Raw genomic sequence first — 110405 nt, forward strand, 5'->3', positions numbered from 1 at the left:
GCGTCAGGGACGGCGACTACACGATGAGCACGTTCCGCGGGGGGACGTTCACCGTGTCGAACCTCGGTCCGCTCGGCGTCGACTCGTTCGACCCCGTCATCAACCCGCCCGAAGTCGCCATCCTCGGAATCGGGCGCGTCACCGAGCGGGCCACCCGGGACGGCGACGGCGGCGTCGCCTTCCGGCGGCAGCTGCCGCTGGACCTGAGCTTCGACCACCGGGTCGTCGACGGGGCGGACGCCGCCCGGTTCCTCGGGACGCTCGCCGAGCACCTCGACGCGGCCGACCAGTACGTCTGAGCGGCCGCGTCGGCCCGCTCCGACGCGGAAGGTGAAAGAGAGAGGAAGCGACTACTGCACGTACTGTGCGCCGGCCTCGTAGGCGCGCGGGTACGCGTCGACCATCTCGAAGCGACGGAACTCCTCGGAGAGGATCTCGAGGCCCCACGGCCCGTCGAACCCGCCGTCGCGGACGGCGCTCACCCAGTCGGAGATGGGGAACTCGCCCTCGCCCGGGAGCTTCCGCAGGTTGATGGTCTCCTCGAGGAACGACATCGTCGTCTCCATGTAGCCGTCCTGGAACTCCACGGCCACGATGTCACCGCCGGAGAGCGACCGGATGTTCTCGAAGTCCACGCCGAGCTTCATGTTGTGCCACAGGTCCAGATAGAGGCCGCCGTTGTCGGTCTGTGAGGTGGCTTCGAGCGCCTGCGGGATGGTCTGGACGTTGGGGTCGACCGGGAAGAACTCCATTCCGACTTCGGTGTCGACCTGTGCGAACTGGTCGCTCACCTGTGCGAACCGCTGCTGGAGGTCCTCCATCGCCACCGGATAGCCGTTGATGTTCCCGATTTTGACGTGGTTCGCGTCGAGGATGTCGGCTGCTTCGAGCAGTAACTGGCGCGTCTCCTGTTCGGCCTGTCGGCGCGGGTCGTTCATCGCGAGGGGCCACTCGGTGAGGAACTCCAGTTCGACGAAGTCGATGTCGTTCTGCTGGAGGACGCTGTTCAGTCGCTGGAGGCCCTGCGTCCGGTTCTCGGCCGCGAACTCGAAGTCGAGGATGTGCTGGATGTCCGGCGCGATGAGACCGATGGCGTTGAACCCCGTCTCGTTGAGCATCTCAGCCCGTCGGGCGATGGGCCAGGGACTCCAGTTCCGGTGGCCGTGTGCGCCCCGGAACGGCGTCGTCCCGCCCGAGTGCATCCACGTGTTCGCCAACAGGTCCGCGTCGCCCTGCTGTCCGCCGTCACCCTGTTGTCCGTCGTCCGTCTGTCCACCGTCGTCTTGTTGTGCCTGGACACCGCCGATGGCTCCGGCCGCCGTCAGTGTCCCGCCTGTCGCTTTCAGTACGTCGCGTCGGTATGATTGCATGGATGTCGTGTGTGAGTCGCTTGGTCTGTCGCCGCCCTATCCCGAACCCGCGAAGGCGTCGGCGTCGGCAACTGCAGTCACTGCGGTGGGTCCGACAGGTGTTCTCGCAGAAGTGTAAAATAGCTAACTTATTATTGCGTATAGGTACGGAGTTGATTGTTCGTTCACAATGCGGAAGGACGAGACGGCGGCCAGTCACACGGACCTGGTCACCGGCGCCGTGGGTGTCGACTCGGGTACCGCCACCGCTCGAGAACGACGGTTGGAAGCTGGAGCCGGTCGCTCCGCTCGGACGACGGCTCAGTGCTTCGGCGAGACGTCCGTGGCCAGCGTCTGGGTGACGATTTCCCCGTCGCGAATCACGAACGTGTCCGACGCGTACTCGTAGACGTTCTCGGGGGTCTCCGCGTGCCAGACGATGTAGGCGTACTCGTCTTCGACGATCTGTTCGTCGAGCGAGAACGACACCGACGGGTCGTCGAACTCGTCGAGGAGGTCGACGTACATCTCCCGTATCTCGTCGTGACCGTCGAGGACACCGGCCGCCGATATGAAGACGGCGTCGTCCGCGTAGTCGCTCATCAGGCCGTCGAGGTCGCCCTCGCCGAACATCTCGAGGTGGTGCTCCAGTACGGACTGGGTCGAGCTCATGTTATTTGACTAACTATTCCGGCCCCAATATGTCTATCGGTGGAGACGGGTGCGCGCAGCGACGGCGCGACGCCGCCGGGGGTCGTTACCCTTTAGCCAGCCGACGCCGAACGACGGGTAATGACTGCGCAAGCCGCCGAGTCCCACGAACTCGCGGCCGTCATCGGGCTGGAGGTCCACGTCCAGCTGGAGACGGAGACGAAGATATTCTGCGGGTGCTCGACCGAGCCGACCGACGAGCCGAACACCCAGACCTGCCCGGTCTGTCTGGGCCTCCCGGGCGCCCTCCCGGTCGTCAACGAGGGCGCCGTCGAGGCGGCCGTGAAGGTGGGGAAGGCCATCGACGCCGACATCCCCGAGGAGACCACCTTCCACCGGAAGAACTACTACTACCCCGACCTGCCGAAGAACTTCCAGATAACGCAGTACGACGCCCCCATCTGTCAGGACGGCGAACTGGAGTTCAGCGTCGAGAGCGAACGCCGGAGCGTCGACATCCGCCGCGCGCACCTGGAGGAGGACCCCGGCTCCATCAAGCACGTCCGCGAGGGGACCGGCCCGCTGGAATCTCGGACCTGTTCTATCGAGCGCGCGGACTACACCCTCATCGACTACAACCGCGCCGGGACGCCGCTGATGGAGATCGTCACGGAGCCCGACTTCCGCGACCCGAGCGAGGTGCGCGCCTTCCTCGAGAAGCTGGAGGAGGTCCTCGAGTATCTCGGCGTCTTCGACGCCACGCGGGACGGCAGCCTCCGCATCGACGCCAACCTCTCGATGGTCGACGCCGACGAGGTCGGCGACGACGGCGCCATCGACGAGTCCGTGCTGGAGGACGCGAACCGCACCGAGGTCAAGAACATCTCCAGCCACAAGGGCGCCGAACAGGCCCTCTCCTTCGAGGCCTCCCGCCAGCGGAAGCTCATCCAGTCGGGCCGCGCCGTCGAACAGGAGACCCGGCACTTCAACGAGACCCACGGCAACACCGTCTCCATGCGCTCGAAGGAGGAGGAGAAGGACTACCGCTACTTCCGCGAGGCCGACATCCCGCCGCTCCGCGTGTCGAGTTGGAAAGAGGAGATCGCCATCCCGGAACTGCCCGACGCCCGGCGCGAGCGGTTCGTCGCCGAGTACGGCCTCTCCGACGAGGCCGCCTCGAAGCTCACCAGCACGAAACAGGTCGCGGACTTCTTCGAGAGCGTCGCCGAGCGCTTCGACGCCGACCTCGCCGCGACGTGGGTGGCCGACAACCTCCTCGGGGAACTGAACTACCGCGACATGGCGATCACCGACGTCGACGACCGCTTCGACGAGGTCACGCGCCTCGTCGAACTCGTCACCGAGGACGAGATCACCGCGAAGAACGCCCGCGAGACGGTCCTCCGGGAGATGCTGGACGAGGGCGACGACCCCGACGCCGTCGTCGAGCGAGAGGGCCTCGGCAAGACCTCCGGCGACGAGGTCCAGCAGGCCGTCGAAGCGGCCATCGACGAGAACCCCGACGCCGTCGAGGACTACCACAGCGGTGAGGGCGGCGCCCTGAACTTCCTCGTCGGCCAGGTGATGCAGAAGACCGGCGGGAGCGCGGACCCCGGCGAGGTCAACGGGATGCTGCGCGAGGAACTGGACGAGGAGTAGCGGACTACTCGCCGAGCGGCTTCTCTCGAATCGCGGTGACGTCCGATAGAAGATATTTACCGCCACCCTCGGTAGCCGCGGTGTATGCCCTCCCAGCGCTCTCGCCGCTCGGTCCTCGCGGCCTGTACCGCGTTGCTCGCCACCGGCGGGTGTCTCGGGACCGGGGACGACCCGCCCGCGACAGAGACGACGACCACGGCTGAACGGACCGTCACCACGACGACCGCCGTAGAACAGACCGACGCCGTGACGCCCGACCTCGGCACGGTCTGGGTGACCGACAGCGTCGTCCACACCGCGATGGTGGACAGTCGGATGGTCTCGGGGTCGCCCGACGGGACCCAACTGGTGTTCGCCAGTTACGTCGACGAGAGCCGCGTCGACCCGGAGGCGTTCTCGCTGGTCGTCGACGGCGAGCGGTACGCCCCGAAACCGCCCGCGGACACCTACGCGGACTTCGAGACCATCGCGAACTCGACCGACCGCGTCGCCGACGACGAGACGGTCACCGGGTTCGTCGTCGACGTGCGCGACACCGTGGACAGTGCGACGCTCGAATACGGCGAGGCGTGGTCACACGACCTCCCACAGACGCGGCGCGAGCGACTGACCGGCGACCCGTCGTTCGCGGTGCGCGAGTTCGCGGTCCCCGACACCGTGTCGCCCGACGACTCGCTGGTCGCCGACCTCACCGTCGCGAACGTGGGGACGGGACCGGGAACGTTCCGGGCGACCGTCCCGCGGGCGACGGTGTGGCCGACGCTGTTGGAACGCGACGTGGCGGCCGGTGAGAGCGTCAGCTTCAGCACACGGATAACGTGGAGTGCCAGCGACGGGGCACCGCTGGACCGACTGGCCGGCGAGGAGTACGACCTCGTGTTGTCGTGGCCCGACGGCCAGCGGTCGGAGACCGTCACCGTCACCGACCGGTCGACGGCGACGGACGCCTAACCCTCGCTGGCGCTGTCGGTCTCGGCCGGTTCTGCGCGGTCCGTCGGAACGATAGCGGGGTCCTTCCAGAGGAGCGTCACGAAGACGGCGACGCCGAGGAACTCGATGGTCTTGATGGCCGTCTCCAGCGGTTCCGTGTCGAAGTGGTCGAGGATGAGGAACACCGTACTCTGGCTCCCGTGACTGTGGCCGCCGCCGGTGGACGCGGCCCGGACCCCGTCGGCGAGGAAGGCCCCGTGACCGGTCGCGTGCCAGAACACCCACGCGGCGATAGAGCCGAGGAGCAGGACGGTCCCCCCGACGTACGCGGTTCGCAGGCTGACGACCCGGCGGGTCACGAGGTAGGGGCCGGACAGCAGGACCACCGCGAAGACGACGAACAGGTACGGCCGCGGGTCCGGGACGATACCGCCCGCCGGGAACAGGCCGTAGGCCTGGAAGTAGACGATGCTCCGCGGCAGGCCCCACCAGAGGTGGAACGCGGCCGTGGCGAGGACCAGGGCGGCGACGGTGGCACGGAGTGCCCTGACGGTGCGTCGCTCCATGCGCGAGGTTCGGCCGAGGGCGACAAGAGGGCATCGGAGTTCGGACCGGTCGTGTACAACCGGCGAGCAACCGGAGCGTAACCGACGACCGACCGTCCACCAATTCTCGAAGCGTTTAATCCCGGGACCCCCGGAAAAGGAGTGTGCTCTCCGGTCGTCCCTCGCGCCGTACGCTCGCCCGTGGCGTCGTCCTGTTGCTCGTCCTCGCGTTGCTCACGCCGTCGGTCGCCAGCGCCCTGACCTACGAACCGAGCGACACGGGGTCGCTCCAGCGCGGCACGGTGACCGACCCGGCCAACGGGACGACTGTCGTCAGTACGCAGGGCTACACGTTCCGGGGCAACACGAACCCGAAGAAGCCGGCGCGGCTCGTGGCGCTGGACGAACGCGGCGGGCTGAACTGGACCTACCAGAGCCGACAGGGCACCGACGCGTGGTTCTTCGACGTCGACCCGCTGCCCAACGGGAACCTGCTGGTCGTCTCGCCACGCTCGGGCAACACCCTGGTCTACGAACTGGACCCCGAGACGAAAGAGCGCGAGTGGGAGCAGCTGCTACCCTACGAGGACACCCACGACGTGGACAAGCTCAACGACACCGCGCTGGTCGTCTCGCACATGCGGGCGTGGAACGAGAGCCGGAAGGTGTCGAACGACGAGATCGTCGTCTACAACCTGACGACGGAGTCGGTGACGTGGCGCTGGCGCTACCGGAACCACCTCCCGAACAGCACCGACGGGGGGATGAACCACGACTGGAGCCACAGCAACGACGTCGACGCCGTCGGCGACGACCAGTTCCTGATCTCGCCGCGGAACTTCGACCAGGTGCTACTCATCAACCGGACGACGAAGGCCATCGACATGCGACTCGGGTCGGACGACGACTACAGCGTCCTCCGCGAACAGCACAACCCGGACTACCTCGAAGGGGAGAACGGGACGCCGACGATGCTCGTCGCCGACAGCGGCAACAACCGCGTCGTCGAGTACGCGTACACGAACGGGACGTGGACCAGAACGTGGTCCGTCGGGTCCGACTCGCTGAACTGGCCCCGGGACGCCGACCGGCTCCCGAACGGCAACACGCTCATCACGGACACGCTGAACCACCGCGTCATCGAGGTGACGCCGACCGGCGAGATCGTCTGGGAGTACTACGCGACGTGGGGGCCCTACGACGCCGAGCGCGTGGCCCACGGCGACGGCTCGAACGGCCCGACCATCCGCGAGCAGAACGCGACCGGGACCTACGAGATAACCGGGAGCGCGGGACTGGTCGCCGGAAGCGGCCAGCAGACGAGCGTCGGGACGTTCATCACCGCGACGGTCGCCGGGACGCCGCTGTCCGGCGTCGGCGAGGAGCTCGGGACCCTCTGGGGCCACTACGCGCCGTGGCTCCGCCCGGTGTGGATGAGCGGGTGGGGCCTGTTCTACGCCGCGCTGGCGGGCCTGCTGCTGGTCGGGTGGCTCCTGGCGGAGGCGGGCGTCTACGGCTACCGCTGGGCCAGGTCGCGGTCGGCGGCCGGCCCAGTGACCGGGCGATAGCGTCAACCCGCAGGCGGTCGAAGTGCCGACGACGGGCGCCGCGCCGTCCGACCACGTATGAACGTCCGCGAAGCCACCGCCGCCGACGTCCCCGCGCTCGACGTGATACGCAGACAGGCCATCGAGGCCGCGTTCACCGGCGAGTACGACCGCGCGGCGTTCGCGGACCTCGTGGCGTCGCCGGACGCCCGTCTGCGAGAGTGGGTCACCGACCCGGCGTGGGTCGTCCTCGCCGGCGAGAGCGACGTCACGGCCGTCGGTTACGGCGCCGTGAACACCGAGACGGGCGAGATAGGTGCGCTGTACACCGCGCCCGAACACCAGGGACGGGGATGTGGGAGTGCCCTGCTGAACCGGCTGGAGCGGGAGGCACGCGAGGCGGGCCGCGACCGACTCTCCGCTGCCGTGCCGCGGACCGCCGTCGGCTTCTTCGAGAGTCGTGGGTTCGAGCGCGACGGGACGGGCGAGCGAGACGACGAGGTCCAGCGGGTTCGCGTCGAGAAGGCGCTCGCCCCGGACTAGAGCAACGCCGGGTTGTCCGTCTCCAGACTCGGCGGCAGGTCCGACTCGCCGGTGAGGTAGGCGTCGATGTGACGGGCGGCGTCTCGGCCCTCGCCGATGGCCCAGACGACGAGGGACTGCCCGCGGGTCGCGTCGCCGGCCGCGAACACGCCGTCGACGGCCGTCATCTTCCGCTCGTCCGTCTCGAACGTCCCGTCGGCGGCCCGTTCGACGCCCAGTTCCCCGAGCGGGTTGTTCGTCGGGCCGGTGAAGCCGATGGCGACGAACACGACGTCGGCGGAGATCTCCAGCGAGGGGTCCACGACGGTCTTCTCGGCGCGTTCGCCGCTGTCGTCGTAGCTCCACTCGACCCGCTCGGCGTCGAGGCAGTCGACGTGGCCGTCGCCGTCGGTGTCGAGGAACGCCTGCGTGTCGACGCCGAACGCCTCGGTCCCGCCCTCCTCCTGTGCGTACGTCTCGTGATAGGTCTTCGGTTGCTCGGGCCACGGGTTCTTCGGTGGTCGTTCCTCGGGTGGTCGCTCCCGGATGCCGATCTGGACGACCTGTGACGCCCCGTGTCGGTGGGCCGTCGCCACGCAGTCGGCCCCGGTGTCACCCCCGCCGAGCACCACGACGTCGCGCCCCGCGACGGGAATCCGCGCGGCGTCCTCGCCCGCCTGTTCGCGGTTGGTCTGGCGGAGATACTCCATCGCGAAGTGGATACCGTCGAGGTCACGCCCGGGCAGGTCGATGTCGCGCTGGCGCTGTGCGCCGACGGCGAGACAGACCGCGTCGTGGTCCGCGACGAGGGCGTCGGCCGCGACGTCGGTCCCGACTTCGGTGTCCGTCTCGAACGTGACGCCCTCGGCACGTATCTGGTCGGTTCGGCGGTCGATGCGGGACTTCCGGAACTTGAAGTCGGGGATGCCGTAGCGCATGAGGCCGCCGACCGCGTCGTCGCGCTCGTACACCGTGACGCGGTGGCCCACGCGGGCGAGTTGCTGGGCGGCGGCCAGCCCCGCCGGGCCGCTCCCGACGACGCCGACGTGATAGCCCGTGCGCTCGTCGGGTGGGTCGGGCGTAATCCACCCCTCCGCCCACCCGACGTCGACGATGGCGCGCTCGATGCTCTTGATGGTCACCGGGTCGTCGTTGTACGCGAGGACGCAGGCGCTCTCGCAGGGGGCCGGACAGGTGTAGCCCGTGAACTCCGGGAAGTTGTTCGTCTCGTGGAGCCGTTCGAGCGCCCGCTTCCAGTCGTCGCGGTAGACGAGGTCGTTCCACTCGGGGACGACGTTGCCGATGGGGCACCCGCTCATGCAGGTGGGGACGCCACAGTCCATGCACCGTTCGCCCTGCTCGCGGAGCGTCTCGGCGTCCCACGTCTCCTGCCATATCTCGTCGAAGTCGTCGGCCCGCTCCGCGGGGTCGCGCTTCTCGATGTCGGCCCGGTCGTGGTCGCGCCAGCCGTTCGGATGTGGCTCAGTCATCCGTGGTCACCCGTTCTGCGGCGGCCGCCGGTTCCGGCGGGAGCGACGCCCGCGGGTCCTCGCCCTCGGCGAGTCGGTCGTCCAGCACGGCGGCGAAAGCGTCGGGCATCACCTTCACGAACTGGGCGACGGCCGTCTCCCAGTCGTCCAGTACCTCGCGGGCGCGGTCACTGCCGGTGTAGCGGTAGTGGTTCTCGACCATGCGCTCGACGAGGCGGCGGTCCCGGTCGTCCAGCGGTTCGAAGTGGACCATCCCGGTGTTGACCCGGTCGCGGAACGCGCCGTCCCTGTCGAGGACGTACGCCTCGCCGCCGGACATCCCTGCGGCGAAGTTCCGGCCGGTCTCGCCCAGCACGACGACGACGCCGCCGGTCATGTACTCACAGCCGTGGTCGCCGACGCCCTCGACGACCGCCGTCACGCCGGAGTTCCGGACGGCGAAGCGCTCGCCGGCGACGCCGTTGACGTAGGCCTCGCCGTCCGTCGCGCCGTACAGCGCGACGTTGCCGACCACGACGTTGTCCGTCGCGTCGTAGGCCGCCTCGGCCGGCGTCCGCACGACGAGTTTCCCGCCGGAGAGGCCCTTCCCGACGTAGTCGTTGGCGTCGCCGGACAGCGAGAGGGTGACCCCCGACGCGAGGAAGGCACCGAAGCTCTGACCGGCCGACCCGTCGAAGTCGACGGTGACAGTGTCGTCGGGGAGGCCGGCCTCGCCGTAGCGGGCGGCGACTTCGGAACTCAGCATCGCCCCGACGGTCCGGTCCCGGTTGCGAATCGGGAGCGAGACGTCGACGGACTCGCCGCGTTCCAGCGCCGGTCTGGCCCGGTCGAGGAGTTCGTGGTCGAGTTTCCCGTCGAGTCCGTGGTCCTGTGTCCGGGTCTGTCGCCGCTCGCCGCCCTCGGGGACGGTCAGCAGCGCCGAGAGGTCCACGGAGTCGGCGCGCTCGTGGGTCACCTCGCGCTGGGAGAGCAGGTCCACGCGACCGACGAGTTCGTCCATCGACCGGACGCCCAGCGCGGCCATGTACTCCCGGACCTCCTGTGCGATGCAGGTCACGTAGTTCACGACGTACTCGGGTCGGCCGGGGAACTTCTCCCGGAGGTCCGGGTCCTGCGTGGCGACGCCGACCGAGCAGGTGTTGCAGTGGCACTTCCGGAGCATGATACAGCCACAGGTCACGAGCGGCGCGGTCCCGAAGCCGTACTCCTCGGCGCCCAGCAGCGCCGCCACGACGACGTCGCGGCCGGTCTTCATGCCGCCGTCGACGCGCACCCGGATGCGCGAGCGCAGGTCGTTCGCCCGGAGCACCTGATTGGCCTCGGCGACGCCCAGTTCCCACGGGAGGCCGGCTGACTTGATGCTCGTCTTCGGCGACGCGCCGGTGCCGCCCGACTGGCCGCTAATCAGGACGGCGTCGGCCTTCGCCTTCGCGACGCCGGCGGCGATGATGCCCACGCCGGCCTCGGAGACGAGTTTGACGTGGACGTCGGCGTCCGAGTTCGCGCACTTCAGGTCGTGGATGAGTTGCGCGAGGTCCTCGATGGAGTAGATGTCGTGGTGGGGCGGCGGCGAGATGAGCGGGACGCCGGGGGTCGTGTTGCGCGTCTCGGCGATTATCTCGTTGACCTTCTCGCCGGGGAGGTGGCCGCCCTCGCCGGGTTTCGACCCCTGTGCCATCTTGATGCCGAGGTGGTCGGCGTTGACGAGATACGTCGCGGTGACGCCGAACCGCCCGGAGGCGACCTGCTTGTTCCCGCACTCGCGTTCGGTGCCGAACCGCTCCACGGGTTCGCCGCCCTCGCCGGAGCAGGCGGTCCCGCCGATGCGGTTCATCGCGACGGCCAGCGTCTCGTGGGCCTCCTCGCTGAGCGATCCGAACGACATCGAGGCGGTGAAGAACCGCTCGACGATGCTGTGGACGGGTTCCACCTCGTCCAGCGGGACCGACTCGCGGCCCTCGGTGTCGAGTTCGAGGAGGCCCCGGAGCGTCTGGAGGCGTTCCTGCTGGTCGTTCACCATCTCGGCGAACTCCCGGTACGCTTCGAAGTCGCCGGCCTGTGCGGCGTACTGGAGTTTGCCGATGGTGTTCGGGTTCCACTGGTGGAACTCCCCGTCGCGTCGCCAGTAGAGTTCGCCGCCGGGGTCGAGGGTCGTGCCGGCGTCGGCCTCGAAGGCGTGGTGGTGGCGTTCGAGCACGTCGGCCTCCAGGTCGTCGACGTCGATGCCCTCCGTGCGGGCCGTCGTGCCCGCGAAGTACTCCGCGACGAACGCGGAGTCCAGGCCGACGGCCTCGAACACCTGCGCGCCCTTGTAGCTCGACAGCGTCGAGATGCCCATCTTGGCCATCACCTTCTGGAGGCCGTCCTCGAGGGCGTGCCGGTAGGCCGCCAGCGCCGCTTCGCGGTCGCATTCAAGCACGCCGTCCCCGACCATCGCGTCGATGCTCTCGTAGGCGAGATAGGGACAGAGCGCGTCGGCCCCGTAGCCGACGAGCGTGCAGACGTGGTGGACCGCACAGGGCTGCCCGGAGTCGAGGACCAACCCGACGCGCGTGCGACGGCCGGTGCGGACGAGGTGGTGGTGGACCGCGCCGACGGCGAGCAACGACGGAATCGGCACGCGGTCGGGGCCGACGGCCCGGTCCGAGAGGACCAGCACCTCGCACCCGTCGTCGATGGCCGCGTCGGCCGCCTCGCGGACGCGTTCGACGGCGGCCTCGAGGGTCGTCGCCCCCTTCTCGTAGGTCAGGTCGATGGTGGCCGCGCGGATGCCGTTCTCGTCGACGTGCTCGACGGCGGCGAGTTCCGTCCGGGAGAGTATCGGCGACTCGCAGAACAGCCGTCTGGCGTGGGCCGGCGTCTCGCCGAGCAGGTTCCGCTGGCGGCCGACGTGGGTGTACAGGGAGGTGACGACGTCCTCGCGGATGTAGTCCAGCGGCGGGTTCGACACCTGCGCGAACAGCTGTTTGAAGTACGTGAACAGGGTCTTGTTGCGCTCCGAGAGCACGGACAGCGGCGTGTCGTTGCCCATCGCGCCGATGGGGTCGCTGCCCGCCTCGGCCATCGGTTCGACGAGGCGGTCCAGATGCTCGCGCGTGTAGCCGAAGGCTCGCTGCCGGGCGCGGACGTCGGCGTCCGCCGGCGACGACGGTGGCGGGTCGCTCCCGTCCACGAGGTCCGCGAGGTCGACGCGCTCGCGGGACACCCACGCGCCGTACCGCTCGTCGGTGAGGCGGTCGAACACCTCCTCGTCCGGGACGATGCGGCCCTCGTCGGGGTCGGCGTAGAACATCTGCCCCGGCCGGAGGCGGTCTTTCGTGACCACCTCGGAGGGGTCGGCGTCCAGGACCCCCGTCTCGCTGGCCATCACGAGTCGGTCGTCGGTCGTGACGTGGTACCGGCAGGGACGCAGGCCGTTGCGGTCCAGCACCGCACCGACGCGGTCGCCGTCCGTCGCCGCCACGAGGAGCGGGCCGTCCCACGGTTCGTTGACCGTCGCGTGGTAGCGGTACCAGTCCCGCCGGTCGGCGTCCATGGCGTCGTCGCCGTGCCACGCCTCGGGAACCAGCATCCGGAGGGCGTGCGGGAGCGAGCGCCCGCCCTCCACGAGGAGTTCGAGGACGTTGTCGACGACGGCCGTGTCGCTCTGGTCGGCGTGGGTGACGGGCGTCAGTTTCTCGACGTGGCCGTCCAGTTCGGGGCTGGCGAGGTCGGACTCGCGGGCGGCCATCCAGTTGAGGTTCCCCCGCAGCGTGTTGACCTCGCCGTTGTGGACGACCTTCCGGTAGGGGTGTGCCAGTTCCCACGCGCCGAGCGTGTTCGTCGAGAACCGCGCGTGGACGAAGACCAGTTTCGTCCGGACCCGCTCGTCCGAGAGGTCGGGGTAGTACGACCGGAGTTGGCCGTTCGTCAGCAGGCCCTTGTAGACGACGGTGCGGCGGTCCAGCGAGCAGACGTAGAAGCGGTCCGCGCCGGGCGGGTCGCGCTCGTCGACCCGCCGCTCCACGACCCGGCGCAGGACGTACAGGCGTGTGTCGAGCTCCTCGGGGGCGAGCGAGGCCGTCGGTTCGACGAACACCTGCCAGACGGCTGGTTCGCTCTCCAGCGCCGTCTCGCCGAGGCCGGTGCCGTCCGTCGGCACCTCGCGCCACGCGACCACCTCGAGCCCCTCGTCGGCGGCCGCGCTCTCAAGGAGGCCACGCAATCGGTCGCGCTGGTCGGGGGCCTGCGGGAGGAACACCTGCCCGACGCCGTACTCGTCGTGGCCGCCGAGGTCGGGGACGACGTCGCTGAAGAAGGCGTGGGGCTTCTGGACGAGCATCCCGGCCCCGTCGCCGGTGTTGGCCTCCGCGCCGCGCGCGCCGCGGTGGTCGAGGTTCTCCAGCACCTCGAACCCGTCCTCGACGACGTCGTGCGTGCGCCGTCCGTCGAGGTTCACGAGGACCCCGACGCCACAGTTCGCACGCTGGTCGTGGGGGTCGGACAGTGTCGTGTCGCCGTCGGTTCGCGTCACGGGCGCTGAGTGAGTGTCGCGTGTGCTGGTGTGCGTCACCGACACCTCGTCGCGCGCCGGACAGATTCAGGTCGATGCCGGAACGAGCGGGTAGTCGTGACCCTCCTTGTTAAAAGTTAACTAATAACACACTAGTACAGTCAATACACCAATATATTGTCCAACTCCCGGCGCGAGTCCGAGCGGCCGTTCGGCTACTGGTTCCGGGCGCGTGGCGCCCGGTCTGGCCTCCACCGCGCGTGCGTGTAGGTGCGCCCGCAAGCGCCCGCACACCCGCGCTGTCGGCCGATTTTCGCCGAAAGTCTTTAGAACGTCTCCGGGCGTAGCGACCGCTAATGACTACCGCAGGTGGTGTCCGATGGAGCTGATCATCACGGAGAAGGACAACGCCGCCCGCCGCATCGCCGAGATCCTCTCGGAGGGGAGCGCGACGGCCGAGCGACGGAACGGCGTCAACGTCTACCGGTGGGGCGACACCCGCGTCGTCGGGCTCTCGGGCCACGTCGTCGGTGTCGACTTCCCGCCGGAGTACAACGACTGGCGCGACGTCGAACCCGCCGAACTCATCGACGCCGAGGTGACGAAGGAACCGACCCAGGAGAACATCGTCACCACGCTCAAGACGCTGGCCCGCCGGGCCGACGAGGCCGTCGTCGCGACCGACTACGACCGCGAGGGCGAGCTCATCGGGAAGGAGGCCTACGAACTCATCCGCGAGGAGACGGACATCCCGGTCTCGCGCGTGCGCTTCTCCTCGATCACCGAGCGCGAGGTCCGCAACGCCTTCGCCGACCCCGAGGAGATAGACTTCGACCTCGCGGCCGCCGGCGAGGCCCGCCAGATCATCGACCTCGTGTGGGGCGCGGCGCTGACCCGCTTCCTCTCGCTGTCGGCCCGGCAGTTGGGCGACGACTTCATCTCGGTCGGCCGGGTCCAGTCGCCGACGCTGAAGCTCATCGTCGACCGCGAGCGCGAGATCGAGGCGTTCGACCCCGAGGACTACTGGGAGCTGTTCGCGGACCTCCAGAAGGACGGGTCGGGCTTCGAGGCGCAGTACTTCTACGACGACGACGGGAGCGAGGCCGAACGCGTCTGGAACGAGGCCGACGCCGACGCCGCCTACGCCGACCTGACGAGCGTCGACGCGGCCACCGTGACGAGCGTCCGCCGCCGGACCCGGACCGACAGTCCGCCGACGCCGTTCAACACAACCGCCTTCATCTCCGCGGCGAGTTCGCTGGGCTACTCCGCCCAGCGCGCGATGTCCATCGCCGAGGAGCTGTACACGGCCGGCTACATGACCTACCCCCGGACGGACAACACCGTCTACCCCGACGACCTGGAGGAAGACGTCCTGCTGGACGAGTTCGTCGGCTCGCCGACCTTCGGCGAGGACGCCGAGTCCCTGCTCGAACAGGACGACATCGTCGCCACCGAGGGCGACGAGGAGACGACCGACCACCCGCCCATCCACCCGACCGGCGAGATTCCGTCGAAGGCAGATATATCCGAGGACGAGTGGGAGATATACGAGCTCGTCGTCCGGCGCTTCTTCGCCACCGTCGCGGAGGCGGCGACCTGGGAGCGCCTGCGCGTCGTCAGCGAGGCCGGCGGCCGCTCGCTGAAGGCCAACGGCAAGCGCCTGGTCGAGCCGGGCTACCACGCGGTCTACCCCTACTCCAGCGCCAGCGAGAACCACGTCCCCGACGTCGAGGAGGGCGAGGAACTCGCTATCTCGGACGTCCGACTGGAGGCCAAACAGACCCAGCCACCCCGCCGCTACGGCCAGTCTCGCCTCATCGAGACGATGGAGGACCTGGGCCTGGGAACGAAGGCGACCCGGCACAACACGCTGGAGAAACTGTACGACCGCGGCTACATCGAGGGCGACCCGCCGCGGCCGACGGCGCTGGCCAACGCCGTCGTCGAGGCCGCCGAGGAGTTCGCCGACCGCGTCGTCAGCGACGACATGACGGCCCAACTGGAGCGGGACATGACCCGCATCGCCAACGGCGAGGCGACCTTAGACGAGGTGGCCGACGAGTCCCGCGAGATGCTCCAGCGGGTGTTCGACGAACTGGCCGCCTCTCGCGAGGAGATCGGCGAACACCTACAGGAGTCGCTGAAGGCCGACAAGACGCTGGGGCCGTGTCCCCAGTGCGGCGAGAGCATGCTCGTCCGCCGCTCTCGACAGGGGTCGTACTTCGTCGGCTGTGACGGCTTCCCCGAGTGTCGGAACACGCTGCCGCTCCCGTCGACCGGCGAACCGCTCGTGCTGGACGACCACTGCGAGGACCACGACATGCACCACGTGAAGATGCTCGCCGGCCGGGACACCTTCGTCCACGGCTGTCCCCGTTGCGAGGCCGAGAAGGCCGACGAGAGCGACGACGAGGTCATCGGGCCGTGCCCCGACTGCCACGACGAGGAGGGCGGCGAACTCGCCATCAAGCACCTCCGCTCGGGGTCGCGGCTGGTCGGCTGTACGCGCTACCCCGACTGCGACTACTCGCTCCCGCTCCCCCGCAACGGCGACATCGAGGTGACCGAGGCGTTCTGCGAGGAGCACGACCTCCCCGAGCTCGTCGTCGACCCCGACAGCGACGACCCCTGGGAACTGGGCTGTCCCATCTGCAACTTCGAGGAGTATCAGGCCCGCAACGCCGTCGAGGACCTCGAAGACCTGAACGGCATCGGCGCCGCGACGGCCGAGAAGCTCGCGGCCGCCGGCGTCGAGTCGCTGGACGACCTGCGGGCGGCCGACCCGGACGGCATCGCCGCCGAGGTGCAGGGCGTCAGCGCCGGACAGGTGCAGGACTGGCAGTCCGAACTCGAGGCCTGACCGGGCGCCTCACTCGTCGACGACGAACGTCACGCCGTCACACACCGGACACTCGATGGCGTCGACGTTCTCGGTGGTGACGGTGTCGACGACGCCGTAGACGACGGCGTTGGCCATCGGGTCGGCGAGTTGGCGGCCACAGAGCGGACACGTCACGACGCCCGCACGCAGGTCCTCGCGGTCGATGACGTTGGCGTCCCTGTCGCCGGGGCGCGGGTCTTCGTCGTCGGACGGGTCGTCTGGGTCTGGCATCTGTGGCTACAACTGCAGGTGTGACGTCGAACTCGGGCCGTCGTCGTCCGTGCCGCCCTCGTGGTGGAACTCGTAGTCGTCGTCCACGAGGAAGACGGTGCCGTGGCGCTCGGCGACGTCGACCCCCGGCAGGGTCGTCCCGGCGGCCTCGCCGTTGTCGCAGTCGCCCTCGCAGGCGTCGAACAGCGACCCGTGGCGCGGGCAGATGAGCTGGCCGTCGCGCATCGGCACGCCGCGGCCGGTGTCGAAGCGCTGGTCCTCGTGCGTACAGCGGTTGACCCACGCCTCGACGCCGTCCTCGCAGGGGACGACGACGACCTCCTCGCGGTCGCCGTACGGCCCCGTCGCGGTGAACAGGTACGACCCCGACTCGTGGACCGTCTCGACGGTCGTCAGCTGGTGCATACGGCAGTGCTGGACCGCGAACGGCTAAGGACTGGTGGTCGTCACTCCACGAACGTCGGTGTGTCCCGGGACCAGTCCCACTCCAGGTAGCGGAGCGTCGGCGTCTCGTCGTCGGGAATCTGGTCGTACCGACGGAGGAACGCGACGACGCCGCGCCGCCCGCCGAAGTCACCGGGGAACCATCGGAAGGGACGGGGCACCCGCACGACGCCGCGCTCGCGGTCGTACTCGACGGTGGCATCGAGGTACGTCCGCGTCGCCGTGTCGAGTTGCTCGTCGACGGCGTCGGGGTCGTAGGCCCTGATGGCCGGACAGCTCGCGGCCCCGCAGTGCAGCGCGAAGTGGATGCGCGGGTCGGGGTCGGCCAGTCGGTAGCGGAGCTCGAAGCTATCCGGGAGGAGCCTCGGGAGATACCCCAGACCGTACTTCGACCGGGAGCCCCGGAGGATACCGTGTTCGATGGCGTCCAGTCCCAGCGAGTGGCCGGCGACGGTCACCACCGGTGCCCTGAAGAACCGCAGCGAGCGGAGCCGACTCTCGTAGAGGTCGGGGCGTCGCTCGACCAGCATCGCGGTGCCAGCGTTGTAGCAGTTCAACCAGAACGCCAGCGCCGTCAAGCGGTCCGTGCGGACGGCGTCCAGCGCCGGCTCGTCGAGGCCCGAGAGCGCGGTCAGGAGCGGGGCCGGGTCGTCCCCGACGCGCGTCGCCATCAGGAGTCGCTGCGCCAGCGTCGTCGGCGCGGCGTCGACGGCCGTCTCGCTCCCGCCCGCGGAGTCCATATCCCGTCGGAGGGACCCACGGCGAAAAAGCGTTGTGCGGTCGTGTCCGGGACGAATACGGTCCCGAACGGGGCGTGGACTCCTCGCCTGTTCGACAGGTCCGTTCCACCATCCGAAGCCGTTATGACCACAGGCAAAAGTCAAAGCGGTATGAGCGATTGGGCGGACTGGGACCACATCGTCAAAATCGACCCAGACAAGACGCTGGTCGACGGCGAGACGTTCGAGGACGTGGCGGCGACCGGCACCGACGCCATCGAGGTCGGCGGGACGACCGGGATGACCGAGGAGAAGATGCAACGGGTCGTCGACGCCTGCGGGAAGCACGACATCCCCGTCTACATCGAGCCGTCGAACCCCGCCTCCGTCGTCCACAGCGACCGCCACGACGGCTACCTCATCCCCGTCGTGATGAACGCCGGCGACGTGACCTGGATCACCGGCGCCCACAAGGAGTGGATCCGCATCGACGACGAGATAGACTGGTCCCGGACCTTCACCGAGGCGTACATCGTGATGAACCCCGACGCCTCCGTCGCCACCTACACGCAGGCCAACTGCGACCTCGATGCCGACGAGGTGGCCGCCTACGCGGAGGCCGCCGAACACCTGCTGGGACAGGAGATCGTCTACGTCGAGTACTCGGGGATGCTCGGCGACACCGAGAAGGTCGCCGCCGCGGCCGACATCCTGGACGACGCGACCCTGTTCTACGGCGGCGGCATCCACGACTACGACTCCGCGCGGACGATGGCCGAACACGCCGACACCATCATCGTCGGCGACCTCGTCCACGACGAGGGCGTCGACGCGGTGCGAGAGACGGTCAAGGGCGCACAGGACGCGAAGGCCGAAGCCCCGCAGTAGACGACGGGAAGGCAGCGGTTCGTAGGCAGTGCACCGTCACGGGTGACGGACTCGAGTTTTCAACCGATGATAATCTGCATAATAGATAAGTAGACCATTAGCCATCTGTTCGCATGGTTCTGTTTGGTGGTCAGGACGGATCAGACGTCGACCTCGACGACACTGCCCCGGACCAGTTGGTACTCGCTGGACTCGGGATGCCGACACTCGTACTGGACGCAAATGGCGAGATAACGCAGTGCAACGACCGCGCACGCGACCTGTTCGGTGTCGACGGGGACACCGTGGTGGGTGTCGAACCCGAGTCGCTCCTCGATAGCCGGAGTGGTGTGAGCCACGCCGCACGGGAGGCTATCGCCGGCGAATCGGTCATCGAGGACCGGGAAGAGGTGTTCGTCGTCGATGGGCGTTCTATCAACGTCAGCCGGACGGTCAGGCCGGTCTACGACGACTCGGGGACGTGTATCGGTGCGGTCGAGATCGACCGCAACATCGACGCCCGCATCGAACGCCGTGAGCGGACCGAGGTCCTGGAGGCCTACCAGCGCGACGTGCTCGACGACCTCCGAGCGAAGCTCAGGCACCTCGGCGACGGCGACCTCACCATCGACCCGACGGTCGAACCCCCGGAGTCCGATTTCGAGGAGGTGCAGGCCGTCTACGAGGAGTTCGTCGAGATGAACGACGACCTCCTCCGGGCCGTGAGCAACGTCCGCAACGTGGTCTCGAGCCTCGACGACCAGTCCGAGACCATCGCCGCGACGAGCGACACGCTGAGTGCCTCGACGGAGGAGGTCACGGCCTCCATCCAACAGATAGATGCTTCGAGCACCGAGATGGCGACGGACGCGAACAGGGTTGCCGAGGAGGCCGAAGCCGCCGAGAGGACCGTCGAGGACCTCTCGGCAGCTATCGAAGAGATCACCGCGACGGCACAGGAGATCAGTGCGCGTTCGGAGACGGCGGAGGACCTCACACAGGAGGGCGTGCTGACGATTCGGGACGCCCTCGAAGAGATCCGTGACGCGACCGACGCCGCATCGGACGTCGCGACGGAGATGAGCGAACTGGAGGCCCACATGAAACACGTCGGCGACATCGTCGCCATTATCAGCGACATCGCCGACCAGACGAACATCCTCGCGCTCAACGCCAACATCGAAGCCGCCCGGGCCGACACCGGTGGTGAGGGGTTCGCAGTCGTCGCGAACGAGGTCAAGACGCTCGCGGAGGACTCACGAGAGTCGGCCGACGACATCGTCAGCATCATCGAGGACGCCGAAGCGATGACGACCCATCTCGCCGACAGCATCCAGAACGCGAACAGGCGCGTCTCGGTCGGGGCCGACGCCGTCGAGGAGTCGGCCGAGACGCTCGAGACCATCCGGGAGCGAATCGTCGAGACCAGCGACGGCGTGTCCGAGATCACGAACGCGGTCGAGTCACAGGCACACGACGCGGAGGAGGTGAGCGCGCTCGTCGACGACACCGCCTCCATGGCCGGCCAGGTGAGCGCGGCGGTCGAGGAAATCGCGAGCGGTATCGACGAACAGGCCGCGGCGATGGACACCGTGGCGCACCGAGCAACGGCCCTGAGCACGGCGGGCGACAACATCGAAGAGCTCGTCGACCTGTTCAAGCTCGAGCGCGACGACGACGCGAGCATCGACGAGGCCGACGACGTGACTGACGCACAGGTAGCGGTGCCGACGGACGACGGGCCCGCGTCCGGCGACGAGACCGACGCCGAGCGGGGGGAGACAGGGACAGGGCCGACCCGGCTTCGGCCAGACGATCTCTGACCGTCAGGTCCAGTCGGCCAGGTCGATGATACTGTCGCTGGCCAGCCACTCGCTGTCGGCCGGTGACTGCAGGACTGCGTTCGACCCCGTTATCTCTAGGGTTGTCTCGGACATGGTAGACAGAAGAAACCGTGCGTATCTAACGCGGCCACCCAACCAGTTTGGACTCTCCACCCGCTCGCTTTCCGAGGGCAACTCCCTCCGGTCGTGCCCCTCGCTTCCCTCGCTACGAATGACTTTCCTTAAGTCCCGGCCACCAGAACGGATGTCCATGGACGACCGCACCTACACCGCGGACGCCGAACCCGGTGACGAAGTCACCGTGGCCGGCTGGGTCCACGAGATCCGGGACCTCGGTGGCATCGCCTTCCTCATCCTGCGGGACACGACCGGCAAGATTCAGGTCAAGTTCGAGAAAGACGAGATGGACGACGACCTCGTGGAGACGGGGCTGAACGTCCACCGCGAGTCCGTCATCTCCGTGACGGGTGCCGTCGAGGAGGAACCCCGGGCCCCCACCGGCGTCGAGGTCACGCCCCAGAGCGTCGACGTAATCTCCGAAGCCGACCCCGAGCTGCCGCTGGACCCCTCGGGCAAGGTCGACGCCGAACTCCCGACCCGACTGGACAACCGCACGCTGGACCTCCGCAAGGAGGAGGTCAAGGCCATCTTCGAGATCCGCGCCGAGGTCCTGCGTTCGGCCCGCGAGGCCTTCCGCGAGCTGAACTGCACCGAGATCAACACGCCGAAGATCGTCGCCACGGGGACCGAGGGCGGCACGGAACTGTTCCCCATCACGTACTTCGGCCGCGAGGCGTTCATGAACCAGAGCCCACAGCTGTTCAAGCAGCTGATGGTCGGCTCCGGGCTCGAACGCGTCTTCGAGATCGGCCCCATCTTCCGCGCCGAGGAGCACAACACGCCCCGGCACCTCAACGAGGCGACGAGCATCGACTTCGAGTCGGCGTTCTACGACCACACCGAGGCGATGGACGCCTGCGAGCACGTCGTCAAGGCCGCCTACGAGGGCGTCGCCGAGAACTGCGCGGACGAACTCGAGGCGCTCGGCCTCGAGGACGAGTTCGAAGCGCCCGACGGCGCGTTCCCACGCCTGTCCTATCAGGAGGCGCTGGACAAGATCAACGCGACCGGCGAACTCGACGAGCCGCTGGTCTGGGGCGACGACCTCTCGACGGAGGCCGAACACGTCCTCGGGCAGGAGATGGGCGAGCACTACTTCATCACCGACTGGCCCAGCGAGATCAAGCCGTTCTACATCAAGGACCACGACGACGACGAGGAGGTCTCGACCGGGTTCGACATGATGCACCCGTCGATGGAACTGGTCTCCGGCGGCCAGCGTGAGCACCGCTACGACCACCTCGTCGCCGGCTTCGAACAGCAGGGCCTCGACCCCGAGGCGTTCGACTACTACACCAAGATGTTCAAGTACGGCATGCCGCCCCACGCCGGGTGGGGACTGGGCGGCGAGCGCCTCGTCATGACGATGCTCGGACTGGAGAACATCCGTGAGGCCGTGCTGTTCCCGCGCGACCGGCAGCGCCTGAGTCCGTAGGCGACGGCGCGACCACGGCACCACGCGGTCTGACGCCCCGATATTTTTGTGGCAGCAGTCGTCAGCGACCCTATGGACCGCCAGCGACGCGTCACCGTCGAGGTGGCCGGAACGGTCGTCGGGACACACCTCCTGTACACGTTCCTAGTCGACCCCGCCCTGGAACGTATCGACCCCTCGCTCGCCCTCAGCGACGCCGAACCGACCCTCTACACGCCGTTCGGTCGGTTCGGAACGTTCCCGGTCGGCGGGACCGACTTCTCGCAGCCGGCCATCTACATCTACCTCGCCACAATCTTCGCCGTGTTCGGACTCTACGTGGTCCTCCGGCGGGAGACGCTGAAGCAGGTCGGCGAGCAGTACGCCGTCACGGAAGAACTGGAACAGTGACTGCCGCCGTCCGGGGTGGGTCACTCCGGGAACAGTTCCTCGCGCCGTTCGATGGCGTCGATGCGCGCGACGTCGTCCGCGTCGAGTTCGAGGTCGGCGGCCGCGAGGTTCGCGTCGAGATGCGCCCGCGAGGACGCCTTCGGGATGGTGACGACGTTGTCGTGGGCGGTGACCCACGCGATGCTGACGGCGGCAGGCGAGGTGTCGTGTTTCTCCGCGACGGCCCGTATCGTCGGGTCGTCGAACACCTGCCCGCCAGCGAGCGGCGAGTACGCCACCAGCGGGTAGCCGTGGCGCTGGGCGTCCTCGAGGAGCGCCGCCTGTCGGAAGTACGGGTGGAACTCGACCTGATGGGCGGCGACCGGGCTGTCGAGGTGCTCGCGGGCGGTGTCGAGCTGGTCCGGGTCGAAGTTCGACAGGCCGACGTGCGTGGTCAGGCCGGCCTCCCGGACCGCGTCGACCGCCGGCAGGGTGGTCTCGGGGTCGTAGTCCCCGCGTGGCCGGTGGACGTACAGCAGGTCAACGCTGTCGAGGCCGAGGCGGTCGAGGCTCGCCTCGGTGCCCGGGCGAACGTCGTCCGCGGCGAGGGCGTCTATCCACAGTTTCGTCGCGACGGTCAGCGCGTCACGGTCGACGGCCGCCGACGCGATGCCGTCGCCGACGACGCGTTCGTTCTCGTACACCTGTGCCGTGTCGAGGTGCCGGTAGCCGGCGTCGATAGCCGTCGTGACGGTGTCGGGGGTGTCGATACCCATCGTCCCCAGACCGACCGGTGGAAGGTCCATAGTGGCCGCTCGGCCGACGAACGGATGGGCGTGTCGGTTACGGTGGCACGACCCACGTAGCGTTCGCCACGCGACAGTGCTCGGTCGAGAACGAGGGGGCGGCTCAGAACTCGGTGCGGTCGCTGACCGCCGCCGCGTGTTCGGTCCACTTCTCGACGGTCGGTGACTCCCAGTACCGGACGGCCTCGCTCCGGTCGTCGTAGTCGACGATACCCAGGCGGTGGAGTTCCGGGAGGTGCGTCTCGACCAGTGCGGCCTCGACGGCCTCGACGTCGGTGTCGGCCTCGGGGAGGCTGGCCTCTCGCCCCCGTTCTGCGACGGCGGTGGCCAGCGTCCCGACGTCGGCCCCCGTTCCCCCACAGGTCGCGAAGTAGCGACAGACCGCGCGCCGTCGCCAGTCCGACAGTGCCTCGAACACGGCGTCCACCGTCGGCGTCGTGAGCCCCCGGTCCTGCGGAGTCATCCCACGCCACGTCTCCTCCCCCGGCCCCGGGTCGGATGACTGATTGCTCATCGTGATGTGTACGAAGGGGAGTGTCATTCATCAACACGGCACCTAGCCGTCTAGGTAGAGCGTGCGGCGGGCCGTCGGTTCGGACCACTACGGTCAGACGTCCAGCAGTGCGTCCAACAGGTTCCGTTCGGCCCGTCGCAGGTGCTGGTGGAGGGTCGGCGAGGAGATGTCGAGCGTCTCGGCCAGCTGCTCGGCCGTCGTGTCCCGCGGCCACTCGTAGTAGCCGGCGAGGTAGGCCGCCCTGAGGACCTCCAGTTGCCGGTCGGTCAACTGGTCTCGGAGCGGCGAGTCGTCCGTGGCGGTCGTCGGTCGGTGCTCGCGCTCCCGCTTCGCGACGAGGTCGAACCCGCCGTGCTGGGCCGAGAGGACCTCCTGTATCGTCCGCGGGTCGGCGTCAGTCGGCGCCTCGACGAGCATCGAGAGCCGAGTCGGCTCCGCGACCGCGTCGACGAGTCGCGCACCGACGTCGAGGAGCAGCGACTGGTAGGTCTCGGTGGTGCGAAGCTCGAGGACGCCCCCGTCCTCGCCGGTCCGGATGACGCGGCCGTCGAGCACCGGCTCGAACGCCAACAGGCTCTCGAGGACGTCCGCCGGCGGGGCACCGTCGACGCGGATGTACTGGAGGGCCTCGTCGCCGACGTCGACGCTGCCCGCCGCTTCGAGCCGGCAGTCGTGTCGGTCGGCCACGACTATCGGATACGCGTCCCGGTCCTCGGACTCGAACTCCATCTCGAGGACCCGGTCGTGCGTCAGGAGCCGTCTGTTCTGGACGGCGGTGAAGGCGAACCCGACCATGTCGCCGAGCACCGTGAACGCGTCCACGACGCGGTCTCTGAACGCGTCGACGCGGTTGGCGTAGACGACGAGGACCCCGTGGACGACGTCGTCGTGCTGGAGCGGGACCACGACGGCAGACAGGTAGTCACGGCCGAGCGCTTCGTCGCGCCAGCCGGCCAGCCGCTCGTCGGTGGCGATGTCGTCGACGACCTGCACGTCGCCCGTCCGAAGCGCGACGGTCCCGGGCCCGTGTGCCCGGTCCGACGGCGTCGAGCGGTCGGCGACGATGTTGAGGTAGCCGTCGTCGTCGCCGGCGACCGCCTCTCTGGTGATCCGGTTGTCCGGCCCCGCACGTTCGCCGATCCACGCCAGTTCGTAGAACTCCGACTCGACCAGTCGGTTGCAGACGGTCGTCTCGATCTCGTCTCGGGTCGCCGCCGTCCCCAGCGCCCGGATGACGTCCTGGATGAGGACGTGGACCTGTGTGAGCGTCGCCAGGTCGTCACGCTGGGCTTCGAGCTCCTGCTGGCGCTGCTTTCGCTCGGTGATGTCCTGGTGGATACCGACGGCCCGGAGCGGGGTCCCGTCCTCGTCGCGTTCGGACACCCGGCCGATGTCCCGTATCCACTTGTAGTCGCCGTCCTTGGTCCGCAGGCGGTGGTCACACTGGTAGATGTCCGTCTCGCCGTCGAAGTGGGCCTGGATAGCGTCCCAGGCGCGGTCGACGTCGTCGGGGTGGACCAGCTCGTCCCAGGTCTCGAGGCGCGGCTCGATGTCCGACAGCGAGTAGCCGAGCATCTCGGCCCAGCGCTCGTCGAAGGTGACCTCGCCGGTCTCGACGTTCCAGTCCCAGACGCCCAGTTCGGCCCCCTCCAGTGCGAGCTCGAGGCGCTCGGTCGTCCGCTCCAGTTCCCGCTCACTGGCCCGTTGCTCGGTGACGTCCCGGTAGAGCCAGAGGTTCCCCTCGCTGTCCGGCAGGTCGATGGGGATGTAACTCCGCTGTATCGTCCGCCCGTCGCTCAGTTCCAGGTCGGTCCGGAGGTCGGTCGAGCGGTCCGCCAGCAACTGCTCTATCTCCTCGCGGAAGCACTCGGGGTCGGCGAACTCCTGGCTCACCCGCTCGGCGGCGACCGAACAGTCCGTGCCGACGAGGTCCTCGGCCGACCCGGGGAGGTCGAAGACGTCGACGAGTCGCTGGTTGGCCGTCAGTATCTCGCGGTCGTCGTCCTCGACGAGGATGCCCACCGGGAGGGCGTCGAGCAGCGTCGACAGGAGCGTGTTCGACTGTTCGAGTTCCTGCTCGTACTCCACCCGCTCGGTGACGTTCTGCGCGACGGCCATGCCCGAGATGACCGAACCGTCGTCGTCGCGTATCGGAATCACCTGCACGTAGTAGTGGGAGCCCCGGTACTCGTCGACGAACGCGCTGGTCCGCCCCTCGAAGGCCGCCTCGTACGCCTCTTCGAGGAGTGAGGCGTTCTCCGGGGGGAAGATATCCCGTGGGGTCTGCCCGACGAAATCCGACGAATTCAATCCGAGGCCGCGCAAGTCTTCGCCGCCCGCTTCCGTGTACCGGAACGCCTCGTCGAAGAGGAACACCCCGCCGTTCGGGAAGTGGTCGACGAGTTGTTCGAACAGTTTCGTGCGTTCCCTGAGCTCGCGCTCGCGTTCGCGTCGCTCCGTGACGTCCCGGGCGACGCCGTGCAGGCCGCGATACGTGCCGTCGTCGTCCCGGAGCAGCGTGTAGTGAATGGACACCTCCCGCTCCGTCCCGTCCTTACACCGGAAGGTGAGGTCGACGCTCGTGCCGTCGGCCTCGTCCGCGAGCAACCGTTCGATGGTCTCCTGACCCGTCGCCAGTTCGCCGGGCGCGAGCGTCTCGGCCGCGTGTTTCCCGATCAGTTCCGCCGGCTCGTAGCCAAGCATCTCGGCGAACGACGCGTTACAGTAGTCGATGACGCCGCGTTCGTCGAGCGTGTACAGCCCGTCCTGGGCCTGTTCGGTGAGCTCTTCGAGCAGCGACAGTCTCGCCTCCCGACGGGCCTCGGCGGTGATGTCCTCGATTTCGAAGAGGCGGAGCGACCCCGCGGCGGCCGGGAGGTCGTAGCCCCGACACCGGAGATGTCGGTCCTCCCGGTCCGTCTCGACACGGACCGTCACCGGGTCCGTCGGGTCCTCCCGGAGGCGCTCCGCCGCGCCCTCGGCCGCAGTCTCCGACGCCAGCGTCGCCACCGCGTCGTAGACGTTCGTCGTCTCGAAGTCGACGTCGTCGATGCCGTCGAGGGTCCCGCGGGACCAGACCGGGTCCCCGGCGTCGTCGACCAGCACCGTCAGGTCACCCTCGTCGGCGCGGGACGCGACGTCGTCGGCCGCGGTCCGGACGGCGTGGCTCGACCGGTCCACCGACGGTTCGACGAGGCTACCGACCTTCTCCGCGAGGAACGACTCGTTCGCGTCAGCCCCCTTCTCGACCACCGTCGTCGCCGCGTCGACCAGCGCCTCGTCGACGTCCGCCGGGTCCCGTGTCGAGTACAGTACCACTGGGCAGTCGAAAGTGTCGACGAGCCGGTCAGCCCCCTCGATACCCACGGGGTCGACGACGAGACTCGCGGGTGGCGTCGCCGCCCCGACCTCGAGGGCCGCGTCGGTACTCCCGACGGCGGCGACGTCGATATCGGACCGGGACTCAGTCATCTCGGCCCGCGTCCGTTCGCGCGTCGCGGGGTCGGCGTCGACGTACAGGATAGTGGTCCGCTCTGTCTGCTGGCTATCCGTGGCCACAGTCCGGGACTGAGAGTGGTCTGTCATGAGGTGGTCCGCCGTCTCACGTTGGGCAGACGCACCACCTCTGACAACTATATACTGTCGGTCAATTTATCAGAGGCGATAGCAGAACCGGCCGACGGCGCGTGTCACCGCGCCGCACCGGCGGACTCGGCGACGCTCGTCAGCGTCAGCCACGTGTTACAGCCGGCACGGAGGGCGACGAGGTCCGCGGCCGCGACGGTGAACTCGAGCGTCGCGCCGTCGCGGGTCAGCGTCGCCGTCGTCCGGTCGCCGTCGATGGCACCGAGTTCCGGACGGAGGCTCCGCTCGACGCGGCGGGCACGCTCCGCGTCGGGGTAGTCGAACGTGAGAACGGTTCGGTGAGGCGCTGTCACTTGACGTCGATCTCTTTGACGTCGGGCGACCGCTCCTTCAGCAGGACGCGGTGGCCACAGTACGGACAGCGGACGCCACCGTACTCGTCGAGTGTTACGTCGCGCTTACAGCGTGAACACTTGTAGCTCATACCAGATAGGTGGGCGTCGAGGCCCTTTACTCCTCGTCTTCGGCCAGCGCGGCGCGGATCGAACGGCGGACGGTCTTGCCACCGGGCGTCTGGGGCTTGTAGCTCCCGCCGGTGTACTTGTAGTCACAGTAGCTGCACTGCCAGATGCCGGTCCCCTGTCGGTCGACGCGGTCCTCGCCGCAGTTCGGACAGGCGTGGTCCTCGTTCATCTCCGACTCGATTTCGGCGACGCGGCGGCGAGCGACGCGACCGTAGCGAGCGCCGAATCGGCCGGCGCTCCCGGTTCGTCCTCTCTTGTTGGCCATAGTACTCTCTGGTCGGCCCAGCGGCCACATAAGCCCTTCGAGACGAGTGTGAAACGAACTGCGTCAGGGACTCACACCCGCGGCGACCGGCCGAGCGACGGAACCGTGGCCACAGCGACTAAACGTCGCCACGGTAAACAGTGCTGGTGCTATGGACGAAGCACTCGAAGTCGTCGAAGTCGTCGCAGACTCCGAACTCGAGGGAGTCGTCACATGGCTACTACGCCTCGTCGGGCTCGTCGCACTGCTCGCGGGGCTCGGGCTCTGGCTGTTCACCGAGATGGGGCTGCTCGTGCTCCCGGCGCTGCTCATGTTCGTGGGCGTCGTCCTGTTGGTGGCACCGAGCGTCCTCCTGCTCGCCGCAGAGCTGACGTAGGGACAGCCACACCCATTACCGTCGACCGCGAACGACCAGCGATGGCACTGGCCGACGACGTCCGGAGTCGTCTCCGCGAGGTCGCCCCCGCGACGAGCGAGCGGCTCACCGAACCGGCGTTCCTGCTGGCCGGGGCCGCCGCGGGGGCGCTGGGCTGGGGCGGGACGCAGGTGCTCGCGTGGCTCGACCTCCCGAACGCCGCGCTCAGCGCGACGGCGCTGTGGGTCGTCCTCGTGGGCGCGTTCGCGGGCGCGACGGTCCTGCACGGCCCCGACACCGTGCGTTTCTCCGACGCGATGTTCGTCTGGGGGGCGGTCAACGGCACGGCGATGGTGCTGACGCTGGCCGGCCTCGCGGGACTCGTCCCCGAGCCGCTGGCGTTCTGGCACGCGTGGGCCGGCGCCGCCGCGGTGGGGTACTGCTGGACGGGCATCTTGCTGTCGGGGCCCGAGCACGCCGAACGGGGCCGGGCCTACCGCCTCTCTGGGGTCGTCGCACTGGCCGTCCTCCTCGTCGGGAACGTACGCTTCTCGCTGGTCGAACCGGTCGCCTTCCTCCTGCTGGGACTGCTCCACGTGGTCCCGCTGACGCTCGACGCGCGGCAGTTGTCGTAACCACGCGCTCCCCGGTGCGAACGCGGTCGGCCACCTAGCGGGCGTCACAGCACCTATCGTGGGAGCGGGCGTACTCACGGGTACACGGAGCCACCACATGACGTACTACGACCCGGATACCGACGCGGCGCTGAAGACCGCCCTCGACGGCCTCGTCACGGAGTGGCCGGCGGTGACCGAACGAACGATGTTCGGCTGTCCGTCGTATCTGGCCGACGGGACGCTGTTCGCCGTCGTCGTCTCCGGCGGCGTCGCACTCACGCGGCTCCCCGAGGCAGACCGGCCGGAACTGGACGCGGCGTTCGAGACGGGGCCGTTTCAGGCGGGCGAACGGACGGTGTCGAAGTGGGTACACGTGACTGTCGACGGAGACGGGGTCGAACGGCTCGCACCGTTCGTCAGGGCCAGTTACGAGTCGGCGCTCGAAGAGACCGCCTGAGCGCTCGCCGGCGTCAGTCCTGTAGTTCGGCGTCCCGCAGGGCCTCGTTCAGGTCGTCCCGGACGTGCTCGCCGAGTTCCCGGTCGCCGGCCGTCGTGACGACGCGGTTCTCCTGCACGCTGGAGCCGTCCCGGATGAGGACGCGGACGTTGCCGTTGGTGTCGGCCCGCGTCGCCTTCGCTCGCACGCCCGTGGGCGAGCTCGACCCGCCGGCGTCGATGGGGCCGGGGATGACCTTCTTGACGTGCGGGTGGCCGGCCACAGTGTGGATGACCCGCTGGCCGGAGCGGCCGCCGATGAGCGTCGAGTGGCTCCCGCCCAGCTTCTCGGCCGGCGCGGCGTCGACGACCTCGAGGGCGGGTTCGCCCTGCCGGTCCAGCACCCGCTGGACGGGGTCGTCGCCCTCGACGCGGAAGAACTCGTGGTGTAGCTGGCCTCGGACGGCGGCGATGACGTCCCGGTCGCCGGTGACATACACCTCCTCGGGGCGCTTGCGGCGCACCTCGTCGGCGACGAGGCCGGCGAAGTTACGCAGCTCCACGACGGCCTTCTCGTCGCCGTCCTCGCCCTCCGGCGTCGTCGTCACCGTACGCTGGCCGACGACAGACTCGTCGGCGATACAGGAGACGGTCGCCCGGTCGCGGCCGAGTTCGAGGACGACCGCCTCGGTGTTGGCAGTGTGACAGACCAGACAGTAGTCGCCCGGTCGGTCCAGCGGCGTCGCACACTGCCGGCAGTCCATGGGTGGACGTAGGGAGTGTCGGCCGGATAAGCCGGACGGTTTCGCGGCCACCGGATGGGACGTGATAGCGTACCAACCCTTATGTGTCGTCGGTCCAACTGGCGCAAGTGGCCGTGGGACCCGTCGACTCGGTCCGAGAGCGTGTCCGGGTAGCGGCGCGTCCGCTGGCGGCGTTCGGGGCGACGACGGTCGGCAGCGTGGTCGGGTTCGTCCTGCTGACCGGCGTCTCGGTCGTCGACGCCGCGTTCTGGCTCGTCGACCCGACGAGCATCGAACTGTACTTCGAGCACCACCAGGGCCCCGAGCGAGCGACGAAGGCGTTCTCCGTCGTCGTGTTCACCGCGCTCGTCCTCGCGGGGCTCTGGGTCGGCGAGTCGGCGCTCGACGCCGCGTTCGACGGCCGCCTGCAGGAGAGATTCAAGAGAATGCAAACCGAGCGAGCGATAGCCGACCTCTCGGACCACGTCGTCATCTGTGGCTACGGGATGTTCGGTCGGACCGTCGCGGACGGACTCCGCGACCGCGGCTGGGACGTGGTCGTCGTCGAGAACGACGCCGACAAGCGCGACCGGATGGACGACGAGGCCCTCGTCGTCGGCGGCGACGCACGCCGCGAGTCCGTTCTACGGGACGCCGGCGTCGACAGGGCCGGCATGGTCGTCGCCGCCATCGACGACTCCAGCGCGAACATCCAGATAGCGGTGACGGCCGACGACATGGCCCCGGCTGCGCAGTTGGTCGTCCGCGTGGGCGACGAGATGTACGAGCCGACCGCCCGCCACGCGGGGGCCGACGTCGTCGTCATCCCCGAAGTCGTCAGCGGCGTCGACGTCGTCGAGGGGTTCTGAGCTCACGCGCCCGGGTCGGTCTTGCGGAACTCCCGCAGGAGGACCGTCGCGTAGCTGCCCTTCGGCAACGAGAACGAGAACGTCAGGTCGTCGCCGTCGCGGTCGACGCCGAGGTCGGTCCGGACCATGACGGCCCGCCGCGTGCCCTCGCTGTCGAACTCGCCGGGCAGGTCGAAGTCGGCGGGTTCGAGGCCCACGTCGGCCAGCACCTCGCGCTCTATCTCGCCGGGTTCACCGTCGGCCAGTGTCGTCTCGGTGCCGACGAGGGGGGCGGTGACGAACGCCCGGCCGCGCTCGCAGTGGCGCTCGACAGTCCGCAGGCGCTTCTCGGTGACACGCTGGGTGCGGTCGGGGTCGGGGAGCCGCAGTCCCTCGGGCGCCTCGCTATCGGCAAAGCACACCACGTCGCCCTCGACGGGATGGTCGAACGGCAGCCCCCGTTCCAGTCGCTCCGAGAGGACGCGGTTGAACACGTAGGACTGGGCGGCGTTGACGAACAGCGTCTGGAGGTTCGTCGGGAGCGCCTCGACGGCCGCACGGAAGTCTGCGGGGTCCTCGGCCCCGTTCTCGACGAGCGCGTGGCACATCGACCGCTCGTAGCCCAGCGCCCGCGGCAGGCGGTCCAGCGCCCCCGCCCAGTCGCGGGTCTCGTCGACGTAGGCACGGGCTGCCCGCGTGTCCGCCGGTTCGCGCTCGTGCGGGTTGCCCACGTAGGCGAGAACGGCGTCTTCCCACTCTTCGCGGACGATAGCCAGTCCGACCTCGTGGGTGACCGGCCGGCGCGACCCGAACCGCTGCTGGCCGAAGAAGTTGGGGACCCCGACGGTCGACTCGCCGTCCGGGAGCGAGTCGCCGTCGATACCCTCGGAGTCCTCGCCCGCGAACGCCCGCAGGTCGGCCAGCACGCTCGCGGCGTTCTCCGGGTGTTCGGCGTCACGCACGACGATGTCGAAGGCGTTGCCCGCGAGGTCGCCGAACAGCACTGGCCGGCCGGCGCGGCCCACCACCTCGACGTCGGCGCCGTCCACCTCGGGTACGTCCGCGGGAGCGATACCCTTCACCGAGAACAGCTGCCGGGTGACCGCCCGCTTGTCCTTCGTTCCGGCCCACGAGACGCGCTCGCGGGAGATGCCCAGTCGGTCCGAGAGCGCGCTGGAGAAGTCGTTGGTGTCCCAGTTGTGCAGCTCGACGCGGAGGACCAGATGGGGGTAGGCACCGGTGTCGGCGTCGACCGGCGACGTGTCGAAGGCCTCCAGTTCGGTGACCCGGAAGTCCTCGGGCGAGGCTCTGAGACGGCCGCCCACACCGTCGGCGTCGCTGACGTAGTACTCCATGCCGACCACCTGCTCGATGGTGTGGGCCTCGCGCATTGGTGGTCTGTTCGTCGGCGCGGGTTTAGCGTTGGCGTTCGTCGCTTGTGAGAGGGGATGGACACGCAGCGAGTGGCGGTCGGAGAGACGGTGGTTGCGCCGAAGGGTAGCGTTGCCGGTTCGTGAAAACGGGACCGTCGAGGTGACCGGGCACTACGAACGGTAGAGCGCGGATTCAGCGGGGCCGTCAGTCCCTGTATCACCGAAGCAAGATGAGCACGGCGCCGACGAGCAGTTGGCCCACCGGGGCGAGAGCGAGTGTCCCGACGGCCCGGATACCCCGGGTTCGGCCGGCCACCACCGCCGCCGCGACGGGGACCAGCAGGAAGCCCAGATAGAGGGCGAGGACGAACCCCAGCGCGACGACCGGTGGTCGAACCGTCGCCGGCGGGAAGCCGAGCGTGAGGACGACGAACCCGGCGAGCGCTACCACCGACGTGACGAGTAGCCAGCCACCGACCGTAGCCACGAGAACGGGGCTCCCGCCCGGCCGTTCGCGGGCGAAGGCCGCCGTGGCCGCGACTGCGGGGACACACGCGTACACGATGGGATACCAGATGCCGTCGGCGAGGCCGAGGTCGGCCTCGATAGCGAACGCGAGCACTGCGCCGAGGGCGCTCACGGCGACGGCGAACACGGCCACCTGTCTGTTCCGTTCCATGCGTCGACACCGTACGTATCGGCCGCCCCGCCCCTCAACCTGCCGGTCAGTCCGTCACGCGTACGCCTCGAACTCCTCGCCGAAGACGAGGAAGTACGCGACGCCGACGACGCCGACGGCCGTGGCGAGGCCGAAGGCCAGTTCCGGGCCGGCGCGGAGGGTGACCCACGCCACGTCGACGGCCCACGAACTCCCGTAGAGCCACCCGCCCAGCGCGGCGCTCGGGATGACGAGCGTATTCCGGACGAGGTAGTACGTCCCGGTGACGCGGCCGCCGGCGTCCCGTTCGGCCGGGCCGACGATGAGCGCCTTGTGGGCGGGCAGGCCGGCGAAGCGCAGGCCCGAGTACGCGAAGAGGAGGAGCAGTACCCACTGGTCGGCCGGCGCGTAGATGAGCACCAGCGGGAACAGGGCGTACACCGAGAATCCCAGCGCTACGGCCGGTTTCAGGCCCGCGTACTCGGCGAGCTTCGAGACGGGCGCCATCGAGACGATGGCGACGACCATCTCGACGCCCAGCAGGACGCCGAAGAAGGCGTCCGGTCGCAAGTCGAACCCGAAGCCGGTGAACCCCACCGCGAGGAAGTCCGTGACGACAATGACGAAGAAGACGTACACCATGCCGTTGGCGAACCGGACGAGCGTGTCGGCGACCAGTAGCGGGCGCAGCGTCGCGGGCATCCCGCGCAGGTCGTCGAGGACCTGCTGGACCCCCTCGAAGGACTTGCCCAGCGTGTCCTCGCCGGCGTCGTAGAGGACGTGCTGGGCCACCGTCGCCACCGCGCCGCAGGCGACGGCGACGAGGAGGACGAGCTGGAAGCCCCCGACGAACGTCGCCGAGACGGCGAGCAGGCCGGCGGCGACCAGCGGACCGACGAGGAACCCGAGGCGGCGGAACACCTCGGTGCTGGCAAATCCCATGGCGAGGCGCTCGGGCGGGACGCTCTGCTTGACGATGGCGAACGTCGCCCCCAGCCCGAAGGACTTCCACGCCTGTGCCAGAAACAGGCCGAGGAAGACGAACGCCCACGCGGGGACCGTCAGCGGACCGACGGCGACGGTGCCGACGACGGCGGCGAGGTACCAGACGCCGAAGCCGACGGTGGCGAGGACGGCGAAGGCCGTCAGCGCGAACCGGGAGCCCAGACGGTCGGAGAGAGCCCCGCCCGGGTAGGGGTAGACGGCGCTGATGAGGTTCCCGACGCTGCCGTAGAGGCCGATGACGCCCGCGCTCGCACCCAGCAGGCGCATGTACTCGGGGACGTACCGGCTGGTCATCTGGAAGGCCAGCGAGAACGCCAGCATCGACAGCGAGAGGACGAGGACGTCCCGTTCGAGTGCGAAGAACTGCCGGAACGCGTCGAGCAGGTCGACGTCGTCGTCGGCGCGGTCCGTGGCCATCGGCCGGAGTAAGACACGGCCGGCACTTATACCTGCGTTCTGTCGGTCTCAGGCGCTATATACCGCTATGTACGGGTTCGGTACCCGCCACTCGAACTGAGGTTAGCAGCTCCATAACGAGGACGGTGGGCGACAGAGGTCCGGCCGAGCGAGGACCGTGACCGAACCCGAACACGCACACGACCGCAGACGCGACGACATGGCCGACCGCGTCGAACGGTGGCGCGACAGCGACGTCGAGATAACCGAGTTCAGCGGGCGCACCGTCGCCTACCGCCCCGACGTCGACGAGTCGTGGATATGCGGGTGGGTCGACGTGCCGCGCTGAGCGGCGCTCACGACCGGCGCGAAAAGCGTAGACTGCGGTCCTGACGCGTCGTCAGGCCGCGGACTCGTAGTCGTCGAAGCGGTCGATCTCGACGCCGTCCTCGGTGATCTCCGCGAGGACGATACCGTTCCCGGAACCGGTGTCGCGCTCTGCGGCCGACTGCACGGCGCGGATGGCCAGCGCGCGGGCGTCTTCGAGGCTCATCTCGGGGTCGTACTCGCCCTCGATGGTCCCCGTCGCGACCATGGTGCCCGAGCCGGTGACGGTGTAGTCGTCCTGCAGGACGCCGCCGGCCGGGTCGACGCTGTAGACGTGGCTGCCCTCCTCGTCGACCCCACCGATGATGGGGTTGATGGCGAAGAACGGGCCGCCGCGGGCGAAGTTACCCGCCAGCGTCGCCAGCGCGTGGATGGAGAGGGGCTCGTCGCGGCGGACCTCGTAGAGGTTCGCTTCCGAGCGCAGCGAGCGGATGAACGACTGGGCGCCGCCGACGCTGCCGACCAGCGTCATGGCCGCCGTCGGGTGAATCTGCTCGACCTTCTGGACGTTCTTGTTCGAGACGAACCGACCGCCCAGCGAGGCGCGGCGGTCCGTCGCGATGAGGACGCCCTCCTCGGTGCTGATACCGACGGTGGTCGTCCCCGTCTTGGTGACCGTCTCCTCGTCGCGGCCGCCGTCGTCGTTCGGCAGCGTGCCGACTTCGGGTTCGTAGGCGTCGGTGAGACGCTCGTCGGGGTCGTACATCATTCGTCACCTCCGAGTTCGAACTCCTCGATACGACCGGCGATGTCGTCCTCGCCGAGTTTGGTGAACGTCTCCGTCTCGACGTCGACGGTGGCGATGTCCACGCCGGTGGCGTCGAGGCCGTCGTCGTTGACCGAGGCCAGCGCCTGCAGCGCCAGTTCGACGCCGCCTTCCAGGTCCATCTCATCGGCGTACTCGTCCTCGAGGAAGGTCTGGAGGTCCTCGCGGTTGCCGCCGATGGCGACGGCCTGCCACTCGTAGGGCGTCCCCGAGGGGTCCGTCTCGAACAGGCGCGGTTCGCCGTCCTCGATGCCGCCGACCAGCAGCGCGACCCCGAACGGGCGCGCGCCGCCGGTCTGGGTGTACTGCTGGATGTAGTCGGTGACCTCCTTGGTCAGGGACTCGACGCTCGCCGGTTCGTCGTAGCGGAGGCGGTTGACCTGCGCCTGTCGACGGGCGACGTCGATGAGCTGGCGGGCGTCGGCGACGTGGCCGGCGCTCGCGACGCCGACGTGGTCGTCGATCTCGTGTATCTTCTCGATGCTGTCGCGCTCGATGAGCGGGGAGCGGGCGTGGCGGTCGGCCGCCAGCACGACGCCGTCGGCGGTCCGGACGCCGACACTCGCGGTCCCTCGCTTGACTGCCTCACGAGCGTACTCGACCTGATAGAGGCGCCCGTCCGGCGAGAAGATGGTTATCCCGCGGTCGTACGCCTGTTGTTCGTTTCCTTGCATTGTGGGTGTTCTCTGTTATTCACCTGAGGTTAGGGCTTCTAGTATATAACGACATCGTCGATGTCGTCTCCGCTGCCCTCAGTACAGCGAGAGGTCGCCGGTGACGCGGTCCACGAGGTCGTCCTCGGCCGGCCCCACCGCGAGGGCGGTGACCGTCCCGGGGTCCAACTGCGTGTGGCCAGCGTCCCTGACGATGGCATGCGGCAGGCCTTCGCGCTCGGCGACGTCGGCGAGTTCGAACAGCTCGGACTCGCCGGTCGCCTTCAGGACCACCTTCTTCTGGCCCTCGCCCTTCCAGGCGTTGCGGGCCGTCCGACCGGCGTCCTCGTAGGCCGACAGCGAGGCGTGGGCGACCTGCGCGGCAAGTTTGCCCTCGCCCATACCGAGGTCGGCCCGGGCGACGATGGCCTGCTTCATACACCACACGTAGCGACCCGGACTTAAACGCCCGTCGGAGTACCCGACCGGTTGCACGTACCACAGGGCACTTACCGTGTGGGTGTGGACTGCCCGGGGATGCCCTCCACAGTCACGACGTTCGTCACGCGGCCCGGCGCGTTCTTCGAGCGGCGAGCGGACCGGTTGAGCGGGTTGCGCGGGGCCGGCCTCGCCGCCGCGCTCGCGCTCCTGATAGTCCTCGTCCTCGGCGTCGCGCTCCGGTTGTTCAGCCAGCAGTTCACCGGCAGCGCGACCGTCGACAACCCGGCCTACCCCGGAGACACGTTCTGCGAGGACGGCGGCGTCGGCGGGATGACCCCGAGTGGCTGTGACGAACCGGCGACGACGACCGTCGAGGTCAGCACGCTCCTCTGGGAGGAGATAACGGGCACGCTCCCGTGGCTGTTCGTCGGTGTGCTGGTCGTCTGGTTCGGCCTCGCCGTCGCGCTCCACGTCGGTGCGATGCTGGGCGACGGTGCCGGACGCTTCGGGGAGACGATGGAAGTCGCCGCGTGGGGCCTCGTCCCGACGGCGTTCGTGACGGCCGCCGCCGGTGCGGCGCTGGTCTACTTCGCCGCGCAGGCCGACCTCGCCAGTGCGACACCGGAGACGCTCCTCTCGGAGGTCAGAACGCTCCAGTCGGGCGTCTCGGGGCTTACGTTCCTGCTGATACAGATTGCCGGCGCGGCCTGGCAGGCGTTCCTCTGGACCGGCGGCCTGCGGGTCGCCCACGAACTCAGTCGTCGGGCGGCGGTGGTCGTCGGCGTGGTCGTGGCGACCGTGCCGGTGATACTCTCGTAGGCAGCGCCCGTCACTCGACCCGTGCGTCGGCCTCGGCGAGCGTCTCGTCGTCGTGGACGACACGCACCACGAACTCGGTGCCGTCCGGGAGGGAGTCGAAGTCCATCGTCACGGCGAACGACCCGTCGTCGGCGACCGTCGCCACTCGTTGGCGGAGGAACGGCGTGCTCGACCCGGAACTGCGTGCGCGGATCGTGACGTTCGTGCCGGGGTCGAGGTCGGTCGTCCCGCGGATCGACTGGTCGGCGGCGTTCCGGACGGTCAGGGTGTCGCCGTCGTAGTCGAACTGCGTCCCCGCAGTCGATGCGTCGGCGGCCTCACCGTCGGACGCACCGGGGACGTGGCGGACCCGCGCCGTCCGGTTGGTCAGTTCCGCACCGTCGTGACGGACGCTGACGGTCGCCGTCGCGTTCTCGCCGACGTACGAGAGGTCGACCGGCACGCTGAAGCTCCCGTTCGCACCGACGGTGGCGTTCTGCTGGTAGAGGAACGGGTTCTCGGCGCTCTCGCTCCTGATCCTGAGGGTCAGGGTCGCGCCGGCGTCGAGGTCGGTCGCACCCTCGACCGTCTCGTTCGCCCCGGTTTCGAGGACGAGCGAGTCGTTGGCCGGGTAGACGACGGTGCCGTTCACCTCGCTCGGGCCCGGCGAGTCCGTCGTCGGTGCCTCGGCGGGGCCGCCCGTCTGGCCGGAGAGGGCCGGCAGGGCGAACAGGCCGCCGGCGAGGAGGACCGCGCCGACGGCGACCACGCTGACAACGGCGGTTCGACGGGTGCTCACGGCGACACCTCCCGTGGCGTCGGGCGGTCGAAGGGGCTGTGCGGTCCGTTCCGGATGGGTGGAGGGCAAGTAGCGCGCATCCACTCGACCATACACCACCCCGTGAAAAACCCCCGACGGATGCTAAAAACGAGCGTTGAACGGTACCCGGGGGGCTCGTCGGGGCCGAGACGGGACGCTTTAGGTATCCCGCCCCGCTACGTCGGGTAATGATACTCTCCGACGCCGACATCGAGCGTCGCCTCCGCGAGGGCGACCTCGTGATCGAGCCGCTCGACGACCCCGACATCCAGATCCAGCCGGCGAGCGTCGACCTCCGGCTCGGCCACGAGTTCCTGGAGTTCCAGCACGCCAACATCCCCTGTATCCACCCCAACTCAGAGGACGAGGTGGCCGACTACGTCGAGGAGACGACGATAGACGAGGACGGCGAGTACATCCTCCACCCCGGCGACTTCGTGCTCGGCACGACCCACGAGCGCGTCGAGATTCCCGACGACCTCATCGCCCACGTCGAGGGGCGGTCCTCGCTGGGCCGCCTCGCCATCGTTGTCCACGCCACCGCCGGTCTGTGTGACCCCGGCTACGAGGGCCAGATCACACTCGAGCTCTCCAATCTCGGCACCGCCCCGGTCGCGCTCACCCCGGGCATGCGGATCTCGCAGCTCACCTTCACAGAGCTCAAGACGCCCGCGGAGCGGCCCTACGGGTCCGAGCGCGGCTCGAAGTATCAGGGCCAGCGGGGGCCGCAGGCGAGCAAGATACAGGGCGATAGGGAGTTCGGAGGCGACCAATGAGCGACGCCCGTGTCCCTCGCCCGTCGGCGAGAAACGACGTGGAGTTCGAGGGCGACCAATGAGCGGCGCTCGTGTCCCTCGCCTGTCGGCGAGAAACGACGTGGAGTTCGGAGGCGCCCGGTAGGATGCGCTTCGTCGAGGAAATCGTCGTCGACGAGTTTCTCCCGACGTTCCGGTCGATGCTGGCCGAGGCCCTCCGGGAGCGGGGCCTCACCCAGTCCGAGGTGGCGGACCTGTTGGGCATCAGCCAGAGCGCCGTCTCGAAGTACGTCCACGGCGACGTCGAGCGCAACGAGGCGCTGCTCGACCACCGCGGACTGAACGAACTCGTCGAGCGACTGGCCGAGGGGCTGGCCGACGGCGACGTGAGCCCCGTGCAGACGCTCGTCGAGGCCGAGGTGTTCGTCCGCGAACTCGAGCAGGGCGGCCTGCTCGCGTCCCTCCACGAGGAGGCGGTGCCGGAACTCGCTGAGTACGGCGGCGAGTTCAGCGTCCACGACCCGGACTCGAAGCTGCGGGCCGCAGAGCGGACCCTGTCGACGGTGCGGCAGGGCCTGCGGGTGCTGGAGAACACCAGCGGGTTCGCGACGCTCATCCCCGCCGTCGGGTCGAACCTCGTGCAGGCGCTCCCCGACGGGGACAGCATCGAGGACGTGGCCGCCGTCCCCGGCCGGATTCTGGACGTGAAGGGGCGGGCGACCATCCCCGCCGAACCGGAGTACGGGGTGAGCGAGCACGTCGCCACGGTGTTGCTGGCGGCGCGGGCCGCCGGGAGCGACGCCCGCGCGGCGCTGAACGTCCGGTACGACGAGTCCGTCGTCGCGGCGCTCGAAGACGCCGGCTACACCGCCGTCGAGTTCGACGCCGAGGCGGCCCTCGAACCGGCCATCGAGGCGGCGCTGGCCGACGACCCCGACGCCGACGTCATCTACCAGACCGGCGGGATGGGCGTCGAACCGGTCGTCTACCTGCTCGGCGACGACGCCGTGACCGTCGCCGAGTGGGCCAGAGACCTGTTGTGACCGAATCGCCGAACGTCTACGCGCGCTGGGCCGCCCTCTACGACAGCGTCGCCGACCTCCCGGTCCTCCGGTCGTGGCGGGCCCGCGCCGCCGACGCGCTCGACCTGTCGGCGGGCGACACCGTCGTCGAGATGGGCTGTGGCACCGGAGCGAACGTGCCGGTCCTCCGCCGTCGCGTGGGGTCGACGGGCCGGGTCGTCGGCGTCGACCTGACCCGCGAGATGCTCGCGCAGGCACGCGCCCACGAGGACCGGACCGGCGACGGCGTCCACTATCTGCTCGGCGACGCCGCGCGCCCGCCCGTCGACGGCGCCGACGCGGTGCTGGCGACGTTCGTCGCCGGCGTCTTCGCGGACCCCGCCGCGGCCGTCGACGCGTGGTGTGACTGCGTCGCCCCCGGCGACCGGGTCGCGCTGCTGAACTTCCAGCGGAGCGACAGTCCGCTCGCGGCGCCGCTGAACGTCGCCTTCGAGGGGTTCGTCCGTCTCTCGGCGCCCGGGACGCGGCTCTCGCGGCAGTCACACGCCGACGCCTTCGAGCGGCGGGTCGCGACGGCCCGGGACCGGCTGGCCGAACGCACCGTCGACCGGCGCTACGAGACGTTCGCCGGCGGGTACCTCGGGTTGGTCTCCGGACGCGTCGAGTGAGGGCGGGCGCGACCGCTCAGCGCCGGTAGCGCTCGGCGTGGCGCGGACAGAACGGCGGCGCGCGCAACTGGGCCGCGACGACGCCGGGGTGTCTGTGTGGGTTGTGCAGTCGGCACCGCTCGTCGTCACAGAACGCCTCGCCCGTCTCGAGGTAGTGGTACGCCTGCAGGACGTACCCCTTCAGCGCCTCGGTCGTCCGGGGGTCGTCCTCGACCAGGAAGTCGCCCTCGACCTCGCTCTCCAGCACCTCGCGGGGCGGCGAATCGCCCGTGAGCAGCGCGTGCTTCTGCTGTTCCTCGTAGTACTGTTCGGGTTTCGCGGGGGCCTCGTACAGCCCCGGCACCGAGACGACCGCCGGGTGGCCGAGAACGTTCACCCGCTTGTGCCAGCGGCCGTCGTGGTCGCCCCACGTCCCGACGACCCGGTCCAGCAGGACGACGTGGAGGTGGGCGAGGGACCGTTCGGTCTCGGGAAGGCGGCGGTGGAACAGCCGCTGGAGTTCGAGGCCGTCGTAGATGACGCCGCCGGCCCGCTCGGGGCTCTCGATGGCGCGCTCCTCGTAGCGGACGATACCGAGCATCGTGTTGCCCGTCTCGCGCTCGTAGGGGTCCAGCACGCGCACCGAGGCCATCGCCTCGGGCAGGTCGTCGTCGGCGTACAGCGAGAGGAACCGCTCGCGGACGTCTACCTCGGCGTCGACGCGGGCGCCGAGCCACTCCGCGATGACGTCGGCGTCGACCGCCGCAGTCGGCGCGCGGTAGAGCGTGACCTGTTCGACCATATCTGTCAGTGGTACCGCGCATTAATACAGGTTGTGAACGGCGGAGAAACAGGACAGCAGTGTCGACGGGACACGGGTCGGTCTCGACGTGGGGCCGGCCGTGGTGTCGAGTCGACGACGGCGGTCGTGCGAGCGTTCGTCGCCCGTTCAGGGAGTCCCCAGCCCGGTCAGCGGCAGCGCCGCTCCCTCGCCGGCACCGCCGAGCGGCGGCTCGTCGGCTTCGAGGACGTCGAGGAACTCGGGAATCGTCCACGTGCGGTCGCCGTCGGTACAGGGGTAGACCCCGAGGACGTCGTCGCCGTCGGTGAGGCTGGCGAGCATCATCGGCGTCGTCAGCACCTCCTTGCTCTCGCCGACCAGTAGCGACGCCGTCCGCGTCTCGAACGGCGGGCGGACGCTCACGCCGTTCTCGTCGGCCCACGCCTCGAACGTCTCGATGGTCGCCAGCAACTCGCTGTGCTGGTTCCGGTCGGAGACCACTATCTCGTCGGGCCACGTCGTGACCGTGAAGTCGCTCAGCGTCCCCGCGGTCCGGAGGCTGCTCAGTCGGTCGATGACCGTCGTCCGCGGCCCACACACCGGCCGTCGCGTCCAGAGGTCGACCGTGAGCCCGTTCGTCGAACCGCTGTCAGGCGCCGTTCCGTTCAGATGTTGCAATCCGTCGGACATTGTTTGTCAATCACTGCCAAGATTGGAGAATTTCCTACATAATCGTTGGCACTAGACACATATTACTGTAAGTACACGAATAAGGTTCGAGAATCGGTGACCGTTCGTCAGTCGTCGGCGGTCGCCGCGGCGTCGCGGCTGGTCAGGTCGACGGGGTCGGCGTCGACCTCGAGTTCGTCGAGGGCGACCTGTGCGGCGCGCTTGCCGGAGACGAGCATGGCGCCGAACGTCGGGCCCATGCGCGGGAGGCCGTAGGTCGTCGCGGTGGCCATGCCGGTGACGACGAGGCCGTCGTGGGCCAGGCCCGTGTGCTCGACGACGGCGTCCTCGCTCTCGCCGACCCACATCGAGTCGTGGCCGGGCGAGTCGTGGCCGGGGGCGCCGTAGGTGTCGTCGCTGGTCTGGTCCATCCCGGTGTCGCCCTCCTCGATGCCGGGGGCGTCGAGGACGCCACGCTCGTCGAGCTTCTTCACCGCCATCGCGTCGTGCCCCGTCGCGTCGATGACGAGGTCCGCCTCGACGGCGATGGGGTCGACGCAGGTTATCTCCCGGGGCAGGGCGTGGACCGGCGTCCAGTTCATCACGATGCCGCCGACGCGGTGGTCCTGACGGATGACGATGTCCGTGAACTCGGTCATGTTCTGCATCTTCGCGCCGGCGTCGCAGGCCGCCTTGATGAGGCCGGAACAGGCTTCCGGCCCGTTGGCGACGTACAGGCCCTCGCTGTCTTTGGACTGCTTGTAGTCGACCGCCAGCTCGTCGAGGACCTGCTGGGCCGGGTCACGCACCGTGACCTTGTTCATCAGGAACCCGCCGAGCCAGAACCCCCCGCCCAGGTAGTTGTTCTTCTCGACGACCATCGTCTGGACGCCCCGCTCGGAGAGTTCCTTCGCGGCCATCAGCCCCGAGGGACCGCCGCCGACGATGATGACGTCCGAGTCCGAGAAGTCCATGAACTCCTCGGTCCACTCCTGTCCGATCGCGCGTGTGACTTCCGCCTCGCCGACGTCGCTGAACTGGTCGAAATCGCTCATACCACCTAGTGATATCTTGCTGTGGTAAATAGGTGTTGTGGTGTCGCCGGTGCCGTCGCTCGGGAGGCAGGCAGAAGCGAGAGCGCAGTACCGCCGCGCCGCTCGGGCCCGCTGTCAGGCCCAGGCGTGCAGGCCGGCGGCCGTGAGCACGTCCCGTCCACCGTCGGGCTGGCAGACGGCCCAGCGCGACCGGTCGGCGTCGGCGGGGAACAGGTGTTCTGGCACGATGGGCATCGGCACGGGGGCGTAACCGCCGCGACGCATCGCCGTGGGCCCGGGGAACCGCTCGACGACATCGCCCCCCGCGGTCACCTCGAATTGGCCGTCGTCGGCCCGACGGTACGCGTACTGGAAGGCGTGTCGCCCCGCGTCACCCAGCGCGTCGACGTGCTCGAAGACGGCGACGACCTCGGTGCCGACGCTCAGCTCCAGCCGGGGCCGCCCCTCGTCGACCCGAACCTCGCGCCACTGGAGGTCCGAGGCCGGTGCGCGGGCGCAGGCGTAGCTCCCGTCCGAGAGCGGGACGCGGTCGGGCCCCTTGTAGAAGTGTCTGCCGTCGGGTTCGTCGACAGCCACGCAGGCGGGGTCGCCCAGCACCGTCGCGACGACCTGCGTGAGCGTCGTCCCCGTCGCCTCGGTCGAGGGGACCACGAACAGACAGTCCCGGTCCTCCCGGAGCGCGTCGGCGAAGCGCGGGACCAGTCCCGACGGGCCGACGTCGGCCTCGGTGAGCGGTTCGATGGCGACCGGGCGCGGCTCCCCCGCGTCGACGAGGCCGACCGCCGACTCGCCCGGTTCGGCGAGCGCCGGCGGCCCGCCGAGCCCCTCGCGTACGGTCACGTCGTAACCGGCCCGCTCGCACAGCGAGACGCCGTGGTCGCGGACCGAAGGATAGACAGGCATCTACGTGGAGACACGGGCCGTGACGGCAAGAACCCCGCGCCGTCCCGCTACGTCCCGTCGCGAATCGCGCGCTCGGCGGCCTCGAGCGCCTCGTCGGCGTCGAACGCCTCGATAGCCGCCCGCTGTGCCTCGGGGTCGTCGGCCAGTTCGCGGGCGTGGGCGGTCACGTTCGGGATGGCCCGGACGATGTTGTCGATTATCGGGACCGTCGCGACCTGTGCCGACCGGCTGAGCGGGTTGAGGTCGACGACGAGTTCCGTCTTCCCCATCTCGCCCAGCGCCTCGGCCCGGTCGCCGTCCTCCAGTGGGACCAGCACCACGTCGGCGTCGCCGATGCCGTCGGCGTCCACCTTCGCCCGTTCGTGGTCGAGACCCGGGATGCGCCCGTCGGCCTCGAGTCCCAACACCTCCTGGGCGCCGTGGTCGCGGAGGTACTCGGCGATGGCTCGAATCCGTTCTTCGGTGCGGTTGAACAGGTTCACCTCGAGGTCGGCCCCGGTGGCCTCGGCCAGTTCGACGAGTTCGCCGGGGACGAGCGCGGCGGCGTTCCCGTTGACCGAGACGACGGCGTGGTCCGCCTGCAGGATGTGGGCGGCCGCCGCCCGTTCGGCCCGGTCGGCGCTCTCGATGGTCCGTTCGCCCAGCAGGTAGTCGTAGGCCTCACCGCGACCCTGCGCGATGAGGCCCTGTCTCGACGTGATGCCGCGGTCGACGCCGTCCTCGATGCGGTGACGCGTCAGCAGCGACTCGTAGCGCGGGTGGCTCTCGGGGACCTCGACCTCGTCGCTCATACAGTCCGTTCGACGGGCGACCGTCGAAAAGTCGTCGGTCGCGGGCCGCTACGGCGGTCCGCTCTCCACGGTGGCACCCGGCGGGTACACCTCACAGGCGCTGGCGTCGTAGCCCGCGTCGGTCAGCCCCGTGCCGAACGAGAACACCGTCTCGCCGAGCATCGCCATCGCGGCGTCGCCGCCCGCCTCGGTCACGTCCCGGATCACGCGCCCGACGTCCTCGGTCAGCAAGTCGGCCTCCCGGGAGAACTGCCGCGACGCGCGGGCGAACGTGTCGAGCGTCGGGTCCTCGACGACCATCGAGAGCGCCCGCTCGCCGGCCCGTGTCAACGTCTCTGTCTCCCCGCCCACCACGTCGGCGGTCGACAGCTCCCCGAGCGTGTGGTACTCGACGCGGGCGCGGGCGGGAATCGCGTCGACGTAGTTGTGCCGTGGCGCGCCGGGTTCGAGTCGAAGCGGCACCCCGCCGCGGGCCTGCCCGACCACGTCACCCAGTCCGGTGCCGGCCTGTACCTCCGCGCCGTGGGCTATCGTGACGAGCTCGTTGTACGAGAGGGCGCGCTCGAACGCCGCGTTGGCCGCGAGCGCCGTCCCCAGCGCCGTCGCGCCGGAGACGCCGAACCCCGCACCGAGCGGTAGCGGCGTCTCGGCGGTGACGCGCGCCGAGACGCGGAGCGCCGCCAACACTCGCTCGACGGCGGCCATCTCGACGCGCTCGCCGTCGAGTTCCACCGTCGTCTCGGCGGCCGGTTCCACCGTCACCGAGACGCCGTCCGACAGCGCCAGTCCACCACCCCGGGACCCCGTCTTCGTCGGGTCGTCCGCCCGGTCGACCGTGAAGAAGCCGGTCACGTGGCCCGGGACGAACGCTCGTGCCTGCTCGCTCATGGATGCCCTCCGGCGTGGTCCGGTTTAACGGTTGGCAGTCTCACTCCGTGGCCGACTCCGGGTCGGCCCCGCGGTCGACCGCCTCGCGGGCGTCGGCGACCGTCTCCGTCTCCAGCAGGCGCTCGACCCGCCGCTCGAACTCCGCCTCGGTCAGTTCCCCCCGGGCGTAGCGGCTCCGTAGCTCGTCCAGCGCGTCCTGCTGGGGGTCCGGTGCCGCGTCGGCGGACCGCCCGGCCCCGCGCTCGTACCACCGCGCCAGCCCCACCGCCAGCGGCACCAGCCCGCCCAGCATCGGGAACGCCAGCCACCACCACGGCACGCCCATCGCGAGCAGGCCGGCGGCGAGCCCGAACCCGACCAGCAGTGCGGCACCGACGGCGATAGACTCAAGTGGCGAGTCCGTGTCACCACCGCTGTCCTGACGACCGTCCATGCGCGGGTCCTGTGCCCGCGCCGACATATGTCCGACGGTACGCTTATGTTTGCGTAGTATTCAAACGTATACCCAATGCCAACCATCAGCGCGCGGCTCCCGAGCGAGGAGAAGGCCGAACTCGACGACGTGGCGGAACTGCTCTCCGAGGACCGTTCGACCACCATCCGGAAGGCGCTCCGCGAGGGCCTGGAGACGCTGCGCATCCGCGTCGCCGTCGAGCAGTACCAGTCGGGCGACATCTCCGCGGCGGAGGCCGCCCAGATAGCGGACCTCTCCATCGCCGAGTGGCTCGACGTGGCCCGCGAGCGCAACCTGACCACGCAACTGCAGCTGTCGGACCTCGAACTCGACGCCGACACCGCCGCGGAGCTATGACCCGCATCTACGTCGGGCCCACCGCGCTGTACAGTCTCGGCCAGGTGGGTGAGCTCTCGCTGCTGGAGTCGTTCGACGGCGACGTGGTCATCCCCGAGCCGGTCATCGAGGCGGTGCCGGTCGAACCGACCGCGACCAACCTCTCGGAGTTCCTGGCGGGCGGGGACGTGGAGACAGCCGTCGACGAGGACCAGATAGGGCGCGCCCGCACCGTCCTCGGCGAGAAGGACATCGGTGCCGCCGCCACCGTCCTCGCCGGCGTCCTCGCGCACCGCGACCAGTCCGACCGCTCGGCCGTCGCCGTCGTCTCGGAGGACCGCACCGTCCGCCGAACCGCGCAGGGACTCGGCGCCGAGGTGACCAGCAGTTTCGGCGTCGTCGTCCGCGCGGCCATCGAGGACAAGTACCTCAGTTCGCGACAGGCCAAACGTATCGTCCGTCGCATCGACCAGCACGGGATGCACCTCACCGGCGAGCTGCGGGAACGCGCGGTCGGCGAGATCGCGGAGTAACGGGGCCGGATGCGCCCTCGCCGACGACTGGCGATGCCCGAACCACCGGAAACGCGCCGGAAACGTCCACCCCGACGCCGTCGGGCGTCGACGTGGGTGCACCGATAGCTACGAAAGCGTGGGTTTAACACTCCGGGTCCCGACCCTCGGAGTATGCAGGGTAATCTTCCGCCTGAAGCACAGGAGAAGCTCGAGGAACTGCAGGATCTGCAGGAGACCGCACAGCAGGTCGCCGCACAGAAACAGCAGGCCGAGACGAACCTCCAGGAGTCCCGCACCGCGCTGGACGAGCTCGAGGATGTCGACGAGGACACGACGATGTACCGCGAGGTCGGTGAACTCCTCGTGAAGACGGACTTCGACGAGGCCCAGGACGACCTCGAAGAGAAGGTCTCCAGCCTCGAGGTCCGCGTCGAGACCCTCGAGAAGCAGGAAGAGCGCGTCCAGGAGCAGTTCGAGGAACTCCAGAGCGAGCTCCAGCAGATGCTCGGCGGCGGTCCGGCCGGCGGCCCCGGCGCTGGCGCGTAAGGCGATGCCGACGGACGACGAAGTGGTCGAGGTGGCCGCTGACGCGGCCGAGAACGTCGTTTTCTCGCGGTTCGACGCGGGCGACGTCGACGACGTGGACGTGACCGTCAGCTTCGAAGACGGCGTCCTCGAAGTGGACGTCTACGTCAACGCCCCGGAGAGCCGCGTCGACGAGAAGCGGGTGGCCGACGACGCCGCGCTGGCCGCTCGCTCGGCCGTCGACGACCTGTTCGACGACGAGAACTGAACCGCACGCGGTTCGCCCACACCGCTTCGGTGTGGGGCGACGAACACTCCGTCAGTGGCGACGACGCGACGGCGAGGCCGACGCGGGCACCGGGCGTCAAGTCCGGTCGCTCGCGAACCCGGTCCGGAACGCGATCCAACCGAGGACGCTGACGAACAGAATCGGTGGGAGAATCATGAACCCCCACAGCGGGTCCAGACCCCAGCCGAGCAACAGCACCAGGTCGAACAGCCCGATGGCCACGAACGGGGCGATGTACTTCGTGGCCTGCCAGCGGTCGACGCCTGTCGTTTCTCCGGCGTCGTCCGTCTCATCGGCCGATAGCAGGTCCTCGGTGGTCCGTTCGGCCTCGTCGGCGTGGACGGAGTCGTCCATACCGAAGGTGGGTGTCCGAGGAGCAAAAGTACCGCGCTTGGTCGCTACGTGCGTCAGGTGGGGGAACGGGCGAAGAAGCAGGCGGGTTACTGTTCGCTGTCGGTCATCTCGTCGTCGGACTCGTCGCTATCCTCGGTCTCTTCTTCGTTCTCGGCATCACTGTCGTCGGCGTCGTCGGGGGTGACGTCGCTGATCTGGTCGCCGAGGTCGCCCTCGAGGTCACCGGCCATGTGCTGCTGGACCAGCGAGTGGATCTCGCTGACGAAGTCCGGCACCTGCTCGGGCAGGTCCGCGGGCGGGCCGCGTTCGCCGTCGGGGCCGACGGCAGCGGACGGGCCCCGACGCTCATCACTCGCGTTCGCCGCCGCGTCCGACTCGTTCGTCTGGTTCGTCGCCGCCATCTCCTCGCTGTCGGCGGCGTTATCTTCGGCGTCGGCCGCTGTCTCGTTGGCGTACTCGTCGGCCTGTGCGCCGTCCGCGTTGTCCGAAGCCTGTGCGCCTGCCGCCGCGGGCAGCGCCGCCGCCGACCCCGTGATGACGAGGACGGCCAGCAGCGCGCCGGCGATCTTAGTGAGCTTCATCGTGTGTTGACTCCACCCGACTCTGTAGGCCGACACCACTTCAAGGGGACAAGCACAAAAGCCGGATAAACTCGATTTAGGCCGTTTTAACCGTTCAGAGCGCCGTTTTAATCCGGATTAAACGGGATTTTCCGGGTGAGTCACTCGTCTGTCTCCGGAAGCGTGTACTGGCGGCCCGGGGCGTCGGCGCGCGCGACGGTTCGGGTCCGACCGACGAGGTACCCGTCGGCGTCGTCGTCGTCGTCGGCCCACGGCGGGGCGTCTTGCAGCCAGACGGCGGCCGTCGCCCCGCGACAGGCCCGCGCCCACTCGCGGGCCAGCGCCTTCGAGTCGAAGGTGCGAACCGGTCCCTCGCGGTTGACCCAGCGACCGGCGCGAGCGCTCACCCGACGCGCGGAGGGCTTCACGACCACTCGGTATGCGTCCTCGGCCACGGACGCCGGTAGGGACGGGACCTGTAAAACGGCCGCGGGCTAGCTTTTCATACCCGCCGACCGAATTGTACGACATGGAACACGAGGCCACGGTCGAAGGAGTCGGCGTCGGCGTGAGCGAAGAGGGAGCGGGAACGCCGGTCGTGTTGCTCCGGGCCCGCGGCGAGATCGTCCCGATCTTCGTCAGTTCCGACCAGGCCCAGTCGATGCAACTGGCCATCGACGGCGAACCGTTCGAGCGGCCGCTCACACACGACCTGCTGGTCGAGATGGTCGCGGAGTTCGGCAGCGCCATCGACCGTGTCCGCATCGACGACCTGACCGACGGCACCTTCTACGCGAAGATCGACACCGAGCAGTACCTCGACGACCGCCGCAAGGAGATGGTGTTCGACGCGCGCCCCTCCGACGGCATCGCCATCGCGCTGCGCGTGGACTGTCCGCTGGTCGTCTCCGAGGAGGTGGTCGACGCCGCCGGTCGCTCGCCCGAGGAGTTCGACACCGGGGACGAACTCGGCCTCTGAGTGGAAAGGTTCTCGACCGCAGGGACCGACGGAATCGGTATGGGCTACGAGGCAGTCATCTTCGACAACGACGGCGTCCTGTTGACGCTGACGAGCAGGGGCGCCCATCTCGACGGTACGCGCGAGGCGTTCGCGCGCGTCGGGGTCACCGACCCGCACCCGGACCACGTCGAGGCGATGAGCATCGGCGTGACGGTGGACAGACTGGAGGGGGTCTGCGACGAGTACGACATCGACCCCGAGGAGTTCTGGGCGGCGCGGGACGGCGCCATCTCCGAGGTACAGCGCGCCGAGATGACCGCCGGCGAGAAGCGCCCGTACGACGACGTCGACGCGCTCGAGCGCTTCGACTCGCCGCTGGGCGTCGTCTCCTCGAACCAGCGGGCGACGGTGGAGTTCGCCTTCGACCACTTCGGACTCGCCCCGCACTTCGAGACGGTCCACGCGCGCGAGCCGACGGTTCAGAGCCTCGAACGCAAGAAGCCGCGCCCGTACTACGTCGAACGGGCGCTCGCCGACCTCGGCGTCTCGGACGCCCTGTTCGTCGGCGACAACGAGTCCGACGTGCGGGCCGCCCACGCCGCGGGTATCGACTCGGCGTTCATCCGCCGCCCGCACCGCGTCGACGCCGACCTCTCGGTGACCCCCGACTACGAGGTGTGGGGGCTGGCGGACGTCGTACGCATCGCGGAGTGAGTTCCGGGCCGGTAGCCGACGGGGTGGTAACTACCTGAGGACCATCGAGGTGTAGCTGACGTCGAGGTCGAAATCACACTTTCCACCGACAGGCACGGACGGGCGTGCATGAAAAAGTCGGTCAGTGACTCCTCGGGTGAGCGGACCACCACAGCCGAGACGTCACAGACACCGCGCGCGTTTCTCGATTCACTCGTCACTCGACTTCCCGAACCGGCCGTCGTCGTCGACACGGAGCTGCGAGTCCTCGCCGCGAACGAGCATCTCTCTTCGCTGGTCGAGAAGCCGGCCGAGACACTCGTCGGCCGGTCGCTCCCCGACCTGTTCCCGGTGGCGACCCGCGGCCGTATCGAAGCCAACTGCGCCCAGACGGGGGCGTACGTCACGACCTGCTGCCAGACCGTCGAGGAGGACCGCTGGGTCGACCTCGCGTTCGAGCGCCACGAGTCCGAGGGCGAGACGGTGTATCTCGGTATCGGCCACGACGTGACCGAGCGACAGGAGCGCGAGCGCACCCTGGAAGCGTACGAACGGATCGTAGAGACCATCGAGGACGGCGTGTACACGCTCGACGACACCGGTACCATCCGGACGGTCAACGACGCGATGGCGTCGATCACCGGCTACGACCGGGAGGCGCTGGTCGGGGCCGACGCGTCGCTGCTCGCTAATGAGTCGGCTATCGACCGGGCAGTGAAGCTGAGCAGACAGCTCAGGGACGGGGCGCTGGACGTCGCCACCATGACGACGGAGCTCCAGACGGCCGACGCGGGGACGGTCCCCGTCGAGACGCGGTTCTCGGCGTACAGCCTCGAAGATGACCACTACCGGCAGGTCGGCGTCGTCCGGGACGTCTCCGACCGCCAGCAGTTCGCCCGCATGCTCGCGTCGCTCCACGACTCCACGCGGCAACTCCTCCGGGCCGAGACGAAAGACGAGGTGGCGGCGGTCATCGCGGAGACGGCGGCGGACGTGCTGGACCTCTCCGGCGTGACGGTCTATCTGTTCGACCGGTGTGAGAACCTCCTCCGACCGACCGCCGTCGACCCGGACGCGGCCGTCGACGAGAGCGACCTCTCCCCGGTCGGCCCCGACGGCGGCCTCGTCTGGGACGTCTTCGTCGACGACGAGGGGGCGACGCTGGGGACCGGGGCCATCTACCGCTCGCTGACCGACCACGGGGTGTTCTACGCGCAGACGCCCAGCGACGGCCTCGACGAACGGACGCGCGAACTCGTGGACCTGCTCGCGAGCAGCGCCGAGGCCGCACTCGCCCGCGTCGACCGCGAGACGGCCCTGCGAGAGCGCGAGGAGGAGCGCCGCCAGCAGAACGAGGAACTCAGGCAGTTGAAGCAGGTCAACGCCATCATCCGGCGGGTCGACCGCGTCCTCGTCGAGGCCGACACCTGCGAGGCCATCGAACAGGCCGTCTGTGACGAACTCGCGGCCTCGAAGTGGTTCTCGTTCGTCTGGCTCGGTCGGTCGACGGAGGACGGTGTCGACCCGCGGGCGTGGGCCGGTCGGTCGTCGAGCTACCTCGACGCAGTCAGCCAGTCGACCGCCGGCGACGACGGGCCGCCCGCGGTCCAGACGGCGCAGTCGGGGACGACGACCCTCGTCCCGTCTATCACCGACGACCTGCGACGGGGCCACTGGCGGACCGAAGCCATCTCCCGCGACTTCCGCTCGGCCATCAGCGTCCCGCTGGCGTACGACGACTACCTCTACGGCGTGCTGACCGTCTACGCCGACCGGACGGAGCACTTCGGCGAGACGCTCGAGTCCGTCTTCGCCGAACTCGGGGAGAGCATCGCGAACGCGATGCGAGAGATAGAGTCCCGACAGCGCCGCCCGGGCGACGGCGTGGTCGAACTCGCCCTCTCGGTTCCGGGGCCGAAACCGTTCACCACGCAGGTGGCGCGGCGTCTCGACCAGCGAATCACCTGCGAGGGCGTGGTCCCCGGCGAGGCCGACGCCACGAGGCTGTTCGTCCGGGTCCCGGACGGGGAGCCGGCGACGGTCGCGGAGACGATAGCCGAGATACGGCAGGTACGGTCGGTGTCGTCGGTCTCCGAGGACCTGTACGAGGTGGTGGTCGAGGGCGAGACGGTCGTTCGGGCGGTCACCGACCAGGGGGCCCGGCTCGGCGACCTCGAAGCGCGTCCAGACCGGGTCGACGTCGTCGTCCACCTCGCGGCCGGGGCGGACGTGCGGACGTTCGTCGAGCAACTGGAGAGCCGGTACGACGGCGTGCAGTTGAACGCCCGGCGGGAGAAGACGACGCGCCAGCCGAACCACGGCAGCGTCCGGGCCGTCCTCGAGGAGAGGCTCACCGACCGACAGCTGGAGGTGTTGCGGACGGCCTACCTCAGCGGCTTCTTCGACTGGCCCCGCGAGACGACCGGCGAGGAGGTCGCGTCGATGCTGGACATCACCCAGCCGACGGTGAACCGCCACCTACGTGTCAGCGAACGGAAGCTGCTCGAACTGGTGTTAGAGGACAGCTGACCGGGTCGCTATCTGCATAGTGTCACTCGAAATCGGTATCGTTCTGTATAGCCAGAATGCGTTTTTTGCAACACGGTGATTGACCGATAGCGGAGTGCAACCGATGACAGGAACCCAACACGTGTACACTACCTCGCCGTCCGAACCACTGAGTCAGACAATCGTCTTCGGTATCGCCGACGCGAAGGGTATCGACCCGATGGAGTTAGACGAGTGTCTCTACGACTGTATCGACCCCGAAGCGCTCGACGAACTGTTCGACTCCTCGGATGGGAGCCTCGTCGCCACCTTCTCTTTCTCGATGTCCGGCTGCCGCGTCGAAGTCGAACGCGGACAGAAGGTCGTCGTCACCGAACGCCGAGACGAGCAGAACCGAGCAGAGATAACCGCCTAGCCCGTCAGTCCCCGCCTCTCTGTACCGACTGCGTCGCGTGCCGGCCCGGTCAGTCGTCGGCGACCAGCGTCTCGTCCTCGTCGGCCACCAGCCGGTCCATCGCGTCGACCATCGCGCGCACGGAGGCCCGCGTGATGTCCGAGTCGCTGGCGGAGACGGCGACGTGGTCGTCGCCGCGTGACATCTCTATCTCGACGGTGACCATCGCGTCGGTGCCGCCGGTGATGGCGTCGACGTGGTAGTCTTCGAGCGTCGCGTCGGCGGTGTGGGACAGCGCCGCCTCGGCGGCGTTCATCGCCGCGTCGACGGGCCCGGACCCGACGGCCGCCTCCTTGCGTTCCTCGCCGTCGACGGAGAGCCGCACGCTCGCCGTCGGCGTGTCCGACCCCGAGACGGCGGTCAGCCCCAGCAGTTCGACGCGGCGGTCCTGCTCCTGTCCCGTCACCTCGTCGGCGATGGTCAGCAGGTCGGCGTCGGTGACCCGCTTGCCCCGGTCGCCGATCTCCTTGACGCGAGCGACGATATCGGAGAGTTGGTCGTCGGTGACGTCGACGTCGTGTTCCTCCAGGGCGGCCTGGACGCCGGCGCGGCCGGCGTGTTTGCCCAGCGCCAGCCGGCGCTCGCGGCCCACCTTCTCGGGCGGGTAGGGCTCGTACATCGCGTCGTCTTTCAGCGTCCCGTCGGTGTGGATGCCCGACTCGTGGGTGAACGCGTTCTGCCCGACGACGGCCTTGTTCGGGGCCAGCGGGATGCCGGTCCGGTTGGCGATGAGGTCGGCGAGGTCGTACACCTTCGTCAGGTCCATCGTGTCGACGCCGTAGCCGTGGTCCAGCGCGATGGCGACCTCTTCGAGGGCGACGTTGCCGGCCCGTTCCCCGATGCCGTTGATGGTGCCGTGGACGAGGTCCGCGCCGGCGGCGATGGACACGAGCGCGTTCGTCACGGCCAGCCCCAGGTCGTCGTGGGTGTGCGTGCTGACCGGGCCCAGGTCCGAGAGCCGCGAGACGCACTCGAGCGCGCGGTCCGGCGTCGCGTGGCCGACGGTGTCGGCCCAGCAGATGCGGTCGGCGCCGGCGTCGAGCGCCGCACCGAGCAGTTCCTCGAGGTAGTCGAGGTCCGCGCGGGAGCCGTCCTCGCCGATGACCTCCACCCAGAGGCCGTGGTCGGCGGCGTACTCGACGAGGTCGACCGTCGACGCGACGTTGTCGGCTTTCGAGGTGCCGACCTTGTCCTCGATGTGGCGGTCGCTGGCCGGAACGACGAGGTTGACCCCGTCGACGCCACACTCCAGGGCGAGGTCGATGTCGTTCCGGATGCCGCGACAGAAACTCGTCACCGTCGCGTCGAGGTCCAGTTCGGCGACCCGCGAGATGGTCTCGCGCTCGCCCGGCCCGGTGCAGGCGCTCCCGGCCTCGATGACGTCGATACGCGCGGCGTCGAGTTTGCGCGCGATGTCGGCCTTGTCGTCCGGCGTCAGCGAGACACCGGGGGCCTGTTCGCCGTCGCGAAGCGTCGTATCGAGAAACTGTACCTCACCGACCTCGTCGAGGGGACGCGTCGCTGGGTGGTCCCCGAACAATGTATGCTGACTCACAGAACGTTCACTTCCGTCACTCTTGGGGGCGAATTTCACACCCAGCCGCCTCGCGGCGACTTCCTCTATCCTCCGTCGGGTGTTCCGACATGGTGATAGCTACTCACACGTTCATCCTTTAAAATCTGCCGGATGCGCGACGGGGTGTGGCAGTCGACGCTCACCCCTCGACGACGACCGTGTCCCCCTCGCTGACGCCGTCGGCCGCCCCGGCGGGCAGTTCGAGGACGGTGTCGGCTCTGGCCCACCCGACGCCGTACCACGGCGAGACGGTCTTGACTGCCTGCACCTCGTCGTCGGCCAGCCACAGCACGTCCAGCGGGAACGGGACGAACAGCATGTGGATAGAGCGGGTGCCCACGCCGTCGAAGGGGAAGACGAGCGCGTAGTCGTCGGGAATCGACCGCCGGAACATCAGCCCCCGGGCCTGTTCGAGGAGGGACTCCGCCCGGTCGACCTCGCGAGCCAGTGTCCGCGAGTGTCCGTCCGGGTCGTGGACGATACGCATACGCCGGCCGAGACGGCCGCCGGCCAAAAGCGTTCCGTCGGTCGGCGGGGAGTCAGATTGAGGTGCCTCCGGGCCCCACCAGCGGGCATGGAGAAGGCACCGGGCGGCACCAGCGTCGGCGTCGACGACCCCTACGACCACGTCGACCGCTGTGACTTCGTCACCGACGAGGGGAAGTGCCGCTGGGCGCGCGAGCACGGCCACCACGACCCGGACTTCGCCGACGCCCGGAGCGCCGAGGCGTTCCGGTGTCCGGCGGCAGTGGGGCCTGACGGCGACACCGAGGGGGCCGAGTGGGACTGGCGCGACTGCCCGCACTTCCGCTGTCGGAACCGGGACCGCGAGTGCAGCCGGTGTGGCCTCGCGGAGCGCCGGATGGCCCACTCCGACGAGCGGCCGCTCCTCGAAGAGCACCACCTCTCGTACGACGAGACACAGGACGACGACGCGGACCTCGCCCACGAGATCACGGTGTACCTCTGCCGCTGGTGTCACTCGAAGGTCCACGGGTCGTGGGCGCGCATCGACGACGACGTGAACCCGGACCCGGAGGCCATCGCGGAGAAGGAGGGCCGACGCTCGAGAGAGCAGTCCGAGATGGGGTTCCAGTCGGCGGCCGAGCGGTACGACGACGGGTGAGGGCGGGGCCGTCGGCCGACCGAACGCTCGGCCGTCTGTCGCGGGACCGTGTCCGGCATCTGCTGTGAGCCCCGTTTCAGGAGATATATACGCCCCGATGGCGTGACAGTACCCAATGACTCACATCGTCGTCATCGACAACCACGGCCAGTTCACGCACCTCGAGCAGCGTGCGCTCCGGGACATGGGCGTCGACGTCGAACTGCTGGACAACGACACGCCGCCGGAAGACATCGAGGCGGACGGCCTCGTCCTCTCGGGGGGTCCCGACATGGACGACATCGGCAACTGCCCCGAGTACCTCGACCTCGACGTCCCGGTGCTGGGCATCTGTCTCGGCATGCAGCTCATCGCGAAGGAGCTCGGCGGCCGCGTCGGCAGCGGCGAGTACGGCGGCTACGCCGACGTCACCGTCGACATCCTCGACGAGGACGACCCCCTCATCGGCTCGCTGGCCCCGGAGACCCGCGTCTGGGCCAGTCACGCCGACGAGGTGAAGGAGGTGCCCGAGGGCTTCGAGCGGACCGCCACCTCGGACGTCTGTGGCGTCGAGGCGATGAGCGACACCGACCGCAACCTCTTCGGCGTCCAGTGGCACCCGGAGGTCGCCCACACGGAGGAGGGCGAGGCCGTCTTCGAGAACTTCCTCGCGGTCTGTGACCGCCAATCCGCCCCGACACAGTAACCGACAGCAAGCGACTCATTTATGTGCCGACGCGGGCACTGAGTAATAAATGACTGCGACACAGGGGAACCTCGCCAGTCTCTCCCGGTTCATCTTCCGGGCGCCGAACTGGTACGCGAGCCTCACGTTCGCCCTGTTCATCGCCGCGCTGACCGGCGTGGCCGCGTTCGACTCGCGGTTCGTGCTGGACGACGCGTGGCAGGGAATCTTCTTCATCGGCTTTCCGACGGCCATCGCGGGTGCCGTCACGCCGTGGGTCGACCAGCGACTCGACGGCCAACTCACGCCCAACCGGGCCTCCCTGCTGGCGCTCATCTGCGAGCTGATAACCATCGCGTTCCTGACGGCGGCAGGCGTGATAGCCCTCCTGAGCCCGCGGCTCGGCCAGAACTTCGTCTTCGACGTCCTGCTGGTGGCGCTGGCCTCCATCTTCGCCTTCCGCCTGCTCATCCTGATGGCCGTCTCCCGGCACTCCCTGCTGAAGGCGGCCGTCCCCGCGAGCGTCCAGACCGTCGCCGCCGCCGGGTTGCTGGCCATCTACAGCGGCGCGACGGCGTTCATACTCGACAACCCGATGCTCAGGGAGACGCTGGCCCGCGCCGAGCAGGCCCCGCCGGAGATTCAGGGGTTCATCCCCGCGGACTTCGTCCTGTTGGGCGTCATCTGCGGCATCTACGCGCTGGCGGTGTGGCTCTTCCTCGTCGTCATCGACCAGCCGTGGCGCTCCTCGCTGGGCGTCTCGGCGCTCGACTTCCTGCGCGGGTTCATCGGCCACATCGCCGAGGGGTCGGACGAGCTGGAGGCCTTTTTCGAGGACATCGGCGAGGAGGCCATCGTCCCAGTGACCGTCCTCTCGGTCCGACGGCCCGACGGCGAGGAGAAGGCCCGCTTCGTCCTGCCGATGATACACCCCGGCCCGATGGGCGAGATCGGCGGCGGGAACCTCCCGAAGCGGGTCGCCGAGTCCGCCGACGGCCTCGCCTTCCCGCCCCACGCCACCGCCGGCCACGACTTCAACCTCGTCACCGAGGGCGAGGTGGACACGATTCTGGAGACCGCGGACCGGGCCTACGACGACATCGAGTACAGCACCGAGGCGACGGCCGGCCACCGCATCACCGAGGGCGAGGCGACGCTGACCGGACAGGCGTTCGGCGGCGACGCCTTCGTCGTCACGACGTACGCGCCCGGGTGTGCCGACGACGTGGACTACTCCGTCGGCCTCTCGGCCATGTCCGAGGCCCGGTCGGGCGACATCGAGGACGTCCTGCTGGTCGACGCGCACAACTCGAACGACGGGCTGGAGGGCGACGACCTCGGCCACGTCGTCCCCGGGAGCCAGCGCTCCTTCGACATGATACACGGGACCGGGAAGCTCGCCCGGCACCTCACCGAGGCCGAGACGGGGACGGTGCGCTGTGGCGTCGCGTGGGACGAGACGCCGTGGGAACCCGAGGATGGCATCGGCCCGCTGGGCATCCGCGTCTGTGTCTTCGAGGTCGACGGGCAGACGACCGCCTACGCGCTGGTCGACGGTAACAACATGGAACCCGGCCTCCGTGACCGCATCCTCGACGCCGTCGACGGGGTCGACACGCTGGAGGTGATGACCAGCGACACCCACATCGTCAACACCGTCGAGGCCGAGAACCAGGTCGGACAGGCCATCCCCGAGGCGGACGTCGTCGCACTGGTCGCCGACCTCGTGGACCGGGCCGTCGCCGACCTCGAACCCGTCGAGGCCGGGATGGCCAGCGACACCGCCGAGGTGACGGTGTTCGGCAACGACCGCACCGAGACGCTGGCCTCGACGGCCAACGCGATGGTGTCGCTCGGCGGGGCGCTGGCGGCGGCGTTCATCCTCGTCGTGATGGCCATCAGCGTCCTCATCTTCCTCGTCGCTGGGGTGTGACAGCGGCGTCGACAAGCGCCGACGCGAGCTCCGACAGCGACGTGGCTCGGCGACACGACGCGCCGTAGAACCGGTCACCGACGCCACCGACTCGCTGCGCTGGTCGGGTCGCGTCGGGAGAAACGCCGAGGAGGAGATTTGAACTCCTGAGTCCGTGAGGACAGTTGCTCTCGAAGCAACCGCCTTGGCCAGGCTAGGCTACCTCGGCTCACCCTGTTGTACCGTGGTTTGCTCTTTAGGCGTTTCGATTCTCCGGAAGGTGTGTTCTCGACACGCATATACCGGATGGGTGACACACACGGGTATGGACGTCACTGCGGCACGCGACGTGACGAGTCAGGTCCTCGACGAAGTCGGCCGTGCAGTGGTCGCCGACCGGGAGTTCTTCGAGACGGTCCTCCTCGGCGTCGTCGGCAAGGGCCACGTCCTGCTCGAGGACGTGCCCGGCACCGGCAAGACGCTCACCGCCCGGAGCGTCGCGACGGCGCTCGGCCTCTCCTTTTCCCGGGTGCAGTTCACGCCCGACCTCCTCCCGGCGGACATCACCGGGACGCACGTGTTCGACGAGCAGACCCGCGAGTTCGAGTTCAACCGCGGCCCTATCTTCGCCAACGTGGTGCTGGCCGACGAGATCAACCGCGCTCCGCCGAAGACCCAGTCGGCGCTGCTGGAGGCGATGGAGGAGGGACAGGTCACCGTCGACGGCGACACGTACGCCCTCCCGGAGCCGTTCTTCGTCATCGCGACGCAGAACCCCGTCGACATGGAGGGGACCTTCGAACTCCCCGAAGCGCAGGTCGACCGGTTCCTCGCGAAGAGCTCCATCGGCTACCCGGACGACCAGGGCGAGGTCGAACTCCTCCGTCGCCGGGCCGGCCGGAGCGAGCAGAGCCCCAGCGTCGAACCGGTGCTGGACAGCGACCGGGTGGAGGCGCTGCGGGCCGTCCCCGAGACGGTCACCGTCGACGACGACCTGCTGGCGTACATGGCCGGCATCGCACGCTCGACCCGCGAGGACTACCGCGTCGAGGTGGGCGTCTCCCCGCGCGGGACACAGCGCCTCTTCGAGGCGGCCCGCGCGATGGCGGCTATCGAGGGGCGCGAGTTCGTCGCCCCGGACGACGTCAAACGGGTCGCCCAGCCGGTGCTGGCCCACCGGCTCGTGCTCACGCCCGACGCGCGCGTCGAGCAGGTCGAGAAACGTGACGTACTGGCGGACGTGCTGAGCGAGGTCCCCGTCCCGACGGTCTAGCGGAGGCCGTAGACGGCCAGCACCGACCCCACGAACAGGAGCCCCGCGGTCAGCGTGTCGACGGTCGGGACGGTGACCGCGAGCCCGGACAGCGAGAGGACGCCGACGGTCGCCGCGCCGACCAGCGTCCCCCCGGCGACCCGGACGCGCTCGGCGCTCCGCGTGACGGCGTCGTCGGTCACGCTCTCGTCGAGCGAGACGGCGTAGTGCCCGAAGTCCCACGCGAGAATCGCCGCCGCGGTGGCGACGAGCAGCGCGAGCGCGCCGTGGCCGAGCGCCCCGGCGACGAGGACGGCGACGGCGAGACCCGCCGCTCCGACGGTCACTGCGCGGCCGGTCGACCGGAGGACACCGGCGGTGACTAGGCCCGCACCGAGGAGTGCGACCGGCGCACCGAACGTCGGCGTCACGGCGAGCGCGCCGACGAGGGCGGCCACGACGGCGGCGACGCCGACCGGACGGGGGCGAGTCACGCCGACCACTCCCCCCGCTGCCGCTCGATGGCGGCCGCGAGCGACTCGTCGTGTCGCCAGTCGACGACGGGAATCCCCTGACGGCGGAGCGCGGAACAGCGGAACAGGCGCTCCGCGGCGGCGACGGTCCCGGCCGCCGTCGGTCGCGTTCCGGGGTCCGGACTGAGAACCGTCACCGCGTGGCCGTAGGCCGAGAGATAGCGCAACACGCGGACCACGTCGTCGTCGGTCAACGGCGAGCAACAGACCACCTGCGCGGCGTTGGGCAGTTCCCGCTGGAGCCACCGGAACGTCGGGCCGGGGTAGAACGTCCCGTCGGTGGGCGCCGGGCCGACGGCGTCGCTCGTCGCCAGCACCGTCTCCAGCCGGCTCCGGTGGGCCTGTCCGCCGCTCGGCGGGACGTACAGGCGGACGGTCGAGAGCGCGGCCAGCCCCACCCGGTCCTCGGCGTCGAGGCGCGCGCCGATGACGCCGCGCGCGGCCACCACCGCCCGGTCGACGGTCGTGTCCAGGTCGGGGTCGGCCGGCGCGTGGGCGGCGTCGGGACGGGCGTCGACGAGGGCGACCACCGTCGCGGACCGCTCCTCCTGGAACTCCAGCGTCGAGAGTTCGCGGGTGCTGGCGTAGCGGTTCCAGTCGACCCGCGAGAGTGGGTCGCCGGGCCGGTAGTCACGGGTCGCGTAGAACGCGATGCCGTCCCCACCTTCGTCGGCCTCGGTGCGACCCCGGTGGCGCGTCGTCCGCGACCGGACGGGGACGCCGAGGTCGGCCGACGGGAGCGAGACAGAGAGCGTCTCGTCGCCGGTGACGTCCGGTTCGGTCACTCGCGCGCTCGCGCCGGCGGCGTCGCCGAGGACGGCGTGTGGCGCGTCGAACCGGTGGTCGCCACGCGTCGCGCGAACGGTGTACTCGACGGTCGCCGTCCTGTCGGGGCGCAACGCCGTCGCGAGCTGGGCCGACCCGTCTGTCACGGCCAGCGTGTCCGGGACGCCGTCGGCCACCCGGCAGTCGAACAGCGTCCGGTCGCCGTCGTTGCGGACCTGGAGCCGGACGGTCACCGCGTCACCGTGGGTGGGGTCGTCGGCGTCGACGGCCCGCGTGACCGTCAGGTCGGGGTCGGGCGTTCGGGCCCCGGCACCGACCGCCAGCGCCACCACGGCGACGGCGCCGGCGAGTAACAGGCCGGGTCGGCGGGCGACGATACCGACGCCGACGAACGCCAGCGGCACTGCCCGGAAGCCGGCCCACCGCCCCGTCTGGACGACGCCGGTCGACGACGGTGAGCGTGTCTCTGTGGGCGCCTCGTCGGCGGCAGACAGACCGAGGACGTCACGGAGGGCCGCTGCCGCGCGGTCGAGACGGTAGCCGAGCCGGGTGGTGCCACGGAGCCGGGCCAGCGCCCCGTCACGGAGCCGTCGGGCCCGTCCCGCCTCGCCAGCGAAGGCCGCGGCCGCGGCGGGGTCGTCCGTCCACGCCCCCGAGTCGATGGCCGCGTCGGCGGCGGTTTCGTCGCCCCCGTCTCTGACCAGTGCCGCCCGGAGGTGCCGTCGCAGTTCGTCCGCGAGGCGGCGGTCACGGACGAGGCGGGTGGGACCGCTCCCGAACCCGTCGGTCGCGGGGTCCGGCGTCCCGAGGTCACGGGCCGAGGGGTCGTCGAGGACGGCGACGGCCGGCGCCGTTCGGACCCAGCGGTACAGTTCGTACAGTGCGAGGCCGGCACCGAAGATGCCGACGAAGATGACGAGCCCCGGCCGGACCGAGACACCCGTCCCGCCGGTGGCGACGCTCGCGACGCCCGCGAGGACCGCGAGCGACCCCAGCGCGAGCGCGAGGCGACGGCGGTAGCTCACGACTCGCCCCCGTACGCTCGTTCGATGTTACGCAGCGCGCGTTCGGCCCGCTGTTCGCGCTCCTCGGTCGGCGTCTGGTCGCCGTATCGCACCGACTCGAACAGGTCGGTCAGCGTCGCCACGTCGTCCGGGTCCATCCCGGCCCGCTCGGCGGCGTCGGCGAACTCGCCGGGCGTACTGGTGTCGGGGTTCGAGACGTCCAGCGCGTCGGTCATCTCCCGCCACGCCCGGTAGACGGCGTTGTCCAGCGGGGCGTCGTCGGCGATCCGGTCGGCGGCCCGCCCCGCCGCCTCGCCGAGCGCCGTCTGGTTGTCGGCGGCGTCCGTGGCCTCGGGGCCCGGACCCTGGTCGGCCGCCAGCCAGGCCTCGGTCCCGGTCTGGCGCATGAGGACGACGCCGGCGAGGGCGGCCACCACGACCGACCCGACGGCACCGACGGCCCACAGCGACGCCGGCGGTGGCGCCCCCGCCCCGATGCTGTCGGCCACGGACCCGTTCGTCCCCGCACCGCCGAACGCGCCCGCGACGGTCGGGTTCCGGGCGCCGACGACGACTGCCGCCGCCGTCAGGACCACCGTCGTCAGCCCGGCGAGGACGACGTCGTCGCGGCCGTACTGCGTGAGCGCGTAGCCGAGGGCGACGGCCGTGACCAGGAGGACGACGGCGAGCACCACGCCGCCCGCGTCGGACCCGGTCTGTGTCTGGACACCCGCCGGCCCCTGCTGTCCGGCGGCGGCGCCGCTCCCGTCCATCCCCTCGACGGGCGCGTCGAGCGCCGGCGCACCGACGACGAGCGCCACCAGTGTCAACAGCGTCGCGAGAGCGAGGGCCGAGCGTCGGGACATGGCGTAGCGTTCGGCCGGGGGGCCGTTAAAATTACGTCAGATTCGAGTGAGTGCTTCCGTCCGCTGGGCCCCGGAGCCGCCACCGTCGGGCGCCGCCACCCAACCCGTCCGCTCGCTGTCCGCCGCCCGCGTCACCGTCGCGGGCACCGTCTCGCCGTCGGCCAGCCCCGACGGCGCCGTCCGGTGACGCTCACTCGGGGGGCCGACACTCCAGGAGCGTCCCGTTCCGCGGGGCGGTCTCCTCGTCGGTCGCCCGCCACACGACCCGCTCGTCGACGTAGTACCGCGCGCTCCACCAGCGGTCCCCGTGGAAGCTCGTCGCCGTCACGGCGAGTTCGACCGTGGTGCCCTCGACGTCGACGTACAGGGTGTCCGTGTCGCCGCGGCCCGCCGGCCCATCGAAGTGGTCGGCGACGCCGGTCAGCATGTCGAGATACCGCGTGACCCGCTCGCCCGGCGGTTCGACGTGGAGCTGGGCCGACCCGGTCTCGGCCGCCTCGTGCAGGGTCTCGGTCAGCGGCGCGTCGTCGATGCGGGCCACCGGGACGGGCGTCGTGCCCGCGGGCGCCTCGCCGGTCTCCGCCTCCAGCAGCAGCGTCGGCCTGTAAATCCCACCGCTGCCCGAGTAGGAGACGACCCAGCCGTCACCGCGTCGCGTCGGCGGGTCGGTCACGCTCCCGCTCAGGCCGTAGGCGTCCAGCCGCGTCTCGGGCTCGTAGTCGACGACGACCTCCCGGTAGTAGGTGCCCTCGTAGCGCTCGACGAACGGCTCGACCGTGCTCGCGTCCAACTGCTCGGGCCACTCGACGCCGAGGTTCTGGGAGGTCGGACAGGCATCGGGCAAGTCGGGGTCGCCGCCGCTCGGGGCCGAGGACAGACACCCGGCGACCGCGAGGGGCGCCGCACCGAGCGCGGTGAGGAGGCGTCGTCGTCGCATGGTCGCCGATGGGTCCACGGCCAGTAAGTGCCTTCTGGACGTTCAAAACGCGGTTTGTACGACCGTGGGTCGACCAGCTGGACCGCCCGACCTCGGACGTGGGGCCGGCGTCCCGCTCACTCCGGGTTGCCGTAGCCGCCGCCGCCGGGCGTCTCCACCCGGACCGTCGTCCCGGCGTCCACCTCCCGCGTCACCTTCGCAGGCACCGTCTCGCCGTCGATCTCGTTGCGCCCCGGCGCGCCGTCGTCGCCGCCGGCCAGCCCCCACGGGGCGGTTCGGCGGCGCTCGGTCAACAGGGAGACGGTGGCCGGTTCCTCGACAGTGAGTTCGCGGACGAGGCCGTCGCCGCCGCGGTGCCGGCCCGCGCCGCCGCTCCCGTCGCGGAGGCCGTACGCCTCGACGCGGAGGGGGTAGGCCGCCTCCAGCGCCTCGACCGGCGTGTTCAGCGTGTTCGTCATCCCGACCTGCACGCCGCTCGGCCCGTCGGCGTCGATGCTCGCGCCCATGCCGCCGCCGACCGTCTCGTAGTAGCTGAACCCCGGCCCGCCGACGACGAGGTTGTTCATCGTGCCCTGGCCGGCCGCCGGCACGCGGTCGGCCACCGCCTCGGCCAGCGCCCGGAACACCACGTCGGTGACCCGCTGACTCGTCTCGACGTTGCCGCCGACCACCGCGGCCGGTGGCTCGGGGTTCAACAGCGACCCCGGCGGGGCGTGGACCCGAACGGGGTCGTAACAGCCACCGTTGGGCGGGACGTCGGGGTCGGTGACCGCCCGGACGACGAAGTAGACGGCGCTCTTCGCGACCGACAGCGGCGCGTTCACGTTGCCGTCGACCTGCGGGGCCGTCCCCGCGAAGTCGACGTCAAGCGTCGCCCCGTCGACGGTCACCGTCACCTCGATGGGGACGTCGACATCGGTGACGCCGTCGCCCTCAAGGACGTCGCTGGCGGTGTAGGTGCCGTCCGGGAACTCGCGGAGCTCCGCCTGCACGCGCTGTCTGGAGTAGTCGCGCACGGCGTCGAACGCCGTCAGCAGGCGCTCACCGTGGTCCGCGAGCAACTCCGCGACTCGCTCGGCCCCGCGCTCGTTGGCCCCGAGCTGCGCCCGGAGGTCGGCCCGGCGTTCCGCCGGGTTGCGGACGTTCGCTTCGAGGAAGGTCCAGACGCTCTCGCGTCGCTCGCCGCCGGCGACGAGCCTCGTCGGCGGGATGCGCAGCCCCTCCTGCTGGATGTCGCGGGCGCCCGCGGGCATGCTCCCGGGCGCCATCCCGCCCACGTCGGCGTGGTGGGCCCGCGAGACGGCGTAGCCGACAACCTCGTCGTCGGGCGCGACGGGCGAGACGAGCGTCACGTCCGGGAGGTGGGTCCCGCCGGTGAACGGGTCGTTCAGGACGAACACGTCGCCCGGTTCGGGGTCCCGGTCGAGGACGGCGTCGACGGCCTCCGGCATCGCCCCGAGGTGGACCGGGATGTGTTCGGCCTGCGCGACGAGGTGGCCGTCGGCGTCGAACAGCGCCGTCGAGCAGTCCCGGCGCTCGGTGATGTTCGGGGAGAACGCGCCCCGAATCAACACCTGTCCCATCTCCTCGGCGACGCTCTCCAGTTGGTTGCGCAGGATTTCGAGTTCCACCGCGTCGAGGTCGTGGTCGTCTGTCTCGTCGGCTGTCATTGGTCGCCCTCCAGTCGAAGCGTCCCGCGGTCGTCAGCGGTCAGCGTCCAGGCCGGCGGGACGACGACGGTGCTCTCGCCGCCCTCGACGACTGCCGGACCATCGCGGTCCGTCCCGGGGCCGAGCGCCGCCCAGTCCAGCACCGGCGTCTCGTGCCACCGCTCGCCGAACGAGACGTCTCTGACGCCGGTCCGGGCAGCCCCGTCGCTCGCGTCGTGGGCAATCGGCGGCATCTCGTGGCCGACCGTGGCCGTCGCCCGCAGCGTCACCAGTTCGACGGCGGCGTCGGGCAGGCGGTAGCCGTGGGCCCGTTCGTGGGCCGCGTGGAAGCGCGCCCGCAGGCTCGCCCGGTCGAAGTCCCCGATGTCGACGCCGAGTTCGTGGCTCTGGCCGGCGTACCGGCAGTCGGCCTCGACGGTGACCGTCGCCGCGTCCGGGGTGCTCGTCTCGGTCAGCACCTCGGCCTCGAGGTCCTCGAGGACGGACTCGATGGCCGCGACGTCGACCTCGGCAAGCCGCGTGCGGTAGGTCCGGACCGCGTCGTGTTGCTCGTCGGCCGCCAGCAGGCCCAGCGCCGAGAGGACGCCGCTGGCCCGGGGGACGACCACCGTCGAGACGCCCAGTCGATCGGCCAGCGCCGCCGCGTGCATCGGGCCGGCGCCGCCGAAGGCCGCCATCGCGAACTCCCGGGGGTCGTGGCCGCGTTCGGCCGTGACGCTCCGAATCGTCCGGGTCATCGTCGCGTTGGCGACGCGGTAGACGCCGCGGGCCGCCGCCAGCGGTCCGTCCAGTCCCGCCTCGGCCGCGAGGTCCGACAGCGCCGTTCGGGCGGCGTCGACGTCGAGTTCGAGGTCCGCCCCGAGGGTCGTATCGGCGCCGAGATAACCCAGCAAGAGCGCCGCGTCGGTCACCGTTGGGTCGGTCCCGCCTCGCCCGTAGCAGGCGGGACCGGGGTCGGCCCCCGCCGAGCGAGGGCCCACGCGGAGCGCGCCGCCGGCGTCGACCCACGCGATGGAGCCGCCGCCGGCGCCCACTGTCTCGACGTCGACCATCGGGACCCGGACCGGCCGCCCGCCAACGTCCGCCTGCGTGGTCCGTTCGACCTCGCCCTCGCGGACGAGCGAGACGTCGCTGGAGGTCCCGCCCATGTCGAAAGTGACGAGGCCGGCGGCGTCGTCCGGTTCGAAGGCGCTCGCGCCGACGACGCCCGCGGCCGGGCCGGAGAGCGCCGTCGTGACCGCGTGTCGGCGGACGGCGTCGGCGTCGGCGATACCGCCGTTGGACTGCATGACCCGTGGTTCGGGGAGGCCGCGGTCGGTCGCCCCCTCGACCAGTCGGCCCAGATAGTCGTCGATGACCGGCGTGACGTAGGCGTCGGCCACCGTCGTCGCGGTGCGCTCGTACTCCCGGAAAGCCGCCAACACCTCGTGGCTGGCCGACACCGACGCGTCGAGTTCCTCCCGGAGGAGCTCGGCGACGCGGCGCTCGTTCTCCGGGTGTGCGTAGGCGTGGAGAAAGGACACCGCGACGGCGTCGGCGTCGATGTCGTCGGCGAGGTCCCGGACCTCGTGTTCGTCGACCGGCGCCTCGACGCCCTCTGTGGTCGCCCGTTCGGTGAGTTCGTACCGGCGGTCGGCGGGTACCAGCGGGTCCGGTCTGGCGACCGACTGGTCGTACAGGTCCGGGCGGTCCTGTCGCCCGATGGCCAGTACGTCGGCGAACCCCTCGGTGGTCACGAGCGCCGTCTCGGCGCCGTCGGCCTCCAGCAGGGCGTTCGTCGCCACGGTCATCGCGTGGCGGAACCGGTCCACCGCCTCGGGGTCGACGCCGCCCGCCTCACAGGCCGCGGCGACGCCCGAGAGCACGCCCTCGTGTTGCGGTGTCGTCGACGGTACCTTCGTCGTCGTCATCCCGTCGTCGGCGACGAGGACGACGTCGGTGAACGTCCCCCCGACGTCGACGCCCAACCGTACCGAATCGTCCATACGTCGTCTCGGAGGGCCCGGCGCAAAAACGGTTGCCTAGTTCCACGTCCAGTTCGAGTCCAGCACGTAGCGGTACAGTCCCGTCGCCGCGATGGCCACGGCGTTGGCGACGAGGTACTCCATCCCGCCCCACCGCACCAGCGCGTACAGCGCGCCCAGTTGCAGCGGGATGGCCGTCCCGCGGACGAGGTTCGTCTTCCCCATCCCCACGAGGTACTCGCGCATCGACGTGTGGCGCGAGCGGTGGAACGTCCACGCGTTGTTGAGGACGTACTGGAACAGTATGGTCGCCTCGATGGCCACGAACGCGCTCACGAGGTAGTTGACGCGACCGATGTCGACGAACGTCCAGAGCAGCGCGGTCTGGACGGCCGCCGCTGTGAGGCCCACGAGGAAGAACCGAACGAGTCGCTGTCGTCGCGGCGAGGTGGCGACGGCGAACGACATGCTGCGCTATTTATAACCGAGAGCCTTTAAGCGTGCCGCTATCTCGTCAGACGTCTGTCCGCCATCGTCGCTCTCGTCGGCGTCTGCGGCGGATTCGAGCCGGTCGACGTGGTCGGCGACGGCCCCCGAGAGACGGTCCAGCACCGGGGGCGGTGCGCTCCCCTCGGTGGCGTCCGCACACAGGTCGACCTGTTCGTCCGGGTCCGACCGGCGGTCGTACAGTTCCCGGTGGCCCGACTCGGTGTGCTCGATGTACGTCCAGCGGGCGTCCCGGGCGCTCACGAGCAACTCGCCGTCGTCGAGGCGGCGGGGAATCGGCTGGCTCGTCACGCTCTCGCCCCGCACGGCGACCGACACGACCGGGCTCCGGGACTCGATGGCCTCGCCGTCCAGCGCCGGGGCGACCGACTCGCCCTCCCACGCGGGGTGAGGGTCGACGCCGAAGAGGTCACACACCGTCGGCGCGATGGTGTCGAGGCCGACCGGTTCGTGGACCGTCCCGCGCTCGCCGTCGGGGTGGGTCACGAGGTACGGCACCTCGACGAGCTCGCCGTACAGTTTGGGGTAGTGAGCGAGGTGGCCGTGGTCGAGGAACTCCTCGCCGTGGTCGCCGGCGACGACGACGGCCGTGTCGTCGGCCAGGCCCTCGGCGTCCAGCGTGTCGAGCAGGCGGCCGACGCTCTCGTCGACCTGTCTGACCGTGCCGTCGTACAGCGTCCGGAGCGTCCCGAGGGTCCGCTCGTCGACGTCCCACCCGAGGCCGGTCCGGAGGTGCGCGCCGAGCATCCGGAAGAGGCCGAAGTGGGTGTCCGAGACCTCCCGGAGGTGGCGCGGGGCCGGGACGTAGGGGGTGTGAGTGTCCATGTAGTGGACCCAGAGGAAGAATCCGTCGTCGTCCCGCTCCTCGAGGAACTCGGTCGCGTGCTGTTCGAGGTCGCCCATCCGGGAGACGTCGGCGAACGGCCGGGCGTCGGAGCCACCGCGGAGGACCGTCGCGGCCCGGCGGAACGGCGACGTGGCCAACTGGACCCATGCCTGCACCGTCGGGTGGGCCGCGAGGTACTTGCTGTAGCCGCCGCTCTCGACGAACGGTTCGAACTCGTCGAAGCCGCGGTCGTACCCCCAGTGGTCCGTGAGGAACCCGTTGGCGGCGTTGAAGCCGGCCGTCTCGACGCCGGTCTCGGAGAGCCGTTCGGCCAGCGTCGGCGTCGACGCCACGCCGATGTCGCTCCCCTCGTCGAAGACCGGGCGGGAGCCGTGGACGCTCGGGAAGGAGAAGGGCGTCCAGTTGCCGTGGGCCATGGCGTTCTCGAAGACGACACCGCTCTCGGCGAGGCCATCCAGGACCGGTGAGACGCTGTCGTCGCCGCCCAGGGCGTCGGCCCGGAGCGAGTCGACGGTGACGAGGACGACGTTGTCGACGGCGGCCGGCACCTACACCACCCCTGAGACTGTCCGTCCCGCTTCCGTCGAGGTGACCGCGTCAGGACCGCTGTCGCGACCGCATCGTCGCGAATCGTGCATACGTTCCCAACTCGGCACGCGGTACTGAAGGTTCTGGTTGCGGTTTCGCACCGACGACGGAAAGAAAGCCGTCGTCCCGTCGAGACGGCCCGTGGAGCGACCTGCGCCACCCTCGGACCCGGTTCAAACGAGATTGAACCTTTCAGCGAGCCTTTAGTACGACCGTACCAACGGGTCGAGTGCATGCCAACGACCTGCCCTCCAGACACGGTCCGCTCGCCGGACGGTGTCCCCCAGTCGAACCGCGATGGAACCAGTCGCCGGGAGGTGTCTGGATGACGGCGCGGTCGCTCGCGCTCGTCGGGCTGCTCCTCTCGGCCGCGATAGTCGGCGTCGGTCCGACGCTGGCCGCCCAGAGCGCGACCGTCGACGACGACAGCCTCCCGCTGGCGTCGGCCGAGCGACAGGTCGTCACCGGCCAGACGAGCGTCACGCCGGGCGCGGAACTGACCGTGCGCCTCCGGTCGGCCGACCCCGATGCGCCGTTCCTCCGTCAGCAGAGCGCCCGCGTCGCCGAGGACGGCAGTTTCGCCGCCGTCTTCGACATGAGTACCACCCCGCCCAACACCACCTACCAGTTGTCCGTGCTCTACGACGGGCAGACCCTCACGGAGCGGGACGAACGGATCGTCGCCTGTGACGGGAACTGCACCGACCCGGTGCCGGAGACGCCGACGCCGACCCCGGCACCCGGCGGTGACGATGCCGTGCAGGTGACCCAGGGTGACGTCGCCGAGATTCCGGTCGCGATGGGCGACGCCGAGACGGCGGTGTTCTCTCTCGGCGGCGACGACGTGAACTACCTCGTCAACGCGTCGCTGACCGACGGCGATGGCGACGGCACCGTCACGGTTCGGTTCGACACCGCGAACGCCGGGACCGACGGCGAGACGCTGTCGACCGCCGACGCCGACGACTCGCTGACGGTCACGCGCGAGGAGCCCGACCTGCCGTCGACGCTCGACCCCGCCGCCTACGAGTACCGCGTGTTCGACGGCGACGGGACGGGCGGCGGCGCCGACGCCGTGGGGACGCTCGTCGTCGAGTCCGACGACGCCCCCGACGAGCAGTTCGACGTCGACGAGACCCCCGAATTCGGCTTCGAGCAGAGCGTCTACCGGGCCCGACAGGGCGAGACGGGCCGACTGACTGTCGTCCTCGCGGACGCCGAGGCGGCGACGGTGTCGATCGGCGGCCGCGAGAGCGGCTACGAGATCAACGCGACCGTCCGCGACGGCGACGGCGACGGCACCGTGACGCTCCTGTTCGACACGGCGGCGGCCGGCCACGACGCGCCGACGCTCGGGACCGCCGCCGACGCCGACTCGGTGACGGTCGAACCCGGGTCGGAGGTGGCCCTGGACACGCGTCTCGACGCGACCGACTACGACCTCACGCTGTACCGTGGGGCTGGCGTGAGCGACGACGTGGCCGACATCGGGACCCTCTCGGTGCAGGCCAGCGAGGAGCCCACGAGCGACCCCGGCCAGACGGCGACGATCGTAGACGGGCCGGCGGACGGGGACGACACGCAGTCCCTCTCGGGAGTCCCGCTCGGCCCCGGGAGCATCGCCCTCGGCGTCGGCGGCCTCGTCGCCATCGCCGGCCTCGGTATCGTCCTCCGCCCCCTCCTGTAGCCGACGCGACACGCTCCTTTTTCCGAGACTCGCCAGCGACCGACCGTCGAATCCGCGGGCCGCCGTCAGTTCGGGGCCGCGTCCCGTCGTCCCACCGTGACTGCGACGACGGCCAGTACGGTGAGACAGCCGAAGAAGAACAACAGTCCGGGCTCGGCCACCTCGAAGACGAACCACGCTATCGACCCCGCGGGGTCCGTCTGGGGCGCGGTCGGGCTCGCCGGCCCGAGGACGCCGCTTCCGCCGGCGGGGTTGGCGATGGACTCGGCCCCCCACTGGACGAACAGACTCGCGAGGCCCAACAGACCGACGCCGGCGACCACGTCGGCCAGTGACTGCCGGAGTCGGGGCCGCAGGTCGTGATTCCCGACCAGCACGATGGGGTCGCTGGCGGGGCCGTAGACGGTCATCTCGTTGCCCTTCTCGGAGTACACCGTATCGATGGACTCGACGAGGCCCGCCGCCTCGAGGTTCGAGAGGTGGTAGTGGACGTTCTGGACGGAGGTGTCACACCGCCGCGCGATCTCCGAGGCCGTCCCGGGCTGGTCGAACAGAGTCCGATACAGCGCCCGGCCAGTGTCCGACGAGAGCGCGTCCAGCACCTCGTCGGTGTCGGCGTCGTCGACGTCGAGCACGCGCGGTCGCTCGTCGGGCGTCCCCGTTCGTTCCTGTATCCGGTCGATGAGTCCCGACATCGTCTCTACGACGACGTGGTAGGCCCACCAGTATAGCCGTTTGGCAGGCTTAAAATCGCGTTTAACCGCCGGCCGTCCCGTTCTCGGCGGCCCTGACGGCGGCCCGCGGGTCGACCAGTCCGTGTCCCGAGGCGTAGTCAGCGCCCGGGAGCCCGACGTCGCGGGCGGTCAGCTCCAGCAGGAGTTCGACGTGGCGCGGCGACAGCGACCCGTCGGCGTCGAGGACGAGCGCCGCCACCGCGCCGACGTACGGGGCCGCCGCCGACGACCCGACGAAGCCGGCTTCGGTCAGGTCGGCGAACCGGCGGTCCGGCGCCACCACGTCGACGCCGGGCCGGCCGTCCAGCGTGGGGCCCCGCGAACTGAACGGTTCGACGCGGTCGACCCGCGTGTCGTACGCGCCGACGGTGATGACACCGCGTGCGGTGCCCGGCGCGACGACGCTCCCGCCGGCTCGCGCCCGAGAGAACTCGTGAGTCGGCGAGACGAGGCGGAGGCGTGCGCCGGTCGGGTCGGCGGGCCCGCGGACCACGAGGAAGTACCGCCCCGGCGAGACGTCGGCGACGATGCGCTCGTTGGGTACGTCGTCGGCCGGGTACGGCTGGGACCGGGCGACCAGTCGCGTCGCCGTCCCGTTGGTCCAGTACAGCTCCGCCGTGTAGTCCTCGTCGGCGTGAGCGCGGTCCCACGACAGCCAGACGGTCACGTCCGTCCCGCCGCCGATGGCGGTGCGTCGCACGGGCGTTCCGTCCTCGCGGTCGAACACCACGGTCCCGTTCTCGCTCCCGGCGGCGTCGTAGGTCCCCTGCCAGTGGGAGGCCGCGAGGTTGCCCGCCGGCGCGACGAACACGGTTCCCGACTCGGTGGCGCGCCGGGCGACGCGGGCGGCCTCGCTGCGTCCGTCTCCGGGGCGGCCGTAGAACGACACCGGCGCGACGATCACGTCGGCGCCCTGGCGTCGGAGCCACTGCACGGCCCGTCGGTAGCCGTCGATGCCGTCGACGCGAGCCAGGTACAGCGTCGCGTCCGGCGCCGTCCGGGCGAGCACCGTCGCCGCGGCCGTGCCGTGCCCGGTCTGCCCGTCGTCGACGGCCCCCACCCCGAACGCGCGGGCGGCCCGCACCGAGCGGGCCAGCGCCGGCCGGTCGGTGTCGAACCCGGTCACGTCGACGACGCCGACGGAGACGTTCTCGCCGGTCAGGCCCCGCTCGTGGAGTGGGGCGAACCCGCGTGCGCCCGTCGTCACATCGTCGGCGTCGGTCGGCCCAGTCGCAGGCCCCTCGGACGGCGTCGGCGCCGGGCTGGTCGGCGCAGTGGTCGCGAGCGCCCCCAGCGCGCCCGTGAGCGCGAGGACCGCGAGCGCCGTCACCGCGAGCGCGACGCGTCGGTCAGCCATCGGCCACCTCCACGCCGGCCCGTGTGTCGGGGAGCCACCCGGGCCGGGAGACGGTGACGGCACCGGTCCGGGCCAGTCGATAGCCGTAGGAGTAGGTCCGCGTCTGCCGGCCCCACTTGTTCCGCTCGACGGTGACCAGCGTCGCCGAGAACGCCGTGACCCGACCGGTGGCGGTCACGACAGCTCGGGCCTCGTAGCGGACCGTGTCCGCCTCCAGCGGGTCGCCGTCCGGCGACGTGTAGGTGGTGGTCGTGAGGACGTACCGCTCGGGTGTCCCGGACTCGACGGCCGCGACCTTGTACCGGCCGGTCGCGAGCCACCGTTCGAGGCGGCCCGTGCGATACCGCGCCGGCGGTCCCAGGCCGTCGGCGCGCTCGGTGCGACCGGTGGCAGGGACGTGCCGGAACCCACCGCCGTCCGCGACCCACCGCTCGACGCGTCGCTCGGTCCCGTCGCTGCCCGTGACCGTCCGCCGCCAGAGCGTGCCGTTCCCGTCGGTCAGCGTCCGCGTTCGCGTGGTCCGGTTCGGCTCGCCCGGTACGCTGCTCCGGCGCACCCACGTCGTCGCGAGGTCGACGCCGACGCCGTCGAGCGAGCGTTCGTGGGCCCGCACGAGCGCCGTCGCGTTCGCGATGCCGTCCTCGACGCCCGGCGGCGCCGCTCCAGTCGCCTCGGCGGGTTCGCTCCCCGACGCACCGAAGCCGACACAGCCAGCAGTGACGAGGAGGAGGCCGACCACCGCCACCCGGACCAACGCCATCGTCCGGGGTGTCGGCCCCCGGCACCAAATGTCCACGGCTGGCTCAAAGCGCGATTGTAGTGTCAGGTCGCGGCCGGTAGGTTTAGGCCGTCCCACGCGAACTCGTAACCGATGCCCTCCACCAGTCGCCGCGCGTTTCTCGGTGCGACAGCCGCCGGCCTCGCCGGCCTCGCCGGCTGTGGCTCGCTCGGGTCCAGCGAACCGACCGTCGAGTTGACGCTCCACGTCGACCGACTCGACCGCCCGCTGGCGGAGACGTTGCTCTGGACCCCGCCCGAGCACGCCGGCGACCACCCCGTCCAGCGGACCAGACGTCGAGCGGTAGACGCCGCCGTCGACGGCGAGCGGGTCAGCACCTACGGCTACGGCGTCGTCCCCGACGGCGAGTACGTCGAACGCGACGGCCGCTACTACCTCCTACACGACGTCATCACCGGTAGCGAACGCATCGAGCGGTCGGTGCTGCGTCTGTCGTGGGTCGGCCGCGTCGACGCCGAAACGACGCCCGAGGGCACGCCGCGGGAGGCCCTGCCGGCGTACGACCAGAACGCGGTGATGCCGGCGTTCTTCGCGGCCAGAGCGCGGGAGTTCGACGGCGGCGCCCCGTGGAGCCTCGTCGAGCAGGGCGGGTTCGTCTATCGGCACCTCGACGAGGCCGAGAGCGAACTGGCGCCGGACCCCGACCACGAGTACGTCGTCGTCCAGGGGACGGTGCTGGAAGTCACGGTGACACAGGAGACCCTCGTCGAACCCGAGCACACGGGCGTCGCGACGCAGGTGGCCGACAGCGCCGCGGCCTTCGACGAGGTGGCCGACGCCGCCGCCGTGGAGCTGCGTCTCGCACCCGACGACCTCGGTCCCGAGGCCCGGGACCTGTTCGAGCGCGTCCGGGGCGTGGAGCAGTACAGCGAGCCGAGACCCCTCTCGGCGGCCTTCGAGTCGCTGGTCGGGGCGCTCGAGATGCGGGACGCGCTCGACTGTTCCCCGTCGAACTGTCGTCCGAGGATGTACGAGACGGAGTATCTCGCCTACGACGGCGAGTACTACGACTGCGCGCTCTACACGAACGTCACGGAGTAGCGGCCGCGTCGGCGAGGTCCCGCAGCCGTCGGAGCCGAACGCTCGTCGGGGGGTGGGTGGCGAAGGCCCGCGAGCGGAGCCGTCTGAGCGGTGCGAGGACGCCGTCGCCGTGGTCCGGCGACGGTTCGACGATGGCGAAGGCGGCGACCGACGTGGTCCGGAGGTCACGGCTCGGGCGCTCGGCGACGGCGTCGTCGATTCGTTCGAGGGCACTGGACAGCGCCGCGGGGTTCCCGGTGAGTGCCACGGCACCGGCGTCGGCCGTGTACTCGCGGGCGCGAGCGAGCGACGCCGCGAGCAACTGCGCACAGAGCCACACCGGCGCGACCAGGCCCAGCGCCACGGTCAGCAGGCCGTCGGCGTAGTCCGCCCGGCTCGGCTGGCCGTGCTCGACGCCGGTGGTCGGCCCCGACAGGAGGTCCAGCACCCGCTCGGCCGCGCCGACGGGGAGGGCGGCCGCGGTCAGCACCGCGGCGTCCCGGTTCGTGACGTGTGCGAGTTCGTGGGCGACGACAGCCTCCCGCTCCGCCGCCGAGAGCAGGGCCAGCAGCCCCTCGCTCACGACGAGCGTGGCACGGTCGGGGCGGAACCCGGTCGTGAGCGACAGCGGCGTCTCGGTGGGGGCGACGTACACCGCCGGCGCGGGCACGCCGGCCTGCTGGGCGACCCGCCGGACCAGCGCGAGGAGGTCCGGGTGCGAGTCGGCGTCGACCCGTCTGGCACCGACGGCGGCCACGGCGTGCGTGGGGGCATCGCGCTCGCCCCAGACGACAGCAGCGAGCACGGCGACCGTCGCGGCGCCGCCGGCAATCAGAATCAGGTCGGTCGAGACGCCCACGCCGGGGTCGGGCGCGGCCACGGCGATGACGACCCCGAGCAAGGGCGTGAGCACGGCGGCCGTCGCCAGCGTCGCGGCGAGGGCGGTCGCCGCCAGCAAGAGCAGTGTGACGACCATCCGGAGGCGGAGGGCACGGTCGGAGGACCACTTCATGCCGGGTCGTTGCGGGACTCGGAGGATAAATCGTCCGGCGGCGTCAGGTGGGGTCGGGCTCGTAGGACGGCCCCACGCGGAGGTCCAGCGTCCGTTCCGCGACGGAGATGTCGAGCGTCTCGTGTTCGGCGAGTTCGCCGTCGCGGCTGAAGGTGACGGGGTCGCCGTGGCCGTCGATGGAGATGTCCCGGGCGCGGACGTGGGTGACGCCGTCCGTGTCGCGGGCGAGCAGTCGGTGCCCGATGGCCTCGGCGACGAGGTTGCCGGCCGGCATCCGCTCGACGATGGCGACGTCCAGCAGCCCGTCCTCCATGTCGGCCTGGCCGCCACGTTCCACGAACTTCCGGGCGTTGCCCACGAGGAGACACGTCGCCTCCCCGGACCACGTGAACGGCCCGTCCTCGCCGACGGCCTCGATAGAGAGGTCCAGCCCGTCGAAGTCGAGGGCCTCCTGCGTCCCGGTGATGAGGAAGGCGAGCGTCCCGAACCGCCCCTTCAGGTCGCCGGAGGTGGCGACGCTGGCGTCGGCGGGCAGGCCCGCGATACAGGAGACGAGGAACGGTTCGCGGTCGGCGACCCCCACGTCGACGGTGCGGGTCTCGCCGGTGTCGGCGACCTCGACGCCGTGCTGGAGGTCGGTGACACCGATGGTCCCCGCGAGGAGGTTGGCCGTCCCGGCGGGGACGACGCTGAGCGTCACCTCGTCGAGGTGGCCGGCGTCGTGGAGGCCACGGACCACCTCGTTGATGGTGCCGTCGCCGCCACAGACCGCGACCTCGGCGACATCGTCCGCGCCCGCCTGCCGGCCGAACGCGACGGCGTCGCCGGGGCCCTGCGTCTCCTCGACGGCGAACCCGCGGGCTCGCAGTAATCGCTCGACGTAGTCGGCGTGCTCACCGTCACCGCTCACGGGGTTGACGATGGCCCGACGGAACCCGTCTTGCATATCCGGACGGTGAGGCTTCCGGCACTTAGTTACCCGGTTGTCGCCGCCCACCCTGCCGGAGTCACAGCCTACAACCCCGTCCGTGCCGTCGGGACGATAGAGATGAACGAGCTGCGCATCCGCCGGTACGACCCGCGGGACGCGGACGCGGTGTGGGACCTCCACGAGTGGGCGATGGGCGAGACGGGGACCGACCCCGACGACGTGCCCGGTACCGACGACCTCCGGGACGTCGAGGCGTCGTACCTAGACACCGGTGGGACCTTCCTCGTCGGCCTCCTCGACAGCGACGACGCCGCAGGGTCGCCCGGCGCCGACCGCTCGCCGCCGTCCGTCCACGACGGCGTCCTCGTGGCGATGGGCGGACTCCTCCCGAACGAGGCGGGCCACGCCGACGAGCGCACCGTCCCGGGCGCCGCGGAACTCCACCGGATGCGGGTCGCGCCGACCCACCAACGCCGGGGCTACGGGCGCGTACTGCTCGCCCGACTGGAAGCCGCGGCCGCCGACCGCGGTTTCGAGACGCTACTGGCGACGACGGCGCGCACCCAGCCGGCGGCCGTCGACTTCTACCGCGACGAGGGGTATGAGAAAGTCGCCGAGTCCACGATCGCGGGCTACGAACTGGTCCACTTCGAGAAGGGGCTGTGAGTCAGCCACGCATCTGTTCGAGAATCGCGTCCCGGACCGCTCTGGCGTCCGCCCGGTCGCCCCGCCCGAAGTGGACCGTGTTCGGGTTGACCGGGTCGCTCAGGAGTCCGCCAGCGTCGACGTCGACCCCGGCCTGCTCTATCTGGAGGTAGCCGATGGTGATGCCCTCGGTGTAGTCGACCCCGACGATCTCGGCGGTCGGAATCCGCCTGTCGTCGAACCTGGAGCGGCCGACGCGCTCGATGACCACCTCGTCCTCGGAGACGACCACCGTCCCATCCTGGAACCTGCCGACGGCGACGGCGTCGTCTCGGTCCGCAGTGTCGTCCTGTCGCTCCTCGTCTGCCGACGCCTCGCCGCGCCACGGCAAGCGGACCATTGCCACCCGGTAGCACAGGGCGGCGCAAAAGCGTTCGGTCGCCTGCTCACGACAGGTCGAACTTCTCGGCGGCGGTCTGCATGTCCTTGTCGCCGCGGCCACAGAGGTTGACGAGGATGGTGTCGTGGCGGTCCTCCTCGGCGAGTTTGATGGCGAGCGCGATGGCGTGGCTTGGCTCGAGCGCCGGGATGATGCCCTCGGCCTCGCTCAGTTCGCGGAAGGCGGCGAGCGCCTCCTCGTCCGTGATACCGTGGTACTCCGCCCGACCGAGCGACTGGAGGGCCGCGTGTTCCGGGCCGACCGCCGGGTAGTCGAGGCCGGCGCTGACGGAGTGGTTCTCGGTGTCCTCGTCGATGACGCGGGTCCGCATCCCCTGGAATATCTGGGGGTCGTCGTTCTTCGTCGCCGACAGCGGCGCGGAGTGCTGGCCCGAGTCGAGGCCCTTGCCGGCCGGCTCCGCGCCGTACAGCGCCACGTCGTCCTCCTTGAACGCGTGGAACAGACCGATGGCGTTCGACCCGCCGCCGACACAGGCGACGCAGGCGTCGGGCAGGTCGCCGTGCAGGTCCTGTATCTGTGCGCGTGCCTCGCGGCCGATGACCGACTGGAACTCCCGGACCATCCGCGGGAACGGGTCGGGGCCGACGGCGCTCCCGACGAGGTAGTGGGTCGCCTCGGTGTGCTCGACCAGGTCCTCCATCGCCGCGTCGACGGCTTCCGCGAGGCCCTCGTTGCCCCGCGTGACCTCCTCGACGTCGGCCCCCATCAGCCGCATCCGGAAGACGTTCATCTCCTGGCGCTGCATGTCGCGCCGGCCCATGTAGACGGTCGTGTCCATGTCCAGCAGGGCGCCGACCATCGCCGTCGCGGTGCCGTGTTGGCCGGCCCCGGTCTCCGCGATGAGGCGGTCCTTTCCGGCCTTCTTCGCCAGTAGCGCCTGTCCGAGCGTGTTGTTGAGTTTGTGTGCACCGCCGTGGAGCAGGTCCTCGTGCTTGAAGTAGATGTTCGCGTCGTAGCGCTCGCTCAGCGTCTCGGCGTGGAACACCGGCGTCGGCCGACCGCCGAAGTGCTCCAGCAGGGAGTCTAGTTCCTCGCGGAACGACTCGTCGTCGCGCATCTCCTCGAACGCCGCGGCCAGTTCCGCGAGCGGTTCCTCGAGCGGCTCCGGGACGTGTCGACCACCGAACTCCTCGAACTCTCCGGGCGAAGACATGCGCGACACTGACGGCCGGGTACGCTAAAAGCTACTGCCGATTTCGCCCGTCGGCATTGAGCATCAACGAGGGGAATTAACAGATCGCTAGCCGTACGGAACGTGTCATGTCCGAACATGGCAAGGAACTGGACAGACGGAGCGTTCTGCAAGGGGTCGGCACGCTGCTGGGTGCCGCTGCCGTGGGTCCGCAGCTGGTCACTGCCGGGACCGCGGACCGCTACATCCTGGCTGTAAGCGAATCTGGGGTCGCCGACCGTCTCGAAGACGCCGGTTTCTCGGTCACACGCGAGCTCGCCGGCGGCGGTGTCCTCCTCGCGGCCGGCGCCGGCGACCCGGCGAGCGTCCGCGGCGTCGAGAGCACCGTCCGCGACGTGCGACTCCGACTCGAACGGCCGGCGAAGGCGGTCCAGCGACCCGACGCCGCAGACGAGACGGAGTCCGAGTCGCTGTATCCGCTCCAGTGGGACAAGCAGACGACCGACGCCGCCGACGCCCACGACGTGACGACGGGCGAGGGTGCCACTATCGCCGTCGTCGACACGGGGACCGACATCGACCACCCGGACCTCGCGCCCAACGTCACACCGGGGGCGCTGTTCAGGCGCGTGGCCGGCACCGGGGAGGACGACGGCGTCTTCACGGGCACCGGCGCCGGCGTGCGCCTCCCGTCGGACCCGCTGACGGACGGCGATGCGGTGACGAACGCTGACGGGACAGTCGTCGGGTACGACCCCGCTGCCTTCGAGGTCGACCAGTCGCGCGACGCCTCCGACGACGTCGAGGGGCACGGGTCACACGTCTCGGGCATCGCCGCCGCTTCGGTCGGCGAGACCGTAGCCGGCGACGACACCGGCATCGCCGGGACGGCCCCGGACGCCACTATCGTCCCCCATCGCGTGTTCTACTGGGAGCGCAGGGACGTTACCTACGAGGGAGAGAACGGCGAACGGACCGAGGAGCTGGTCGTCACGTCGACGACGACGGCCGACATCCTCGCGGCCATCGACTTCGCGGCGAACACCCTGGGCGTCGACGCGATGAACCTCTCCATCGGGACGCCACCGCTCCCGCCGCAACTCAACAGGGACGGGTTCCGACAGGCCTACCGGCGAGTGGTGCAGGACGCCGTCTCGGCGGGGAGCCTCGTGGTCGTCAGCGCCGGCAACAGCGGTACCGAACTCAATCGGGGCGGCGTGTTCACCGTCCCCAACAGCGTGCCCGGCGCGACCAGCGTCGCGGCCACCGGGCCCAACGACGAGCGCGTGTTCTACTCGAACTACGGGGCCAACGAGGTCACGCTGGCCGCGCCCGGCGGCGGGTACGAGACGCTGGCGAAGACGCTCTCACAGGAGACGGCGTGGCCGTTCCCATCCAACCTCGTCCTCTCGACGACGCCGCCGGACGTCTACGGCACCGCCTACTCGTACTTCGCAGGCACCTCGATGGCCGCCCCGCAGGTGGCCGGCGCGGCGGCGCTGGTGGCCGCGGTGAACCCCGCCCTCGACGCCAGTCAGGTCGAGTCCGTCCTCACCATCACGACGAAAGACGCCACTGGGCAGGAGGTCGACGACCTCGGGGCCGGCGTCCTCGACGTGGCCGCGGCGGTCCAGGCCGCCGACGACCGTCGGTAGGCGCCGTCTGTGGCCTCGACCACAGCTACCGCTCGTGGCCCGCCCGCGCGAGGCGGTGGGCGCGCTCGTTCTCCCCGCGGGCGACCGCCCGGTAGGTGACGACCGGGACGTCGGTGACGCAGTCGCGAATCGCGTCCACGCGGCGGCGGGCGATGCGGTCGCTCGGGGTGGCTGGCTCCGCGGGGTCGACCGCCCGGACCACCGCGTCGGCGTCGCCGTGGACGTGCAACGAGGCGACCGTCGTCGGGTAGGCCTCGACGGCCCGGACCGCCTCCAACAACGCCCGGTACTCCAGGTGCGCGCTGGAGACGAACGCGTCGACGGCCAGCGACCGCTCGAGGACGGTCGTCGTTCCGTCCTCGACGAGGAACCCGACGGCTGCGGAGGTCGGCGTCCCGTTGTCCGACGCATAGAGCACGCTCGCGTCGAAGTACAGCAGGAGGGAGGGACTGGTCGGGGACGCGTCGGCCGACGGCATACCGTCGTCTCGGGGCGACCGGGGCAAAGTCCCGTCGGTCGCCGTGGTCGGTCCCTGGCCGTCGCCGGGGGAGCGCGCGACCCCGTGTACGTTGTAGTTACATGGATACGTTCGACGGCGGTCGAAGACGTTTGGGTCGTCAGTCCCCCGCTGGGGCGACCGGTCGAAGACGTTCGGGTCGTCAGTCCCCCGCTGGGCCGACCGGCCGACCACCGGTGTCGTCGTCGGCCCACGAGCGCAGGACCGTCAGCATCTCCGTGAGCGTGCCGTACGTCTCCGCCAGCTGGTGGACGTTGCGGCCCGAGTCCAGGTACGCCGTGTCGACGTTGTGGACGACGTTGCCGTAGTGGGCGACCTGGTTCCGGAGCTCGCGGACGTCGTGGAGCGCCTCGCTCGCGGCCTCGGAGCCGTCGAAGGGCAGGACCTCCACGGCCGCCTCGGACCCCTCGACGACGGTCTGGAGTTGCCAGAACGTCGTGTAGTCGATGGGGCGCAGCTGGAGGTCGGCGCCGGAGTACTCCTCGTAGGCGCTCTGGAGCGCGTCGTACTCCGTCTCGGCACCGGGCGAGTCGTCGGCGGGGATCGTCGCGAGGGTCCCCTCCCAGTCGGCGACCGAGTCGACGAGGTCGCGGAGACGCATCTCCAGTTCGCCGACGCGCGTGTAGAGGAAGGCGTGGGCGGCCGGCCGGTTCAGGTCCGCGCGGGTGACGATGCCGACGACGTCGCCGTGCCACCCCACGAAGTAGAACGGGCGGTCCTCGAGCTCCGCCAGGAGGTCCTCGAAGCCGAGGTCAGGCGCGATGAGGTCGTCCAGCGCCACACGCTCGGCGTACTCGTACACCTGTTCGTCGGCGGCCTCGGGGAGCGCGTCGGCGAGGGCCGCCCGGGTGACGTAGAGATACGGCGGGTCGTCTCGCTCGAGGGGCGTCGCCGTGTATCCGCGGTCGTCCAGCCACTCGTGGACCGACTCGACCGTCGCACCCGCCGCGACGTGGTCTGGCTCGGCCGTCATCAACTCCCGGACGGTGACGTGCTCCTGTCTCCCGAACATGGCCCTGTGGAGGTGTGGCACGGTAGTAGGCGTTTGGGCCGCGACGCCGCCGGCTCGGTTCCTCGTCGTGACCGATACGGCGTGCCAGCAACCGAGCGCAGCGCTAACGACCGGCGGAACCAGGCGCTCCGGGACGAGGCCGTCGGTGCCGTCCTACCGGTCCAGTTGCGGGCCGGGCTTCCAGGTGTTGCCTTCTAGGACGACGAGGTCGTAGCGTTCGAGCACCTGCATGGCGTCGACGACGGCCTCGGCGTCGAAGGTCGCGTTCATGTCGGCGGGTAACTGGTCCGCGATGGCGCTCCGGGTGCCGCCGTCGATGCGGACGACGGTCTCGAGCAACGTCTCGAAGTCGGCCAACACGGGTGTCAGGGAGACGCCCCCGGACGCATCGGTCTCGAGTTTCGACATGACCTCGTCGTAGCTTCCCGTTATCTCCATCGAGACGGCGACCGTCTCGTCGTCGGTGTCGGTTTCGTCTGCCATTGTCCGAGATATGTGTGGGCTATCGGAAATACGTTTCCGTATCCGTGGTATCGAGAGTGGAACACGTCGTTTTGGTTTCAGACGGGGTGGGAACAGCGGTATCGGTGCCCCTCTCGGGAGAATCAGACACCGGTTGTGCTCGGATTGCGACCGACACTCCGCCACTGCGGTCCAGCCCTGTCGACACCGGCGAGTGCCACCGCGACGACACCGACCACGACTGGTCGAGAGAGCCCGACGACAGCGTGTGGCGGACACCGAGTGGTCGCGGCACGGCGAGTCGCGCTTCATTTCAGAGATTCACCATCGCTTGCACGACATCTATAGTTCGGGCTGCGATTTTGGATATATGTAGCCGACAGGCAGGATAGAGGAGAACACGGTTTCGAAGCCAGTAGGCAGGCACCAGAACGCCTATCCGACGCAATTAGCCGATACACACGCCGGAGTCGGGAGGGACACGTCATTCAGCCGAAGTGCACTATTCGAACTTTCGCAAATATTTCTACGACAAATTCCGAAAACTCCACCAGTGATACAATTTTAGTTACTATTTCTGCCACCTATTTACTAATATGGCGAATAAAGAAATATACTGGACGCCTTCAGTTTCAAAATCGGATTTTCGAAGTATGTACGTCCAGATAATGGCTGAAACCGCTCAGAGGTCGTCGGCACAGAGCGATGGCGTGAGCAGCCCGTTCACAACGCGATAGTCAGGTTCAGTGCCCTCAGGTTCGGTTCGCGTCGGCCGCCCAGTCGAGTGAGCGGTCGACGGCGTCGGCCCAGCGGTCGTACTGCCGGGCTGCCGTCTCGGCGTCCAGCGCCGGTTCGAACTGTCGGTCGACCTGCCAGTTCCACCGGAGTTCGTCCAGGGAGTCCCAGTACCCGACGGCGAGGCCGGCCGCGTACGCCGCCCCGAGCGCCGTCGTCTCGTCGACCACCGGACGCACGATGTCCGTCTGGACGACGTCGGACTGCAGTTGACAGAAGAAGTCGTTCTTCACCGCCCCGCCGCTGACCCGTAGCGACGGCGTCTCGACGCCAGCGTCTGCCGCCATCGCGGTCGTCACATCGCGGGCCTGATAGGCAATCGACTCCAGCGTCGCCCGGACGATGTGTGCCTTGCGGGTGCCACGGCTCAGCCCGACGATGGTCCCGCACGCACGGCAGTCCCAGTGTGGCGCGCCCAGTCCGTCGAAGGCCGGCACCACGTAGACGCCGCCCGTCGAGTCGACGGACCGGGCCAGGTCTGCGGTCTGGGCGTCGTTGGCGAGCAGCCCGACGTCGCCCAACCACCTGATGGCCGCGCCGGCACTGAACACCGACCCCTCCAGCGCGTACTGGACCGGCTCGCCCGACAGTTGGAAGCCGACCGTCGTCAGCAGTCCGTGCTCCGACTCGACGGCCGCCTCGCCCGTGTTCATCAGGCAGAACGACCCGACGCCGTAGGTGTTCTTCGTGTCGCCGGGGTCGAAACAGGTCTGGCCGAGCAGCGCGGCCTGCTGGTCGCCCAGTGCACCCGCGACGGGGACCTCGGCGCCGAGGAAGCCGTCGGCGTCGGTGTAGCCGTAGTACGCCTCGTCCGAGGACGGGCGGACCGACGGCAGCATCGGCCGTGGCACGTCGAACTCGGCCAGGAGCGCGTCGTCCCACGCCAGGTCCCGGACGTCGTACAGCATCGTCCGCGAGGCGTTGGTGACGTCCGTGACGTGGGCGCCGGTGAGCTTGTATATCAACCACGCGTCGACGGTGCCGAACATCAGTTCGCCCGCTTCGGCGCGGTCGCGGACGTCCTCCGCTCGGGTCCGGTCGAGTTTCAGCGGGTCGGCGTTGTCGAGTATCCACTCGACCTTGCTCGCGGAGAAGTACGGGTCACACTCGAGTCCGGTCGTCTCGCGAATCCGGTCGGCCATGGCGGTGTCCCGCATCGCCGAGATTCGATCGACCGTTCGGCGGTCCCGCCAGACGAGCGCGTTGTACACGGGCATCCCGGTTTCGGCGTCCCAGACGACCGTCGTCTCGCGCTGGTTCGCGATGCCGATGGCGTCGAGCTGCGTGGCGTCCACTCCCGCGTCGTCCAGCGCAGTCGTCACGACGGCTTTCGTGTCCTGCCAGATCTCCACGGGGTCGTGTTCGACCCAGCCCGGTTCCGGCTGTATCTGTTCGTGTTGCCGGTACGCGCTGGCGACCACCCGCCCGTCGTGGTCGAACACTATGAACCGGGTCCCCGTCGTCCCCTGGTCGATAGCACTGACGTATGTCGTAGCCATTGTTGCTCCTCTTCAGACCGCGAGTACGCTGTTCGGTCGCCGCATGCGGATAGGTAACAGAACCCGAGCGTATAAAATCTGTTATTTTCTGCTTTTGCTCTTAGATATAATATCCCGACCTCGTCGCCGACGGGTGGGTCGCCCGGCACCTGTCGTCGAACGCGGTCGGTAATTTTCGACCGGGTCACGTAAGCACACATTAATTATAATTATAACCACAGGAATCGGAGACCTCCGTAGATGAAGTACATCGACAAGCTGATCGACAGCGCCGAGGAGATGACCCGGAACGGCCTCTCGCAGGGCGAGGTGGCCGACGAACTGAACGTCTCGCGCGAGACGGCGAGTTGGCTCGTCGCCCAGAGCGGGCGCCAGACCACCGAGGAGACCGACACCGAGAGTCCGACCGACGTCCACGTCGACTGGAGCGCAATCGGCCGGGACGGCCGCCGCCTGGGCTATCTCGGTGCCATCATGGCAGACCTGCTCTCGAAGCAGGGCGACGACGTCGACCTCACGGTCGGCATCGGCAAATCCGGCGGTCCGCTGGCGACGGTGGTGAGCCAGGAGCTCGGGACCGACCTCGCCGTCTACATGCCCGGTAAGTACCAGTGGAACGACGACGAGACGGGGACCGTCAGCGGGTCGTTCTCACGGAGTTTCGCGGCCATCGAGGGCCGTGACTGCTACGTCGTCGACGACAACGTCGACACCGGCCAGACGATGACGGAGACGATCGAACAGATCCGGGACCACGACGGCACCCCCCAAGCGAGCGCCGTGATAACCGACAAACTCGGCCGCGAGGAGATCGAGGGAGTCCCGATTCACGCGCTCGTGAAGATCGTCCAGATGGCCGAGGAGTGACCGCCCGTGCAGTGCGTTATGCCGCCCGACCGCCGTCGGTGACCGCCGAGAGCAACGTGAGATAGTCCTCGACCAGCCGGGGAGTCAGGAACCGCTCGCGGACCGTCTCGCGGCCTCCGTCGCCGAGGCGCGCACGTAGCCGGTCGTCCTCGATCAGCTCCGTGACTCGGTCGGCGGTGCCGGCGATGTCCGTCGGTTCGACGAGGTAGCCGTTCACGCCGTCTTCGATCTGCAGTGGGATACCACCGACGTTGCCCCCGACGACCGGGGTCCCCTTCCAGAGCGCCTCCGAGACGGTCAGGGCGAACCCCTCGCGCAGGGACTTCTGGAGGACGACGTCGGCGTACCGCTGGAGCGCGTTGATGCCGGCGTCCGGGAGGTTCGTCAGGAGGTGGATGTCCGGCGAGTCTGCCGCCGCGGCTTCGACCTCCCGGTACACCTCGATACCCTCGGGGTCGTCGTCCGGCATCGACCCGACCAGCGCGAGCTGCGTCTCGGGCACCGACTCGGTCACGTCGCGGTAGGCGTCGATGACGCCCAGTGGGTCCTTCCAGGGGTCGAACCGCGATATCTGCACCATCACCGGTCGGTCGGTATCGAACGGGAAACTCCCGGGGTCGGCCGCCTCGGCGGCCGCACCCGAGAGTTCGTCCAGCGGTCGGTTCTTCTCCGTCAGGGGGTCGATGGCGGGATGGATGGCCATCTTCTCGACGCCGGCGATGGCGTCGCCGTACTCCGGAAGGGTGAATATCGCACGTTCGATAGGGTCGAGATACGACTGGACGAACTCGAGGTACGCCGGCGTGGCGTCCGTGAGGTCGATGTGGCACCGCCAGACGAGCACCGTCTCGGGGAACGCCTCTGCCAGCGTCGGGGCCATACCGAGCGACTGTGGATCGTGGAGCACGACGACGTCGTACCGGTCGCTCAGGGCCTGTGCGTTCTCGACGGTGACGGTCCGGTACGTCTCGCGCATCGCCTCGGTGAACTCGCTGCGCTCGCCCTGGAGTCCGTTGTGAATCGCCTTCGTCACGTCGTAGAACTCGTCCGGCGCGTCCATGAGCAACCAGTCCGTGTCGACACCCACGTCGTTCAGCAGTGGCACCAACGAGTGGAGGATCTCCGCGACACCGCCGCCACTCGCCGTCGTGTTGACGTGTGCGACCCGGAGGTCATCGAGGTCGGCCGCCGCCTCGTGGATCGCGTCACGCTGCTGCGCTTTGACGTACGGATCGTAGGCCGCGAGGGACTGGGACTCCGTGCGTGCGTGGTGCATCCTTGACAACAGTTCACAGTCGGGGCACATTACGATTTGGGTGCCCTGAACAGCGTCCGGGACCGCTCGGCCGGTCGACTACGTGGCCGCCGCGAACCGGTTCAGTGCGTACACCGTCCGGAGGATCGCCCCGGCGTGGCCCTCGTCGAAGACGAGGTCGTCGGTGGCCCTGACGTGGTCGAGGACGCTCTGTGAGGCGTGTTCCGGGGCGGCCGCGAACCCCGCGTCGTGCTCTTGGACCCAGCGCATGACCCGCAGGTCGCTCTTGGAGTCGCCCATGACCACGGCGAAGGGGTCCTCGATGCCGAGGACGTCGAACGCCGCCTCGACGCCGACGACCTTGCTCAGTTCGAGACTGCCGATTTCGGCCGCGTCGCCCTCGTAGTATCCGACGTCGATACGTTCGAGGACGCCCGCTACCTCGGTCGGCACGTCGGCGGCGTCGGCCGCTGGCGGTTCCCCGGCCCCTTCCAGTACCGCCCGAATCTCCGGGTCCTGGTCGGCGTAGTAGGCCCGCACCCAGTCGGCGACCGTCTGCGGGTCGGCGTCGCCGGCCTCGTCGAGGGCGGCGAGAGCGTCACCCAGCAGGTCGAGCTCGTAGACCAGCGCCGCGTCGATGACCGCCACCGCGTCGTCGGACCCCGTCTCGAAGTTGGGTTTCATCGTGATGTTGAACTCGTTGCCCTGCAGGTGACAGCCGTGTCGGAGTCGCTCCGGGGCCTCAGAGAGGATGCGCGTGCGAACGTCGTCGAAGACGGCCCGTATCTCCTCGTCCAGTCGCTCGTAGAGCAGTTGCTTCGTCTCGGCGCCGTGTCGCGGCGTGAAGACGCCGGTGCCCGTCTCGTACACGATGCTGAGGTCGCCCGAGTGGACGATTCGACTGCCCAGCCCCTGGATCGCGAACCCCTTGACGTTCTCGAGGGTCTGGCCGGTGCAGATGACGATGGGCATCCCCTCCTCGTGGAACTTCGTGAGGAGATTGAGCGTGTCGCTGGGGATCTCGTTGTCGGTGCTCCCCGTCGAACGGAGCGTCTCGTCGACGTCGAGGACGAACACGTTCACCGAGCGACCGTACTTGTTGTAGAGGTCGAGCCCGGTGAACGCCTGTTCCTGGCGCGCCCGAGTCGCGAGGTCCGCGTACGTCTCCCCCGCCTCGGGGAACGCCGACGCTATCGCCGCCTTCCGTTCGTCGAGTTCCGTGTCGATCTCCTTCCAGCGGTCCAGCGCGACCGGTGACTCGACGAGCGGGAACAGGTCGACGAGGTTCTGCAGGGCGCGAACGGTGTCGGTGTCGTGCGTGTCGTACAGTTCGTAGAGCTGGTCGTACCGCTCCATACCCGGGATAGAACGGTGAGATGTATAAAGAGAAGTGTCAGCCGGCCGTCCGGTGGGTGTGGCGGCGTCCCGCCGGACAGTCAAGTGGTGGCCGGACCGGACACCGTCCGACGTCAGACCAGGGGCTCGACGATGTCACGCCCGGCGTCGAGCAACTCCGCGACGTGGGCCTCGCTGTCCGCCTCGGCGTACACGCGGAGCTTCGGTTCCGTCCCCGAGGGGCGCACCAGCAGCCACGACCCGTCGGCGAGGAATATCTTGAACCCGTCCGTCGTGTCGACGCGGTCGACCGCCACCCCGAGCACCGTCTCGGGCAGGGACCCGTCAAGCGCGTCGAGGACCGCCGTCTTCCGGGCGTCCGGGCACTCGACGCTGATCCGGTCCTGATAGATGTCGCCGTGCGCTGCGGTAATCGCGTCGACCCGATCGTCTAGCGGCCGCTCGGCGTGTGCGGCGGCGACGACCAGGGCGAGGAGGACGCCGTCCTTGTTCCGCAGGTGCCGGGTGATGCCGAACCCGCCGGACTCCTCCCCGCCACAGAGGGCGTCGGCCTCCTGCATGCCCTCTGCGACCCACTTGAACCCGACGGGGACCTCAACGGTGTCTTCGCCGTGGGCCGCCGCCACCTTGTCGATGAGGAACGTCGTCGAGACGGTCCTGACTGCGGGGCCGCTGTCCGATTCGAGCAGGTACTCGTAGAGGGCGGCGTAGAGCAGGTTCGGGTCGAGGAAGCCACGGCGGGGTGTGACGACGGCGAGGCGGTCGGCGTCGCCGTCGTTCGCGACACCCAGAGCGGCGTCGCCGTCGGTGACGCGTTCCACGAGGGCGTCGAGTTTGTCGGCCGTCGGTTCGGGCGACCCGCCACCGAACGTGGGGTCCAGCTCGCAGCGGAGCCGCTGGACGTCCGCACCAGCCTCGGCGAGCAGGGCGTCGGTGACGTCGCGGCCGCTCCCGTACATCGCGTCGTAGGCGACGGAGAGCCCGGTGATGTCGGCGTCCGTGAACGCCAGCGCGTGCCGGATGTAGTCGGGGACGAGGTTCTCCTCGCTGACGGTACCGTGGTCCGCCTCCGGACGCAGGGCTGGCTCGGCGAGGAGCGATTCCAGCCTGTCCGTGACCGCCTCCCCCGCGGGCGAGCCGTCCGGCGAGAGGAACTTCACGCCGTTGTACGTCGGCGGGTTGTGGCTCGCGGTCACGACGAGACCGCCGTCCAACTCGCGGTCTTTGAGCGTCCAGGCCAGAACGGGGGTCGGACAGTCTCGCTCACTCACGACGACGTCGAGCCCGTTACCGGCCAGCACCTCGGTGAGTGCCCTCGCGAAGCGGGGCGACGTCTCCCGGGCGTCGTACCCGACTCCAACCGCCGTCGCGTCCTGTTCGCGGAAGTACTCGGCCGCGGCCTGTGCCACGATTCGAACACGTTCTTCGGTGAACGTGTCGAGCGTTGCGCGCCAACCGTCGGTACCGAACACGATCTCGTTCACGCGTGACACTACGTAGCGATGGGCCAATACTCTACCTCCGTCGACGGCGTCGGCCGACACACGTCCGAGGTTCGAAGTGCGTTGCAATGCCCGACCCGACCGCCCACTCGCGGACGGGCCGAATCACGGACGTATGTCGTGATGTGGCCGAGGGTGGCAAGGGCAACGGACCCCGATATACAGATCTAAGTAAATCAAACGATAGATAATGATATACTCCGTTCACGATAAAGAACGCCGGTAGGCCGGCTCGTTACGGGGAATCGCCGGACAGAGTCGTGTTGTCTGTACGACACCACACCAACACCTAACGTAGGTACTTCTGTTATAATCTCACCAGTATTGGTTTCAAATGTCAGTAATAATCGCGAGTACAGGGCGGATACACTGGTCCCTGCTGTGGGGCTGCTGGGACGCACTGTGGGCGGTCTGTGGACGCTTCGAGAATCGAGCGGCCGGTGCCCAGCGTGCCGACTGGGGACACGACGGCGACCCCGCCCCACACCGTCCCTACTCGTCGAGTTCGCTCTCGACGCGGTCGATGAGGTCCCTGTTCCCGAGGAACGTCGGTGTGCGCGCGTGCAGACTGTCCGGTTCGACGTCGAGGATCGACTGCGTGCCGTCCGTCGACCCGCCGCCGGCCGCCTCGACCAGATGAGCGAGTGGTGCGGATTCGAAGTGGACGCGGAGTTTGCCGTCGGGGTTCGGCGTGGTCCGCGGATAGCCGAACAGGCCGCCGTACTCGAGCACCTGCGCGAGGTCTGCGACTGTCGCACCGCCGTACCGGAGTTTCATCTCCTGTTCGAGTTTGTTTGCGAACGCGTTGAACGTCGCGCTCCGGTTGCTCGATATCCCTGCAAGCCCCACGACGGTCGCCTCCGACGGGAGTTCGAACTGGCCCCAGCGTTCGCTGTGGCCGTCCCGGAGGAGGTACTCCTGGACCTCCGCCCGGTCGTCGCGTGCGACGGTCATCGTCGTGTAGGGACCGTACAACACCATTATCGAGGCGACGAGTTCGCGCCCCGACGCGGGGAGGTCCGCGTCGTAGACGCCGACGATGGTCCCGACCGAGTTGTTCGACGCGATGTTCGACGACCCGTCGAGCGGGTCGATAGCGATGGTGTACCCGTCGCCGCAGTCGGTGACCGACTCCCGTTCCTCGCTGGCGTACCCCCCGACGCCTTCGAGGGGGGCGAGCGAATCGTAGAACAGCGAATCCGCCCAGACGTCTGCGCCGATCTGGTCCTCACCGCTCGGGTTCGTCCCCCCGCTGGCGCCCGCGTAGTTCGCGACGTTGTCGCTCACGTAGTGGGCGGTGTTCCTGACCTCGCGGGCGATGTTTTCGAGTGTGTTCATCGGTGTCCCTCCGCCGAACTGTCATCGAGTCTATACATAGTGCATCGTTAACAGACCGCACGGATATACCTTGCTATTATCCAGGGTCATCGCCGTGGTCGGCGCCCACGCGTCGGCCGTACTGTCCAGCAGTCGGTACGACCCACACCCGGACTGCGGTCCGCTCTCGTCCCGTGGTCGAGCCGGGGAGACGCACTCAGAACTCGATGACGCCGTTCTCGGTGACGACCGAATCCAGGAGGTCGGTCGGTGTCGCGTCGTATCCCGGGTTCGCCACGTCGAACCCGTCCGCCGGTTCGCGCATCACCTCTGCGGGCGAGCGGAAGTTGTTCTCGAAGGAGAAGCCGCTGCCGATGAACTTCGCCGAGGAGGCGACCACCGTCACCGGGACGCCGGCGTCGGCGGCCGTCGCGACGATCGGGTAGGTCCCGACGCGGTTGTAGACCGTCTCGTCGACGAGGCAGTTCATGCCCAGGAGGACGCGGTCGCACTCCGAGAGGTAGTGTCCCGCGGCGCTGTCGACGATGAGCGTCACGTCGACGTCGTCTCGCCCCGCCAACTGTCGGGCCGTCCGGCGCCCGAGGAAGCGCGGCCGTGACTCGGTCACGAACAGGTCGAACTGCGTACCCGACTCGAGCGCGTGTTCCAGGGTCGCCATCACCGTCGACGAGTTCTCGTGTGTCAACACGACGTCGCCGTCCCCGACGAGCGCCGCCGCCTTCTCCGCGGCCCCCTCCTTGCTCGATTCGATCTCGGTGACGACCTCCTCGATGGCGGCGAGCAGTTGCTCTTTCGCGGCGTCGACGGTCTCCGGGGACGAGTCGGAGAGCGCCGTCACGATACGCTGCTGTGAGGTGTACAGTGGCGCGTGCGAGCGGTTCGTCTGCCGCAACACGCTACTGTTCCGCTCGACCGAACGGACGAAGTCCTCGACGGTGTGGTACTCGCGGTCGGCCAGTTCCCGGAGCGCTTCGGCGGCTTTGACCGCAACTATCGAGGAGCTCTGTGTCTGCATCTCCTCGATCTGTGTCACTGTCTCGTCGATCATGGGTGGTAGTGTGGCACCCACGCATATTGCTGTTGGCCTTCGTTCGACGGGGTCGTTCCCGAGCGGTATCGCCGGCGTTCGCGAGGGCTGTGGGATTTATTACGCCCGCAGTGCAAGTGTCGGTCGGTGAACAAATGTGCCATTTCACGGCGGCAGCGAACTAGCCTCGGTGTACGACGACGCGCTCGACGCGGGGTTCGGCCTGATCGCGAGCAACATCGCAGAACCCAACACGATGATGGGGCTGATGGAGGGTGCGTCGCGCGTCGACTCGGACCTCCTGCTGCAGATGAGCAACGGTGCCTGTACGTTCGCGGGCAACGGCGACCCGATCGCCGGCCTGCGGGCGATGGGCACATACATCGACCTGATAGCGGACCAGTACGACGTCGGCGTGTTTCTCAACATGGACCACCAGACCGACCTCGATACGATACGGCAGCAGGTCGAGCTGGGGATCCCCTCCTCGATCATGATCGACGCCTCGCACGAACCGTTCGAGGAGAACGTCGAACGGAGTCGGGCGGTCGTCGAGCTGATCGAGGACGCCGGCGCGGACATCCTCGTCGAGGCCGAACTCGGCAAGATCAAGGGCGTCGAAGACGAGATCGAGGCGGAGGAGGCCTTCTACACGGACCCCGAGCAGGCCGTGGAGTTCGTCGAGCGAACGGGGTGTGACCTGCTCGCGATATCGGTCGGGACACAGCACGGCGTCGCGAAGGGCAAGGACCTCGAACTGCGGCCGGACCTCGCGGCGGACATCAGGACCGCGCTGCGCGACCACGGCCTCGACACCCCCCTCGTCTTGCACGGCTCCTCCGGTGTGCAACCCGAGCAGCTACGAGAGATGCTCCAGCACGGCATCTGCAAGGTCAACAAGGATACCCGCTACCAGTACGAGTACACCCGAACCGCCTTCGATCTCTATCGGAGCCACGCCGACGAGATCGTCCCACCGGACGACATTGCCGCCGACCGTGACACGTTCTTCAACGACGTCGCGTGGTCGCCGAACAAGGACTACTTCGACCCCCGAGTCGCCGGCCGACAGATCCGGGAGCGCGTGGCCGAGGTGTACGCCGACCTGGCGACCGCGGCCGGCAGTGCCGGACGGAGCAAGTTCACCTAGCGGGCACCGTCGCCGGTAGCGTCCACGACGCGAGCCCCCAGGCCGTCGCGTCACCGGGTGCCGACCTCACTCGTCGTCGGCCATCGGGCTTATGAGCGCGTTCGAGATCCGCTGGTCCGCGACTTCGGCGCCCCGGTTGAGAATCGTCTCGTCGAGCGAGGCGTTCTGCACCGTGGCGTCCGGAAAGACGAGCGCTCTCTCCAGCGTCGCGTCGGTCACCTCCGCACCCGCCATGACGTGGACGGTGTCGCCGATGTCGGTGTTCTCGACCGTCGCGTCGCGATGGACGAGCGAGCCGCCGTCGAGCTGCCACTCGACGGCATCGAAGTACGACGCCGGCGTCCCGATGTCGAACCACGTGTCGTCGAACGTGTACGCGTAGACCGGTTCCTCGGACTGGAGCCAGTCGATGTACCACCCCGGTTCGTCGGGGTTGTTCTCGGCAGAGAGGTACTCGGAGAACCGAACCGAGTCGGCGGGGAACGTGTAACAGGCGATGGAGACCAGCGTGCTCTTCGGCTCGGCGGGCTTCTCCTGGAAGTCGACGACGCGGTCGCCGTCGAGTTCGACCAGCCCGTAGGATTTGGCTTTCTCGCGGGAGCCGACGTCGTATGCGGCGAGTACCGGCCCCTCCTTCTCCTCGAAGTAGTCGAGGAACTCGCCGAGGTCGAAGCCGATGAGGTTGTCGCCCCCGATGACGAACAGATCGTCGTCGATGCCCTCGCGCTCGCGGAGCTGGGCCAGCGCGCCGACCACGCCGAACTTCTCGTCCTCGTCGTGGGTCTGCTCGACCGAGAGCTGCGTCTTCTCGTAGTCCATCGCGTCGATGTGTGCCTCGAAGTCGTCGGCGAAGGCCTCGTTCGTGCTCAGGAATATCGTGTCGATGCGGTCGTCCGCCTCCAGTGCCTCGATGATTCTGTCGATGACGGTCGTCTCGCCGACCGGGAGCAGCATCTTCGGTCGGTTCCGAGTGATCGGCCACAGTCGTGTTGCGAACCCGCCGGCTAGCACTATCGCGTCCATGGTTGTCATTCACACGCAATGCACAAAGCTATCGGGGTGTCTCTGCGGGCAGCGGCCCGTGGCGAGGCACGCACGGAGCAGTGCGGCGAGGACGGCCGGGACTCCCCCAGCCGGAGTCCCCTCGATTACCCGGCGGGGTGACGTGACGCCGGCGGCGCTTCCCGCCGGCTGTTCGGGCGACCGCAGGTTCCTCCGTGGTACCGCGCCGGCGACGGAGAAAGTACGTACCGCAGCGAGGGGTAATGTATATCGTTCTGCTTCGGTACGAATATATTTATCTATTTTTGTCCCCTATCTCCTATCGTATTCTGGAAATATAGTAGCATTTCTTCGATAGTAATATTACAAACGCAATATACATGTTCTTATTTCTCCATTATAGAACTCGAAATCCGCTATCTCGATGATATTGTCTCCAATAGGCGCTTCTATTTCCAGAAGGTGAGTGTTTCGCCCGGGTAGCCGGGACAGACGCCCGAAGCGAGCGACGGCCGGCACGACCCCGGGACGACACACCCGTCTCTTTTTGTCGGGGCGTCGATAGCCATCGGTATGGAGTTCCCCAACCGCGACGCCGTCGACCACCTCGTCGACGCGCAGCCGCTCCCGTCGTTCGCGCGGGTCCGGTACGAACCGCCGACCGAGACGGTCCCCGACCCCGCCGGCGCGGCCCGGGCGGAACTCGACAGGCTCGCGCTCGAGGACCTGGACGAGGGGGCCACCGTCGCCGTCGCCGTCGGTAGCCGTGGTATCCACGCCATCGACGCCATCACCGAGGCCGTCGTGACCGCGCTCGCCGACCGCGGGGTCGAACCCGTCCTCGTGCCCGCGATGGGGAGTCACGGCGGGGCGACGGCCGACGGCCAGCGAGCGGTGTTGCGGTCGCTGGGTATCAGCGAGGAGCGTGTGGGAGCGCCGATCGACGCGCGGATGGAGACGGAGCAGGTGGGCTCGGTGACGGTTGGCGACACCGAGATGCCGGTGTCGCTCTCGACCGCGGCGCTCGAGGCCGACGCCGTCCTCGTCGTCAACCGGGTCAAAGCACACACGAACTTCTCCGGCCCGATAGAGAGCGGGCTGACGAAGATGACCGTCGTCGGGCTGGGCAAACAGCGGGGGGCGAAGGCGTTCCACGCGACGGCCATCGAGGAAGGCTACGTCGAGACGCTGCGGGCCGCGCTCTCGGTCGCCGAGGACGCCTTACCGTTGCTCGGCGGCATCGCCCTCGTCGAGAACTTCGAGGAGGAACTGGCCGCCGTCGAGGGCGTCCCCGCCGGGTCGTTCCTCGAGCGCGAACCCGAGCTGCTGGAACTGGCCGACGACGAGATGCCGACCCTGCCGGTCGACGAAGTGGACCTGCTCGTCGTGGACGAACTCGGCAAGGAGATATCGGGCGCCGGGATGGACACCAACGTCATCGGGCGCTATCGCGTCCTCAATGCCCCGGACCCCGAGGAGCCGTCTATCAAGCTCATCTACGCTCGCGGCCTCACCGAGGCGACGAAAGGCAACGGCAACGGCATCGGACTGGCCGACCTGACCCGTGCGGCCGCCGTCGACCAACTCGACCTGCAGCAGACCTACGCGAACGCCCTCACCAGCGGGTCGCTCGCGAAGGCGAAACTCCCGGTCGTCGCGCCCGACGACGAGTTCGCGATGCGGACCGCGCTCTCGGCGCTCGGCGGCTACGACCCAGACACCGTCCGAGTGGTCTGGATACAGAACACCGAGGCCCTCGGCGAGTTGTACGTCTCCGAGGCCGTCGTACCGGACCTGCCAGACGCCGCGACGGTCGTCGGCCGGACGTCGCTGAGGTTCGAGGACGGGACGGCCGCCTTCACGGAGTCGTAGCGCCGGTTGTCGGAGGCGGGCCCAGCTATTTGTGCCGACGAGGCGAGACGGGTGACATGAGTGACTACGCAGACGTCAGCTACGCCGTGACCGACGGCATCGCGACCATCACCATCGAGCGACCCGACGTGTACAACGCCTTCACGCGGACCACCGTCCTCGAACTGAACGACGCTGCCCGGACCGCCGAGGCCGACGCGGGCGTCTACGCGGTGGTACTGACCGGTGCCGGCGACGGCTTCTGTTCGGGCGCGGACACCACCGAGATGCCCGACTGGGACGACCAGTCACCCGAGGAGTACGGCGCCTACCTCTGGCTCATCCAGCAGTTCGTCTGGCGATTGCGGACGATGGCGACCCCCTCCATCGCCGCCGTGAACGGCCCCGCTATCGGCGCCGGCTGTGACTTCGCGCTGGCCTGTGACCTGCGCGTCGTCGGTGACGAGGGCGTCATGCGCGAGGGGTTCGTCAACGTCGGCCTCGTGCCGGGTGACGGCGGCGCGTGGCTGTTGCCACGACTTATCGGCGAGTCCAGAGCCCGCGAGTACCTCCTGACGGGGCGTGACATCACGCCCGCAGACGCCGTGGACATCGGGCTGGCCGTCGAACGGGCCGAGGACCCACTCGCGGCGGCCGGCGACCTCGCCGCCGAGATTCGCGACAAGCCGGCGACGGCGGTCCAGCACACGAACCGCCTCGTCGACCCCCAGCAGAGCTTCGAGGAGTACTGCCGGCGAGCGTCGGAGTACCAGTGGGACTGCGTGGTCGACGACGAACACAGAGAGGCGGTCGCGGCGTTCAACGAGGGGCGAGAGCCCGACTTCGACCGCGCGTACGACGACTGAGACCGAGCGCGGCTACCGCTCCGAGACGGCCGGCAAACCGTCCTCTTTCAGCGCCCGCGCGACGGTGTTCAACTGCATCTCGTCGGTGCCGGCGGCGATGCGCCGGCCCCGGGCCAGCCGGTAGAGGTACTCCAGCGGGTGGCCCTGCTGGTAGGCCCGCGCACCGACTATCTGGACCGCCTCGCTGACGACCTGTTCGACCATCCGCGAGCAGTGGAGCTTTGCCGTCGACGTGTGCAGGCGGGACGGCGGTCGGTCCCGACCCGCCGCGCCCGCGGCGGACTGGTACACCAGCGCCGCGGCCGTCTCGACCCGTCGGTACATCTCCGCGAGCTTCCACTCGATACCCTGGAAGTCGCCGATTGGCTGGCCGAACTGCTCGCGCTCGCCCGCGTACGCCAGCGCCCGCTCCAGCGCCGCCTCGGCCCACGCCACCGTCAGGGCCGAACTGCCCAGTCGCTCCCAGTTCAGCGCGACCAGCTGCTCTTTGAACGCGTCGTCGCCCCGCGTGAGGACGTGGCTCTCCGGGACGACCACGTCGTCGATGGTGAAGTGCGTCTGGGCGTACCCGGCCATGTTCGTGTACACGGTCTCGATCTCGACGCCGGGGTCGTCGTAGGGAATGACCACCGAGCCCAGCCCCTCCGGGAACCGGACCCAGGTCACCGCGGCGTCGCCGAACGGGACGCCGCCGACCCACGTCTTCTCGCCGTTGCAGACTAACTGCCCGTCCGTCTCGGTGACCTCGGTCGTCATCGACGCCACGTCGGACCCGGCCTCGGGTTCCGAGATGGCGATGGAGACGAAGCTCTCGCCCGCCGTCACGTCCGGGAGGTACGCCTCCTTGACCGCCTCGGACCCGAACAGGTCGATGGCGCGGGGTCCGACCACGCTCTGCATGTAGGTGAACCATCCCGTGTCCGGGCACTCGCGACCGACCGCCTCGGTCAGGAGCAGCGCGGCGACGTCGGAGCGGCCCTGGCCGCCGTACGCCTCGGATATCGACGGACAGTAGAGGTCCGCCTCGGCCAGCCGGCGGAGGTTGGCCCACGGCGGGTCGCCGCCCCACGTGTAGGCGTCGTCGGCGAACTCGGCGGCGACCGTTTCGGCGCGCCGGGCGAACTCGCGCTGGTCCGTGGTAAGCGTGCGCATCGTGTCATCTTCAGACGGCTCCGAGATAAATGCCGTCCCGGGACGGCAGGCCGGCGAGCGTCGTACACCAAGATACATTACAGATGAGTGTAACTCTCCGGTATGAGCGAGGCGACGACCGGCACCGAGGACGGTTCGTCGACGGGGCAGTTCACCCTCGACGCTGTTCTCGCAGTGTTCGACGATCGGTCGGACCCCGCGCGGCCGCTGACGGCCAACGACGTGATGGAGGCGGTCGACTGTTCGCGACGGACGGCCCACAACAAACTCAACGAGCTCGTCGAACAGGGTCGACTCGCGACGCGGAAGGTCGGGGCCCGCGGCCGCGTGTGGTGGGTCCCGATGGACGCGCCACGGACCGGGGATCACCCCGTCCAGCAGGACCAGTCCCGACCGGTACAGCACGAGATCGCCAGCGTCGACCTGCCGGGGTCGGGCGACCGGCTGGCAGACCGGCGGGCGGCGCTCCGCGCGGCCTACGACTACCTCAACGAGCACCCCGACGCCTCGGAGACGGAGGTCATCACCGAGGTGTTCCCGGACCACCCTGCCGGCTACGACACCGCCGACAAGTGGTGGGACGTCATCAAACCGGCACTCAAGGAGCTGCCGGACGTCGACGTCGACACCGACCCGGAGCACGTCTGGCACTACATCGGCGGTTGAGCGAACAGTTCGGCACGCGGCCCTCGCGGCCGGTGCAGACAGCACGACGAGCGCACACTGGAACACGATGCCCACAGAGACCGACGAGACAGACGCCCCCGCCGAGAGCAGCGACGGCGACGGCGACTCCGTGGTGTACGCCACCCCCGAGGAACTCGGTTATCCGACGTCGACGTACACCCCGGTCGCCTACGACAACCTCGACACCGCGCCGATCGACGACGACCACCCCGAGGAGGGACGCGGTGGGTCGTTCCGTCTGCTCGACCTCCCAAAGGTCCCGCGGCTCAAACACGTCGTCGGCCCCAGCGCCATCATGCTCGGGGCGTCGCTGGGCAGCGGCGAGACGCTGTTCTGGCCGCAGCTCGTCGCGCAGTACGGCTGGGCACTGTACTGGATCTTCATCGCCGGCGTGTTGCTCCAGTTCGTCGTGAACACGGAGATACAGCGGTGGACGCTCGCCACCGGCGAGAGCATCTTCCGGGCGATGGAACGAGTCCACCCGTTCGTCCCGTTCGCGTTCATGCTCGGCGGGTTCGTCAGCCTCGGGTGGCCCGGGTGGGCGGCCAGCGCCGCGAAGGTCGGCGCCGCGGGCCTGTCCCTCGGGACCTACCAACTCGCGGGCGTCGAACTCGTCGGCTGGCGGCTGCTCGGCATCGGGCTGATGGTGTTCATCTGGCTCACCTACCAGTTGACGCCGCTGATGTACAACGTCGTCGAGCGGCTACAGCTGTTCCTCGTGGTGCTGTCGCTGGTGTTCGCGCTGGTGCTGTTCGCACTGGTCGGCGCACCGACGTCGCTCCCGGCACTGCCGAGCGGGCCGGCACTGATCGGCGACCAGCCCCCGGCCGTGGTCGTGGCGATACTGCTTGGGGGCATCGCCTACGCCGGCGCGGGCGGCTACCTCAACCTCTCACAGAGCCTCTGGGTCCGCGAGAAGGGATACGGGATGGGGCGCTATCAGGGCCGCATCAAGAACCCCTTCGCCGGCGACGACCCCGAGACGGTCCACGAGGACGGTTTCTCGTTCCGGCCGGAGTCCCCGAACACCGAGCGCTGGCGCGGCTGGTGGCGGGTGGCACAGCTCGAACACTTGCTGACCTTCGCCGTCGGCCTCGTCGTCATCACCACCATCCTCGTCGTCATCGCCGGGACGTACGCCCCGGGGACGACCCGGACGGCCGTCGACATGTGGCTGGTCGGCATCGCGCCGTCGGTCGGCCCGCTCGCGGGCGCCACCATCTACGCGACGCTGTTCCTGGCGCTGTTCACCACCGAGTACGCCATCATCGAGTCGTTCGTCCGCAACAGCTCCGACGTCATCTACGAGCTGTACGGCCGCGACGCGGGCTGGCAACTCCCGCGGCTGTTCTGGGGGCTGTTGACCGTCTTCTGCGGGTGGGGCATCCTCATCCTGCTCCTCCCGTTCGAGGTGGAAAACCCGTTCAATCTGCTGGTCATCGGCGCGGCGATGTCCGGGCTCATCATGTGGCCCTACATCGTCGTGATACAGCTCGTCAACGCCGTCAAGCTCCCGGAGCACACGATGCCCGGCTGGGGCCGGACGGTCGCGATGTGGGTCGCCGCGGCCTTCTTCGGCTACTTCAGCGTCCTGCTGGTCGGGACCGTCCTCGACACGCAGCTCGGCGTCGCCGCCTTCGCGGTCCAGACGACCGTCCTCGGGAGCGGGCCCGGTGGGATGGCCCTCTGGGCGGGCTACGCCGCCGTGCAGGCCTACGTCATCTACCGCACCACCCGAGCGAAGTTCGAGCGGGCGGGCACCGTCGACGGGGCTGACGCCAGCCGGGGCCTGTTCTCGTGAGCGACGCCGACCGGGTGCGCGTCCACCTCCACCACACGATGACCGGCCGCTACCCGCTCCGGTTGCTCGACCTGCTGTTCTACGCCGACCGCGTCCTCGCCGTCGAGTACGACTACCTGACTGGGTTCGACATCGCGACCGGCGCTGGCAAACGACGCGCGGAGGCGTTCGCGGCGACGGTCACCGAGGAGGGGGTGGCGGCCGCCGTCGACACCGCCGAGCGGTGCCGAGAGATACCCTACGAGACGCTCGACGGCGTCAGAATCTACGACGGCGGCAGCGTCGGGCGGGTGAAGGTCGTCCTCGACCGGGCGACCGACTCGTCGCTGACCGTCAGGGTCCACGGCGAGGTCGACGTCGACTCGTTCGCCGGTGCGGTACGGACCGTGCTCGCGCCCTACGATGCGACGGTCGAGAAAGAGGCGGGGCTCGGACTGCGGGACGCGCTCCCGGGCCTCAGTCGCCGCTGAGCCGCTCGGTGCGGGCCGTCGGCGCGACCAGTTCGATAGGGTGTTTCGAGGGGCGCTCCAGCAGGTCGTCGAGCTGGTCGAGACAGGAGGTGCCGCTGGCGACGACGGTCCGGTCGTCGACGCCGTCGGCGGTGAACTGGGCCGCGAGTTCGTCGCCGACGGCCACACTCACGTCGTAGTACTCCTGTTTGTAGCCGAAGCTCCCGGCCATCCCACAGCACTCGACGTCGGACGTGACCACGTCGAAGCCGAGGTCGTCCAGCACGGCCTCGGTGTAGCGCTCGACGCCGAGGGTCCGCTGCTGGCAGTGGCTGTGGTAGGCGAGTCGCCGGCCGTCACCGCTAGCGAGTGCGTCGGCGCTCGCGCCGTTGGCGAGCAGGCCGTAGACGTACTCGAACAGCTCGTAGCTGTCGTCGGCGAGCATACCGGCGCGGTCGGCGTCGAGCAACTGCTCGTACTCCCGCTGGAACAGCGCGTGGTCGCTCGGCTCGATGACGACGACGTCCCGGCCGGCTCCGACGTGGGGGAGGAGTTCGTCGGCGACCGCCTCGGCGTGGTCGCGTGCGGTCGCTATCATCCCCTGTGAGAGCGGGGCGCGGCCGCTCGCAGGCACGTCGGGGACGTGGACGGCGACATCCAGCGCCTCCAGCGCCCGGACCGCTGCCTTCCCGCGCTCGACCTGCACGTGATTCGTGTAGAGGTCGGGGAACAGGACCACCTCGCGCTCCGGGTTCGGCACCGTCGACCGACCGTCGGCCCACTCGCGGAACGTCTCCGACGCGAAGGTCGGGAGGTCACGCCGCCGGTCGATGCCAACGAACCGCTCCATGAGCCGCCGGGAGATGCCGGTGTCGGCCAGCCAGTTCGAGACGGGTGCGGTGGCGCTCCCGAGTCTCGCGAGCGTCGCGAAGTTGCCGAACAGCCGTTTCTGCGGGTCGAGGCCCGACGGTTCTTCGTCCGGGGTCAATCCGTCGACCAGCCAGTCGAGCTCCGCGTCCGCGCCGCGGTTGATGCGGTCCCGGACGACCGTGTTTATCCACGGGATGTCTATCTCGACCGGACAGGCGTTCACACAGCGGGAACAGCCCGTACAGAGGTCGTTGAACTCGGCCGCCGTGTCCAGGCCTTCGATGCCAGCTTCCCACCCGGTGGCGATACCCCCAGAGTAGGTCTCGCCGCCGAAGGCGTGGCCGCCCACCTGCTGGAAGTTCGCACAGGAGTTCGAACAGGCCGAACACCGGATGCAGTACAGCGTCTCCCGCAGATCGTCGTCCTCGCGCATCGCCAGTCGGCCGTTGTCGATGAGCACGAGGTGGAACTCGCGGTCCGCGGCGGATCCGGTCTCGTCGGTCTGGAAATCCAGCGTCGGCGCGTCGACCGGCGGCGTCAGCAAGGAGACGTAGGAGGTGATGTCCTGTCCCGTCCCGGAGCGACCGATGAGTTCGACGAAGGGACGGAGGTCCTCGACGCTCGGAATCACCTTCTCGACGCCGGCGACGGCGACGTGGGTGTCCGTCGCCGCCACCGTCTTCCGGGCGTTGCCCTCACTGGTCACCAGCGCCATCGTCCCCGAGTCGGCGGTGAGGAAGTTCGCGCCCGTGACGCCGACGTCGGCGTCGGCTAGCTGCTCGCCCAGTTTCTCGCGGGCGAACATCGTCAGTTCCTCGGCCGTCTCCGGCGGGTCCGCCGGGTCGAACCGCTCGGCGAATAGTTCGGCGATGCCCTCGCGGGACTTGTGGATGGCCGGCGCGACGATGTGGGACGGCGCCTCGTCGGCCAGCTGCAGGACCCACTCCCCGAGGTCCGTCTCGACGACGTCGCAGTCGTCGGCCAGCGCCTCGTTCAGCTCTATCTCCTCGCTGGTCATCGACTTGCTCTTGACGACGCGGTCGCCGTCCGCGTCCTCGACGACGTCGCGGATGTACCGGTTCGCGTCGGCCGCGTCGTCGGCGAGGTACACCGTCCCGCCGTTGGCCTCGACGGCCTCGCGGAGGTCCTCGATGAGGGCCGGTAACCGCTCGATGGCGTCCTCCTTGATGGCGCGGGCCTCGCGCTTGAGGTCCTCGTAGGCTTCGAGGTCGGCCACCGATTCGTAGCGGCCCGCGTTGAACCCCTGGGTGTTCGCCGCGACGGCGTCGCCCTCCGTCTCGAGGATGTGCCGGATGTGGTCGGCCTTCGACCGGCGGTCGCTGGCGGTCATGACTGGACCACGACGGCGTGGACGGCTTTCGGGCCGTGTGCGCCCTTCACCAGTGCGCCCATGTCGGCCGTGGCGCTGGGGCCGGTGGCGACGATGGCGTCCCCGCCGTCGGCCCGGAACCGGTCGCCGAGATGGGCGAGTGCCTCGCTCATGCCGGGGACGACGTCGTCCGCGGCGAGGACGGCGACGTGCCGGTCGGGGTAGAGGCTCACAGGTTCGGCTCCGTCGGGGGTCGACGGCAGGACGAGGCTCCCGTAGTCGGCGATGCCGAGCGTCGCGTGCGTGACGCCCGTCACGGCCGCTCGGAGGGCGCTCGGCGAGGGATCGGTCTCGACCGAGTCGGGCAGCCGGCCCAGCCCGTCGGGCAGTTCGACGCCGACCGCTGGCGAGTCCGCCACCGTCTCGATGGCGTCGGGGACGCCGTCCGGCGTGGTCAGCGTGTGCGATACGTCGAAGTCGTCGAGTCGCTCGGTGAAGCGGTCGAGCGTCGTGTGGTCGGTGGTCACGGGTTGGTAGTCTGAATCAGGGTCAGTCGTCCGGCAGTGCTGCGGCGAGCGTCTCGGCCGGGTGGGGCGGTTCCGGGTCCTCGCCCCGGTCGCCCAGCTGGGTCCGGCAGGAGGTCCCCGGCGCGACGACCTGTTCGCCGTCGCTGTCGTCGACCTGCTCGAAGAGGATGTCGCCGATGGCCTGACTCATCGAGTAGTGCTCGGCCTCGTAGCCGAAACTGCCGGCCATCCCGCAACACCCCGAGTCGAGCGGGTCGACGGCGTAGCCCGCCCGGCGGAGGACCCCGACGGCGTGGTGGTCCTTCTTCGTCGCCTTCTGATGGCAGTGGCCGTGGTAGGTCAGCGACCGGTCCACGTCGGCCCAGTCGACGCGTCGGCCGAGGTCGTGGCGGTCCAGATACTCGCAGAAGCCGTAGGTGTTCGCTGCCACCGTCGCCACCTGCTCGTCGTCGTGCCCGAGCAAGTCCGGGTAGTCGTACTGGACCATGACTGCGTCGGACGGTTCGACGAACACCACGTCCCGGCCCGCCCGGACGTGGTCGACGAGGGCGTCGACGTTCGTCTCGGCCGTGTCTCCTGCGTGGTCGAGCATCCCCTTCGAGTACGCGGGCCGGCCGCTGTCGGTGTGGTCCGCGAGGACCGTCACGTGGACGTCGGCCGCTTCGAGGACGCGAACGGCCGCCCGCCCCACGTCGGGGTGGGCGTAGTTCGTGTACGCGTCCGGAAACAGGACGACCGAGCGGTCGGCGTCGGCCGCCGAGACGGTCGGCTCGCGACGCTCGAACCAGTCGACGAACGTCTCCCGGTGGAGCGTCGGGGTGTCCCGCTCCCGGGCGATGCCGACGGTGGCCTCCAGCAGCCGGTCGGCACCAGGGAGCGACGAGAGCGCGTTCGCGACGGGCGCGACGCGGCTCCCGAGCGCGAACAGGGTGTCGACGTTGGCGAACAGCCGGTCCCGGAGGCTCACGCCGTGTTCCTGGTGGTAGGCGTGGGTTACCTCGGCCTTGAGCTTCGCCATGTCGACCCCGCTGGGGCAGTCGTGGGCACACCCCTTGCAACCGATACAGAGGTCCATGACCTCCGAGACGAACGCCTCGTCTGTGGGGTCGTCCAGCAGGTCGCCACTCATCGCTTGCCGGAGCATGTTCGCCCGGCCGCGGGTGGCGGTAATCTCCTCGTCGGCCGCCCGGTAGGTCGGACACATCACGCCGCCAGTGGTCTCCTGTGGGCCGCGACAGCCCCCACACCCGTGGCAGAGTTCGACCATCCCCTGCATCCCGTTCTCGTTGGTCCAATCCAGCGTCGGCGTCAGCGACTGGTCGAACTCGTAGTCGGGGTCGAACCGGAGCCGTGCCGCCATGTCGACGGTCTGGGCTCGGGGCGGGGCCGCACCTGCCTCGACGGCGGACTCGTCGACGCCGACGACCTGCCCCGGGTTGAGGAGCCAGTCGGGATCAAATGCCGTCTTCAGGTCGCGGAATACGTCCCAGACGTCCGTGCCGTAGAGCTTCTCGTTCCAGCAGGTCCGGGCGCGACCGTCGCCGTGTTCGCCGGAGACCGAGCCACCGTACTCGACGACGAGGTCGGTGACGGCGTCGGCGATTGACACCATCTGCTTGACGCCGTCGACGGACTTCGTGTTCACCAGCGGCCGGATGTGGAGCACGCCCGGCCCGGCGTGGGCGTAGAACGACGCGAACGTGTCGTGGTCCTCGAGCACCTGCTGGAACGCCGCGACGTATTCGGGCAGGTTCTCCGGCGGGACCGCGGTGTCTTCGATGAACGCGACGTGTTTCGCATCGCTCGTGCGACTGAGCAGGATGGGGAGCCCCGACTTCCGGAGCTTCCAGAACCGCTCGCGCTCGGCATCGTCGTGGGCCTCGAGCGCGTCGACGGCGGTGCGCGGCGCGTCGGCGACCGCGGCGGTGCCGTCGAGCCGGTCGGCCAGCAGGCGGTCGACCGCCTCGTGCCCTGCGTCGTCGTCCGCCGCGTAGAACTCGACGATGAGCGTCGCACGCGTCCCGTCAGGGAGCATGGCCGCCACGTCGGCGAACTCCGCGGTGTCGCGCGCGAGGTCCAGCATCGTGTCGTCCAGCACCTCGACGGCCGCCGGGTCGTGTTCGAGGATCGGGGCGACGTCGGCCATCGCGTCGACGAGGTCGTCGTAACACAGCAGTGCCATCGCCTTCGTCTCGGGGACGGGTTCGAGCGCGACGGTCGCCTCGGTGACGATAGCCAGCGTCCCCTCGCTCCCGGCCAGCAGGCTGGCGAGGTTGACCGTCCCCGCCTCGCCGTACTCGCCCTCGGCCTCGGCGACCAGTCGGTCGAGGTTGTACCCCGACACGTTGCGCTTGAGGTCGGGGTAGGCCGCCGCTATCTCGTCGCGGTGGTCGTCGAGGACGTCCGCGACCGCCGCGTAGATGCGGCTTTCGAGGCCGTCGGCGTCGGCGGCCCGGTCCCGCAGGTCGTCGACCGCCACCTCGCCGAAGGTGGTGACGGTCCCGTCCGCGAGGACCACTTCACAGGCCTCGACGTAGTGGTCGGTCTTGCCGTACTGCAGCGAGTGTGCGCCGGTGGTGTTGTTGCCGATGGCGCCGCCGAGTGCGGACTTGTCGCCCCACGCGGGGTCGGGCGCGAACTTCAGGTCGTGAGGGTCGAGTGCGGCGTTCAGGTCACCCAGCGTCGTCCCGACCTGTGCGGTGGCCCGGGCGGCGTCCGCGTCGGCGGTCACGAGCGCGTCCATGTGGCGCGTGAAGTCCAGCACGACGGCCTCGTTGACCGTCTGGCCGGCCAGACTCGTCCCGCCGCCGCGGGGCAGGACCGGGATGTCCTCGTCGGCGCAGTACTCGACGACGGCCGCCACGTCCGCCGTCGATTCCGGGAAGACGACGCCGATGGGTGGCACCTCGTAGATGCTCGCGTCGGTGGCGTACAGCTCCCGCGAGTACTCGTCGAATCGGACGTCACCGTCGACGCGGTCGGCCAGCGCCGCCGCGAGGGCCGAGTCGGCGTCACCGTCGACGTGGTCGTAGTCTGCCCGCGGGTCCGCGGCCGGCGTCGCGTCGGACTGCGCCGGGGTGTCCTGTCTCGACATGGCTGATCAGAACGTTCCCGGTGCGACGACGTACACGAACAGGAGCGAGAGGATGCCGGTCATCACCGCGTAGTAGGTCAGCGGGATGAGCTCCAGCCTGATGACCCGGCCCTCCTCGCCGACGAGGCCGACGACCGCCAGCGCGGCCACGACGTTGTGGACCGCGATGAGGTTCCCGATAGCCCCGCCGACCGCCTGCGCGCCGACCAGGATGGTCCGAGAGACGCCGAGGTCGGCGGCGACGTTGTACTGGAAGGTGCCAAAGAGGATGTCGCTGACCGTGTTCGACCCGGCCAGGAACGCCCCGAAGGCACCGACCAGCGCGGCGAAGAACGGGTAGATGACGCCGGCGGTGTTGGCCGTCGCCTCAGAGAGCACGACCAGCATGCTGTCGATGCCGGCCGTCTCGCCCGACTGTATCATTATCTGGACCGTCGCGACGGCGAAGACCAGCGCCAGCACCGCGGGCGTGACCTTCTCGATGGTCTCCAGCCACGCGGCCTTGACCTCCCCGCCGTCCATCCCGTGCAGGGGAATGGTCAGCAGGTGGACGGCGACGAACACCGCCCCGGGGAGGTACAGCACGGCGAAGCTGTTGCCCATTGACGTGCCGAGGATAGAGCCCCATTCGAGGACGAGCGTCGAGGTGACGAAGTTCGTCACGGGGTCGATGACGCGGGTGACGACCAGCAGGCCGGCCAGCACCGCGTACGGCGTCCAGGCACGGACGAGCGACATCGACTGGGAGGCCGTGGCGACCTGGCCGCCGTCGGCGGCGACCGTACCGCTGCGCCCGGTCGCGGACTCGCCGGGGGCGATGTCGCCGACCCAGTGTTCGGGCCACTGCTCCTCGGGGGCGAAGTCCCACTCCTCGTCGGGGTGGAAGTAGCCGGCCTTGAGCGCGCCAACAGTGATGAGCATCCCGCCCATCGCGCCGAACAGCCCCGGGAACGTCGGACCGAGGAAGTACGCGGTCAGCCAGTACGGCACCGAGAAGGAGGCCCACGCGAACAGCGTCAGCGGCAGCACCTCGAGCGCCGGTTTGATGGAGCGCTCCTCGCCGAAGAACCGGGTCATCATCGCGACGCCGATGAACGGGAGCAACGCGCCCACGATGACGTGGTAGGTGGCCGCCCAGACGGCTATCTGTGCGACCCACTCGGGGATGGTCATCCCCTGTGCCGCCACGGTCGACTGGATGGACTCGGTCGAGCTGAAGATGTCCTGCAGCCCGATGATGAGCGGCGTCCCGACGGCGCCGAACGTGATGGCCATCAGGTTGCCCGTCAGCGCGACGACGACGGCCGCCAGCGGCGGGAAGCCGAGGCCGACCAGGAGCGGCCCGACGACGGCCGCCGGCGTCCCGAACCCGGCCGCGGCCTCGATGAACGACCCCATCAGGAACACGAGCAGGACGACCTGCACACGCCGGTCGTCGCTGATGGAGGTAAAGCCCTGGTTGATGACGTCGAACGCGCCCGTCTGCTTGAGCGTGTACAACACCAGTATCGCCCCGAAGACGATGTACAGGATGTTCGAGGCGGTTATCGCGCCGTTGATCGACGCGGCGGCGATCCAGCGGGGCGACATGCCCCAGCCGAAGAAGCCGACGCCGAGGGCGACCACCCACGCGACGGGCATCGCACGCGTGGCCGACCAGTAGCGCCCGATCATCAGGAAGGCGATGGTCGCCAGCGGCAGGAGCGCCAGACCGATCTGTGCTGCCGTCGCCATCCTCAGTCGTCACCCCCGTTCGGGTGGCGTGTCGCGTCGTGTCTCTGCCCGCGCCGGTGCGTCTGTCTGTGTGGGTATGCCGGTGGAACTGGCATAGCCGAGCCATCCCATTATGCACTATTTATAACCGACTACCGTTCAACGGGTTCAGTCGACGGCAAGAATGCCCTAAATATACCTAGAGGAGTTAAGATTGTCTCTGCGAGAATATTTCTTTCTCTGAGCTTTCAAAATATCGTAGCTGCAAACCGCGTCTGGTACAGTTGTGTGTACCGCTTCGTCGAGATGCAGTTGACTGTAAAAGCTGGAGAGAGGGCCGTTCGCCGGTGTTACACACAACTGTAACCGCCAGACTGTAGTCGGATACGGCATCGAAGCGGGGCCGGTGGCCGGAACGAGTGTCTCCGACCGCTGTAGCCAGCCGTCGCTGGCCGGGTCGCGCTCGACGGCGCGCGCGGCTCGGCACGTCGGCACGGCGCGGGCGAACGGTCCGCCCGAACGGTGCCGGCGGTCCCCGGCAGGCCGACGTTGCATTCCCATGCAACAGACAGGCCTCGGTGGCACACGGAGTGGTCGACGTGACAGACGCGCAGACGGCGACCGAGATCGAATCGGGCGAGACGGTGTACGACGAGGACGGCCAGTTGGTCGGCACCGTCAGCGAATCGACCGCGGAGGGGTTCGCTGTCGACACTGTCGACGGGGTGCGGACGGCCGAGGCGTCGTTCGACGCCGACGAGGAACTCCCTGGACAGGAGTTCGGCGAAGGGTATCTGATGTGGCGGTGCGAGGAGTGTGGCGAGATGGGCGAGCTGGACGACGGGCTCCCGGAGCAGTGTCCCGCCTGCGGGGCGTCGAGCGAACACGTCGTCAAAGCGCTCGAGGACTGACCGGCGGCGCGTCGCTCCTCGACGCTGTGGTCGGCGACAGGACCGACGGCCAGGTAGCTTGCCTGTGCAAGCGCCCGGGTCTTTTCTCGGCAGGGGCAACCGGCGGCCATGAACGTCCGACCCGCGACCGACAGCGACACCGAGGACATCGAGACGACCGTTCGGCGGTCGTTTCGGGCCTCGTACGCGCTCAGCCCACAGGAGATAGCGGCGCTCATCGACACCGAGTTCGCGCCCGAGGCACTCGCGGCACGCAATGACGGGAGCGACGAGCGCCTGTTCGTCGCGACCGACGCCGGGACCGCCCGGGACGACGTCGACGCGGTCGGGGTCGCCGAACTCGACGCCGACGGGACGCTCCGGTGGTTGCACGTCCACCCGGACGCCCGGCGACAGGGCGTCGGGACCGCGCTGGTCGAACGCGCCCAGACAGCGCAGACCGACGAGTCGACCCTGCTCAC

Annotated in this window: 109 protein-coding genes and 1 tRNA gene (2 of these 110 only partly in view); 45 read left to right on the forward strand and 65 right to left on the reverse strand. The window is 69.4% G+C overall.

The window, feature by feature from the left end:
- Positions 1-299 carry the final stretch of a 2-oxo acid dehydrogenase subunit E2 gene (locus ACV7GQ_RS11905; protein WP_470310455.1) on the forward strand. The gene continues 409 nt to the left of window position 1, outside the view, so only the last 299 of its 708 coding nucleotides appear in the window; the start codon falls outside the window, past its left edge; the stop codon is at positions 297-299.
- Positions 300-350: 51 nt separating this feature from the next.
- Here ACV7GQ_RS11905 and ACV7GQ_RS11910 read toward each other — a convergent pair whose 3' ends face one another.
- Together ACV7GQ_RS11910 and ACV7GQ_RS11915 are read right to left on the reverse strand one after the other, a co-directional pair.
- Positions 351-1370: a sugar phosphate isomerase/epimerase family protein gene (locus ACV7GQ_RS11910; RefSeq protein ID WP_470310456.1), complete on the reverse strand. Its 1020-nt coding sequence runs from the start codon at positions 1368-1370 to the stop codon at positions 351-353.
- 300 nt (positions 1371-1670) lie between these two features.
- Positions 1671-2021, reverse strand: coding sequence for a nuclear transport factor 2 family protein (locus tag ACV7GQ_RS11915; RefSeq protein ID WP_470310457.1), 351 nt, complete (start codon positions 2019-2021; stop codon positions 1671-1673).
- Positions 2022-2141: 120 nt separating this feature from the next.
- Between ACV7GQ_RS11915 and gatB the strand changes: the two genes are divergently transcribed.
- Both gatB and ACV7GQ_RS11925 read left to right on the forward strand, forming a co-directional pair.
- A complete protein-coding gene (gene gatB / locus ACV7GQ_RS11920) occupies positions 2142-3659 on the forward strand; it encodes an Asp-tRNA(Asn)/Glu-tRNA(Gln) amidotransferase subunit GatB (protein ID WP_470310458.1) in 1518 nt (505 codons plus the stop codon).
- Positions 3660-3743: 84 nt separating this feature from the next.
- A complete protein-coding gene (locus ACV7GQ_RS11925; protein WP_470310459.1) occupies positions 3744-4610 on the forward strand; it encodes a hypothetical protein in 867 nt (288 codons plus the stop codon).
- On the opposite strand, the gene ACV7GQ_RS11930 is transcribed toward ACV7GQ_RS11925, so the two are convergent.
- A complete protein-coding gene (locus tag ACV7GQ_RS11930; RefSeq protein ID WP_470310460.1) occupies positions 4607-5155 on the reverse strand; it encodes a hypothetical protein in 549 nt (182 codons plus the stop codon). The two genes, ACV7GQ_RS11925 and ACV7GQ_RS11930, sit on opposite strands and share 4 nt — an antisense overlap.
- A 143-nt stretch (positions 5156-5298) precedes the next feature.
- On the opposite strand from ACV7GQ_RS11930, the gene ACV7GQ_RS11935 reads away from it, so the two are divergent.
- Together ACV7GQ_RS11935 and ACV7GQ_RS11940 are read left to right on the forward strand one after the other, a co-directional pair.
- Complete coding sequence (locus ACV7GQ_RS11935) at positions 5299-6702, forward strand: aryl-sulfate sulfotransferase (RefSeq protein ID WP_470310461.1); 1404 nt, start codon at positions 5299-5301, stop codon at positions 6700-6702.
- 57 nt (positions 6703-6759) lie between these two features.
- Positions 6760-7224, forward strand: a complete 465-nt coding sequence (locus ACV7GQ_RS11940) for a GNAT family N-acetyltransferase (protein WP_470310462.1) — start codon at positions 6760-6762, stop codon at positions 7222-7224.
- On the opposite strand, the gene ACV7GQ_RS11945 is transcribed toward ACV7GQ_RS11940, so the two are convergent.
- Complete coding sequence (locus tag ACV7GQ_RS11945; RefSeq protein WP_470310463.1) at positions 7221-8693, reverse strand: glutamate synthase subunit beta; 1473 nt, start codon at positions 8691-8693, stop codon at positions 7221-7223. The two genes, ACV7GQ_RS11940 and ACV7GQ_RS11945, sit on opposite strands and share 4 nt — an antisense overlap.
- Positions 8686-13206, reverse strand: a complete 4521-nt coding sequence (gene gltB / locus ACV7GQ_RS11950) for a glutamate synthase large subunit (RefSeq protein ID WP_470310464.1) — start codon at positions 13204-13206, stop codon at positions 8686-8688. Before gltB ends, ACV7GQ_RS11945 begins: the two co-directional genes overlap by 8 nt.
- Before the next feature lie 358 nt (positions 13207-13564).
- Between gltB and ACV7GQ_RS11955 the strand changes: the two genes are divergently transcribed.
- Complete coding sequence (locus tag ACV7GQ_RS11955; RefSeq protein WP_470310465.1) at positions 13565-16048, forward strand: DNA topoisomerase I; 2484 nt, start codon at positions 13565-13567, stop codon at positions 16046-16048.
- A 9-nt stretch (positions 16049-16057) separates the two neighbouring features.
- On the opposite strand, the gene ACV7GQ_RS11960 is transcribed toward ACV7GQ_RS11955, so the two are convergent.
- From ACV7GQ_RS11960 to ACV7GQ_RS11970, 3 genes are read right to left on the reverse strand one after another with little or no spacing between them, the layout of a single operon-like run.
- A complete protein-coding gene (locus ACV7GQ_RS11960; RefSeq protein WP_470310466.1) occupies positions 16058-16300 on the reverse strand; it encodes a hypothetical protein in 243 nt (80 codons plus the stop codon).
- A gap of 6 nt (positions 16301-16306) precedes the next feature.
- On the reverse strand, positions 16307-16705 hold the full coding sequence (locus ACV7GQ_RS11965; protein WP_470310467.1) for a Rieske (2Fe-2S) protein: 399 nt from the start codon (positions 16703-16705) through the stop codon (positions 16307-16309).
- 41 nt (positions 16706-16746) lie between these two features.
- A complete protein-coding gene (locus tag ACV7GQ_RS11970; RefSeq protein ID WP_470310468.1) occupies positions 16747-17484 on the reverse strand; it encodes a DUF547 domain-containing protein in 738 nt (245 codons plus the stop codon).
- A gap of 150 nt (positions 17485-17634) precedes the next feature.
- On the opposite strand from ACV7GQ_RS11970, the gene ACV7GQ_RS11975 reads away from it, so the two are divergent.
- From ACV7GQ_RS11975 to ACV7GQ_RS11990, 4 genes are all read left to right on the forward strand, one after another.
- Positions 17635-18351: a phosphoglycerol geranylgeranyltransferase gene (locus ACV7GQ_RS11975; protein WP_470310469.1), complete on the forward strand. Its 717-nt coding sequence runs from the start codon at positions 17635-17637 to the stop codon at positions 18349-18351.
- A gap of 113 nt (positions 18352-18464) precedes the next feature.
- Positions 18465-20153: a methyl-accepting chemotaxis protein gene (locus tag ACV7GQ_RS11980; protein WP_470310470.1), complete on the forward strand. Its 1689-nt coding sequence runs from the start codon at positions 18465-18467 to the stop codon at positions 20151-20153.
- Positions 20154-20424: 271 nt separating this feature from the next.
- Positions 20425-21729, forward strand: coding sequence for an aspartate--tRNA(Asn) ligase (aspS, locus tag ACV7GQ_RS11985; protein ID WP_470310471.1), 1305 nt, complete (start codon positions 20425-20427; stop codon positions 21727-21729).
- Positions 21730-21801: 72 nt separating this feature from the next.
- Positions 21802-22119, forward strand: coding sequence for a hypothetical protein (locus ACV7GQ_RS11990; protein WP_470310472.1), 318 nt, complete (start codon positions 21802-21804; stop codon positions 22117-22119).
- Positions 22120-22139: 20 nt separating this feature from the next.
- On the opposite strand, the gene ACV7GQ_RS11995 is transcribed toward ACV7GQ_RS11990, so the two are convergent.
- The 6 genes from ACV7GQ_RS11995 to ACV7GQ_RS12020 all read right to left on the reverse strand — a co-directional run bounded on the left by ACV7GQ_RS11995 (position 22140) and on the right by ACV7GQ_RS12020 (position 27822).
- On the reverse strand, positions 22140-22904 hold the full coding sequence (locus ACV7GQ_RS11995; protein ID WP_470310473.1) for an aldo/keto reductase: 765 nt from the start codon (positions 22902-22904) through the stop codon (positions 22140-22142).
- Between the two features lie 103 nt (positions 22905-23007).
- Positions 23008-23367 (reverse strand): DUF7344 domain-containing protein, encoded by a 360-nt coding sequence (locus ACV7GQ_RS12000; protein ID WP_470310474.1) that lies wholly within the window; start codon positions 23365-23367, stop codon positions 23008-23010.
- 144 nt (positions 23368-23511) lie between these two features.
- On the reverse strand, positions 23512-27003 hold the full coding sequence (locus ACV7GQ_RS12005; RefSeq protein ID WP_470310475.1) for a PAS domain S-box protein: 3492 nt from the start codon (positions 27001-27003) through the stop codon (positions 23512-23514).
- Positions 27004-27107: 104 nt separating this feature from the next.
- Positions 27108-27356, reverse strand: coding sequence for a KEOPS complex subunit Pcc1 (locus ACV7GQ_RS12010; RefSeq protein WP_470310476.1), 249 nt, complete (start codon positions 27354-27356; stop codon positions 27108-27110).
- On the reverse strand, positions 27353-27487 hold the full coding sequence (locus ACV7GQ_RS12015) for a DNA-directed RNA polymerase subunit P (protein WP_166968497.1): 135 nt from the start codon (positions 27485-27487) through the stop codon (positions 27353-27355). The genes ACV7GQ_RS12010 and ACV7GQ_RS12015 overlap by 4 nt, the downstream gene beginning before the upstream one ends.
- A gap of 26 nt (positions 27488-27513) precedes the next feature.
- Positions 27514-27822: a 50S ribosomal protein L37ae gene (locus ACV7GQ_RS12020; RefSeq protein WP_470310477.1), complete on the reverse strand. Its 309-nt coding sequence runs from the start codon at positions 27820-27822 to the stop codon at positions 27514-27516.
- Between the two features lie 121 nt (positions 27823-27943).
- Between ACV7GQ_RS12020 and ACV7GQ_RS12025 the strand changes: the two genes are divergently transcribed.
- The 3 genes from ACV7GQ_RS12025 (at position 27944) to ACV7GQ_RS12035 (ending at position 29221) form a co-directional block, all read left to right on the forward strand.
- Entirely contained in the window at positions 27944-28168 is a 225-nt protein-coding gene (locus ACV7GQ_RS12025; protein WP_220616951.1) for a hypothetical protein, read from the forward strand.
- Between the two features lie 41 nt (positions 28169-28209).
- On the forward strand, positions 28210-28782 hold the full coding sequence (locus ACV7GQ_RS12030; RefSeq protein ID WP_470310478.1) for a hypothetical protein: 573 nt from the start codon (positions 28210-28212) through the stop codon (positions 28780-28782).
- Between the two features lie 97 nt (positions 28783-28879).
- The gene (locus tag ACV7GQ_RS12035) at positions 28880-29221 is read left to right on the forward strand and encodes a TfoX/Sxy family protein (protein ID WP_470310479.1); all 342 of its coding nucleotides are present in this window, start codon (positions 28880-28882) and stop codon (positions 29219-29221) included.
- A gap of 13 nt (positions 29222-29234) precedes the next feature.
- Here the strand turns inward: ACV7GQ_RS12035 and ACV7GQ_RS12040 are convergent, their stop codons facing one another.
- Entirely contained in the window at positions 29235-29963 is a 729-nt protein-coding gene (locus tag ACV7GQ_RS12040; protein WP_470310480.1) for a DUF2103 domain-containing protein, read from the reverse strand.
- 113 nt (positions 29964-30076) lie between these two features.
- Between ACV7GQ_RS12040 and ACV7GQ_RS12045 the strand changes: the two genes are divergently transcribed.
- Complete coding sequence (locus ACV7GQ_RS12045; protein ID WP_470310481.1) at positions 30077-30811, forward strand: potassium channel family protein; 735 nt, start codon at positions 30077-30079, stop codon at positions 30809-30811.
- Positions 30812-30813: 2 nt separating this feature from the next.
- Here the strand turns inward: ACV7GQ_RS12045 and truD are convergent, their stop codons facing one another.
- The 3 genes from truD to ACV7GQ_RS12060 all read right to left on the reverse strand — a co-directional run bounded on the left by truD (position 30814) and on the right by ACV7GQ_RS12060 (position 34243).
- Positions 30814-32181 (reverse strand): tRNA pseudouridine(13) synthase TruD, encoded by a 1368-nt coding sequence (gene truD / locus ACV7GQ_RS12050; RefSeq protein ID WP_470310482.1) that lies wholly within the window; start codon positions 32179-32181, stop codon positions 30814-30816.
- A gap of 199 nt (positions 32182-32380) precedes the next feature.
- On the reverse strand, positions 32381-32842 hold the full coding sequence (locus ACV7GQ_RS12055; RefSeq protein WP_470310483.1) for a hypothetical protein: 462 nt from the start codon (positions 32840-32842) through the stop codon (positions 32381-32383).
- 54 nt (positions 32843-32896) lie between these two features.
- Positions 32897-34243 carry an MFS transporter gene (locus ACV7GQ_RS12060; protein ID WP_470310484.1) on the reverse strand — a complete coding sequence of 449 codons (1347 nt, stop codon included), beginning with the start codon at positions 34241-34243 and terminating at the stop codon, positions 32897-32899.
- A gap of 157 nt (positions 34244-34400) precedes the next feature.
- On the opposite strand from ACV7GQ_RS12060, the gene ACV7GQ_RS12065 reads away from it, so the two are divergent.
- A complete protein-coding gene (locus ACV7GQ_RS12065; protein WP_470310485.1) occupies positions 34401-34571 on the forward strand; it encodes a hypothetical protein in 171 nt (56 codons plus the stop codon).
- A 51-nt stretch (positions 34572-34622) separates the two neighbouring features.
- Here ACV7GQ_RS12065 and psmB read toward each other — a convergent pair whose 3' ends face one another.
- The 3 genes from psmB to pth2 all read right to left on the reverse strand — a co-directional run bounded on the left by psmB (position 34623) and on the right by pth2 (position 36466).
- The gene (gene psmB / locus ACV7GQ_RS12070; RefSeq protein ID WP_470310486.1) at positions 34623-35315 is read right to left on the reverse strand and encodes an archaeal proteasome endopeptidase complex subunit beta; all 693 of its coding nucleotides are present in this window, start codon (positions 35313-35315) and stop codon (positions 34623-34625) included.
- Complete coding sequence (gene psmA / locus ACV7GQ_RS12075; RefSeq protein ID WP_470310487.1) at positions 35315-36049, reverse strand: archaeal proteasome endopeptidase complex subunit alpha; 735 nt, start codon at positions 36047-36049, stop codon at positions 35315-35317. Before psmA ends, psmB begins: the two co-directional genes overlap by 1 nt.
- A gap of 78 nt (positions 36050-36127) precedes the next feature.
- Positions 36128-36466 carry a peptidyl-tRNA hydrolase Pth2 gene (pth2, locus tag ACV7GQ_RS12080; protein ID WP_470310488.1) on the reverse strand — a complete coding sequence of 113 codons (339 nt, stop codon included), beginning with the start codon at positions 36464-36466 and terminating at the stop codon, positions 36128-36130.
- A gap of 99 nt (positions 36467-36565) precedes the next feature.
- On the opposite strand from pth2, the gene ACV7GQ_RS12085 reads away from it, so the two are divergent.
- Positions 36566-37288 (forward strand): Yip1 family protein, encoded by a 723-nt coding sequence (locus ACV7GQ_RS12085; RefSeq protein WP_470310489.1) that lies wholly within the window; start codon positions 36566-36568, stop codon positions 37286-37288.
- Between the two features lie 10 nt (positions 37289-37298).
- Here the strand turns inward: ACV7GQ_RS12085 and ACV7GQ_RS12090 are convergent, their stop codons facing one another.
- Positions 37299-38066: a BGTF surface domain-containing protein gene (locus tag ACV7GQ_RS12090; RefSeq protein WP_470310490.1), complete on the reverse strand. Its 768-nt coding sequence runs from the start codon at positions 38064-38066 to the stop codon at positions 37299-37301.
- Between the two features lie 209 nt (positions 38067-38275).
- Here ACV7GQ_RS12090 and dcd point away from each other — a divergent pair, with 209 nt between their 5' ends.
- The 3 genes from dcd to ACV7GQ_RS12105 all read left to right on the forward strand — a co-directional run bounded on the left by dcd (position 38276) and on the right by ACV7GQ_RS12105 (position 40532).
- Positions 38276-38863 carry a dCTP deaminase gene (gene dcd / locus ACV7GQ_RS12095; protein WP_470310491.1) on the forward strand — a complete coding sequence of 196 codons (588 nt, stop codon included), beginning with the start codon at positions 38276-38278 and terminating at the stop codon, positions 38861-38863.
- Positions 38864-38988: 125 nt separating this feature from the next.
- Entirely contained in the window at positions 38989-39885 is an 897-nt protein-coding gene (locus ACV7GQ_RS12100) for a thiamine-phosphate synthase family protein (RefSeq protein WP_470310492.1), read from the forward strand.
- A complete protein-coding gene (locus ACV7GQ_RS12105) occupies positions 39882-40532 on the forward strand; it encodes a class I SAM-dependent methyltransferase (protein ID WP_470310493.1) in 651 nt (216 codons plus the stop codon). The genes ACV7GQ_RS12100 and ACV7GQ_RS12105 overlap by 4 nt, the downstream gene beginning before the upstream one ends.
- A 16-nt stretch (positions 40533-40548) precedes the next feature.
- On the opposite strand, the gene ACV7GQ_RS12110 is transcribed toward ACV7GQ_RS12105, so the two are convergent.
- The 7 genes from ACV7GQ_RS12110 to ACV7GQ_RS12140 all read right to left on the reverse strand — a co-directional run bounded on the left by ACV7GQ_RS12110 (position 40549) and on the right by ACV7GQ_RS12140 (position 46031).
- Complete coding sequence (locus tag ACV7GQ_RS12110) at positions 40549-41313, reverse strand: DUF7001 family protein (protein WP_470310494.1); 765 nt, start codon at positions 41311-41313, stop codon at positions 40549-40551.
- Between the two features lie 147 nt (positions 41314-41460).
- Positions 41461-41982 carry an HTH domain-containing protein gene (locus ACV7GQ_RS12115; RefSeq protein WP_470310495.1) on the reverse strand — a complete coding sequence of 174 codons (522 nt, stop codon included), beginning with the start codon at positions 41980-41982 and terminating at the stop codon, positions 41461-41463.
- A gap of 107 nt (positions 41983-42089) precedes the next feature.
- A complete protein-coding gene (locus ACV7GQ_RS12120; protein ID WP_470310496.1) occupies positions 42090-43016 on the reverse strand; it encodes a sulfide-dependent adenosine diphosphate thiazole synthase in 927 nt (308 codons plus the stop codon).
- 114 nt (positions 43017-43130) lie between these two features.
- Entirely contained in the window at positions 43131-43919 is a 789-nt protein-coding gene (locus tag ACV7GQ_RS12125; protein ID WP_470310497.1) for a hypothetical protein, read from the reverse strand.
- A 47-nt stretch (positions 43920-43966) separates the two neighbouring features.
- The gene (locus ACV7GQ_RS12130; RefSeq protein WP_470310498.1) at positions 43967-44710 is read right to left on the reverse strand and encodes a 4-phosphopantoate--beta-alanine ligase; all 744 of its coding nucleotides are present in this window, start codon (positions 44708-44710) and stop codon (positions 43967-43969) included.
- Between the two features lie 48 nt (positions 44711-44758).
- Positions 44759-45598, reverse strand: coding sequence for a pantoate kinase (locus ACV7GQ_RS12135; protein WP_470310499.1), 840 nt, complete (start codon positions 45596-45598; stop codon positions 44759-44761).
- Positions 45599-45638: 40 nt separating this feature from the next.
- Complete coding sequence (locus tag ACV7GQ_RS12140; protein WP_470310500.1) at positions 45639-46031, reverse strand: SHOCT domain-containing protein; 393 nt, start codon at positions 46029-46031, stop codon at positions 45639-45641.
- Between the two features lie 75 nt (positions 46032-46106).
- On the opposite strand from ACV7GQ_RS12140, the gene ACV7GQ_RS12145 reads away from it, so the two are divergent.
- From ACV7GQ_RS12145 to ACV7GQ_RS12160, 4 genes are all read left to right on the forward strand, one after another.
- Positions 46107-46409, forward strand: coding sequence for a UPF0175 family protein (locus ACV7GQ_RS12145; protein ID WP_166968469.1), 303 nt, complete (start codon positions 46107-46109; stop codon positions 46407-46409).
- Positions 46406-46921 carry a PIN domain-containing protein gene (locus tag ACV7GQ_RS12150; protein ID WP_470310501.1) on the forward strand — a complete coding sequence of 172 codons (516 nt, stop codon included), beginning with the start codon at positions 46406-46408 and terminating at the stop codon, positions 46919-46921. The genes ACV7GQ_RS12145 and ACV7GQ_RS12150 overlap by 4 nt, the downstream gene beginning before the upstream one ends.
- A gap of 153 nt (positions 46922-47074) precedes the next feature.
- Positions 47075-47449: a prefoldin subunit beta gene (locus tag ACV7GQ_RS12155; RefSeq protein ID WP_470310502.1), complete on the forward strand. Its 375-nt coding sequence runs from the start codon at positions 47075-47077 to the stop codon at positions 47447-47449.
- Positions 47450-47453: 4 nt separating this feature from the next.
- Entirely contained in the window at positions 47454-47696 is a 243-nt protein-coding gene (locus tag ACV7GQ_RS12160) for a DUF3194 domain-containing protein (RefSeq protein WP_470310503.1), read from the forward strand.
- Between the two features lie 96 nt (positions 47697-47792).
- On the opposite strand, the gene ACV7GQ_RS12165 is transcribed toward ACV7GQ_RS12160, so the two are convergent.
- The 3 genes from ACV7GQ_RS12165 to ACV7GQ_RS12175 form a co-directional block, all read right to left on the reverse strand.
- Positions 47793-48071: a DUF8142 family protein gene (locus tag ACV7GQ_RS12165; RefSeq protein ID WP_470310504.1), complete on the reverse strand. Its 279-nt coding sequence runs from the start codon at positions 48069-48071 to the stop codon at positions 47793-47795.
- Between the two features lie 86 nt (positions 48072-48157).
- Positions 48158-48652, reverse strand: coding sequence for a hypothetical protein (locus ACV7GQ_RS12170; protein ID WP_470310505.1), 495 nt, complete (start codon positions 48650-48652; stop codon positions 48158-48160).
- A 140-nt stretch (positions 48653-48792) separates the two neighbouring features.
- Positions 48793-49086 carry a DUF8081 domain-containing protein gene (locus tag ACV7GQ_RS12175; protein ID WP_470310506.1) on the reverse strand — a complete coding sequence of 98 codons (294 nt, stop codon included), beginning with the start codon at positions 49084-49086 and terminating at the stop codon, positions 48793-48795.
- A 74-nt stretch (positions 49087-49160) separates the two neighbouring features.
- Here ACV7GQ_RS12175 and ACV7GQ_RS12180 point away from each other — a divergent pair, with 74 nt between their 5' ends.
- The 4 genes from ACV7GQ_RS12180 (at position 49161) to ACV7GQ_RS12195 (ending at position 53208) form a co-directional block, all read left to right on the forward strand.
- Positions 49161-49610 carry a bifunctional nuclease family protein gene (locus ACV7GQ_RS12180; RefSeq protein WP_470310507.1) on the forward strand — a complete coding sequence of 150 codons (450 nt, stop codon included), beginning with the start codon at positions 49161-49163 and terminating at the stop codon, positions 49608-49610.
- Between the two features lie 39 nt (positions 49611-49649).
- On the forward strand, positions 49650-50306 hold the full coding sequence (locus ACV7GQ_RS12185; RefSeq protein WP_470310508.1) for an HAD family hydrolase: 657 nt from the start codon (positions 49650-49652) through the stop codon (positions 50304-50306).
- Between the two features lie 108 nt (positions 50307-50414).
- Complete coding sequence (locus ACV7GQ_RS12190; RefSeq protein WP_470310509.1) at positions 50415-52814, forward strand: bacterio-opsin activator domain-containing protein; 2400 nt, start codon at positions 50415-50417, stop codon at positions 52812-52814.
- A 103-nt stretch (positions 52815-52917) separates the two neighbouring features.
- On the forward strand, positions 52918-53208 hold the full coding sequence (locus ACV7GQ_RS12195) for a HalOD1 output domain-containing protein (RefSeq protein WP_470310510.1): 291 nt from the start codon (positions 52918-52920) through the stop codon (positions 53206-53208).
- A gap of 49 nt (positions 53209-53257) precedes the next feature.
- Here the strand turns inward: ACV7GQ_RS12195 and ACV7GQ_RS12200 are convergent, their stop codons facing one another.
- Both ACV7GQ_RS12200 and ACV7GQ_RS12205 read right to left on the reverse strand, forming a co-directional pair.
- Entirely contained in the window at positions 53258-54802 is a 1545-nt protein-coding gene (locus ACV7GQ_RS12200) for a (R)-citramalate synthase (protein ID WP_470310511.1), read from the reverse strand.
- A 160-nt stretch (positions 54803-54962) separates the two neighbouring features.
- Positions 54963-55310 (reverse strand): DUF192 domain-containing protein, encoded by a 348-nt coding sequence (locus ACV7GQ_RS12205; protein ID WP_470310512.1) that lies wholly within the window; start codon positions 55308-55310, stop codon positions 54963-54965.
- Between the two features lie 87 nt (positions 55311-55397).
- On the opposite strand from ACV7GQ_RS12205, the gene ACV7GQ_RS12210 reads away from it, so the two are divergent.
- The 3 genes from ACV7GQ_RS12210 to ACV7GQ_RS12220 all read left to right on the forward strand — a co-directional run bounded on the left by ACV7GQ_RS12210 (position 55398) and on the right by ACV7GQ_RS12220 (position 58546).
- On the forward strand, positions 55398-55949 hold the full coding sequence (locus tag ACV7GQ_RS12210) for a DUF7097 family protein (RefSeq protein ID WP_470310513.1): 552 nt from the start codon (positions 55398-55400) through the stop codon (positions 55947-55949).
- Between the two features lie 115 nt (positions 55950-56064).
- Positions 56065-56634, forward strand: a complete 570-nt coding sequence (locus ACV7GQ_RS12215; RefSeq protein WP_470310514.1) for a GMP synthase subunit A — start codon at positions 56065-56067, stop codon at positions 56632-56634.
- Positions 56635-56683: 49 nt separating this feature from the next.
- Entirely contained in the window at positions 56684-58546 is a 1863-nt protein-coding gene (locus ACV7GQ_RS12220; protein WP_470310515.1) for a DUF2070 family protein, read from the forward strand.
- 123 nt (positions 58547-58669) lie between these two features.
- Here the strand turns inward: ACV7GQ_RS12220 and ACV7GQ_RS12225 are convergent.
- Positions 58670-58754, reverse strand: a tRNA-Ser gene (locus ACV7GQ_RS12225).
- A gap of 96 nt (positions 58755-58850) precedes the next feature.
- Between ACV7GQ_RS12225 and ACV7GQ_RS12230 the strand changes: the two genes are divergently transcribed.
- Complete coding sequence (locus ACV7GQ_RS12230) at positions 58851-59798, forward strand: AAA family ATPase (protein ID WP_470310516.1); 948 nt, start codon at positions 58851-58853, stop codon at positions 59796-59798.
- On the opposite strand, the gene ACV7GQ_RS12235 is transcribed toward ACV7GQ_RS12230, so the two are convergent.
- The 3 genes from ACV7GQ_RS12235 to ACV7GQ_RS12245 are packed head-to-tail and all read right to left on the reverse strand — an operon-like array spanning position 59795 to position 62966.
- A complete protein-coding gene (locus tag ACV7GQ_RS12235) occupies positions 59795-60271 on the reverse strand; it encodes a DUF7519 family protein (RefSeq protein ID WP_470310517.1) in 477 nt (158 codons plus the stop codon). The genes ACV7GQ_RS12230 and ACV7GQ_RS12235 overlap by 4 nt on opposite strands.
- On the reverse strand, positions 60268-62121 hold the full coding sequence (locus tag ACV7GQ_RS12240; protein WP_470310518.1) for a DUF58 domain-containing protein: 1854 nt from the start codon (positions 62119-62121) through the stop codon (positions 60268-60270). Before ACV7GQ_RS12240 ends, ACV7GQ_RS12235 begins: the two co-directional genes overlap by 4 nt.
- A complete protein-coding gene (locus ACV7GQ_RS12245) occupies positions 62118-62966 on the reverse strand; it encodes a DUF4129 domain-containing protein (RefSeq protein ID WP_470310519.1) in 849 nt (282 codons plus the stop codon). Before ACV7GQ_RS12245 ends, ACV7GQ_RS12240 begins: the two co-directional genes overlap by 4 nt.
- A 46-nt stretch (positions 62967-63012) precedes the next feature.
- On the opposite strand from ACV7GQ_RS12245, the gene ACV7GQ_RS12250 reads away from it, so the two are divergent.
- The gene (locus ACV7GQ_RS12250; RefSeq protein WP_470310520.1) at positions 63013-63153 is read left to right on the forward strand and encodes a hypothetical protein; all 141 of its coding nucleotides are present in this window, start codon (positions 63013-63015) and stop codon (positions 63151-63153) included.
- 3 nt (positions 63154-63156) lie between these two features.
- Here the strand turns inward: ACV7GQ_RS12250 and ACV7GQ_RS12255 are convergent, their stop codons facing one another.
- The 5 genes from ACV7GQ_RS12255 to ACV7GQ_RS12275 form a co-directional block, all read right to left on the reverse strand.
- Positions 63157-63903 carry a hypothetical protein gene (locus tag ACV7GQ_RS12255; RefSeq protein ID WP_470310521.1) on the reverse strand — a complete coding sequence of 249 codons (747 nt, stop codon included), beginning with the start codon at positions 63901-63903 and terminating at the stop codon, positions 63157-63159.
- Positions 63904-64019: 116 nt separating this feature from the next.
- Positions 64020-65573: a hydantoinase B/oxoprolinase family protein gene (locus ACV7GQ_RS12260; protein ID WP_470310522.1), complete on the reverse strand. Its 1554-nt coding sequence runs from the start codon at positions 65571-65573 to the stop codon at positions 64020-64022.
- On the reverse strand, positions 65570-67558 hold the full coding sequence (locus ACV7GQ_RS12265) for a hydantoinase/oxoprolinase family protein (protein WP_470310523.1): 1989 nt from the start codon (positions 67556-67558) through the stop codon (positions 65570-65572). Before ACV7GQ_RS12265 ends, ACV7GQ_RS12260 begins: the two co-directional genes overlap by 4 nt.
- 36 nt (positions 67559-67594) lie before the next feature.
- Entirely contained in the window at positions 67595-68005 is a 411-nt protein-coding gene (locus ACV7GQ_RS12270; RefSeq protein ID WP_470310524.1) for a GtrA family protein, read from the reverse strand.
- A 6-nt stretch (positions 68006-68011) separates the two neighbouring features.
- Positions 68012-69439: a sulfatase gene (locus ACV7GQ_RS12275; protein ID WP_470310525.1), complete on the reverse strand. Its 1428-nt coding sequence runs from the start codon at positions 69437-69439 to the stop codon at positions 68012-68014.
- Positions 69440-69804: 365 nt separating this feature from the next.
- Here ACV7GQ_RS12275 and ACV7GQ_RS12280 point away from each other — a divergent pair, with 365 nt between their 5' ends.
- Entirely contained in the window at positions 69805-71166 is a 1362-nt protein-coding gene (locus tag ACV7GQ_RS12280) for a DUF7827 domain-containing protein (protein WP_470310526.1), read from the forward strand.
- A gap of 65 nt (positions 71167-71231) precedes the next feature.
- Here the strand turns inward: ACV7GQ_RS12280 and ACV7GQ_RS12285 are convergent, their stop codons facing one another.
- The 3 genes from ACV7GQ_RS12285 to ACV7GQ_RS12295 form a co-directional block, all read right to left on the reverse strand.
- Positions 71232-71861: an ArsR/SmtB family transcription factor gene (locus ACV7GQ_RS12285; RefSeq protein WP_470310527.1), complete on the reverse strand. Its 630-nt coding sequence runs from the start codon at positions 71859-71861 to the stop codon at positions 71232-71234.
- A 61-nt stretch (positions 71862-71922) separates the two neighbouring features.
- Positions 71923-73257 (reverse strand): S8 family serine peptidase, encoded by a 1335-nt coding sequence (locus ACV7GQ_RS12290; protein WP_470310528.1) that lies wholly within the window; start codon positions 73255-73257, stop codon positions 71923-71925.
- Positions 73250-74017 (reverse strand): hypothetical protein, encoded by a 768-nt coding sequence (locus tag ACV7GQ_RS12295; protein ID WP_470310529.1) that lies wholly within the window; start codon positions 74015-74017, stop codon positions 73250-73252. The genes ACV7GQ_RS12290 and ACV7GQ_RS12295 overlap by 8 nt, the downstream gene beginning before the upstream one ends.
- A 111-nt stretch (positions 74018-74128) precedes the next feature.
- Here ACV7GQ_RS12295 and ACV7GQ_RS12300 point away from each other — a divergent pair, with 111 nt between their 5' ends.
- Positions 74129-75097 (forward strand): hypothetical protein, encoded by a 969-nt coding sequence (locus ACV7GQ_RS12300; RefSeq protein ID WP_470310530.1) that lies wholly within the window; start codon positions 74129-74131, stop codon positions 75095-75097.
- Here the strand turns inward: ACV7GQ_RS12300 and ACV7GQ_RS12305 are convergent.
- Together ACV7GQ_RS12305 and ACV7GQ_RS12310 are read right to left on the reverse strand one after the other, a co-directional pair.
- Entirely contained in the window at positions 75087-76088 is a 1002-nt protein-coding gene (locus ACV7GQ_RS12305) for a M48 family metallopeptidase (protein WP_470310531.1), read from the reverse strand. The genes ACV7GQ_RS12300 and ACV7GQ_RS12305 overlap by 11 nt on opposite strands.
- Positions 76089-76131: 43 nt before the next feature.
- The gene (locus ACV7GQ_RS12310) at positions 76132-77034 is read right to left on the reverse strand and encodes a diacylglycerol/lipid kinase family protein (protein WP_470310532.1); all 903 of its coding nucleotides are present in this window, start codon (positions 77032-77034) and stop codon (positions 76132-76134) included.
- Between the two features lie 102 nt (positions 77035-77136).
- Here ACV7GQ_RS12310 and ACV7GQ_RS12315 point away from each other — a divergent pair, with 102 nt between their 5' ends.
- A complete protein-coding gene (locus ACV7GQ_RS12315; RefSeq protein ID WP_470310533.1) occupies positions 77137-77685 on the forward strand; it encodes a GNAT family N-acetyltransferase in 549 nt (182 codons plus the stop codon).
- 1 nt (position 77686) lies between these two features.
- Here ACV7GQ_RS12315 and ACV7GQ_RS12320 read toward each other — a convergent pair whose 3' ends face one another.
- Both ACV7GQ_RS12320 and trpB read right to left on the reverse strand, forming a co-directional pair.
- Positions 77687-78064 carry a DUF4429 domain-containing protein gene (locus ACV7GQ_RS12320; protein WP_470310534.1) on the reverse strand — a complete coding sequence of 126 codons (378 nt, stop codon included), beginning with the start codon at positions 78062-78064 and terminating at the stop codon, positions 77687-77689.
- A gap of 46 nt (positions 78065-78110) precedes the next feature.
- Positions 78111-79277, reverse strand: coding sequence for a tryptophan synthase subunit beta (gene trpB / locus ACV7GQ_RS12325; RefSeq protein ID WP_470310535.1), 1167 nt, complete (start codon positions 79275-79277; stop codon positions 78111-78113).
- A 107-nt stretch (positions 79278-79384) separates the two neighbouring features.
- On the opposite strand from trpB, the gene ACV7GQ_RS12330 reads away from it, so the two are divergent.
- Positions 79385-80911: a S8 family serine peptidase gene (locus tag ACV7GQ_RS12330; RefSeq protein WP_470310536.1), complete on the forward strand. Its 1527-nt coding sequence runs from the start codon at positions 79385-79387 to the stop codon at positions 80909-80911.
- Positions 80912-80936: 25 nt separating this feature from the next.
- Here the strand turns inward: ACV7GQ_RS12330 and ACV7GQ_RS12335 are convergent, their stop codons facing one another.
- The 4 genes from ACV7GQ_RS12335 to glpK form a co-directional block, all read right to left on the reverse strand.
- On the reverse strand, positions 80937-81389 hold the full coding sequence (locus tag ACV7GQ_RS12335) for a reverse transcriptase-like protein (protein WP_470310537.1): 453 nt from the start codon (positions 81387-81389) through the stop codon (positions 80937-80939).
- A 181-nt stretch (positions 81390-81570) separates the two neighbouring features.
- Entirely contained in the window at positions 81571-82440 is an 870-nt protein-coding gene (locus ACV7GQ_RS12340; RefSeq protein ID WP_470310538.1) for a hypothetical protein, read from the reverse strand.
- A gap of 153 nt (positions 82441-82593) precedes the next feature.
- Entirely contained in the window at positions 82594-82923 is a 330-nt protein-coding gene (locus ACV7GQ_RS12345; protein ID WP_470310539.1) for a hypothetical protein, read from the reverse strand.
- A 731-nt stretch (positions 82924-83654) separates the two neighbouring features.
- The gene (gene glpK, locus ACV7GQ_RS12350) at positions 83655-85196 is read right to left on the reverse strand and encodes a glycerol kinase GlpK (protein ID WP_470310540.1); all 1542 of its coding nucleotides are present in this window, start codon (positions 85194-85196) and stop codon (positions 83655-83657) included.
- Positions 85197-85436: 240 nt separating this feature from the next.
- Here glpK and gfcR point away from each other — a divergent pair, with 240 nt between their 5' ends.
- Entirely contained in the window at positions 85437-86063 is a 627-nt protein-coding gene (gene gfcR / locus ACV7GQ_RS12355) for a transcriptional regulator GfcR (RefSeq protein WP_470310541.1), read from the forward strand.
- A gap of 16 nt (positions 86064-86079) precedes the next feature.
- On the opposite strand, the gene ACV7GQ_RS12360 is transcribed toward gfcR, so the two are convergent.
- The 5 genes from ACV7GQ_RS12360 to ACV7GQ_RS12380 form a co-directional block, all read right to left on the reverse strand.
- A complete protein-coding gene (locus ACV7GQ_RS12360; protein WP_470310542.1) occupies positions 86080-87339 on the reverse strand; it encodes a glycosyltransferase in 1260 nt (419 codons plus the stop codon).
- A 78-nt stretch (positions 87340-87417) separates the two neighbouring features.
- Positions 87418-88674, reverse strand: a complete 1257-nt coding sequence (locus tag ACV7GQ_RS12365; protein WP_470310543.1) for an HAD family hydrolase — start codon at positions 88672-88674, stop codon at positions 87418-87420.
- 113 nt (positions 88675-88787) lie between these two features.
- A complete protein-coding gene (locus ACV7GQ_RS12370) occupies positions 88788-90158 on the reverse strand; it encodes a phosphohexomutase domain-containing protein (protein ID WP_470310544.1) in 1371 nt (456 codons plus the stop codon).
- Positions 90159-90668: 510 nt separating this feature from the next.
- Positions 90669-91514 carry a class 1 fructose-bisphosphatase gene (locus ACV7GQ_RS12375; protein WP_470310545.1) on the reverse strand — a complete coding sequence of 282 codons (846 nt, stop codon included), beginning with the start codon at positions 91512-91514 and terminating at the stop codon, positions 90669-90671.
- Between the two features lie 196 nt (positions 91515-91710).
- Positions 91711-92562, reverse strand: a complete 852-nt coding sequence (locus ACV7GQ_RS12380; RefSeq protein ID WP_470310546.1) for an eIF2B alpha/beta/delta subunit family protein — start codon at positions 92560-92562, stop codon at positions 91711-91713.
- A 136-nt stretch (positions 92563-92698) separates the two neighbouring features.
- Between ACV7GQ_RS12380 and fba the strand changes: the two genes are divergently transcribed.
- A complete protein-coding gene (gene fba / locus ACV7GQ_RS12385) occupies positions 92699-93691 on the forward strand; it encodes a class II fructose-bisphosphate aldolase (RefSeq protein WP_470310547.1) in 993 nt (330 codons plus the stop codon).
- 66 nt (positions 93692-93757) lie between these two features.
- On the opposite strand, the gene ACV7GQ_RS12390 is transcribed toward fba, so the two are convergent.
- The gene (locus ACV7GQ_RS12390; protein ID WP_470310548.1) at positions 93758-94714 is read right to left on the reverse strand and encodes a nucleotidyltransferase family protein; all 957 of its coding nucleotides are present in this window, start codon (positions 94712-94714) and stop codon (positions 93758-93760) included.
- A gap of 552 nt (positions 94715-95266) precedes the next feature.
- Here ACV7GQ_RS12390 and ACV7GQ_RS12395 point away from each other — a divergent pair.
- Together ACV7GQ_RS12395 and ACV7GQ_RS12400 are read left to right on the forward strand one after the other, a co-directional pair.
- Positions 95267-96565: a nickel pincer cofactor-dependent isomerase, group 22 gene (locus ACV7GQ_RS12395; RefSeq protein ID WP_470310549.1), complete on the forward strand. Its 1299-nt coding sequence runs from the start codon at positions 95267-95269 to the stop codon at positions 96563-96565.
- A 56-nt stretch (positions 96566-96621) separates the two neighbouring features.
- The gene (locus ACV7GQ_RS12400; protein ID WP_470310550.1) at positions 96622-97410 is read left to right on the forward strand and encodes an enoyl-CoA hydratase/isomerase family protein; all 789 of its coding nucleotides are present in this window, start codon (positions 96622-96624) and stop codon (positions 97408-97410) included.
- A gap of 12 nt (positions 97411-97422) precedes the next feature.
- Here ACV7GQ_RS12400 and ACV7GQ_RS12405 read toward each other — a convergent pair whose 3' ends face one another.
- A complete protein-coding gene (locus tag ACV7GQ_RS12405; protein ID WP_470310551.1) occupies positions 97423-98562 on the reverse strand; it encodes an acyl-CoA dehydrogenase family protein in 1140 nt (379 codons plus the stop codon).
- A 102-nt stretch (positions 98563-98664) separates the two neighbouring features.
- Between ACV7GQ_RS12405 and ACV7GQ_RS12410 the strand changes: the two genes are divergently transcribed.
- The 3 genes from ACV7GQ_RS12410 to ACV7GQ_RS12420 all read left to right on the forward strand — a co-directional run bounded on the left by ACV7GQ_RS12410 (position 98665) and on the right by ACV7GQ_RS12420 (position 101520).
- On the forward strand, positions 98665-99228 hold the full coding sequence (locus ACV7GQ_RS12410; RefSeq protein ID WP_470310552.1) for an ArsR family transcriptional regulator: 564 nt from the start codon (positions 98665-98667) through the stop codon (positions 99226-99228).
- A gap of 67 nt (positions 99229-99295) precedes the next feature.
- Positions 99296-101050 carry an Nramp family divalent metal transporter gene (locus tag ACV7GQ_RS12415; RefSeq protein ID WP_470310553.1) on the forward strand — a complete coding sequence of 585 codons (1755 nt, stop codon included), beginning with the start codon at positions 99296-99298 and terminating at the stop codon, positions 101048-101050.
- The gene (locus ACV7GQ_RS12420; protein WP_470310554.1) at positions 101047-101520 is read left to right on the forward strand and encodes a hypothetical protein; all 474 of its coding nucleotides are present in this window, start codon (positions 101047-101049) and stop codon (positions 101518-101520) included. The genes ACV7GQ_RS12415 and ACV7GQ_RS12420 overlap by 4 nt, the downstream gene beginning before the upstream one ends.
- Here the strand turns inward: ACV7GQ_RS12420 and ACV7GQ_RS12425 are convergent.
- The 4 genes from ACV7GQ_RS12425 to ACV7GQ_RS12440 are packed head-to-tail and all read right to left on the reverse strand — an operon-like array spanning position 101507 to position 109054.
- Positions 101507-103720: an LUD domain-containing protein gene (locus ACV7GQ_RS12425; RefSeq protein WP_470310555.1), complete on the reverse strand. Its 2214-nt coding sequence runs from the start codon at positions 103718-103720 to the stop codon at positions 101507-101509. The two genes, ACV7GQ_RS12420 and ACV7GQ_RS12425, sit on opposite strands and share 14 nt — an antisense overlap.
- Positions 103717-104226: a LutC/YkgG family protein gene (locus ACV7GQ_RS12430; RefSeq protein ID WP_470310556.1), complete on the reverse strand. Its 510-nt coding sequence runs from the start codon at positions 104224-104226 to the stop codon at positions 103717-103719. Before ACV7GQ_RS12430 ends, ACV7GQ_RS12425 begins: the two co-directional genes overlap by 4 nt.
- A gap of 22 nt (positions 104227-104248) precedes the next feature.
- On the reverse strand, positions 104249-107320 hold the full coding sequence (locus ACV7GQ_RS12435; protein ID WP_470310557.1) for an FAD-binding and (Fe-S)-binding domain-containing protein: 3072 nt from the start codon (positions 107318-107320) through the stop codon (positions 104249-104251).
- A gap of 6 nt (positions 107321-107326) precedes the next feature.
- Entirely contained in the window at positions 107327-109054 is a 1728-nt protein-coding gene (locus tag ACV7GQ_RS12440) for an L-lactate permease (RefSeq protein WP_470310558.1), read from the reverse strand.
- A gap of 578 nt (positions 109055-109632) precedes the next feature.
- Between ACV7GQ_RS12440 and ACV7GQ_RS12445 the strand changes: the two genes are divergently transcribed.
- Positions 109633-109944, forward strand: coding sequence for a DUF7130 family rubredoxin-like protein (locus ACV7GQ_RS12445; RefSeq protein WP_470310559.1), 312 nt, complete (start codon positions 109633-109635; stop codon positions 109942-109944).
- Positions 109945-110052: 108 nt separating this feature from the next.
- On the forward strand, positions 110053-110405 hold the start of the coding sequence (locus ACV7GQ_RS12450; protein WP_470310560.1) for a GNAT family N-acetyltransferase. 394 nt of this gene lie beyond the right edge of the window; the window shows 353 of its 747 coding nt (coding positions 1-353); it begins with the start codon at positions 110053-110055; its stop codon lies beyond the right edge, outside the window.

This window comes from Haloarcula sp. MBLA0163 (genome assembly GCF_055632435.1).

Bases quoted from the DNA above. Each gene is read 5' to 3' on its own strand.
- ACV7GQ_RS11910 (WP_470310456.1), bottom strand. From the start codon at position 1,370: ATGCAATCATACCGACGCGACGTACTGAAAGCGACAGGCGGGACACTG.
- ACV7GQ_RS11915 (WP_470310457.1), bottom strand. From the start codon at position 2,021: ATGAGCTCGACCCAGTCCGTACTGGAGCACCACCTCGAGATGTTCGGC.
- gatB (WP_470310458.1), top strand. From the start codon at position 2,142: ATGACTGCGCAAGCCGCCGAGTCCCACGAACTCGCGGCCGTCATCGGG.
- ACV7GQ_RS11925 (WP_470310459.1), top strand. From the start codon at position 3,744: ATGCCCTCCCAGCGCTCTCGCCGCTCGGTCCTCGCGGCCTGTACCGCG.
- ACV7GQ_RS11930 (WP_470310460.1), bottom strand. From the start codon at position 5,155: ATGGAGCGACGCACCGTCAGGGCACTCCGTGCCACCGTCGCCGCCCTG.
- ACV7GQ_RS11940 (WP_470310462.1), top strand. From the start codon at position 6,760: ATGAACGTCCGCGAAGCCACCGCCGCCGACGTCCCCGCGCTCGACGTG.
- ACV7GQ_RS11945 (WP_470310463.1), bottom strand. From the start codon at position 8,693: ATGACTGAGCCACATCCGAACGGCTGGCGCGACCACGACCGGGCCGAC.
- ACV7GQ_RS11955 (WP_470310465.1), top strand. From the start codon at position 13,565: ATGGAGCTGATCATCACGGAGAAGGACAACGCCGCCCGCCGCATCGCC.
- ACV7GQ_RS11960 (WP_470310466.1), bottom strand. From the start codon at position 16,300: ATGCCAGACCCAGACGACCCGTCCGACGACGAAGACCCGCGCCCCGGC.
- ACV7GQ_RS11965 (WP_470310467.1), bottom strand. From the start codon at position 16,705: ATGCACCAGCTGACGACCGTCGAGACGGTCCACGAGTCGGGGTCGTAC.
- ACV7GQ_RS11970 (WP_470310468.1), bottom strand. From the start codon at position 17,484: ATGGACTCCGCGGGCGGGAGCGAGACGGCCGTCGACGCCGCGCCGACG.
- ACV7GQ_RS11975 (WP_470310469.1), top strand. From the start codon at position 17,635: ATGAGCGATTGGGCGGACTGGGACCACATCGTCAAAATCGACCCAGAC.
- ACV7GQ_RS11980 (WP_470310470.1), top strand. From the start codon at position 18,465: ATGGTTCTGTTTGGTGGTCAGGACGGATCAGACGTCGACCTCGACGAC.
- aspS (WP_470310471.1), top strand. From the start codon at position 20,425: ATGGACGACCGCACCTACACCGCGGACGCCGAACCCGGTGACGAAGTC.
- ACV7GQ_RS11990 (WP_470310472.1), top strand. From the start codon at position 21,802: ATGGACCGCCAGCGACGCGTCACCGTCGAGGTGGCCGGAACGGTCGTC.
- ACV7GQ_RS11995 (WP_470310473.1), bottom strand. From the start codon at position 22,904: ATGGACCTTCCACCGGTCGGTCTGGGGACGATGGGTATCGACACCCCC.
- ACV7GQ_RS12000 (WP_470310474.1), bottom strand. From the start codon at position 23,367: ATGACTCCGCAGGACCGGGGGCTCACGACGCCGACGGTGGACGCCGTG.
- ACV7GQ_RS12005 (WP_470310475.1), bottom strand. From the start codon at position 27,003: ATGACAGACCACTCTCAGTCCCGGACTGTGGCCACGGATAGCCAGCAG.
- ACV7GQ_RS12015 (WP_166968497.1), bottom strand. From the start codon at position 27,487: ATGAGCTACAAGTGTTCACGCTGTAAGCGCGACGTAACACTCGACGAG.
- ACV7GQ_RS12020 (WP_470310477.1), bottom strand. From the start codon at position 27,822: ATGTGGCCGCTGGGCCGACCAGAGAGTACTATGGCCAACAAGAGAGGA.
- ACV7GQ_RS12025 (WP_220616951.1), top strand. From the start codon at position 27,944: ATGGACGAAGCACTCGAAGTCGTCGAAGTCGTCGCAGACTCCGAACTC.
- ACV7GQ_RS12030 (WP_470310478.1), top strand. From the start codon at position 28,210: ATGGCACTGGCCGACGACGTCCGGAGTCGTCTCCGCGAGGTCGCCCCC.
- ACV7GQ_RS12035 (WP_470310479.1), top strand. From the start codon at position 28,880: ATGACGTACTACGACCCGGATACCGACGCGGCGCTGAAGACCGCCCTC.
- ACV7GQ_RS12040 (WP_470310480.1), bottom strand. From the start codon at position 29,963: ATGGACTGCCGGCAGTGTGCGACGCCGCTGGACCGACCGGGCGACTAC.
- truD (WP_470310482.1), bottom strand. From the start codon at position 32,181: ATGCGCGAGGCCCACACCATCGAGCAGGTGGTCGGCATGGAGTACTAC.
- ACV7GQ_RS12055 (WP_470310483.1), bottom strand. From the start codon at position 32,842: ATGGAACGGAACAGACAGGTGGCCGTGTTCGCCGTCGCCGTGAGCGCC.
- ACV7GQ_RS12060 (WP_470310484.1), bottom strand. From the start codon at position 34,243: ATGGCCACGGACCGCGCCGACGACGACGTCGACCTGCTCGACGCGTTC.
- psmB (WP_470310486.1), bottom strand. From the start codon at position 35,315: ATGTACGACCCCGACGAGCGTCTCACCGACGCCTACGAACCCGAAGTC.
- psmA (WP_470310487.1), bottom strand. From the start codon at position 36,049: ATGCAAGGAAACGAACAACAGGCGTACGACCGCGGGATAACCATCTTC.
- pth2 (WP_470310488.1), bottom strand. From the start codon at position 36,466: ATGAAGCAGGCCATCGTCGCCCGGGCCGACCTCGGTATGGGCGAGGGC.
- ACV7GQ_RS12085 (WP_470310489.1), top strand. From the start codon at position 36,566: ATGCCCTCCACAGTCACGACGTTCGTCACGCGGCCCGGCGCGTTCTTC.
- dcd (WP_470310491.1), top strand. From the start codon at position 38,276: ATGATACTCTCCGACGCCGACATCGAGCGTCGCCTCCGCGAGGGCGAC.
- ACV7GQ_RS12100 (WP_470310492.1), top strand. From the start codon at position 38,989: ATGCGCTTCGTCGAGGAAATCGTCGTCGACGAGTTTCTCCCGACGTTC.
- ACV7GQ_RS12110 (WP_470310494.1), bottom strand. From the start codon at position 41,313: ATGGTCGAACAGGTCACGCTCTACCGCGCGCCGACTGCGGCGGTCGAC.
- ACV7GQ_RS12115 (WP_470310495.1), bottom strand. From the start codon at position 41,982: ATGTCCGACGGATTGCAACATCTGAACGGAACGGCGCCTGACAGCGGT.
- ACV7GQ_RS12120 (WP_470310496.1), bottom strand. From the start codon at position 43,016: ATGAGCGATTTCGACCAGTTCAGCGACGTCGGCGAGGCGGAAGTCACA.
- ACV7GQ_RS12125 (WP_470310497.1), bottom strand. From the start codon at position 43,919: ATGCCTGTCTATCCTTCGGTCCGCGACCACGGCGTCTCGCTGTGCGAG.
- ACV7GQ_RS12130 (WP_470310498.1), bottom strand. From the start codon at position 44,710: ATGAGCGACGAGGTCGAGGTCCCCGAGAGCCACCCGCGCTACGAGTCG.
- ACV7GQ_RS12135 (WP_470310499.1), bottom strand. From the start codon at position 45,598: ATGAGCGAGCAGGCACGAGCGTTCGTCCCGGGCCACGTGACCGGCTTC.
- ACV7GQ_RS12140 (WP_470310500.1), bottom strand. From the start codon at position 46,031: ATGGACGGTCGTCAGGACAGCGGTGGTGACACGGACTCGCCACTTGAG.
- ACV7GQ_RS12145 (WP_166968469.1), top strand. From the start codon at position 46,107: ATGCCAACCATCAGCGCGCGGCTCCCGAGCGAGGAGAAGGCCGAACTC.
- ACV7GQ_RS12150 (WP_470310501.1), top strand. From the start codon at position 46,406: ATGACCCGCATCTACGTCGGGCCCACCGCGCTGTACAGTCTCGGCCAG.
- ACV7GQ_RS12155 (WP_470310502.1), top strand. From the start codon at position 47,075: ATGCAGGGTAATCTTCCGCCTGAAGCACAGGAGAAGCTCGAGGAACTG.
- ACV7GQ_RS12160 (WP_470310503.1), top strand. From the start codon at position 47,454: ATGCCGACGGACGACGAAGTGGTCGAGGTGGCCGCTGACGCGGCCGAG.
- ACV7GQ_RS12165 (WP_470310504.1), bottom strand. From the start codon at position 48,071: ATGGACGACTCCGTCCACGCCGACGAGGCCGAACGGACCACCGAGGAC.
- ACV7GQ_RS12170 (WP_470310505.1), bottom strand. From the start codon at position 48,652: ATGAAGCTCACTAAGATCGCCGGCGCGCTGCTGGCCGTCCTCGTCATC.
- ACV7GQ_RS12180 (WP_470310507.1), top strand. From the start codon at position 49,161: ATGGAACACGAGGCCACGGTCGAAGGAGTCGGCGTCGGCGTGAGCGAA.
- ACV7GQ_RS12185 (WP_470310508.1), top strand. From the start codon at position 49,650: ATGGGCTACGAGGCAGTCATCTTCGACAACGACGGCGTCCTGTTGACG.
- ACV7GQ_RS12190 (WP_470310509.1), top strand. From the start codon at position 50,415: ATGAAAAAGTCGGTCAGTGACTCCTCGGGTGAGCGGACCACCACAGCC.
- ACV7GQ_RS12195 (WP_470310510.1), top strand. From the start codon at position 52,918: ATGACAGGAACCCAACACGTGTACACTACCTCGCCGTCCGAACCACTG.
- ACV7GQ_RS12205 (WP_470310512.1), bottom strand. From the start codon at position 55,310: ATGCGTATCGTCCACGACCCGGACGGACACTCGCGGACACTGGCTCGC.
- ACV7GQ_RS12210 (WP_470310513.1), top strand. From the start codon at position 55,398: ATGGAGAAGGCACCGGGCGGCACCAGCGTCGGCGTCGACGACCCCTAC.
- ACV7GQ_RS12215 (WP_470310514.1), top strand. From the start codon at position 56,065: ATGACTCACATCGTCGTCATCGACAACCACGGCCAGTTCACGCACCTC.
- ACV7GQ_RS12220 (WP_470310515.1), top strand. From the start codon at position 56,684: ATGACTGCGACACAGGGGAACCTCGCCAGTCTCTCCCGGTTCATCTTC.
- ACV7GQ_RS12230 (WP_470310516.1), top strand. From the start codon at position 58,851: ATGGACGTCACTGCGGCACGCGACGTGACGAGTCAGGTCCTCGACGAA.
- ACV7GQ_RS12245 (WP_470310519.1), bottom strand. From the start codon at position 62,966: ATGTCCCGACGCTCGGCCCTCGCTCTCGCGACGCTGTTGACACTGGTG.
- ACV7GQ_RS12255 (WP_470310521.1), bottom strand. From the start codon at position 63,903: ATGCGACGACGACGCCTCCTCACCGCGCTCGGTGCGGCGCCCCTCGCG.
- ACV7GQ_RS12260 (WP_470310522.1), bottom strand. From the start codon at position 65,573: ATGACAGCCGACGAGACAGACGACCACGACCTCGACGCGGTGGAACTC.
- ACV7GQ_RS12265 (WP_470310523.1), bottom strand. From the start codon at position 67,558: ATGGACGATTCGGTACGGTTGGGCGTCGACGTCGGGGGGACGTTCACC.
- ACV7GQ_RS12270 (WP_470310524.1), bottom strand. From the start codon at position 68,005: ATGTCGTTCGCCGTCGCCACCTCGCCGCGACGACAGCGACTCGTTCGG.
- ACV7GQ_RS12280 (WP_470310526.1), top strand. From the start codon at position 69,805: ATGACGGCGCGGTCGCTCGCGCTCGTCGGGCTGCTCCTCTCGGCCGCG.
- ACV7GQ_RS12285 (WP_470310527.1), bottom strand. From the start codon at position 71,861: ATGTCGGGACTCATCGACCGGATACAGGAACGAACGGGGACGCCCGAC.
- ACV7GQ_RS12290 (WP_470310528.1), bottom strand. From the start codon at position 73,257: ATGGCTGACCGACGCGTCGCGCTCGCGGTGACGGCGCTCGCGGTCCTC.
- ACV7GQ_RS12295 (WP_470310529.1), bottom strand. From the start codon at position 74,017: ATGGCGTTGGTCCGGGTGGCGGTGGTCGGCCTCCTCCTCGTCACTGCT.
- ACV7GQ_RS12300 (WP_470310530.1), top strand. From the start codon at position 74,129: ATGCCCTCCACCAGTCGCCGCGCGTTTCTCGGTGCGACAGCCGCCGGC.
- ACV7GQ_RS12305 (WP_470310531.1), bottom strand. From the start codon at position 76,088: ATGAAGTGGTCCTCCGACCGTGCCCTCCGCCTCCGGATGGTCGTCACA.
- ACV7GQ_RS12310 (WP_470310532.1), bottom strand. From the start codon at position 77,034: ATGCAAGACGGGTTCCGTCGGGCCATCGTCAACCCCGTGAGCGGTGAC.
- ACV7GQ_RS12315 (WP_470310533.1), top strand. From the start codon at position 77,137: ATGAACGAGCTGCGCATCCGCCGGTACGACCCGCGGGACGCGGACGCG.
- ACV7GQ_RS12320 (WP_470310534.1), bottom strand. From the start codon at position 78,064: ATGGTCCGCTTGCCGTGGCGCGGCGAGGCGTCGGCAGACGAGGAGCGA.
- trpB (WP_470310535.1), bottom strand. From the start codon at position 79,277: ATGTCTTCGCCCGGAGAGTTCGAGGAGTTCGGTGGTCGACACGTCCCG.
- ACV7GQ_RS12330 (WP_470310536.1), top strand. From the start codon at position 79,385: ATGTCCGAACATGGCAAGGAACTGGACAGACGGAGCGTTCTGCAAGGG.
- ACV7GQ_RS12335 (WP_470310537.1), bottom strand. From the start codon at position 81,389: ATGCCGTCGGCCGACGCGTCCCCGACCAGTCCCTCCCTCCTGCTGTAC.
- ACV7GQ_RS12340 (WP_470310538.1), bottom strand. From the start codon at position 82,440: ATGTTCGGGAGACAGGAGCACGTCACCGTCCGGGAGTTGATGACGGCC.
- ACV7GQ_RS12345 (WP_470310539.1), bottom strand. From the start codon at position 82,923: ATGGCAGACGAAACCGACACCGACGACGAGACGGTCGCCGTCTCGATG.
- glpK (WP_470310540.1), bottom strand. From the start codon at position 85,196: ATGGCTACGACATACGTCAGTGCTATCGACCAGGGGACGACGGGGACC.
- gfcR (WP_470310541.1), top strand. From the start codon at position 85,437: ATGAAGTACATCGACAAGCTGATCGACAGCGCCGAGGAGATGACCCGG.
- ACV7GQ_RS12360 (WP_470310542.1), bottom strand. From the start codon at position 87,339: ATGCACCACGCACGCACGGAGTCCCAGTCCCTCGCGGCCTACGATCCG.
- ACV7GQ_RS12365 (WP_470310543.1), bottom strand. From the start codon at position 88,674: ATGGAGCGGTACGACCAGCTCTACGAACTGTACGACACGCACGACACC.
- ACV7GQ_RS12375 (WP_470310545.1), bottom strand. From the start codon at position 91,514: ATGAACACACTCGAAAACATCGCCCGCGAGGTCAGGAACACCGCCCAC.
- ACV7GQ_RS12380 (WP_470310546.1), bottom strand. From the start codon at position 92,562: ATGATCGACGAGACAGTGACACAGATCGAGGAGATGCAGACACAGAGC.
- ACV7GQ_RS12390 (WP_470310548.1), bottom strand. From the start codon at position 94,714: ATGGACGCGATAGTGCTAGCCGGCGGGTTCGCAACACGACTGTGGCCG.
- ACV7GQ_RS12395 (WP_470310549.1), top strand. From the start codon at position 95,267: ATGGAGTTCCCCAACCGCGACGCCGTCGACCACCTCGTCGACGCGCAG.
- ACV7GQ_RS12400 (WP_470310550.1), top strand. From the start codon at position 96,622: ATGAGTGACTACGCAGACGTCAGCTACGCCGTGACCGACGGCATCGCG.
- ACV7GQ_RS12405 (WP_470310551.1), bottom strand. From the start codon at position 98,562: ATGCGCACGCTTACCACGGACCAGCGCGAGTTCGCCCGGCGCGCCGAA.
- ACV7GQ_RS12410 (WP_470310552.1), top strand. From the start codon at position 98,665: ATGAGCGAGGCGACGACCGGCACCGAGGACGGTTCGTCGACGGGGCAG.
- ACV7GQ_RS12415 (WP_470310553.1), top strand. From the start codon at position 99,296: ATGCCCACAGAGACCGACGAGACAGACGCCCCCGCCGAGAGCAGCGAC.
- ACV7GQ_RS12425 (WP_470310555.1), bottom strand. From the start codon at position 103,720: ATGACCGCCAGCGACCGCCGGTCGAAGGCCGACCACATCCGGCACATC.
- ACV7GQ_RS12435 (WP_470310557.1), bottom strand. From the start codon at position 107,320: ATGTCGAGACAGGACACCCCGGCGCAGTCCGACGCGACGCCGGCCGCG.
- ACV7GQ_RS12440 (WP_470310558.1), bottom strand. From the start codon at position 109,054: ATGGCGACGGCAGCACAGATCGGTCTGGCGCTCCTGCCGCTGGCGACC.